The organism is Pseudomonas sp. PB101 (assembly GCF_009764265.1).
Lineage (GTDB): Bacteria > Pseudomonadota > Gammaproteobacteria > Pseudomonadales > Pseudomonadaceae > Aquipseudomonas.
Map to the genome: position 1 here is coordinate 1 of NZ_RWIR01000016.1, position 113,204 is coordinate 113,204.

Annotated in this window: 106 protein-coding genes, 2 pseudogenes and 1 riboswitch (1 of these 109 running past the window's edge); of the genes and pseudogenes, 55 read left to right on the plus strand and 53 right to left on the minus strand. The window is 61.3% G+C overall.

Annotated elements, in window-relative coordinates; translation table 11 throughout:
* Nucleotides 1-91 precede the first annotated feature (91 nt).
* From mdtD to yccS, 4 genes are all read left to right on the plus strand, one after another.
* Nucleotides 92-1,519 (plus strand): multidrug transporter subunit MdtD, encoded by a 1,428-nt coding sequence (gene mdtD / locus EI969_RS04225; RefSeq protein WP_160386070.1) that lies wholly within the window; start codon nt 92-94, stop codon nt 1,517-1,519.
* A 105-nt stretch (nt 1,520-1,624) separates the two neighbouring features.
* On the plus strand, nt 1,625-2,962 hold the full coding sequence (dbpA, locus tag EI969_RS04230; RefSeq protein ID WP_256678226.1) for an ATP-dependent RNA helicase DbpA: 1,338 nt from the start codon (nt 1,625-1,627) through the stop codon (nt 2,960-2,962).
* Nucleotides 2,963-3,109: 147 nt separating this feature from the next.
* Nucleotides 3,110-4,288 (plus strand): NAD(P)/FAD-dependent oxidoreductase, encoded by a 1,179-nt coding sequence (locus EI969_RS04235; RefSeq protein ID WP_160386072.1) that lies wholly within the window; start codon nt 3,110-3,112, stop codon nt 4,286-4,288.
* A 230-nt stretch (nt 4,289-4,518) separates the two neighbouring features.
* Nucleotides 4,519-6,702 carry a YccS family putative transporter gene (gene yccS, locus EI969_RS04240; RefSeq protein ID WP_160386073.1) on the plus strand — a complete coding sequence of 728 codons (2,184 nt, stop codon included), beginning with the start codon at nt 4,519-4,521 and terminating at the stop codon, nt 6,700-6,702.
* Nucleotides 6,703-6,857: 155 nt separating this feature from the next.
* Here yccS and EI969_RS04245 read toward each other — a convergent pair whose 3' ends face one another.
* Complete coding sequence (locus EI969_RS04245) at nt 6,858-7,595, minus strand: ABC transporter substrate-binding protein (protein ID WP_160386074.1); 738 nt, start codon at nt 7,593-7,595, stop codon at nt 6,858-6,860.
* A 256-nt stretch (nt 7,596-7,851) separates the two neighbouring features.
* Between EI969_RS04245 and EI969_RS04250 the strand changes: the two genes are divergently transcribed.
* Nucleotides 7,852-8,304, plus strand: coding sequence for a GNAT family N-acetyltransferase (locus tag EI969_RS04250; protein WP_160386075.1), 453 nt, complete (start codon nt 7,852-7,854; stop codon nt 8,302-8,304).
* Between the two features lie 96 nt (nt 8,305-8,400).
* On the opposite strand, the gene EI969_RS04255 is transcribed toward EI969_RS04250, so the two are convergent.
* The 3 genes from EI969_RS04255 to EI969_RS04265 are packed head-to-tail and all read right to left on the minus strand — an operon-like array spanning nt 8,401 to nt 11,392.
* Entirely contained in the window at nt 8,401-8,697 is a 297-nt protein-coding gene (locus EI969_RS04255; RefSeq protein WP_007894945.1) for a helix-turn-helix domain-containing protein, read from the minus strand.
* Between the two features lie 37 nt (nt 8,698-8,734).
* The gene (locus EI969_RS04260) at nt 8,735-9,223 is read right to left on the minus strand and encodes a YgjP-like metallopeptidase domain-containing protein (protein WP_160386195.1); all 489 of its coding nucleotides are present in this window, start codon (nt 9,221-9,223) and stop codon (nt 8,735-8,737) included.
* A 45-nt stretch (nt 9,224-9,268) separates the two neighbouring features.
* Entirely contained in the window at nt 9,269-11,392 is a 2,124-nt protein-coding gene (locus tag EI969_RS04265) for a bifunctional diguanylate cyclase/phosphodiesterase (RefSeq protein WP_160386076.1), read from the minus strand.
* 322 nt (nt 11,393-11,714) lie between these two features.
* Here EI969_RS04265 and EI969_RS04270 point away from each other — a divergent pair, with 322 nt between their 5' ends.
* Entirely contained in the window at nt 11,715-12,383 is a 669-nt protein-coding gene (locus EI969_RS04270) for a polysaccharide lyase family 7 protein (protein ID WP_160386077.1), read from the plus strand.
* A 90-nt stretch (nt 12,384-12,473) separates the two neighbouring features.
* Here the strand turns inward: EI969_RS04270 and fba are convergent, their stop codons facing one another.
* The 6 genes from fba to tkt form a co-directional block, all read right to left on the minus strand.
* A complete protein-coding gene (gene fba, locus EI969_RS04275) occupies nt 12,474-13,538 on the minus strand; it encodes a class II fructose-bisphosphate aldolase (protein WP_007981624.1) in 1,065 nt (354 codons plus the stop codon).
* 261 nt (nt 13,539-13,799) lie between these two features.
* A complete protein-coding gene (locus EI969_RS04280) occupies nt 13,800-14,132 on the minus strand; it encodes an MliC family protein (protein ID WP_150718893.1) in 333 nt (110 codons plus the stop codon).
* A gap of 56 nt (nt 14,133-14,188) precedes the next feature.
* Nucleotides 14,189-14,410 carry a hypothetical protein gene (locus tag EI969_RS04285; protein WP_160386078.1) on the minus strand — a complete coding sequence of 74 codons (222 nt, stop codon included), beginning with the start codon at nt 14,408-14,410 and terminating at the stop codon, nt 14,189-14,191.
* 35 nt (nt 14,411-14,445) lie between these two features.
* The gene (locus EI969_RS04290; RefSeq protein ID WP_160386079.1) at nt 14,446-15,609 is read right to left on the minus strand and encodes a phosphoglycerate kinase; all 1,164 of its coding nucleotides are present in this window, start codon (nt 15,607-15,609) and stop codon (nt 14,446-14,448) included.
* Between the two features lie 12 nt (nt 15,610-15,621).
* Entirely contained in the window at nt 15,622-16,674 is a 1,053-nt protein-coding gene (epd, locus tag EI969_RS04295; protein WP_160386080.1) for an erythrose-4-phosphate dehydrogenase, read from the minus strand.
* Between the two features lie 180 nt (nt 16,675-16,854).
* Nucleotides 16,855-18,852, minus strand: a complete 1,998-nt coding sequence (gene tkt, locus EI969_RS04300; protein ID WP_160386081.1) for a transketolase — start codon at nt 18,850-18,852, stop codon at nt 16,855-16,857.
* A 261-nt stretch (nt 18,853-19,113) separates the two neighbouring features.
* Between tkt and EI969_RS04305 the strand changes: the two genes are divergently transcribed.
* The 4 genes from EI969_RS04305 to EI969_RS04320 all read left to right on the plus strand — a co-directional run bounded on the left by EI969_RS04305 (nt 19,114) and on the right by EI969_RS04320 (nt 23,805).
* On the plus strand, nt 19,114-20,109 hold the full coding sequence (locus EI969_RS04305) for a metalloregulator ArsR/SmtB family transcription factor (RefSeq protein WP_160386082.1): 996 nt from the start codon (nt 19,114-19,116) through the stop codon (nt 20,107-20,109).
* 18 nt (nt 20,110-20,127) lie between these two features.
* Nucleotides 20,128-21,318 (plus strand): methionine adenosyltransferase, encoded by a 1,191-nt coding sequence (metK, locus tag EI969_RS04310; RefSeq protein WP_103396728.1) that lies wholly within the window; start codon nt 20,128-20,130, stop codon nt 21,316-21,318.
* A gap of 315 nt (nt 21,319-21,633) precedes the next feature.
* Entirely contained in the window at nt 21,634-23,313 is a 1,680-nt protein-coding gene (gene ligB, locus EI969_RS04315; protein WP_160386083.1) for an NAD-dependent DNA ligase LigB, read from the plus strand.
* 96 nt (nt 23,314-23,409) lie between these two features.
* Nucleotides 23,410-23,805, plus strand: a complete 396-nt coding sequence (locus EI969_RS04320; protein WP_160386084.1) for a DUF1090 domain-containing protein — start codon at nt 23,410-23,412, stop codon at nt 23,803-23,805.
* A gap of 150 nt (nt 23,806-23,955) precedes the next feature.
* On the opposite strand, the gene EI969_RS04325 is transcribed toward EI969_RS04320, so the two are convergent.
* Nucleotides 23,956-24,405 (minus strand): cytochrome c, encoded by a 450-nt coding sequence (locus tag EI969_RS04325; RefSeq protein ID WP_160386085.1) that lies wholly within the window; start codon nt 24,403-24,405, stop codon nt 23,956-23,958.
* A gap of 128 nt (nt 24,406-24,533) precedes the next feature.
* On the opposite strand from EI969_RS04325, the pseudogene EI969_RS04330 reads away from it, so the two are divergent.
* Nucleotides 24,534-25,697, plus strand: a pseudogene (locus EI969_RS04330) (murein transglycosylase A); the annotation flags it as partial.
* Nucleotides 25,681-25,725, plus strand: a pseudogene (locus EI969_RS30905) (hypothetical protein); the annotation flags it as partial. The pseudogenes EI969_RS04330 and EI969_RS30905, both read left to right, overlap by 17 nt.
* Nucleotides 25,726-25,851: 126 nt before the next feature.
* Here the strand turns inward: EI969_RS30905 and EI969_RS04335 are convergent.
* The gene (locus tag EI969_RS04335) at nt 25,852-26,235 is read right to left on the minus strand and encodes an MAPEG family protein (protein WP_160386087.1); all 384 of its coding nucleotides are present in this window, start codon (nt 26,233-26,235) and stop codon (nt 25,852-25,854) included.
* A 49-nt stretch (nt 26,236-26,284) separates the two neighbouring features.
* A complete protein-coding gene (locus EI969_RS04340; protein WP_160386088.1) occupies nt 26,285-27,118 on the minus strand; it encodes an EamA family transporter in 834 nt (277 codons plus the stop codon).
* Nucleotides 27,119-27,397: 279 nt separating this feature from the next.
* Between EI969_RS04340 and EI969_RS04345 the strand changes: the two genes are divergently transcribed.
* Nucleotides 27,398-28,567 carry an MFS transporter gene (locus EI969_RS04345; protein WP_160386089.1) on the plus strand — a complete coding sequence of 390 codons (1,170 nt, stop codon included), beginning with the start codon at nt 27,398-27,400 and terminating at the stop codon, nt 28,565-28,567.
* Here the strand turns inward: EI969_RS04345 and EI969_RS04350 are convergent.
* Nucleotides 28,522-29,433: a LysR family transcriptional regulator gene (locus tag EI969_RS04350; protein ID WP_160386090.1), complete on the minus strand. Its 912-nt coding sequence runs from the start codon at nt 29,431-29,433 to the stop codon at nt 28,522-28,524. The two genes, EI969_RS04345 and EI969_RS04350, sit on opposite strands and share 46 nt — an antisense overlap.
* Before the next feature lie 91 nt (nt 29,434-29,524).
* Between EI969_RS04350 and EI969_RS04355 the strand changes: the two genes are divergently transcribed.
* Nucleotides 29,525-29,938 carry a VOC family protein gene (locus EI969_RS04355; protein WP_160386091.1) on the plus strand — a complete coding sequence of 138 codons (414 nt, stop codon included), beginning with the start codon at nt 29,525-29,527 and terminating at the stop codon, nt 29,936-29,938.
* A 38-nt stretch (nt 29,939-29,976) separates the two neighbouring features.
* Nucleotides 29,977-31,266, plus strand: a complete 1,290-nt coding sequence (locus EI969_RS04360) for a cation:dicarboxylate symporter family transporter (RefSeq protein WP_256678224.1) — start codon at nt 29,977-29,979, stop codon at nt 31,264-31,266.
* 2 nt (nt 31,267-31,268) lie between these two features.
* On the opposite strand, the gene EI969_RS04365 is transcribed toward EI969_RS04360, so the two are convergent.
* Together EI969_RS04365 and EI969_RS04370 are read right to left on the minus strand one after the other, a co-directional pair.
* Entirely contained in the window at nt 31,269-32,165 is an 897-nt protein-coding gene (locus tag EI969_RS04365) for a formate/nitrite transporter family protein (protein ID WP_160386092.1), read from the minus strand.
* A gap of 177 nt (nt 32,166-32,342) precedes the next feature.
* Complete coding sequence (locus EI969_RS04370; protein WP_102699934.1) at nt 32,343-32,747, minus strand: acyl-CoA thioesterase; 405 nt, start codon at nt 32,745-32,747, stop codon at nt 32,343-32,345.
* 198 nt (nt 32,748-32,945) lie between these two features.
* A riboswitch (S-adenosyl-L-homocysteine riboswitch) is annotated at nt 32,946-33,045 on the plus strand.
* A 23-nt stretch (nt 33,046-33,068) separates the two neighbouring features.
* Here EI969_RS04370 and ahcY point away from each other — a divergent pair.
* The 4 genes from ahcY (at nt 33,069) to EI969_RS04390 (ending at nt 38,588) form a co-directional block, all read left to right on the plus strand.
* Entirely contained in the window at nt 33,069-34,478 is a 1,410-nt protein-coding gene (gene ahcY, locus EI969_RS04375) for an adenosylhomocysteinase (RefSeq protein ID WP_160386093.1), read from the plus strand.
* 183 nt (nt 34,479-34,661) lie between these two features.
* Entirely contained in the window at nt 34,662-35,507 is an 846-nt protein-coding gene (gene metF, locus EI969_RS04380; protein WP_110660518.1) for a methylenetetrahydrofolate reductase [NAD(P)H], read from the plus strand.
* Nucleotides 35,508-35,678: 171 nt separating this feature from the next.
* On the plus strand, nt 35,679-36,494 hold the full coding sequence (locus EI969_RS04385) for an ABC transporter substrate-binding protein (RefSeq protein ID WP_160386094.1): 816 nt from the start codon (nt 35,679-35,681) through the stop codon (nt 36,492-36,494).
* A gap of 222 nt (nt 36,495-36,716) precedes the next feature.
* A complete protein-coding gene (locus tag EI969_RS04390; protein ID WP_160386095.1) occupies nt 36,717-38,588 on the plus strand; it encodes a DEAD/DEAH box helicase in 1,872 nt (623 codons plus the stop codon).
* A 161-nt stretch (nt 38,589-38,749) separates the two neighbouring features.
* Here the strand turns inward: EI969_RS04390 and EI969_RS04395 are convergent, their stop codons facing one another.
* The 3 genes from EI969_RS04395 to EI969_RS04405 all read right to left on the minus strand — a co-directional run bounded on the left by EI969_RS04395 (nt 38,750) and on the right by EI969_RS04405 (nt 41,944).
* Nucleotides 38,750-39,343, minus strand: a complete 594-nt coding sequence (locus tag EI969_RS04395; RefSeq protein WP_160386096.1) for a YceI family protein — start codon at nt 39,341-39,343, stop codon at nt 38,750-38,752.
* A 32-nt stretch (nt 39,344-39,375) separates the two neighbouring features.
* The gene (locus EI969_RS04400; protein ID WP_160386097.1) at nt 39,376-39,927 is read right to left on the minus strand and encodes a cytochrome b; all 552 of its coding nucleotides are present in this window, start codon (nt 39,925-39,927) and stop codon (nt 39,376-39,378) included.
* 262 nt (nt 39,928-40,189) lie between these two features.
* Nucleotides 40,190-41,944, minus strand: coding sequence for a flavin monoamine oxidase family protein (locus EI969_RS04405; protein WP_160386098.1), 1,755 nt, complete (start codon nt 41,942-41,944; stop codon nt 40,190-40,192).
* 223 nt (nt 41,945-42,167) lie between these two features.
* On the opposite strand from EI969_RS04405, the gene EI969_RS04410 reads away from it, so the two are divergent.
* Nucleotides 42,168-43,574 (plus strand): adenosylmethionine--8-amino-7-oxononanoate transaminase, encoded by a 1,407-nt coding sequence (locus EI969_RS04410; RefSeq protein ID WP_160386099.1) that lies wholly within the window; start codon nt 42,168-42,170, stop codon nt 43,572-43,574.
* Between the two features lie 151 nt (nt 43,575-43,725).
* On the plus strand, nt 43,726-44,445 hold the full coding sequence (locus EI969_RS04415; RefSeq protein WP_160386100.1) for a 16S rRNA (uracil(1498)-N(3))-methyltransferase: 720 nt from the start codon (nt 43,726-43,728) through the stop codon (nt 44,443-44,445).
* A gap of 108 nt (nt 44,446-44,553) precedes the next feature.
* Here the strand turns inward: EI969_RS04415 and EI969_RS04420 are convergent, their stop codons facing one another.
* Entirely contained in the window at nt 44,554-45,171 is a 618-nt protein-coding gene (locus tag EI969_RS04420; RefSeq protein ID WP_160386101.1) for a hemolysin III family protein, read from the minus strand.
* 131 nt (nt 45,172-45,302) lie between these two features.
* Here EI969_RS04420 and EI969_RS04425 point away from each other — a divergent pair, with 131 nt between their 5' ends.
* Nucleotides 45,303-46,217 (plus strand): LysR substrate-binding domain-containing protein, encoded by a 915-nt coding sequence (locus EI969_RS04425; RefSeq protein ID WP_110661568.1) that lies wholly within the window; start codon nt 45,303-45,305, stop codon nt 46,215-46,217.
* Between the two features lie 112 nt (nt 46,218-46,329).
* On the opposite strand, the gene madM is transcribed toward EI969_RS04425, so the two are convergent.
* The 15 genes from madM to pilG form a co-directional block, all read right to left on the minus strand.
* Nucleotides 46,330-47,094, minus strand: coding sequence for a malonate transporter subunit MadM (gene madM / locus EI969_RS04430; protein ID WP_160386102.1), 765 nt, complete (start codon nt 47,092-47,094; stop codon nt 46,330-46,332).
* 1 nt (nt 47,095) lies between these two features.
* Nucleotides 47,096-47,512, minus strand: coding sequence for a malonate transporter subunit MadL (gene madL / locus EI969_RS04435; protein WP_160386103.1), 417 nt, complete (start codon nt 47,510-47,512; stop codon nt 47,096-47,098).
* A 63-nt stretch (nt 47,513-47,575) separates the two neighbouring features.
* Nucleotides 47,576-48,487, minus strand: coding sequence for a malonate decarboxylase subunit epsilon (gene mdcH / locus EI969_RS04440; RefSeq protein ID WP_160386104.1), 912 nt, complete (start codon nt 48,485-48,487; stop codon nt 47,576-47,578).
* Nucleotides 48,484-49,104 (minus strand): malonate decarboxylase holo-ACP synthase, encoded by a 621-nt coding sequence (locus tag EI969_RS04445; protein WP_160386105.1) that lies wholly within the window; start codon nt 49,102-49,104, stop codon nt 48,484-48,486. The genes mdcH and EI969_RS04445 overlap by 4 nt, the downstream gene beginning before the upstream one ends.
* Nucleotides 49,098-49,901 carry a biotin-independent malonate decarboxylase subunit gamma gene (gene mdcE, locus EI969_RS04450; protein WP_160386106.1) on the minus strand — a complete coding sequence of 268 codons (804 nt, stop codon included), beginning with the start codon at nt 49,899-49,901 and terminating at the stop codon, nt 49,098-49,100. The genes EI969_RS04445 and mdcE overlap by 7 nt, the downstream gene beginning before the upstream one ends.
* Nucleotides 49,898-50,749: a biotin-independent malonate decarboxylase subunit beta gene (locus EI969_RS04455; protein ID WP_160386107.1), complete on the minus strand. Its 852-nt coding sequence runs from the start codon at nt 50,747-50,749 to the stop codon at nt 49,898-49,900. Before EI969_RS04455 ends, mdcE begins: the two co-directional genes overlap by 4 nt.
* Entirely contained in the window at nt 50,742-51,041 is a 300-nt protein-coding gene (locus tag EI969_RS04460) for a malonate decarboxylase subunit delta (protein WP_007975424.1), read from the minus strand. The genes EI969_RS04455 and EI969_RS04460 overlap by 8 nt, the downstream gene beginning before the upstream one ends.
* On the minus strand, nt 51,041-51,916 hold the full coding sequence (locus tag EI969_RS04465) for a triphosphoribosyl-dephospho-CoA synthase (RefSeq protein WP_160386108.1): 876 nt from the start codon (nt 51,914-51,916) through the stop codon (nt 51,041-51,043). The genes EI969_RS04460 and EI969_RS04465 overlap by 1 nt, the downstream gene beginning before the upstream one ends.
* The gene (gene mdcA / locus EI969_RS04470) at nt 51,916-53,586 is read right to left on the minus strand and encodes a malonate decarboxylase subunit alpha (RefSeq protein WP_160386109.1); all 1,671 of its coding nucleotides are present in this window, start codon (nt 53,584-53,586) and stop codon (nt 51,916-51,918) included. Before mdcA ends, EI969_RS04465 begins: the two co-directional genes overlap by 1 nt.
* A gap of 218 nt (nt 53,587-53,804) precedes the next feature.
* Nucleotides 53,805-54,266, minus strand: coding sequence for a chemotaxis protein CheW (locus EI969_RS04475; protein ID WP_160386110.1), 462 nt, complete (start codon nt 54,264-54,266; stop codon nt 53,805-53,807).
* A complete protein-coding gene (locus EI969_RS04480) occupies nt 54,259-60,291 on the minus strand; it encodes an Hpt domain-containing protein (RefSeq protein WP_160386111.1) in 6,033 nt (2,010 codons plus the stop codon). Before EI969_RS04480 ends, EI969_RS04475 begins: the two co-directional genes overlap by 8 nt.
* Nucleotides 60,292-60,328: 37 nt before the next feature.
* Nucleotides 60,329-62,389, minus strand: coding sequence for a methyl-accepting chemotaxis protein (locus tag EI969_RS04485; RefSeq protein WP_160386112.1), 2,061 nt, complete (start codon nt 62,387-62,389; stop codon nt 60,329-60,331).
* Between the two features lie 159 nt (nt 62,390-62,548).
* Nucleotides 62,549-63,088 (minus strand): chemotaxis protein CheW, encoded by a 540-nt coding sequence (locus EI969_RS04490; protein ID WP_160386113.1) that lies wholly within the window; start codon nt 63,086-63,088, stop codon nt 62,549-62,551.
* Nucleotides 63,089-63,098: 10 nt separating this feature from the next.
* Entirely contained in the window at nt 63,099-63,464 is a 366-nt protein-coding gene (gene pilH / locus EI969_RS04495; protein WP_160386114.1) for a twitching motility response regulator PilH, read from the minus strand.
* Nucleotides 63,465-63,521: 57 nt separating this feature from the next.
* Nucleotides 63,522-63,926 carry a twitching motility response regulator PilG gene (gene pilG, locus EI969_RS04500; protein ID WP_007987791.1) on the minus strand — a complete coding sequence of 135 codons (405 nt, stop codon included), beginning with the start codon at nt 63,924-63,926 and terminating at the stop codon, nt 63,522-63,524.
* Nucleotides 63,927-64,282: 356 nt separating this feature from the next.
* Between pilG and gshB the strand changes: the two genes are divergently transcribed.
* The 7 genes from gshB to EI969_RS04535 all read left to right on the plus strand — a co-directional run bounded on the left by gshB (nt 64,283) and on the right by EI969_RS04535 (nt 70,284).
* The gene (gene gshB / locus EI969_RS04505) at nt 64,283-65,236 is read left to right on the plus strand and encodes a glutathione synthase (RefSeq protein ID WP_007995429.1); all 954 of its coding nucleotides are present in this window, start codon (nt 64,283-64,285) and stop codon (nt 65,234-65,236) included.
* A gap of 64 nt (nt 65,237-65,300) precedes the next feature.
* Nucleotides 65,301-66,200 carry an energy transducer TonB gene (locus EI969_RS04510; protein WP_160386115.1) on the plus strand — a complete coding sequence of 300 codons (900 nt, stop codon included), beginning with the start codon at nt 65,301-65,303 and terminating at the stop codon, nt 66,198-66,200.
* 192 nt (nt 66,201-66,392) lie between these two features.
* Nucleotides 66,393-66,965: a YqgE/AlgH family protein gene (locus tag EI969_RS04515; RefSeq protein ID WP_160386116.1), complete on the plus strand. Its 573-nt coding sequence runs from the start codon at nt 66,393-66,395 to the stop codon at nt 66,963-66,965.
* Complete coding sequence (gene ruvX / locus EI969_RS04520; protein ID WP_150718517.1) at nt 66,965-67,402, plus strand: Holliday junction resolvase RuvX; 438 nt, start codon at nt 66,965-66,967, stop codon at nt 67,400-67,402. The genes EI969_RS04515 and ruvX overlap by 1 nt, the downstream gene beginning before the upstream one ends.
* 78 nt (nt 67,403-67,480) lie before the next feature.
* Nucleotides 67,481-67,984, plus strand: a complete 504-nt coding sequence (gene pyrR / locus EI969_RS04525) for a bifunctional pyr operon transcriptional regulator/uracil phosphoribosyltransferase PyrR (protein WP_103395763.1) — start codon at nt 67,481-67,483, stop codon at nt 67,982-67,984.
* A gap of 27 nt (nt 67,985-68,011) precedes the next feature.
* Nucleotides 68,012-69,016, plus strand: a complete 1,005-nt coding sequence (locus tag EI969_RS04530; RefSeq protein WP_103395764.1) for an aspartate carbamoyltransferase catalytic subunit — start codon at nt 68,012-68,014, stop codon at nt 69,014-69,016.
* Nucleotides 69,013-70,284: a dihydroorotase gene (locus EI969_RS04535; protein ID WP_160386117.1), complete on the plus strand. Its 1,272-nt coding sequence runs from the start codon at nt 69,013-69,015 to the stop codon at nt 70,282-70,284. Before EI969_RS04530 ends, EI969_RS04535 begins: the two co-directional genes overlap by 4 nt.
* 85 nt (nt 70,285-70,369) lie before the next feature.
* Here EI969_RS04535 and EI969_RS04540 read toward each other — a convergent pair whose 3' ends face one another.
* A complete protein-coding gene (locus EI969_RS04540) occupies nt 70,370-70,798 on the minus strand; it encodes an NINE protein (RefSeq protein ID WP_160386118.1) in 429 nt (142 codons plus the stop codon).
* 251 nt (nt 70,799-71,049) lie between these two features.
* Here EI969_RS04540 and EI969_RS04545 point away from each other — a divergent pair, with 251 nt between their 5' ends.
* Nucleotides 71,050-71,670 (plus strand): C40 family peptidase, encoded by a 621-nt coding sequence (locus tag EI969_RS04545; RefSeq protein ID WP_160386119.1) that lies wholly within the window; start codon nt 71,050-71,052, stop codon nt 71,668-71,670.
* Nucleotides 71,671-71,813: 143 nt separating this feature from the next.
* On the opposite strand, the gene EI969_RS04550 is transcribed toward EI969_RS04545, so the two are convergent.
* Nucleotides 71,814-72,848, minus strand: a complete 1,035-nt coding sequence (locus EI969_RS04550; protein ID WP_160386120.1) for a type IV pilus twitching motility protein PilT — start codon at nt 72,846-72,848, stop codon at nt 71,814-71,816.
* Between the two features lie 56 nt (nt 72,849-72,904).
* On the opposite strand from EI969_RS04550, the gene EI969_RS04555 reads away from it, so the two are divergent.
* The 9 genes from EI969_RS04555 to EI969_RS04595 all read left to right on the plus strand — a co-directional run bounded on the left by EI969_RS04555 (nt 72,905) and on the right by EI969_RS04595 (nt 79,586).
* Complete coding sequence (locus EI969_RS04555) at nt 72,905-73,591, plus strand: YggS family pyridoxal phosphate-dependent enzyme (protein ID WP_160386121.1); 687 nt, start codon at nt 72,905-72,907, stop codon at nt 73,589-73,591.
* A gap of 20 nt (nt 73,592-73,611) precedes the next feature.
* Nucleotides 73,612-74,430, plus strand: coding sequence for a pyrroline-5-carboxylate reductase (proC, locus tag EI969_RS04560; protein ID WP_150718510.1), 819 nt, complete (start codon nt 73,612-73,614; stop codon nt 74,428-74,430).
* A gap of 10 nt (nt 74,431-74,440) precedes the next feature.
* The gene (locus EI969_RS04565; protein WP_160386122.1) at nt 74,441-75,031 is read left to right on the plus strand and encodes a YggT family protein; all 591 of its coding nucleotides are present in this window, start codon (nt 74,441-74,443) and stop codon (nt 75,029-75,031) included.
* A gap of 198 nt (nt 75,032-75,229) precedes the next feature.
* Nucleotides 75,230-76,369 (plus strand): homoserine O-acetyltransferase, encoded by a 1,140-nt coding sequence (locus EI969_RS04570; protein ID WP_160386123.1) that lies wholly within the window; start codon nt 75,230-75,232, stop codon nt 76,367-76,369.
* Nucleotides 76,370-76,376: 7 nt separating this feature from the next.
* On the plus strand, nt 76,377-76,997 hold the full coding sequence (metW, locus tag EI969_RS04575) for a methionine biosynthesis protein MetW (protein ID WP_160386124.1): 621 nt from the start codon (nt 76,377-76,379) through the stop codon (nt 76,995-76,997).
* 26 nt (nt 76,998-77,023) lie between these two features.
* The gene (locus tag EI969_RS04580; RefSeq protein WP_160386125.1) at nt 77,024-77,458 is read left to right on the plus strand and encodes a DUF4426 domain-containing protein; all 435 of its coding nucleotides are present in this window, start codon (nt 77,024-77,026) and stop codon (nt 77,456-77,458) included.
* Complete coding sequence (gene rdgB, locus EI969_RS04585) at nt 77,455-78,051, plus strand: RdgB/HAM1 family non-canonical purine NTP pyrophosphatase (protein WP_160386126.1); 597 nt, start codon at nt 77,455-77,457, stop codon at nt 78,049-78,051. The genes EI969_RS04580 and rdgB overlap by 4 nt, the downstream gene beginning before the upstream one ends.
* Nucleotides 78,048-79,253, plus strand: coding sequence for a radical SAM family heme chaperone HemW (gene hemW / locus EI969_RS04590; protein WP_256678225.1), 1,206 nt, complete (start codon nt 78,048-78,050; stop codon nt 79,251-79,253). The genes rdgB and hemW overlap by 4 nt, the downstream gene beginning before the upstream one ends.
* Nucleotides 79,254-79,262: 9 nt before the next feature.
* A complete protein-coding gene (locus EI969_RS04595; RefSeq protein WP_007987827.1) occupies nt 79,263-79,586 on the plus strand; it encodes a DUF3392 domain-containing protein in 324 nt (107 codons plus the stop codon).
* A 114-nt stretch (nt 79,587-79,700) separates the two neighbouring features.
* On the opposite strand, the gene trmB is transcribed toward EI969_RS04595, so the two are convergent.
* The 4 genes from trmB to EI969_RS04615 form a co-directional block, all read right to left on the minus strand.
* Nucleotides 79,701-80,426 carry a tRNA (guanosine(46)-N7)-methyltransferase TrmB gene (gene trmB, locus EI969_RS04600; RefSeq protein WP_103395777.1) on the minus strand — a complete coding sequence of 242 codons (726 nt, stop codon included), beginning with the start codon at nt 80,424-80,426 and terminating at the stop codon, nt 79,701-79,703.
* A gap of 9 nt (nt 80,427-80,435) precedes the next feature.
* Entirely contained in the window at nt 80,436-81,230 is a 795-nt protein-coding gene (locus EI969_RS04605) for a thiazole synthase (protein WP_160386127.1), read from the minus strand.
* Nucleotides 81,231-81,290: 60 nt separating this feature from the next.
* Nucleotides 81,291-81,491: a sulfur carrier protein ThiS gene (gene thiS, locus EI969_RS04610; RefSeq protein ID WP_160386128.1), complete on the minus strand. Its 201-nt coding sequence runs from the start codon at nt 81,489-81,491 to the stop codon at nt 81,291-81,293.
* Nucleotides 81,492-81,562: 71 nt separating this feature from the next.
* Nucleotides 81,563-81,943, minus strand: a complete 381-nt coding sequence (locus tag EI969_RS04615) for a DUF423 domain-containing protein (protein ID WP_160386198.1) — start codon at nt 81,941-81,943, stop codon at nt 81,563-81,565.
* Nucleotides 81,944-82,020: 77 nt separating this feature from the next.
* Here EI969_RS04615 and mtgA point away from each other — a divergent pair, with 77 nt between their 5' ends.
* Complete coding sequence (mtgA, locus tag EI969_RS04620; protein ID WP_160386129.1) at nt 82,021-82,743, plus strand: monofunctional biosynthetic peptidoglycan transglycosylase; 723 nt, start codon at nt 82,021-82,023, stop codon at nt 82,741-82,743.
* A 206-nt stretch (nt 82,744-82,949) separates the two neighbouring features.
* Here mtgA and rpoH read toward each other — a convergent pair whose 3' ends face one another.
* The 4 genes from rpoH to ftsY all read right to left on the minus strand — a co-directional run bounded on the left by rpoH (nt 82,950) and on the right by ftsY (nt 87,135).
* On the minus strand, nt 82,950-83,804 hold the full coding sequence (gene rpoH, locus EI969_RS04625; protein WP_007975386.1) for an RNA polymerase sigma factor RpoH: 855 nt from the start codon (nt 83,802-83,804) through the stop codon (nt 82,950-82,952).
* 120 nt (nt 83,805-83,924) lie between these two features.
* Nucleotides 83,925-84,947, minus strand: coding sequence for a permease-like cell division protein FtsX (gene ftsX, locus EI969_RS04630; protein WP_160386130.1), 1,023 nt, complete (start codon nt 84,945-84,947; stop codon nt 83,925-83,927).
* Nucleotides 84,944-85,615 (minus strand): cell division ATP-binding protein FtsE, encoded by a 672-nt coding sequence (gene ftsE / locus EI969_RS04635; RefSeq protein ID WP_007975383.1) that lies wholly within the window; start codon nt 85,613-85,615, stop codon nt 84,944-84,946. Before ftsE ends, ftsX begins: the two co-directional genes overlap by 4 nt.
* The gene (gene ftsY, locus EI969_RS04640) at nt 85,612-87,135 is read right to left on the minus strand and encodes a signal recognition particle-docking protein FtsY (protein ID WP_160386131.1); all 1,524 of its coding nucleotides are present in this window, start codon (nt 87,133-87,135) and stop codon (nt 85,612-85,614) included. Before ftsY ends, ftsE begins: the two co-directional genes overlap by 4 nt.
* Nucleotides 87,136-87,478: 343 nt before the next feature.
* Between ftsY and EI969_RS04645 the strand changes: the two genes are divergently transcribed.
* Genes EI969_RS04645 through EI969_RS04665 form a run of 5 tightly spaced genes read left to right on the plus strand, consistent with a single transcriptional unit; the run spans nt 87,479 to nt 92,817 of the window.
* Entirely contained in the window at nt 87,479-88,834 is a 1,356-nt protein-coding gene (locus tag EI969_RS04645; RefSeq protein WP_160386132.1) for a pitrilysin family protein, read from the plus strand.
* Nucleotides 88,827-90,317, plus strand: a complete 1,491-nt coding sequence (locus EI969_RS04650; RefSeq protein ID WP_160386133.1) for a pitrilysin family protein — start codon at nt 88,827-88,829, stop codon at nt 90,315-90,317. The genes EI969_RS04645 and EI969_RS04650 overlap by 8 nt, the downstream gene beginning before the upstream one ends.
* Entirely contained in the window at nt 90,317-90,925 is a 609-nt protein-coding gene (gene rsmD / locus EI969_RS04655) for a 16S rRNA (guanine(966)-N(2))-methyltransferase RsmD (protein ID WP_160386134.1), read from the plus strand. The genes EI969_RS04650 and rsmD overlap by 1 nt, the downstream gene beginning before the upstream one ends.
* Nucleotides 90,926-90,981: 56 nt before the next feature.
* Complete coding sequence (locus EI969_RS04660; RefSeq protein WP_160386135.1) at nt 90,982-91,980, plus strand: hydrolase; 999 nt, start codon at nt 90,982-90,984, stop codon at nt 91,978-91,980.
* A 3-nt stretch (nt 91,981-91,983) separates the two neighbouring features.
* The gene (locus EI969_RS04665; protein WP_160386136.1) at nt 91,984-92,817 is read left to right on the plus strand and encodes an AraC family transcriptional regulator; all 834 of its coding nucleotides are present in this window, start codon (nt 91,984-91,986) and stop codon (nt 92,815-92,817) included.
* Between the two features lie 139 nt (nt 92,818-92,956).
* Here EI969_RS04665 and EI969_RS04670 read toward each other — a convergent pair whose 3' ends face one another.
* Together EI969_RS04670 and EI969_RS04675 are read right to left on the minus strand one after the other, a co-directional pair.
* On the minus strand, nt 92,957-93,811 hold the full coding sequence (locus EI969_RS04670; RefSeq protein WP_160386137.1) for a sulfurtransferase: 855 nt from the start codon (nt 93,809-93,811) through the stop codon (nt 92,957-92,959).
* A gap of 32 nt (nt 93,812-93,843) precedes the next feature.
* On the minus strand, nt 93,844-94,515 hold the full coding sequence (locus tag EI969_RS04675; protein WP_160386138.1) for a TetR/AcrR family transcriptional regulator: 672 nt from the start codon (nt 94,513-94,515) through the stop codon (nt 93,844-93,846).
* A 145-nt stretch (nt 94,516-94,660) separates the two neighbouring features.
* Between EI969_RS04675 and EI969_RS04680 the strand changes: the two genes are divergently transcribed.
* The 5 genes from EI969_RS04680 (at nt 94,661) to EI969_RS04700 (ending at nt 99,382) form a co-directional block, all read left to right on the plus strand.
* Nucleotides 94,661-96,091, plus strand: coding sequence for a coniferyl aldehyde dehydrogenase (locus EI969_RS04680; RefSeq protein WP_160386139.1), 1,431 nt, complete (start codon nt 94,661-94,663; stop codon nt 96,089-96,091).
* Nucleotides 96,092-96,119: 28 nt separating this feature from the next.
* Entirely contained in the window at nt 96,120-96,665 is a 546-nt protein-coding gene (locus EI969_RS04685; protein WP_160386140.1) for a twin-arginine translocation pathway signal protein, read from the plus strand.
* A gap of 92 nt (nt 96,666-96,757) precedes the next feature.
* Nucleotides 96,758-98,353: a GMC family oxidoreductase gene (locus tag EI969_RS04690; RefSeq protein ID WP_160386141.1), complete on the plus strand. Its 1,596-nt coding sequence runs from the start codon at nt 96,758-96,760 to the stop codon at nt 98,351-98,353.
* 115 nt (nt 98,354-98,468) lie between these two features.
* The gene (gene coaD / locus EI969_RS04695; RefSeq protein ID WP_007897855.1) at nt 98,469-98,948 is read left to right on the plus strand and encodes a pantetheine-phosphate adenylyltransferase; all 480 of its coding nucleotides are present in this window, start codon (nt 98,469-98,471) and stop codon (nt 98,946-98,948) included.
* A 182-nt stretch (nt 98,949-99,130) separates the two neighbouring features.
* Nucleotides 99,131-99,382, plus strand: coding sequence for a YfhL family 4Fe-4S dicluster ferredoxin (locus EI969_RS04700; RefSeq protein ID WP_160386142.1), 252 nt, complete (start codon nt 99,131-99,133; stop codon nt 99,380-99,382).
* 123 nt (nt 99,383-99,505) lie between these two features.
* On the opposite strand, the gene mutM is transcribed toward EI969_RS04700, so the two are convergent.
* The gene (mutM, locus tag EI969_RS04705; protein ID WP_160386143.1) at nt 99,506-100,318 is read right to left on the minus strand and encodes a bifunctional DNA-formamidopyrimidine glycosylase/DNA-(apurinic or apyrimidinic site) lyase; all 813 of its coding nucleotides are present in this window, start codon (nt 100,316-100,318) and stop codon (nt 99,506-99,508) included.
* Nucleotides 100,319-100,360: 42 nt separating this feature from the next.
* Complete coding sequence (locus EI969_RS04710; protein WP_160386144.1) at nt 100,361-101,230, minus strand: HDOD domain-containing protein; 870 nt, start codon at nt 101,228-101,230, stop codon at nt 100,361-100,363.
* Between the two features lie 153 nt (nt 101,231-101,383).
* Here EI969_RS04710 and EI969_RS04715 point away from each other — a divergent pair, with 153 nt between their 5' ends.
* The 4 genes from EI969_RS04715 (at nt 101,384) to ilvD (ending at nt 106,883) form a co-directional block, all read left to right on the plus strand.
* Entirely contained in the window at nt 101,384-102,580 is a 1,197-nt protein-coding gene (locus EI969_RS04715; RefSeq protein WP_103395796.1) for a class I SAM-dependent rRNA methyltransferase, read from the plus strand.
* 250 nt (nt 102,581-102,830) lie between these two features.
* The gene (locus tag EI969_RS04720) at nt 102,831-104,027 is read left to right on the plus strand and encodes an MFS transporter (protein WP_160386145.1); all 1,197 of its coding nucleotides are present in this window, start codon (nt 102,831-102,833) and stop codon (nt 104,025-104,027) included.
* A gap of 193 nt (nt 104,028-104,220) precedes the next feature.
* Complete coding sequence (locus EI969_RS04725) at nt 104,221-104,679, plus strand: transposase (RefSeq protein ID WP_160386146.1); 459 nt, start codon at nt 104,221-104,223, stop codon at nt 104,677-104,679.
* 362 nt (nt 104,680-105,041) lie between these two features.
* Entirely contained in the window at nt 105,042-106,883 is a 1,842-nt protein-coding gene (gene ilvD, locus EI969_RS04730; RefSeq protein WP_160386147.1) for a dihydroxy-acid dehydratase, read from the plus strand.
* Nucleotides 106,884-107,449: 566 nt separating this feature from the next.
* On the opposite strand, the gene EI969_RS04735 is transcribed toward ilvD, so the two are convergent.
* From EI969_RS04735 to EI969_RS04745, 3 genes are all read right to left on the minus strand, one after another.
* Nucleotides 107,450-108,922: a PAAR domain-containing protein gene (locus tag EI969_RS04735; protein ID WP_160386148.1), complete on the minus strand. Its 1,473-nt coding sequence runs from the start codon at nt 108,920-108,922 to the stop codon at nt 107,450-107,452.
* A gap of 187 nt (nt 108,923-109,109) precedes the next feature.
* The gene (locus tag EI969_RS04740; RefSeq protein ID WP_160386149.1) at nt 109,110-109,397 is read right to left on the minus strand and encodes a DUF6124 family protein; all 288 of its coding nucleotides are present in this window, start codon (nt 109,395-109,397) and stop codon (nt 109,110-109,112) included.
* Nucleotides 109,398-109,908: 511 nt separating this feature from the next.
* On the minus strand, nt 109,909-110,964 hold the full coding sequence (locus EI969_RS04745) for a haloacid dehalogenase-like hydrolase (protein WP_160386150.1): 1,056 nt from the start codon (nt 110,962-110,964) through the stop codon (nt 109,909-109,911).
* Nucleotides 110,965-111,205: 241 nt separating this feature from the next.
* Between EI969_RS04745 and EI969_RS04750 the strand changes: the two genes are divergently transcribed.
* Nucleotides 111,206-112,597, plus strand: coding sequence for an L-cystine transporter (locus EI969_RS04750; protein ID WP_160386151.1), 1,392 nt, complete (start codon nt 111,206-111,208; stop codon nt 112,595-112,597).
* A gap of 115 nt (nt 112,598-112,712) precedes the next feature.
* On the opposite strand, the gene EI969_RS04755 is transcribed toward EI969_RS04750, so the two are convergent.
* A protein-coding gene (locus tag EI969_RS04755; protein WP_085716344.1) for a dihydrofolate reductase crosses the window boundary here: on the minus strand, nt 112,713-113,204 show its 3' portion. 21 nt of this gene lie beyond the right edge of the window; 492 of the gene's 513 nt are visible here — the last part of the coding sequence; its start codon lies beyond the right edge, outside the window — the gene reads right to left on this strand; its stop codon occupies nt 112,713-112,715.

The following is a 113,204-nucleotide window of genomic DNA, read 5'->3' on the forward strand; positions in this document are numbered from 1 at the left end:
CCGCTCCCACAGGTTGAGCGTGATCCCTGTGGGAGCGGGCTTGCCCGCGATGAAGCCACCAAGGATTACCTGCCACACACCCAGAGGTTCCATGCCCAACCGCCCGCCTCTCGACGCTGTGACCGCCCGCTGGATACCCTGGGTCGTCGCCATTGCCTTCTTCATGCAGTCCCTCGACGGGACCATCCTCAACACTGCCCTGCCGGCCATGGCCCGCGACCTGGCGGAAGACCCATTGCGCATGCAGGGTGTGATCATCGCCTACATGCTCACGGTCGCCTTGCTGATTCCCGCTTCGGGATGGATCGCCGATCGCTTCGGCACCCGGAAGATCTTTTTCAGCGCGATCCTGCTGTTCAGCCTCGGCTCGCTGCTGTGCGCCCTGTCGACCACCCTGACCCAGTTGATCGGCGCCCGGGTCATCCAGGGCCTGGGCGGCGCGTTGATGTTGCCGGTCGGGCGGCTGGTGGTGTTGCGCGCCTACCCCCGTTCGGAACTGGTGCGGATCATGGGCTTCATCACCATTCCCGGGCTGCTCGGCCCGCTGATCGGCCCGACCATGGGCGGCTGGATGGTGCAATACCTGACCTGGCACTGGATTTTCCTGATCAACCTGCCGGTGGGGCTGGTCGGTTGCTACGCCGTGTGGAAATTCATCCCCGACCTGCGCGGCTCCGAGCGCACCCGCTTCGATAGCCTGGGCTTCGTGCTGTTTGGCGCGGCGATGATCCTGATCACCATCGCCATGGAAGGCCTGGGTGAATTGCACCTGCCACACCTGCGGGTGATGTTGCTGCTGTTCGGCGGCATGGCGTGCCTGGCGGCGTACTGGCTGCGTGCCGGGCATATCGACAATCCCTTGTTCGCGCCGTCGCTGTTCAAGACCCGGACCTTTGCCGTGGGCATTCTCGGCAACCTGTTCGCTCGCCTGGGCAGCGGCGCCCTGCCCTTTCTGGTGCCGTTGCTGTTGCAAGTGGCGCTGGGCTATTCGCCATCACAGGCCGGGATGAGCATGCTCCCGCTGGCGGCGGCGGCGATGATCGCCAAGTGGGTCGCGCGGCCGCTGATCGAGCGTCTGGGCTACCGCATCGTGCTCACCGGCAATACCCTGGCGCTGGGCATCATGCTGGCGAGCATGGGCCTGGTCAGCGAGCAAACGCCGTATTGGCTGCTGCTGTGCCAACTGGCGATCCTTGGCGCCATCAACTCCCTGCAGTTCACCGCGATGAACACCGTGACCCTGATCGACCTCGACGACGCCAGCGCCAGCAGCGGCAACAGTTTGCTGTCGGTGGTCGCGCAATTGTCCCTGAGCCTGGGCGTTGCCTGCGCCGGTGCGTTGCTCGGCGGGTTCACGGCGGAGATCGGAAACGACGGTGTAGACACGGTTCTGGGTGCGTTCCAGCTGACGTTTGTCACGGTCGGGATCATGGCGATGCTGGCCGCAACGATCTTTTCTCAACTCTCAAAGGAAGACGGACGGCGCGTCAAACGTCCGGAAGAGCACATAGAGCCTTAGGGCGAATGGCCATCGGACTGGTACACTGCGCGACATTTTGTTTTGCAGGCCAGTCCCGTGACCACCATCGCCACCGAATTTAATACTTTGCCGCTGTCCGCCGCCATGCTGGCTAACCTCGACTCCCTCGGTTATGCCCAGATGACGCCGATCCAGGCGCAAAGCTTGCCGGTGATCCTCAAGGGGATGGACCTGATCGCCCAGGCCAAGACCGGCAGCGGCAAGACCGCGGCCTTCGGCATCGGCCTGCTGAACCCGATCAATCCGCGCTACTTCGGTTGCCAGGCGCTGATCCTGTGCCCGACCCGCGAGCTGGCTGACCAGGTCGCCAAGGAAATCCGTCGCCTGGCCCGTGCCGAAGACAACATCAAGGTCCTGACCCTGTGCGGCGGCGTGTCCCTCGGCCCGCAGATCGCTTCGCTGGAACACGGCGCGCACATCATCGTCGGCACCCCGGGACGCATCCAGCAGCACCTGCGCAAGGGTTCGCTGGTCCTGCACGGCCTGAACACGCTGATCCTCGACGAAGCCGACCGCATGCTCGACATGGGTTTCTACGATTCCATCGAAGAAATCATCATGCAGGCCCCGGAACGTCGCCAGACCCTGCTGTTCTCCGCCACCTACCCGGTGGGTATCAAGCAGCTGGCCTCGAAGTTCATGCGCAACCCGCAGCAAGTGAAGGCCGAAGCGTTCCACGACGACACGCAGATCGAACAGCGCTTCTACGAGATTTCCCCGGATGACCGCATGAGTGCGGTGACCAAGGTGCTTGGCCACTTCCGCCCGGCGTCCTGCGTGGCTTTCTGCTACACCAAGCAACAGGTTCAGGAAACCGTCGATCACCTGACCGCCAAAGGCATTTCCGCCGTCGGCCTGCACGGCGATCTGGAACAGCGTGACCGTGACCAGGTGCTGGCGATGTTCGCCAACCGCAGTACTTCGGTACTGGTGGCCACCGACGTCGCCGCTCGTGGTCTCGATATCGATTCCCTGGACATGGTGATCAACGTCGAACTGGCCCGTGATTCGGAAATCCACATCCACCGCGTCGGCCGTACCGGCCGCGCCGGTGAGAAAGGCCTCGCCATCAGCCTGGTGGCGCCGTCCGAAGCTCAGCGCGCCCAAGCCATCGAGCAATTGCAGCAGACGCCGCTGACCTGGGATCAGGTCGACAACCTCACCTCCAAGGGTGGCGGTCCGCTGCTGCCGCAGATGAGCACCCTGTGCATCGCTGCCGGCCGCAAGGACAAGGTTCGTCCGGGCGACATTCTTGGCGCACTGACCGGTGATGCCGGCATCCCGGGTGCCCAGGTCGGCAAGATCGCGATTTTCGACTTCCAGGCCTATGTGGCCGTGGAGCGCGGCGTCGCCAAGCAGGCCTTGCAGCGCCTGAACGACGGCAAGATCAAGGGCCGCTCGTTGCGCGTGCGTATCCTGTAAGAACAACGTATACCCCTGTGGGAGCGGGCTTGCCCGCGATGAGGCCAGAACATTCAACATCAATGTTGTCTGTCAGTCCGCCATCGCGGGCAAGCCCGCTCCCACATGGATCGCCGGTGAATTTGAATTTTGTGTGAGGACACCGTTTTGCGCTCTACCGAAGTCGTGATCATTGGCGCTGGCGCCGCAGGGTTGATGTGTGCACTGACCGCCGCCGGGCGCGGGCGCAAGGTGTTGCTGCTCGACCATGCCAACAAGGCCGGCAAGAAAATCCTGATGTCGGGCGGTGGCCGCTGCAATTTCACCAACATGTACACGGAACCGAGCAATTTTCTCTCGCAGAACGGGCATTTCTGCAAGTCCGCCCTGGCCCGTTACACCCAGTGGGACTTCATCGGCATGGTGGCCAAGCATGGCGTGCCGTACCACGAGAAAAAACTCGGCCAGTTGTTCTGCGATAACAAGTCCAGCGACATCCTCGAAATGCTGCTCGACGAGTGCGACCAGGTCGGCGTCAGCCTGCACCTGGACACGTCGATCCAGACCATCGAGAAGCTCGAGAAGGGCTATTTGCTGGACACCACGCTCGACCAGATCACCTGCGAATCGCTGGTGATCGCCACCGGCGGCCTGTCGATCCCGACCCTGGGCGCCACCGGATTCGGCTATCAGGTGGCCAAACAGTTTGGCCACGAACTGCTGCCGACCCGTGCCGGCCTGGTGCCCTTCACCATCACCGATCAGCTCAAGGCCTTGTGCACCGAGCTGTCCGGTACGTCGGTGGATTGCTTGGTGAGCTGCAACGACCAGAGCTTTCGCGAGAACATCCTGTTCACTCACCGTGGCCTCAGCGGCCCGGCGATTTTGCAGATCTCCTCGTTCTGGGAATCCGGTGACACTGTCGAAATCAACTTGATGCCGGACCACGACGTGCCGGCCTGGCTGCAACAGCAACAGGCCGAACGCCCCAACAGCGAGCTGAAAACCCTGCTCGGGGAAATCTTCACCAAGAAGATGGCCAACCTGCTGGCGGACAACTGGTTCGTCTCCAAGCCGATGAAGCAGTACACCCACGCGGAACTGGCCGATATCGCGGAGAAACTGGCGAGCTGGAAAGTCGTACCGGCGGGCACCGAAGGCTATCGCACCGCCGAGGTGACCCTGGGCGGCGTCAACACCAATGAAGTCTCATCCAAGACCATGGAATCGCTGAAAACCCCGGGGCTGTACTTCATCGGCGAGGTACTCGATGTGACCGGGCATCTGGGCGGGTTCAATTTCCAGTGGGCGTGGGCATCCGGATACGCGGCTGCGCAGTACGTCTGATTCAAAAAATCAACACCACCCCCTGTGGGAGCGAGCTTGCTCGCGATGAGGCCATAACATTCAACAGAGATGTTGATTGACAGGCCGCCATCGCGAGCAAGCTCGCTCCCACAGTGGTTTGTGGTGCCTGACAAGGAACAGATTTTGCTGTCTGATGTGATCGACGCCATTGCGTCGGCGTCATTAGTGGCTCAATTTAGCGTCATTGCCTCGGAAGGCCTTCGCATTTCATGTCATCGACTTCGTTCCGCCAGTCTCTGCGTCGCCTTTGGGCGCTGGATAAGTTCAGCTACAGCGTGCGGGTATTCATTGCCCTGACCGGTACCATGGCGCTGTGTTGGTATCAGGACGAGATGGGCCTGTTGATCCCGTTGTTCCTGGGGATTATCGCCAGCGCCCTGGCCGAGACCGACGACAGCTGGCAGGGCCGTCTCAACGCGCTGGCCGTGACCCTGGTGTGTTTCGCGGTTGCCGCCCTGTCCGTCGAACTGCTCTTCCCCTATCCCCCGCTGTTTATCATCGCCTTCGCCTTGGCCGCGTTCTGCCTGACCATGCTCGGCGCCCTCGGCGAGCGCTATGGCGCGATTGCCTCGGCGACGCTGATTCTGTCGGTCTACACCATGATCGGCGTGGACCAGCGCGGTGGTGCAGTCATCGACGTGTGGCACGAGCCGGTGCTGCTGGTGGCCGGCGCCGCCTGGTACGGCCTGCTCTCGGTGTTGTGGCAGGCGCTGTTTTCCAATCAGCCGGTGCAGCAGAGCCTGGCGCGGTTGTTCCGCGAACTGGGTTATTACCTGAAGCTGAAATCCTCGCTGTTCGAGCCGATCCGGCAGATGGACGTGGAGGCGCGGCGCCTGGAACTGGCCCAGCAGAACGGTCGGGTGGTGGCGGCGCTCAACGCCGCCAAGGAGATCATCCTGCACCGGGTCGGCAACGGCCGCCCGGGGTCGAAGGTCAGCCGTTACCTCAAACTGTACTTCCTCGCCCAGGACATCCACGAGCGCGCCAGTTCATCGCACTACCCTTACAACGCCCTGGCCGACGCCTTCTTCCACAGCGACGTGCTGTTCCGCTGCCAGCGCCTGCTGCGCCAGCAAGGCAAGGCCTGCCGGGCATTGGCCGAATCGATCCAGATGCGTCAGCCGTTCACCTACGACGCCAGTTTCGCCGAAGCCCTGAGCGACCTCGACGCCTCCCTCGAACACCTGCGCATCCAGAGCAACCCGGCCTGGCGCGGCCTGCTGCGTTCGCTTCGGGCGCTGGCGGCGAACCTTGGCACCCTCGACCGCTTGCTCAGCGATGCCAGCAACCCCGACGCCCTGGCCGACGCCACCGACAGCAGCCTGCTCGATCGCTCGCCGCGCAACCTCAAGGACGTATGGCTGCGCCTGCGCACACAGCTGACGCCGACTTCGCTGCTGTTCCGCCATGCCCTGCGATTGCCCCTGGCCTTGAGCATCGGCTACGCCATGGTGCATTTGATTCACCCGTCCCAAGGCTACTGGATCATCCTCACTACGCTGTTCGTCTGCCAACCGAACTACGGTGCCACCCGCCGCAAACTCGGCCAGCGGATCATCGGCACCGCCATCGGCCTGACCCTGGCCTGGGCGCTGTTCGACCTGTTCCCGAACCCGCTGATCCAGTCGTGTTTCGCCATTGCCGCCGGGGTGGTGTTCTTTACCAACCGCACCACCCGCTACACCCTCGCGACTGCGGCAATCACGTTGATGGTGCTGTTCTGCTTCAACCAGGTGGGTGACGGTTACGGGCTGTTCCTGCCACGCTTGTTCGATACCTTGCTCGGCAGCCTGATCGCCGGGCTGGCGGTGTTCCTGTTCCTGCCGGACTGGCAGGGACGGCGCCTGAACAAAGTGCTGGCCAACACCCTGGTCTGCAACAGCATTTACCTGCGCCAGATCATGCAGCAATACGCGGCGGGCAAAAGCGATGACCTGGCCTACCGCCTGGCCCGCCGCAACGCGCACAACGCCGACGCGGCGCTGTCGACCACACTGGCCAACATGCTGATGGAGCCGGGGCATTTCCGAAAGGAGGCGGACGTGGGCTTCCGCTTCCTGGTGCTGTCACACACGCTGCTCAGTTACCTGTCGGGCCTCGGTGCGCACCGGGAAACCCAACTGCCGCCGGACGTGCGTGAACATTTGATCGAGGGGGCCGGAGTGAAACTCGCCGCCAGCATCGATGAAATCGCCCAGGGGCTGGCGAGCAAGGCTTCGATTGCGATCCAGAGCGATGAAGAAGAAGCGCTGGCCAATGAGCTGGAACAGATGCCTGATGAAATCGATGAGGGGCAGCGACTGGTGCAGACGCAGCTGGCGTTGATCTGTCGGCAGTTGGGGCCGTTGCGGACGCTGGCGGCGCACCTCATCAAGGACACCAGTGAAGATTGAGACTTGTAGTGTCTGGGCGGGCGTAATCGCTGGCAAGCCAGCTCCCACAGGGCTATCTGGTGGCCACAAGTTTTGTGTTCACCAGATAGCCCTGTGGGAGCTGGCTTGCCCGCGAAGAGGCCGGCAGAAACAACATGGATTCTGGATCAACCAGCTCACATCCCGTGCTGCTTCATCAACTTGTCATAACTCCCGTCCGCCTTCATCGCCGCAATCTCGCGGTCGAAACCGGCGACGATCTGTTCGTGTCGGGGATTCTTCAGGCTGACCAGAATGTGCAGGCTGTTTTCGCTCAAGGCCTTGGGCAAAAACTCCACGGCGTTGCGTACCTTGGCTGGCTCACGGGCCAGGTAATAGCGGGCGACGTACTCATCCTCCAGCGTCAGTTTGACCCGGTCTGCAGCGACCATGCGTACCGCCATGGCGAAGCTGTGCACCGGGATTTTCTGCAACGAGTCGTCCTTGTCGAACGCGGGCGAATAGGCGTAGCCGCGCACGATGGCAATCGGATACGTGTGCAATTGCTGCAGGTTGTTGAACTCGATGGGCGCGTCTTTGCGCTTGAGAAAACGTACGCGATTGAGCAGGTATTCGCCGGAAAACTGGCCGAGTTTTGTACGCTCGTCGTTGTACCAGGCGTTGACCAGCACGTCATATCGACCCTCGCCCAGGCCCATCAAGGCCCGCGCCCAGGGCACCTGTTCAAATTCACTGGCATAGCCGGCCCTGGCGAGCGCGGTACTGACAATGTCCGTGGCCAGACCACCGTTGACGAGCGTGGAATCGGTAAAAGGGGGCCAGGCATCGGCGACCAACCGCAGTTTTTCTGCCGCCGCTCCCTGAACCAGCAACAGCAATCCAATCAAAGCAAAAGCTCGATGCAATCGCGGCATGCCAGAAATCCTTAGCGGGCGGATTGCCCGACGTGTTTTCAGCCAAAACCCCACGGCCCCGTACCGGCAAGACCCGGGTACTCAACATTAGCTCATCGAAGCCATAGCACAGCGCTTGGATTCAGATTACACAAAGAAGACATCCGCGCGAAAAATGAATGATGGCATTTTGGCCTATATCACAGATTCTTCCGCCATAAAGACTTCTGGCGTGAGTACGCTTAGTATCGGAACGACGTTTTCAGGGAATCAAAACATGACAGTCGATTGGATCTGCAAACACCACAGCGACCTCGGCAAAGAGCAGCTGTACGCCATTTTGCAGTTGCGCGCCGAGGTGTTCGTCGTCGAGCAAAAATGCGTTTACCAGGATATCGATGGCCAGGATCTGGAAGGTGACACCTGCCACGTGATGGCCTGGGACGGTAACCAGCTGGTGGCCTACCTGCGGCTGCTCGACCCGCAATCGCAGGGCGGCGACGTGGTGATCGGGCGGGTGATCATCGCCCCGCACGCACGCGGCACGGGGCTTGGGCATGAGCTGATGGATCAGGCGCTGCACCAGATCGAAAAATACTGGCCCGACCTGCCGGTCTATCTCTCTGCCCAGGCGCATTTGCAGGGGTACTACGGGCGCTACGGGTTTGTCGTGGCGGGTGAGGAATATGTCGAAGATGGCATTCCACACATTGGGATGCGTCGCGCTTGAAGACCCTATCGCTGGCAAGCCAGCTCCTACAAGGACGGTGCAGAACCTGTGGGAGCTGGCTTGCCAGCGATGGCGTCAGCCCAGGCACCGCAAATCTCAGGGATACTCCAGCACCGCCTTGATCTGCCGCAGATTACGCTCGATCCACCCGCGATCGATCGCCCCCCACTCGCGAATCCGGTAGCGCCCCGCATGGTTGCGCGCGCCCTCTTCCTGCTCGAACTCACAGACGATATCCAGGTCCGCCAGCGCCGCGATGGTGTCCTGTGCCGTGCGCCGGGGCATGCCGGTCACCTCGGTGAGCGCCGGGACGCTGCTGGCCAGCCCGCTGTCGATCAGGTACGCCACGTACAGGCGGCGATAGAAGCTGCTCTTGGTCTTGCTCACGTCCATCCATTGCTCCTTAAAAGATCGCAGCCTGCGGCAGCTCCTACAGATCCCGCCACGTCAGGTACACCCGCACATCGAACTCCACCTGGTGATAACCCGGCAGCATGTGCTCGCACAGTTTGTAGAAGGCCTTGTTGTGGTCTGACTCCTTGAAGTGCGCCAGTTCATGCACCACGATCATTTTCAGGAACTCGCACGGCGCTTCCTTGAACAGCGAAGCGATGCGGATTTCCTTCTTGGCCTTGAGCTTGCCGCCCTGCACCCGCGAGATCGTGGTGTGCAGGCCAAGGGCACGGTGCGTCAAGTCCAGGCGGTTGTCGAACAGCACCTTGTCGATGGCCGGAGCATTGCGCAGGAATTCCTGCTTGAGGTCCAGGGCATAGGTGTACAGCGCCTTGTCGCTCTGCACCCCGTGCTTGTCCGGATAACGCTGGCTCAGGTAATCGCCCAGCCGACCGTCGGCGATCAGCTGGCGCACTTGATCCTGCAAGGTAGCGGGATAGGCCTGGAGGTATTTCAACACGGTCATCGGGGCGGCAATACAGGTCACTGAAAGGTCGCCAGTGTAGCGAATTCAGCGGGGCAGCGCGCTCCAGTCAAACGGCTGGACAAATTCCCCGGTGTCTTCGGCCATCATCGGCCGGGCCACCAGAAAGCCTTGCACATATTCACAACCGTTGGCCTGCAGCCATTCATACTGCTCGACGGTTTCCACCCCTTCGGCAATCACCAGCATGCCGAACTGTTTGCACAGGTCGATCACGCTGCGCACCAGCGCCGCATCCCGCACCGAATCCGGCAACCGGGCGATCAGATGCCGGTCGAGCTTGAGTGAGTCCAGTTCCAGGTCACGCAAGTGCGCGAGGGAACAGGGGCCGGCGCCGAAGTCATCCAATGCCACTCGCACACCCAGATTGCGCAGCAGGCGCAATTGCTTGCGGGTTTCCTCGGGGTGATGCATCAAGGCCTCTTCCGTGACCTCGACCTCCAGTTGGCGGGGCTGCAAGCCATGACGCTCCAGCACCTGACGCAACTCTGTGGCCAGGTTGGGCATGCCGAACTGCGTACTGCTCAAGCTGATGCCGAGCACCAGGTCTTCGGTGAACTGGGATTCCCAGGCTTTGCGTTGGCCGGCGCTGCGATGGTAGATCCAGCTGCCCAGACGGCTGATCAGCCGCGCCTCTTCCAGTAATGGCAAAAAAAGCCCCGGCGGCACATCGCCAACGCTCGGATGCTGCCAACGCAGCAAGGCCTCGAAGCCGCGAATCCGCCCGTCCGCAATGGCCACCTGAGGTTGATACACCAGGTTGAAATCGCGGTTCTCGATGGCCGTGCGCACACTTTCTTCCAGCATCAACCGCGAGCGTGCCCGGCCGTTCATTTCGTGATCGTAGAAGCGGTATTGCTGGCGACCGGCACGTTTGGCCTCGTACATGGCGATGTCGGCCGCCCGCAGCATCCCGTCGAGATTGGCACCGCAATCGGGGAACGTAGCGATGCCGATGCTGGCACCCAGGGCGATATCAAGGCCGTCGACCTGCTGGCAGATCGACACGCGCTCGATGAGCTTCTCGGCAATCTTCGCCGCCTGCTCGGGAAACTCCAGATCCAGCAAGGCGGTGAACTCGTCGCCGCCCATCCGCGCGAGAATGTCGAAGGGCCGCAAGCAGGCCTTCAACTGTTCGGAAACCCAGCGCAGCACCCGATCGCCGGCATCGTGCCCGAGCGAATCATTGACGCGTTTGAAGCCGTCGAGGTCCAGGTACATCAAGACCCAGGAACCGTCGGAACGCTCGCCACGCAGCAGCAGGTTCTCTACGGTCTGGTAGAAACCGCGGCGGTTGAGCAACCCGGTCAGCGGATCGGTGACCGCCTGAAACTCCAGTTGCTGATGCAGATGGCGTACCACCGACATGTCCAGCACGGTCACCACCATTGCATGTTGCTCGGCAGGCAATGGCGCGCAGGACAAGGCCACCGGCACCTGCTGGCCCGGCGCTGTACGTAGCAGGGCATCGTGCAGGCGCAGTGTTTCGCCGCGCTTGAATCCGGCCAGCAACTCGGAATCGGCCCAGATCGGGATATGCGGTTTTTGCAGGTAGTCCAGGAACTCCTTGCCTTGCAGTTCCTGCACGGGGGCATTGAGCAACCGCGATATCGCCGGGTTGGCAAAACGAATCAGACCATCCTCGCCCAAGACCAGAATGCCTTCGGCTGCGTTTTCCAGCACCGACGCATTGAAGGCACGAGCGGACTCCAGATCTTGACTCAGGCGCTGCAAGGCCCGGCGGTTGCGCTGGTGCTCGAGCAACGCCTGGACCTTGGGCGTGAAGATCTGTGGGTCGAAGGGCTTGAACAGGTAATCCACCGCACCGCTGGCATAGCCCTTGATCACCGCGTCCTGGGACTGTTCCTTGGCCGTCAGGAAAATGATCGGTGTGAGACGGGTTCGCTGGCTGCCGCGCATCAGGCGCGCCACCTCATAACCATCCATGCCTGGCATCTGCACGTCCAGCAGCACCAGGTCGATATCATGTTCAAGCAACAAGCCGAGGGCTTCGAAGCCCGAGGCGGCAGTGATGACCCGCCAGTTCTGGCGCTGTAACAACGCGCGCATGCTGATCAGGTTTTCAGGGTAATCGTCGACGACTAAAAGGGTTGAGCCGCCTTCTACTGGCGTTGGTTGCGCGCATTCCATGCTGCTTCTCTAATTGCGGGGCGTCAGGCCGGTTTCTCGTGAAAACCGGACAAATACTGTGCCTTCACTCTAGACCCGGTTCTGCAAAAGCAGAAGGTATCAGTGAGCCATCATTCACCATTGTGACTTTTTGCCGACTAACGGTCGATGGTTAAAGCCCATAAAACCGGCAGAGATGGCATTTCGACAGGATGTTGACGTCAGCCATCCGTCAGACAGGCGTTAACAAAAACCTTCGCTACGCTTATAAAGGCCGCCCCCAAAGGCGCGTCCTAGAGCTTCTGGCACGCCCGTGCAGCATGAATCAAGCGGAAGAACCGACATGATCGATCTTGCAACCTGGAACCTCAGCGTCCCCGTCGGCAGCCCGCCGTACACCGTTGAAACCTCCAAACTGGTGGATGGCTTCAAGGATCAATACTTCCATTCCGATACTGGCACGTTGTTCTTCTGGTCACCCGTGACCGGCTCCCGTACCGAAAACGCGATTTATCCGCGCATCGAGCTGCGTGAAACCTACAGCAACGGCACGTTGAAAAACTGGTACTACCCCGATGCCGACAATTTGTTGTATGCCACTTTGGCAGTAAACCAGGTGCCGAGTTCCGGGAAGATCGTCATTGGCCAGATCCATGCCTATCAAAGCCAGAAACCGCTGGTGAAGGTCGAATACCAATACAAAACCAGTACAGGCACCGGCAATATCGTCGCCAAGGTCCGGATGCATCCCGATGACGATACAGGCCGGGTGATCGTCGTGGCGACAGGGGTGAAACTCGACCAGGAGTTCAACTACCTCATCCACCTCAGCCCCGGCGGGGCCCTGGGCATCAGTGCGGCAGGCTATCAATGGGATACGCAGATCAGCACAACCTGGCGCGAAAAACCGCTGTACTTCAAGGCAGGGGTCTATGTGCAGGACAACACCGGGTACACAACTGAAGGCGGCAAAGTGACCTTCAGCAAGCTGGATATCGATCACAATCAATAACGCCACAAAAGCCCGCGCCATAGCTTTATCCCGCCCACAAAAAACCCGCCTCTCGGCGGGTTTTTCATCAAGGCAGTATAACGCTCAGGCTTAGTTGACCTTGGCGTTCAACTCACCTTTCAGGTAACGCTGATACATGCCTTCCAGCGAGATCGCCTTGATCTTCGAAGCGTTGCCGGCGGTGCCGAAGGCTTCGTAGCGAGCGATACACACGTCGCGCATGGCCGTCACGGTGGCGCCGAAGAATTTACGCGGGTCGAACTCGCTCGGGTTGGTAGCCATCAGGCGACGCATTGCGCCGGTGGATGCCAGGCGCAGGTCGGTGTCGATGTTGACCTTGCGCACGCCGTGCTTGATGCCTTCGACGATTTCTTCAACCGGTACGCCGTAGGTTTCCTTGATGTCGCCGCCGTACTGGTTGATGATCGCCAGCCACTCTTGCGGAACCGAAGACGAACCGTGCATCACCAGGTGAGTGTTCGGAATGCGCTTGTGGATTTCCTTGATGCGGTCGATCGCCAGCACGTCACCGGTAGGTGGCTTGGTGAACTTGTAGGCGCCGTGGCTGGTGCCGATGGCGATGGCCAGGGCATCGACCTGAGTGCGTTTTACGAAGTCAGCGGCTTCTTCCGGGTCGGTCAGCATCTGGCTGTGATCCAGAACGCCTTCGGCGCCGATGCCGTCTTCTTCACCGGCCATGCCGGTTTCCAGCGAACCCAGGCAGCCCAGCTCGCCTTCTACCGATACGCCGCAGGCGTGAGCCATGGCGACGGTCTGTTGGGTTACACGGACGTTGTAGTCGTAGTCGGTCGGGGTCTTGCCGTCTTCGCCCAGGGAACCGTCCATCATCACCGAGCTGAAGCCCAGTTGGATGGAGCGCTGGCAGACGTCAGGGCTGGTGCCGTGGTCCTGGTGCATGCACACCGGGATGTGCGGGAATTCTTCGATGGCTGCCAGGATCAGGTGACGCAGGAACGGTGCGCCGGCGTATTTGCGAGCACCGGCCGAAGCCTGGACGATCACCGGGGAGTCAGTCTTGTCAGCGGCTTCCATGATGGCGCGCATCTGCTCAAGGTTGTTGACGTTGAAGGCTGGAACGCCGTAGCCGAACTCGGCTGCGTGGTCCAGCATCTGGCGCATGCTGATAAGTGCCATTGTGTGTATCTCTCCCGGTTGAGGGTCGTTAATCGTGCCAGCCTGCCGGAGCGGCGGCGGCTATTCAAGTTATTGCAGATCGGGGGTTGAGCCCGGGCTGCGGATTCGGGTGTTGCAAAATCTCAAGAACTTCCCCGGAACCCCTGTGGGAGCGAGCCTGCTCGCGATGGTGGCCCAGACAACGCGGACATTCAGGTACCCCGCGTTATCGTTAACGGCCATCGCGAGCAGGCTCGCTCCTACAGGTTCGGCGTAGTCCGTTTATTGCGCCTTGCAGCCACGCCCAATCAAATCATTGGTGGCGACCCAGTAAACCAGGCCTTCCTCACCTTTCATGTGAAACGCCAGCATGTTGTCGCTGTACAGCGAGCCCGAGGCACCTGGCTCTTCCTTCAGGCGGTAGACCTGATCGGCACCGCCCAGGCGCACGTCGACTTCCCTGCGGCTGTCATCGGTGTAGCGCCACAGCACCTTGGCCTGGCTGTCGCAGGTCCAGGTGGTCCAGTTATCCACAGGCGCGGACGACTGGAACGGGTTCAACTGAGCACAACCTGCCAACAGAGCCAACGCCGTAACGGCGATAAAACCTTTCATCCGTGTCCCTCGACTGACGGCGCACGCCGCCAGCCCTGAGTAAAGAGTCAGACCCGTCAAGGGCAGCCATGTTCCTTGGCGGGTGCCTGGGTCTCGTACTTTTCCAGGCCCTCGGGCCCGGAACGCTTGTTGAGCACCGGGTTGGTTTCCGCCTGCCAGTCTGCCTGGTAGCAGCCCTTTTCCGTCCCGGACGGTGCGGGTTCCGGCTTGGCCTTGGGGTTACTCCCGCATGCCACCAGCGAACCCGCGACGATCAACAGCGCTAACGTCTTGACCATGTCAACACTCCCTTGCCAGGCCAAACGGGCGACCCTCAGGCCTTGGCCCGGCTTTCCAGGACTTCAACGGCTGGCAGAACCTTGCCTTCGACGAATTCGAGGAACGCGCCGCCACCGGTAGAAATGTAGGAGATCTTCTCGGCCACGCCATACTTGTCGATGGCGGCCAGGGTGTCGCCACCGCCGGCAATGGAGAACGCCGCGCTGTCTGCGATGGCCTTGGCCAGCACTTTGGTGCCGTTGCCGAACTGATCGAACTCGAACACGCCGACCGGACCGTTCCACAGGATGGTCTTGGACGACTTCAGCAGCTCGGCGAAATTCGCCGCGGTCTGCGGGCCGATGTCCAGGATCATGTCGTCGGCAGCGACGTCAGCGATCAGCTTGACGGTCGCCGCGGCGCTTTCAGCGAATTCCTTGGCAACCACAACATCAACCGGCAGCGGTACGCTGACCTTGGCGGCGATGGCGCGGGCGGTGTCGAGCAGGTCCGGCTCGTACAGCGACTTGCCAACCGGGTGACCGGCAGCGGCGAGGAAGGTGTTGGCGATGCCGCCGCCGACGATCAACTGGTCGCAGATCTGGCTCAGGCTGTTCAGTACGTCGAGTTTGGTCGACACCTTGGAGCCGGCAACAATGGCCGCCATCGGCTGGGCCGGAGCGCCCAGGGCCTTGCCCAGTGCATCCAGTTCAGCGGCCAGCAACGGGCCAGCAGCGGCGACTTTGGCGAACTTGGCCACGCCGTGGGTCGAACCCTCGGCACGGTGAGCGGTGCCGAAGGCGTCCATCACGAACACGTCGCACAGGGCGGCGTATTGCTGGGCCAGTTCGTCGGCGTTCTTTTTCTCGCCTTTGTTGAAGCGCACGTTTTCGAACAGCACGATGTCACCGGCCTTGACGTCAACGCCGTCCAGGTAGTCGGCCACCAGCGGCACTTCGCGGCCCAAGGCCTTGCTCAGGTAGTCGGCGACTGGCTTGAGGCTGTTCTCGGCCGAGAACTCGCCTTCGGTCGGACGGCCAAGGTGCGAGCAGACCATCACGGCCGCGCCTTTTTCCAGGGCCAGCTTGATGGTCGGCAGCGAGGCCAGGATACGCGCATCGCTGGTGACAACACCGTCCTTGACTGGGACGTTGAGGTCTTCGCGGATCAATACGCGCTTACCTTGCAGATCGAGGTCGGACATCTTCAACACGGTCATGGGTCGCACTTCCTACGGTTTTTTTGAAATGGCTGTTTGCAGATAGTGTTCTGCAACGTCCAGCATTCGGTTGGCAAAACCCCATTCGTTGTCGAACCAGGCCAGGATGTTCACCAGCCGTGGGCCGGAAACGCGGGTCTGACTGGCATCGACGATTGCCGAATGTGGGTCGTGGTTGAAATCACAGCTAGCGTGAGGCAACTCGGTGTAAGCCAGGAGGCCTTTGAGCGGGCCGCTGGTGGCCGCCTCGCGCAGTATCCGGTTGACCTCGGTGGCATCGGTCGCGGTGGCGGTCTGCATCGTGATGTCGAGGCAGGACACGTTGACCGTCGGCACCCGCACGGCTTTGGCCTGAATTCTTCCGGCAAGTTCCGGCAACAGGCGTTCGATACCACGCGCCAGACCGGTGGACACCGGAATCACCGACTGGAACGCCGAACGGGTGCGGCGCAGGTCTTCGTGGTGATAGGCATCGATGACCGGCTGATCGTTCATGGCCGAGTGAATGGTGGTGATCGACACGTAATCCAGGCCGATCGCCTGATTCAGCAGGCGCAGCAGCGGCACGCCGCAGTTGGTGGTGCAGGACGCGTTGGACACCAGCAACTCGTCGCCGGTCAGGCAATCCTGGTTCACGCCGTAGACGATGGTGGCGTCGACATCCGTCTCGCTGGCCATCGGCTGGGAAAACAGCACGCGCGGGGCGCCGGCATCGAGGAAACGCTGGCCGTCTTCGCGGGTGTTATAAGCGCCGGAACACTCCAGCACCAGATCGACACCCAGGGACGCCCAATCGATGCCTTCGGGGGTGGCACTGCGCAGGACCTTCACGCAGTCGCCATTGATATGCAGACAATCGCCGTCGACCTTCACTTCGCCGGGGAACCGGCCATGGGTGGAGTCGAAGCGTGTCAGGTATTCGATGCTGGCCATGTCCGCCAGATCGTTGATCGCGACAATCTCGAACCCGGCCCTGTCGCCTCGCTCGAACAACGCACGCAAGACGCAACGACCAATCCGGCCATAGCCGTTGAGTGCAACTTTGTAGGGACGCGGTTGAGGCATGGGGTTCTCGATTACCGTGGTGAATCCGTTATCGCGGCGTTGCCTGTTCGACCGCTATCGCGGGCAAGCCCGCTCCCACATGGGGCCGGTGTTGTGAGCACTGTTTGTGTCACACAACACGTCCCCTGTGGGAGCGGGCTTGCCCGCGATGGCGTCAGCCCAGACGACACGTCTTCTGGATCAGTCTTCCAGCAGCTCTTCAGCCTGACCCAGGATGTTTTCCAGGGTGAAGCCGAACTCTTCGAACAAGGCAGGCGCAGGCGCCGACTCGCCGTAGGTGGTCATGCCGATCACGCGGCCTTCCAGGCCCACGTACTTGTACCAGTAGTCCGCATGAGAAGCCTCGATGGCGATACGGGCGCTGACCTGCAACGGCAGGACCGCTTGCTTGTAGCCGGCGTCCTGGGCATCGAACACGCTGGTGCACGGCATGGAAACCACGCGAACCTTGCGGCCCTGTTCGGTCAGTTTGTCGAAGGCCTGGACGGCCAGGCCGACTTCCGAACCGGTAGCGATCAGGATCAGCTCAGGCTCGCCCGCGCAGTCTTTGAGCACATAACCACCACGGCTGATGTCGGCGATCTGGCCGGCATCACGGGTTTGGTGCTGCAGGTTCTGACGCGAGAAGATCAGGGCCGAAGGACCGTCCTTGCGCTCCAGTGCGTACTTCCAGCTCACCGCCGATTCAACGGCGTCAGCCGGACGCCAGGTATCGAGGTTCGGCGTGCAGCGCAGGCTGGCCAGTTGCTCAATTGGCTGGTGAGTCGGGCCGTCTTCGCCCAGACCGATGGAGTCGTGGGTGTAGACGTGGATCACACGCTGCTTCATCAGCGCGGACATGCGCACTGCGTTGCGCGCGTATTCCATGAACATCAGGAAGGTCGCGCCGTAAGGCACCAGGCCGCCGTGCAGGGCAACGCCGTTCATGATCGCGGTCATGCCGAACTCGCGCACGCCGTAATACATGTAGTTACCGCTGGCATCTTCGGCGGTGACGCCTTTGCAACCTTTCCACAGGGTCAGGTTGGAACCGGCCAGGTCAGCCGAGCCGCCGAGGAACTCAGGCAGCAGCGGGCCGAACGCGTTCAGGGCGTTCTGGCTGGCTTTACGGCTGGCGATGGTTTCGCCCTTGGCAGCCACTTCGGCGATGTAGGCCGAGGCTTTTTCGCTGAAGTCAGCCGGCAGTTCGCCGCTCAGACGACGGATCAGCTCGTTGGCTTCGGTCGGGAACGCGGCGGAGTAGGCAGCGAAACGCTGGTCCCACTCGGCTTCGACAGCTTTACCGGCTTCCTTGGCGTCCCACTCGGCGTAGATATCGGCCGGGATTTCGAACGGGCCGTGGTTCCACTTCAGCGCCGCACGGGTCAGGGCGATTTCCGCGTCACCCAATGGGGCGCCGTGGCAGTCTTCCTTGCCTTGCTTGTTCGGCGAACCGAAACCGATGGTGGTCTTGCAGCAGATCAGGGTTGGCTGCGCGCTCTTGCGGGCCGTCTCGATCGCGGTCTTGATCTCTTCCGGGTCGTGACCGTCAACGTTGCGGATCACTTGCCAGTTGTAGGACTCAAAACGCTTCGGGGTGTCGTCGGTGAACCAGCCTTCGACTTCGCCATCGATGGAGATGCCGTTGTCATCGTAGAAGGCGATCAGTTTGCCCAGGCCCAGGGTACCGGCCAGGGAAGCGACTTCGTGGGAAATGCCTTCCATCATGCAGCCATCACCCAGGAACACATAGGTGTGGTGGTCGACGATGTCGTGACCGGGACGGTTGAATTGCGCCGCCATGACTTTTTCAGCCAGGGCAAAACCCACGGCGTTGGCCAGGCCCTGGCCCAGTGGACCGGTGGTGGTTTCCACGCCCGGGGTGTAGCCGAGTTCCGGGTGGCCCGGGGTGCGGCTGTGCAGTTGACGGAACTGCTTGAGGTCATCGATCGACAGGTCGTAGCCGGTCAGGTGCAGCAGCGAGTAGATCAACATCGAGCCGTGACCGTTGGACAGTACGAAGCGGTCACGGTCGGCGAACGATGGATTGCTCGGGTTGTGCTTGAGGTAGTCGCGCCAAAGTACCTCGGCGATATCCGCCATACCCATAGGGGCACCGGGATGGCCGCTGTTGGCTTTTTGCACGGCATCCATGCTGAGGGCACGAATGGCGTTGGCACGCTCACGACGGCTAGGCATCGCTGTTCTCCTGGGGGCTTGAATAAAACGAAACGGAAAAAAGGCGAGCATTTTCCCTCACCGGGCCGCCTCGGGGCAATGACAGATAGTCATCTGGAGACGTTTTTCCAACGGATAACGGTGGTTTCGGCTGATGAATCCTTTCCGCCATCCGTTTGTAGAGTTAACCATCCCGTAAGAAGTGCCATCTATCGAGCAATATCAAAACTTTTTGATATTGCTCTTGCGATGCCTTCGACCCGTGACTAGACTGCCGGCCTTATGAATTTACGCGTGCCCTCCATTCAGCATGACGATTGCGATGAGCTGGCAGCCTTGTGCAAGGCTGGCGGCGATCCCCTGCGGCTGAATGTCTTGCGCGCACTGGCCAACGACTCGTTCGGCGTGCTGGAGCTGGCGCAGATCTTCGGCATCGGCCAGTCAGGCATGAGCCACCACCTCAAGGTCCTGGCCCAGGCCGACCTGGTGGCAACGCGCCGTGAAGGCAATGCGATTTTCTACCGTCGCGCCCTGCCCCACACCGAGTTATTGGGCGGCAAATTGCACGCAGCCCTGCTCGAAGAAGTGGACAACCTGACGCTGCCAGCCGACGTACAGTCGCGCATCGCCCAGGTCCACGGGCAACGCGCAGCGGCCAGCCAGGACTTTTTCTCACGGGTCGCGGAGAAGTTTCGCGCCCAGCAAGACTTGATCGCCGGCCTGCCGCAGTACCGCGAGAGCGTGGTGGCCCTGCTCGACAAGCTGAGCTTCGACAAAGACGCCACGGCCATCGAAGTCGGCCCCGGCGACGGTGCATTCCTGCCGGAACTGGCGCGCCGCTTTGCGCAGGTCACGGCACTGGACAACAGCACCGCGATGCTCGAACTGGCGCGCCAGGTCTGCGAACGCGACAAGCTGACTAACGTTAGCCTGCAACTGGCCGATGCATTGAACGGCGTCAGCCTCAAGGCCGATTGCGTGGTACTGAACATGGTGCTGCATCATTTTGCCGCGCCGGCCGATGCGCTCAAGCACATGGCCAATTTGCTGCAACCAGGCGGTAGCCTGTTAGTGACAGAGTTATGTAGCCACAACCAGAGTTGGGCCAAGGAGGCCTGCGGTGATCTCTGGCTGGGGTTTGAACAGGACGATCTGGCCCGTTGGGCCACCGCTGCGGGACTCGTTCCCGGGGAAAGCCTCTATGTAGGCTTACGTAATGGTTTCCAGATCCAGGTCCGCCATTTTCAGCGGCCGGCTGGCGACACTCACCATCGGTAATTTCAGGAAAACATCGAGATGAGCGAATACTCCCTCTTCACCTCCGAGTCCGTGTCTGAAGGGCATCCGGACAAAATCGCCGACCAGATTTCTGATGCGGTGCTGGACGCCATCATTGCTGAAGACAAGTTCGCCCGTGTGGCGTGCGAGACTCTGGTGAAAACGGGCGTGGCCATCATCGCCGGCGAAGTCACCACTTCGGCCTGGGTTGACCTGGAGCAGATCGTTCGTGACGTGATCACCAACATCGGCTACACCAGCTCCGACGTCGGCTTCGACGGCGCGACCTGCGGCGTGATGAACATCATCGGCAAGCAGTCCCCTGACATCAACCAGGGTGTCGACCGTGCCAAGCCTGAAGATCAGGGCGCCGGCGACCAGGGCCTGATGTTCGGCTACGCCAGCAACGAAACCGACGTGCTGATGCCAGCACCGATCACCTTCTCGCACCAGCTGGTGCAGCGCCAGGCCGAAGCCCGCAAATCCGGCCTGCTGCCTTGGCTGCGTCCGGACGCCAAGTCGCAAGTCACCTGCCGTTACGAAAACGGCAAGGTTGTCGGTATCGACGCCGTCGTTCTGTCGACCCAGCACAACCCGGAAGTGTCGTACAACGACCTGCGCGAAGGCGTGATGGAGCTGATCGTCAAGCACGTGCTGCCTGCCGAACTGCTGAGCAAGGACACCCAGTTCCACATCAACCCGACCGGCCAGTTCATCATTGGCGGCCCGGTGGGTGACTGCGGCCTGACCGGTCGCAAGATCATCGTCGACAGCTACGGCGGCATGGCCCGTCACGGCGGTGGCGCGTTCTCCGGCAAGGATCCATCGAAGGTTGACCGTTCGGCAGCCTACGCCGGTCGTTACGTAGCCAAGAACATCGTTGCCGCCGGCCTCGCCGAGCGCTGCGAGATTCAGGTTTCCTACGCGATCGGTGTTGCCCAGCCGACTTCGATCTCGTTGAACACCTTCGGCACCGGCAAGATCAGCGATGACAAGATCGTCAAACTGGTCCGCGAAGTGTTCGACCTGCGTCCATACGCGATCACCACCATGCTCGACCTGCTGCACCCGATGTACCAGGAAACCGCTGCGTACGGCCACTTCGGTCGCACCCCGGCAACCAAGACCGTTGGCGAAGACACCTTCACCACGTTCACCTGGGAAAAAACCGACCGCGCCGACGCCCTGCGTTCTGCTGCCGGCCTGTAAGACGCCCCCGCAACACCCAAAGCCCCGCACGGTTCGCGCCCTGCGGGGCTTTTTATTGGGGCTTTCAGCGTGGGCATGGCCCCTTGCAGGAGCCGGCTTGCCGGCGATGGTCGTTAACGATAATGCGCATGAGCTGGATAAACGCGGCGCACTTGAGTCCATCGCCGGCAAGCCGGCTCCTACAGTTTCCCGGTAATCGCTTTACACCGCGAAGAGGCCCGCCCTGGCATCGGAAACACCCGGCAAAACACCCCCTCGCGACACCACTGATGCTGACCTAGCCTTCAAGCACCCCACCGAGCAAGGACGCTCACGATGCTTCCCGACCTGCGCCTGTTTTTCGCCTTTGTGCTGATCTTTGCCCACCTGACCGCCAATGCCGCCGTGTGCCCCGACTGGCCATCCGGGCGTGCCGCGAACGAGGTCGACAAACTGCAACGGCAAATCGACGTCTGGGACGACAACTATCACCGCCAGGGACGCTCACTGGTCGCCGATGAACTCTACGACCAGTCCCGCGCGCGCCTCAGCCAGTGGCGCCGCTGCTTCAACCTGAACCCGTCCATAGACCCCTTGCGTACTGCGCGAGGCTCGCTGCCCCACCCCATCGCCCACACCGGCCTGGGCAAACTGCAGGATCGCGCCGCGGTGGAAAAATGGCTGCGTGACCGGGTGGGCGTCTGGGCCCAGCCGAAAATCGATGGCGTGGCGGTGACCCTGGTTTACCGCAACGGTCTGCTGACCCAGGCAATCAGTCGTGGCGATGGCGTGAGCGGTCAGGACTGGACAGTTCCGGCGCGACAGATTCCGGCCATCCCGCAACGGCTGTCGCAGCCTCAGGACCTGCTTGTGCAAGGCGAACTGTATTGGCGCCTGAGCGATCATGTGCAGGCCCTGGCCGGCAGCCTCAACGCTCGCACCACGGTGGCGGGCCTGATGGCGCGCAAGGTCTTGAGCCCCGAGCAGGCCGCCGGCATCGACCTGTTTGTCTGGGACTGGCCACAAGGGCCGGCGAACGTACTCGCACGTGACACTGCACTGACCTTGCTGGGCTTCCCGGACACCACGGCATACAGCCAGCCAATCCTCTCCGTCTTCGATGCCGAGCGCTGGCGCGAGTACTGGTATCGCTCCCCCCTGCCCTTTGCCAGCGACGGCATCGTCCTGCGCCAGAACCAGCGCCCGGCCGCCGAACGCTGGCAGGCCAAGCCACCGTACTGGGCCATCGCCTGGAAATACCCCTTCGCCCAGGCACTGGCCGACGTGCGCCAGGTTCACTTCACGATCGGCCGGACCGGGCGAATCACACCGATACTTGAACTGACCCCGGTGATGCTCGATGACCGGCAGATCAAACGCGTCAGCGTCAGCTCGCTGCAACGCTGGCAGGCGCTGGACATACGTCCGGGTGATCAGGTGGCCATCAGCCTGGCCGGGCTGACCATTCCCAGACTCGATAGCGTCGTTTGGCACAGCAGCGAGCGGGTCGAATTGAACGTGCCGAAGGCAGCGGACTTTCACTTGTTGAGTTGCTGGCAACCGACTCCGGGCTGTGAGGGCCAGTTTCTCGCGCGCCTGACCTGGCTCAGCGGCGAACAGGGCCTGGCGCTGCCCAATGTGGGTCCGGGGACGTGGGAAAAACTTCTTGCAACAGGTCGCCTGAACAGTCTGCTGGATTGGTTGACCCTCGATACCCAAGAGCTTGCTACCATTAACGGTTTCGGCGAGCGCAGTGCGGCGCGCCTTGCAGACAGCTTCAACCAGGCCCGGGACCGCCCGTTCAAGCGCTGGCTCAAGGCCCTGGGATTGCCGCCGACAGGTCAGGCGCATCTCGGCGACTCTTGGCAGGCACTGGCGCAGCGAGACATCGAGCAATGGCGGGCCGAGGCCGGTATCGGGCCGGGACGCGCGGCACAACTGAATGCTTTTTTCCGCGATCCGCAGGTCCTGGCCTTGAGTGAAACATTACGTGATGCGGGGATTGACGGCTTTTAGCGGTCAGCCTTGCGCCTGGCGGGAACCCCAGGGGGACTGCCGGGCTCCAACAAGCCATCGCCACACCGGCCGCTTGCTTTCTTACATGGAGCTTTTATGAAATTTCTTTCACCGCTCGCCCTGTTGGCCCTTTGCAGTGTGCTGGCCACCCCGTTGATGGCAGACGAAGAAGCACCGGGGTTGACCGGTTGCGCTGCCAAGAAGCAAGGCATCGTCAATCAGATCGAATTGGCCAAGGTTCACGGCAACGCCGACCAGCAGGCAGGCCTGGAAAAAGCCCTGAGCGAAGTCGAAGCGAACTGCACCGACGCCTCGCTGAAGAAAGAACGGGAAAACAAGGTGCTCGACGCCCGGCATGAAGTCAGCAAGCGTCAGACAGACCTCGACAAGGCCATGAGCAAGGGCGACCCAGAAAAGATCAACAAGCGCAAAGACAAGCTCGCCGATGCCCGCAAGGAATTGCAGGATGCACTGGATGAACTGGACAAGTAAGAGCGGGTAAAAGCCCAGGATTCATGGTGCTATCAGAACCGCCTTCGCGGGCAAGCCCGCTCCCACAGGGTTTTGGGTGTACACAAAGTCTATGTTCACCACAAAAACCTGTGGGAGCGGGCTTGCCCGCGAAGGCATCAGCAACACCAATCAATGATCCCGAAACGCCTTATGACACGCACTGCAAGCATCTTCGACCTTTTGCACCGCCGGCCCCAGGTTGCTGGCTTTGTAAGGCTGAACCTGGCTGGCGATCACCAACTCGCCGGTGGCGGTTTCAAGGTCGCGGGCCATGCCCTGGAAGCGCGCCTGCTGCTCCCAGACATCGCTCTTGGCGCTGGTGTGATCTTCCTCGCGCACTTGCGGGAAATGCTGCCACGGTTCATGGGACAACGCATCGAGCTTCACCGCACCCTCGGCGAACTTCGGACCATCGAATGGAATGCGCCCACGCAACATGCCGCCCAGGTCTTCGCCGGTCTTGAGCATCTGCTTGAAAATGGCCTTGCGCTGGCCCAGCGGCGAGTTGGGGTCGATACCGCCACACGCGGACAACGTCAGGCAGGCCAGCAATACAACAGAAAGTCTTTTAAGAGTCATGGTGGCTTCAGGTCACGGGAAACGGCGGCCAGTATCCTCGCGTCATCGGCAAAGACCAATAGCCCTATTATCAATAAGGGTTGTTTGAGCGCATGAAGCACTCGGGCAACCGGCAAAGGAATCACTCCATGAACAGCCGCTTCAAGGCCTGGCGTCACAGCCTGGCCTGGACCCTGCCGATGGTGGCCCTGCTCGCAGGCTGCACCGGTGGCGACAAGCAACAACCGAAAACCCATGCCCTGGCCACCTACTCCAGCGCCACATGGGAAGCGCTGCCGGCGGTGTCCGACAACGACCTGGTTGCCGGTTTCGGTTCGTGGCGCAGCGCCTGCACCCGCCTCAAGGCCGATCCGGTCTGGGGTGGCACCTGTGCGGCAGCTGCCAACGTGCCGCAAACCGCCAGCGACATTCGCGGCTTTCTCAAACAGAACCTGGATGTCTATGGCCTGCGCGCCGCCAACGACAACCCCAACGGCTTGATCACCGGCTACTACGAGCCGGTCTATCCCGGCAGCCTGACCCAGACCAGCGTTGCCAACGTCCCGGTCTATGGCGTGCCCGAAGACATGATCATCGTCGCCCTCGACAGCATTTACCCGGAACTCAAGGGCAAACGCCTGCGCGGTCGACTCGAAGGTCGCGTGCTCAAACCGTACGACGATGCGGCAACCATCGAAAGCAAAGGGGTCAAGGCGCCGGTCGTGGCCTGGCTGACCGACCCGATGAACCTGCAGTTCCTGCAAATCCAGGGGTCGGGGCGTATCCAGCTCGATGACGGCCGGCAGTTGCGCATCGCCTATGCCGATCAGAACGGCCATCCGTATCGGCCGATCGGCCGCTGGCTGGTGGAACAGGGCGAGCTGAAAAAGGAAGACGTGACCATGGGCGCGATCAGTACCTGGGCCAAGGCCAATCCGTCACGGATTCCCGAACTGCTCGGCAGCAACCCCAGCTACGTGTTCTTCACCCGTAACCCGGACAGCAACGAAGGTCCGCGCGGTTCGCTGAACGTACCGCTGACCGCCGGTTACAGCGCGGCGGTGGATCGCAAGGTGATTCCGCTGGGCAGCCTGTTGTGGCTGTCCACCACCAAACCGGACGGTACCGCGCTGGTTCGGCCTGTGGCAGCCCAGGACACCGGCGGCGCAATTGCCGGTGAAGTCCGCGCGGATCTGTTCTGGGGTACCGGTGATGCGGCCGGACAACTGGCCGGGGACATGAAGCAGCAGGGACAGATCTGGATGCTCTGGCCTAAAGGCGCAGCGTTGCCGCAAGTGCCGCAGGTGGCAGATGCCGAGAAGACCAAACCCTGATCTGTAGGAGCCGGCTTGCCGGCGATGGCGGCGGATCGATCGGCAACGATGTTGCCTGACACCCCGCTATCGCCAGCAAGCCGGCTCCTACAGTTTTTGCCGCGATGAGGCCGCTAAAAACCCTGGAGATCTGTCAGGCCGACACCACAAAAAAACTCACGATCAGCCCCATCCCCACGAACCACATCAACGACCGCAGCGCCGCCAGGTCCGTCAGATAGAAAATGATGTAGAGCAGACGGCTGGTGATGAACAGCACCGACAACACATTGATTGTCACCAATTCAGCGTTGCCCGCCAGGTGCGCCACGATTACCGCGGCGGCAAACGCCGGTGTCACTTCAAAACTGTTCAGCTGCGCCGCATTCGCCCGCTTGCCCAAACCCTCCAGTGAGTCGAGAAACCCTCGTGGGTCATGATTGTGTCTCAAACCGTATCCGCCGCTGACCTTCGCCACGGCCGTGCACACATACGGCAGGAAAATCGCGATCAAAATGCACCACAGAGCAACCGTCATAAAGCAGTCCCTTCTTCACGTTATAGAAAATCGATTCCATCGACGGTGATCAAAATTTCATCACCAGTATGCCGATCATCACAAGGCTACAGGCGAGTAGCCGCGGTCCGCCAAACGGTTCTTTCAGGTAACGCATGCCGAACAGCACCACCAGGATCACACTGATCTCGCGCAACGCGGCGGCCTCGGCAATCGAGCCCATCTGCATCGCCCACAGCACCAGAGCGTAGCTGAACAACACGCAGAACCCGACCGCCAGGCCCAGCCGCCACTGTTCACGCCAGAACAACTTGAATGCCGGACGCTTGCGTACCCAGGCCAGCAACGGAAACGGCCAGGCGCTCAGCAACGTGACCCAGACCAGGTAATCCAGCGGATGGGACCAGCGCCGCAACGCCTGACCGTCGATGTAGGTGTAGCTACCGATGCACAGGCCGATCAACGCCACCACCGGCAACATCGACCACGGCAACCGTGCACCGCCGCCACCCTGCCAGAGCAGGCACAGCATGCCGAACGGGATCAGCAGGATGCCGAAAATCTGCTGATGGGTCAGTACCTCCCCGGCAAAGATCAGCGTCAGTGCCAGCACCACCAACGGTGACAGACCGCGCATCAGCGGATAAACCAACCCGAGGTCGCCGACCCGATAGGCCTGTATCAGCAAATAGCGATAGAGCAGCTCGAACGCCGCCGATGCCAGGATCCACGGCCAGATCTCCAGTGGCGGCATGCTCAGGAACGGCAGCATCAGCGCGACAAAGAGCAGCGCCACGCTGTCCATGCAGGCCACCACCAACAGCCGCTCCGCACTGAATTTGATCAGGGTATTCCACGCCGCATGCAACAGCGCCGCCACCAACACCAACGCCGTCGCAAACACGGCACACTCCTTATTTTGTCCCGCCCCTCTGTAGGAACCGGCTTGCTGGCGATGGCGACCTTAAGAACGCCATCGCCGGCAAGCCGGCTCCCACAAAGGCGATAGAGAATTGATTCGCCATATGTCAGTGGCTGTTTATACTGCAAGCGACCACGCCGCACTCAGTTGCGCACAGACTAATTCCAATAAAAATTCTGCCCGGCCCGCTCTCATCGAGTACGGTCGTCGGCCTGCGTATGCCTGATCACAGCGTCAAGACTACCGACAGAGACCTTGCGCATGCCACTCGCCTTGCTTGCCCTCGCTGTTGCCGCTTTCGGCATCGGCACCACTGAATTCGTCATCATGGGCCTGCTGCCCGACGTCGCCCGCGACCTCGGCGTGAGCATTCCCGATGCCGGGCTGCTGATCACCGGCTATGCCCTGGGCGTGGTGTTCGGCGCACCGGTCCTCGCCGTCGGCACCGCCAACATGCCGCGCAAGGCCACGCTGCTGGGCATGACGCTGATGTTCATCCTCGGCAACATACTCTGCGCCCTGGCGCCGAACTACGCGACGCTGATGGCCGCGCGAGTGATCACCGCGCTGTGCCACGGCGCATTTTTCGGCATCGGCTCGGTGGTCGCCGCCGGGTTGGTCGCACCGAACAAACGCGCCCAGGCGATTGCCATGATGTTCACCGGCCTGACCCTGGCCAACGTGCTCGGCGTGCCACTGGGCACCGCGCTCGGGCAATACGCCGGTTGGCGCTCGACCTTCTGGGCGGTGTCGGTGATCGGTGTGCTGGCGGCCATTGCGCAGTGGGTCTGGCTGCCGAAAAACATCGCGATGGACAAAGCCAACCTGGCCAGCGAGTTCAAGGTGCTGGGCAAGGCCAACGTACTGTTGGCCCTGGGCATGAGTGTGCTGGCCTCAACCAGCCTGTTCAGCGTGTTTACCTACATCGCGCCGATCCTGCAGGACATCACCGGCGTCAGCCCCCACGGCGTCACCCTCATGCTGTTGTTGTTCGGCGTTGGCTTGACCGCCGGCAGCATGCTCGGTGGTCGTCTGGCGGACAGCCGCTTGCTGCCTTCGCTGGTGGGCATGGCGCTGGCGGTGCTGGTGGTGCTGGCGGCATTCACGCAAACCAGTCATTCGGCAATCCCGGCGGCGATCACACTGGTGCTGTGGGGGACGTTCGCCTTCGCCCTGTGCCCGATCCTGCAACTGCTGATCATCGATCAGGCCCATGAAGCGCCGAACCTCGGCTCGACCCTGAACCAGAGCGCGTTCAACCTCGGCAACGCGGCCGGGGCATGGATTGGTGGATTAGTGGTGGCCAGCGGCGCCGACCTGGCGGATCTGCCGTGGACGGGTGCGTTGGTCGGCGGGCTCACGGTGTTGACTGCGCTGTACTTCATCTACCGGCAACGTCGGGGCGCGGTTGCGGTCAATGTGTCCGGCTGATTGGGTTGTGGGTCGCAGAGCAATTCGAGCAGATGCCGCATCGCCAACGGGCGGTGCGGCGTCGAGCCGTACATCACCACCAGTTCCCGCGAATAACGCTGCCCATCCCCTACCGGCAATACACACATCCCGTCCAACGCCATTCCGGCCCATTGCGGCACCAGCGATACCCCCATCCCCTGCGTGACCAACATGACGATGGTCTCCAACGCATCCAGCTCACAGAGTACATCGGGCTCGATCGCCTGTTCATCGAGATATCGCTGAGCAATTTTTCCGCCCCATGAGCGCGCGTCGTAACGAATGAACGGGCCTACGCGTAGCAGCGTTTCCAGCGACTGGCCGGCGTGTGTGGCCGGGGCAACCAGAATCAATGGCTCCACCCTCAACACTGTCAGCGCCAAAGCCTTCGGTGGTTGAAACGGCGGCCTGACCAGAATCGCCGCGTCCAGTTCTCCTGTCAGTACTTTCTCGTAAAGGCTTTTTGAATCACCCGGCGTGATCTTCAGTTTCAGCGCCGGCGCCGATAACGCCAATCGCTCGATCAGCCCCGGCAACACACCCGTCAGCGCCGTCGAAATCGCGCCGATCTTCACTTCTCCCGTCAGAGCATCGTGGTGCATATCGTTTTGCAGCGCCTGCGTCTGTTCGATGATCGCCCTGATTTGCGGCAGCACCAGCAGACATTGATCCGAGGGTCGTGCGCTATGCGCGGTGCGCAGCAACAAGGCATAACCGAGCGATCGCTCGAGCGCCTGAACCCGCTGACTGATCGCCGCCGCCGTGCGGTTTTCGCGGCGCGCGGCAGCAGCAATCGAACCGGTTTCAACTACGGCGATCAGGCTTTGAAGAAAGCGCACATCCATAAGTTTTCCTTTCGCTCAGAACAAGGCGAAGCCGTTTTGCTCCGTCGCACGGCCTGTTTACCCTGAGTGCTCCTTCACGCAGGACTATCACATGAACAGACCTTTTCACGCTGCATACCATGTTTGCGACCTGGAACAGGCGCGGGATTTTTATCGAGATGTGTTGGGCTGCACTGAGGGCCGCCGCTCAGAGACTTGGGTCGACTTCGAATTTTTCGGCAATCAGATCTCATTGCACCTGGGTACACCGTTCGCCACCACTCGCACCGGGCAAGTTGGCGAGCACAAGGTATTGATGCCGCACATCGGTGTCGTGCTGCCGTTGGAAGAATGGCTGACATTGGCCGACCGCCTGACAGGCCTAGGCACCGTTTTCGAAATCCCGCCGGTGATCCGTTTTGCTGGCGAACCCGGCGAGCAACGCACGATGTTCTTCCTCGACCCCAGCGGCAACCCGATCGAAGTCAAAGGATTCAAAGACTTCAGCGGCCTGTTCGCGCACTGATTCCAACCCCAACAAACACAACAAAAAAGGGGCACACCATGAGCACAAAAAATCCCACCAGCCTTGTCACGCGCATCATGATCGGGCTCGCCGCCGGGATCATCGTCGGCATCCTTCTCAACCAGTTTCCCGAACACAAGACGTGGTTCATCGACAATCTGCTGCAACCGGCAGGGGATCTGTTTATCAGGCTGATGAAAATGATCGTCGTACCGCTGGTCTTTGCCTGCATGGTCGTCGGTATTGCCGGCGCTGGCAGTACCAAAGCGCTGGGTCGGGTCGGGATAAAGACGCTGGTGTATTTCTTCACAATCACTAGCATTGCCATCGTTTTCGGGCTGATCGTCGGCAACGTATTCCAGCCCGGCGCTGGCGCGGACTTCAGCAGCACCTTGCAAGCCCCCGTCACCGGCCTCGCTTCCACGGGCGAAACACAGAACCTGGGCCGAACCTTGGTCAACATCGCTCCCGACAACATCGTACTGGCCATGTCTCAAGGCAAACTGCTGTCAGTGCTGTTTTTCGCCATTCTGTTCGGCTGCGCCTTGTCAATGCTGCCCGAGCAGCAGAAGGCGCCTCTGATCGCTGTGATGCAGGCGATTTCAGACACCATGTTCAAGGTCACTCACCTGGTCATGCACTATTCGCCGATCGGCATTTTCGGCCTGATCGGCGTAACCGTGGCCAGCTTCGGTCTTAATGCCTTGCTACCACTGGCTAAGCTGATTGGCATCACTTATGTGGCGGTGTTGGTGTTCGCACTGTGCGTGTTGGGGGTGGTGGCGCGAATGGCCGGAATCCACTTTTTCCACCTGATTCGGGAAATACGCAGTGAACTGCTGTTGGCGTACAGCAGCGCCGCATCGGCCACAGTGATGCCGCAGCTGATCGAGAAAATGGAGCGCTATGGGGCACCGCGCCCGATTACCAGCATGGTGATTCCGTTGGGTTACTCGTTCAATCTGGATGGCGCATCACTGTTCGCAGGGTTGGGCACGCTGTTCATCGCCCAGGCTTACGGCATCGACCTCGGCCTGGCTGATCAGGCAATGCTCGTATTGATCATGGTCTTGACGTCAAAAGGCGCGGCCGGTGTGCCGGGTTTCATGTTCATTATCCTGACGGCAACACTCACCGCTGCCGGATTGCCGGTGGAAGGTGTGGCGATCATTGCCGGCGTCTACCGCTTGATGGACATGCCGGTCACCGCGCTCAATGTGCTGGGTAATGCGCTGGCACCATTGGTCATCGCGCGCTGGGAAGGCCAGCTCAAGGCGCCGCAAAGCGAACCGTCAGCAGAATCGGCCAGCCCGCCACTCAAGGCCTGAAACTATTTTCCCTTGCTGCCCGAGTCATCCTCGCGGGGTGCGCCGGAGTCTGGTTTATCAGCCTTCGGCGGACCGCTCTCGCTGCGAATCTGCGCATGGCTGATCAGCGCGAAAATAAAACTGCCACCGATGATGTTCCCCGCCAGCGTCGGCGCGGCGAACACCAGCCAGAAATCACTCCACGGCAACTCACCGGCAAACACCAGATACGAGACCTCCAGCGAACCGACCACGATGTGAGTGAAGTCCCCCAGCGCCATGAGGTAGGTGATGAGGATGATGATCCACATCTTGGCGCTCTCCATGGACGGAATCATCCAGACCATGGTGGCGATCATCCACCCGGAAACGATGCCCTTGGCGAACATCTGGCTGGCATGGTTTTCCATGACCTTGCGGCCGATATCGAGGAAGGCGACGTCGGTCTTGCTGTCGAAAATCGGCAGCTCCAGCATCACGTACGCCACCAGCAAGGTGCCGCAGAGGTTGCCGATCAGCACCACCGTCCATAGCCGCAGCAGACGGCCGAAATTGGTCAGCGTCGGTTTGGTCATCACCGGCAGGACAGCCGTCAGGGTGTTTTCGGTGAACAGTTGCTGGCGGGCCAGGATCACCGCGAGAAAACCGGCGCAGTAACCGAAGCTGGCAATGACCTTGAATCCTTCGCCGTCCGGCAGACGCGAATTGAGCAATCCCATGCCCATCAGCGACAGGCCCATGGTCAACCCCGCCGCCAGCGCCGACCACCACAACGCCGCAATGCTGCGCTCCAGTTCCTGGTCGCCTTGAGCGCGAATGATCTCGTGCAATACCGCGGCGCGGGGCGGCTGGTTCTTTTCGACTTCGTGCTCTTCTTGCGCCGAAAGGTTCGGGGTCTTGCCGTCGTGTGCCGAGTTCATGGGATGCGCAACCGGTGGCGGGCTATTTAGCTACGACACTGCGGGGGTCACGACTGTTCATTCGTTGGAATGAAACCGCCTCTGTAGGAGCCGGCTTGCCGGCGATGGGTTCACCTTGGTTTTCGTGGTGTCGCCAATTGCGCTATCGCTGGCAAGCCAGCTCCCACAGGGCTCGCATTACGAGCCGGCGTCATCGTCCTGGAACTGGTCCTTGACGTACTTGATCTCGGTCCGGCCATGAGGTGCCGGCAGGCCGTCTTCACCGAGGTTCACGAAGACCATTTTCTCAACGGTGAGGATGCTCTTGCGGGTGATCTTGTTGCGCACTTCGCACGTCAGGGTGATCGAGGTGCGGCCGAACTCGGTGGCGGTGATGCCCAGTTCGATGATGTCGCCCTGGCGCGAGGCGCTGACGAAGTTGATTTCGGAAATGTACTTGGTCACTACACGCTGGTTGCCCAACTGGACGATGGCATAGATCGCCGCCTCTTCGTCGATCCAGCGCAGCAGGCTGCCGCCGAACAACGTGCCGTTGGGGTTGAGGTCTTCGGGTTTTACCCATTTACGGGTGTGGAAATTCATATTCACTCCTGAGCGTCTTGCCGAATGATGCTGACCATCATGGCAGAGCCCGACCCAGAGCTCTATTGGGCATCGACTATGGTCTCGATTACCGTTCGGACATTGACTGACAGAAACGCTTTGGAAGATCAGCATAGCCCGCTATAATCGCCACCGTTTCAAAACGGTCATCATCACTTGATACCGTTTTCCCGCCACCTGTCCGAGGGGCGCTGCAGCAGGCTAGACCTGTCAGGCTCGGATGGGGCGTTGCCTGGCCTTAGGCCAGACACTAAACGCACAACGGCGCCCATTCGCATACATTACGAATGGAGGCTCTTCATGAGCGCTGTTATCACGCCTGCAGATTTTAACGATTACAAAGTCGCCGACATGTCCCTGGCTGCCTGGGGCCGTCGCGAAACCATCATCGCCGAATCCGAAATGCCGGCACTGATGGGCCTGCGCAACAAGTACTCCGCCGAGCAACCGCTCAAGGGCGCGAAGATCCTCGGCTGCATCCACATGACCATTCAGACCGCCGTGCTGATCGAAACCCTGGTTGCCCTGGGTGCCGAAGTACGCTGGTCGTCCTGCAATATTTTCTCGACTCAGGACCAGGCTGCCGCTGCCATCGCCGCTGCCGGCATCCCGGTTTTCGCCTGGAAAGGTGAAACCGAAGAAGAGTACGAGTGGTGCCTGGAGCAAACCATCCTGAAAGATGGCGCGCCTTGGGATGCCAACATGATCCTCGACGACGGCGGCGACCTGACCGAGCTGCTGCACAAGAAGTACCCAGCCGTTCTGGAACGCGTCCACGGCGTGACCGAAGAAACCACCACCGGCGTGCACCGCCTGCTGGACATGCTGGCCAAGGGCGAGCTGAAAATCCCGGCCATCAACGTCAACGACTCCGTAACCAAGAGCAAGAACGACAACAAGTACGGCTGCCGTCACAGCCTGAACGATGCGATCAAGCGCGGCACCGACCACCTGCTGTCCGGCAAGCAAGCGCTGGTGATCGGCTACGGTGACGTGGGCAAGGGTTCCGCCCAGTCCCTGCGTCAGGAAGGCATGATCGTCAAGGTCTCCGAAGTCGACCCGATCTGCGCCATGCAAGCCTGCATGGACGGTTTCGAAGTGGTATCGCCGTTCATCGACGGTATCAACAACGGTACTGAAGCAAGCATCGACAAGGCACTGCTGGGCAAGATCGACCTGATCGTGACCACCACCGGCAACGTCAATGTTTGCGATTCGAACATGCTCAAGGCCCTGAAGAAGCGCGCTGTTGTCTGCAACATCGGCCACTTCGACAACGAAATCGACACCGCTTTCATGCGCAAGAACTGGGCATGGGAAGAAGTGAAGCCACAGGTGCACAAGATCCACCGCACCGGCGCTGGTGATTTCGACCCTCAGAACGACGACTACCTGATCCTGCTGGCCGAAGGCCGTCTGGTTAACCTGGGCAACGCCACCGGCCACCCGAGCCGCATCATGGACGGCTCGTTCGCCAACCAGGTTCTGGCTCAGATCTTCCTGTTCGGCCAGAAGTACGCCGACCTGTCGCCAGCCCAGAAGGCCGAGCGCCTGACCGTTGAAGTACTGCCAAAGAAACTCGACGAAGAAGTGGCCCTGGAAATGGTCCGTGGCTTCGGCGGCGTTGTGACTCAACTGACCAAGACCCAGGCCGACTACATCGGTGTGACCGTCGAAGGTCCGTTCAAGCCGCACGCTTACCGCTACTGATCCGCTGATCGGCAATAGCGGTGTTCTGATACACCGCGTTGCCTGCATCGCCAGCAAGCCGGCTCCTACAAGTGAGAAGTCGTACGCAACATGACGGTACGACGTAAATCCTGTAGGAGCCGGCTTGCTGGCGAATGCGGACAAACCGGCCCCTCAGGCTTACGCGTTTCAAAGGGTATGACCATGTCCCAAGATCGTCGCTACAGCTTCGAATTCTTCCCTACGAAGACCGATGCTGGGCATGAAAAGCTGCTCGCCACTGCCCGCCAGCTGGCTACCTACAACCCCGATTTCTTTTCCTGCACCTACGGCGCCGGCGGTTCGACCCGTGATCGCACGCTGAACACCGTGTTGCAGCTCGAAAGCGAAGTCAAAATCCCCGCCGCTCCGCACCTGTCCTGCGTGGGCGACAGCAAGGACGACCTGCGCGGCCTGCTGGCCCAGTACAAGGCTGCCGGCATCAAGCGCATCGTTGCCCTGCGCGGTGACCTGCCTTCGGGCATGGGCATGGCCAGTGGCGAAATGCGCCACGCCAACGACCTGGTGGAATTCATTCGTGAAGAAACCGGCGATCATTTCCACATCGAAGTCGCCGCCTACCCGGAAATGCATCCGCAAGCGCGCAACTTCGAAGACGATGTCGCCAACTTCGTGCGCAAGGCCAACGCCGGCGCCGACAGTGCGATCACCCAGTACTTCTTCAACGCCGACTGCTACTTCTACTTCGTGGAACGCGTACGGGCGCTGGGCGTGAACATTCCGATCGTGCCGGGCATCATGCCGATCACCAACTACAGCAAGCTCGCGCGCTTTTCCGATGCCTGCGGTGCGGAAATCCCGCGCTGGATCCGCAAGCAACTGGAAGCCTACGGCGACGACACTCAGAGCATTCAACGCTTTGGCGAACAAGTCATCACCGAGATGTGCGAACAACTGCTGCAGGGCGGCGCTCCAGGGCTGCACTTCTACACGCTGAACCAGGCTGAAGCGAGCCTGGCGGTGTGGAATAACCTGAAGCTGCCTCGCTAAAAGTCGTCGACGCAAGACCAGAAGATCGCAGCCTTCGGCAGCTCCTGTAGGAACTGTCGTACGCTGCGATCTTTTGCTTTCAACGCACTGATAATGTGCGGCAATCCACGGACTTAGAGCATCTGCGGTCAGTTTCTGGCTCTTTGCGGCTTCTCGTCGTAATCTCAGCCCATGCCTTTGATCACGCAGTTAATCACCCTGCTTGTCTTCACTTGCCTGAGCTTCGCCGCCCGGGGCGAGAAGTTGCGCATTGTCACGGAGCCGTGGGCGCCATATGTGTACGAAGTCAACGGTAAATCACTGGGCCTGGACTACGAAACCACCGCCATTGTCTTCAAGCGCCTGGGCATCGAAGTGGAGTGGCAGTTCCTCCCATGGAAACGCTGCCTGTCGATGCTTGAAACCGGGCAGGCGGATGGCGCGCTGGACATTTTTCACAGCGATGAGCGTGATGCGACCCTGCTCTACCCCAGCGAACCGCTGTCTGAAGTGCAGTTCGTGATGTTCTACGCCAATGACCGGCCCCATCCGTTTCGCACCCTCGATGACCTGCGCGGCCTGACCATCGGCACCTCGCCGGGTTACCTGTACAGCAAGGACTTCAGCGATTCGACGCTGTTCACCCGCGAGCCGGCCCCCACCCATGAGGCCAACTTCGGCAAACTGGTGCGCGGGCGCATTGACCTGTTGATTACCGACCGCCGGGTCGGCCAGCATTTGCTCGATGAACTGGGCATCCGCGACAAGATCACCGAAAACCCCACGATCATCAGCCAGCAAAGCCAGTTTCTCGCGGTGCGGCGCAATGCGGGCATGGATCTGCTGGTGCAGCGCTTCGGCGCCGAACTCAAGCGTTTCAAGCGCGAGCCCGCCTACGCTGAACTGAGCGCGCGCTACGGTGCCGAACCGGGCGCCAGCGTCAAGACTGACAAGACCACGGCCGCCACGGAAAAAACCGTTGAGCAGCAGGAAAGCGGCGCACAGTGATTGCTCTGTTATACTCCGGCCTTCCCGCCAGGCTCACGCCCGGACGCCCGGAATCGTTAAAGGCATCTCAACCCCGCTACTGCGCAGCTTTCAGCCCGCGCGAGCGCTTGCAGGCGAGCCTTCGAGACCCGGCAGGACCGGACGGGATTGCGTCCTCTTAAACGCGATTCGCGCCAGGCAAGACTCCCATTGGGCCAAGCCCTAACTAGAACAGGATTACTCATGTCCTTTGCTTCCCTCGGTCTCTCCGAGGCTTTAGTCCGCGCCATCGAGGCGGCGGGCTATACCGAGCCTACTCCGGTGCAACAGCGGGCCATTCCCGCCGTGTTGCAAGGTCGCGACCTGATGGTCGCGGCACAGACAGGTACTGGTAAAACCGGCGGTTTCGCCCTTCCGATCCTGGAGCGGTTGTTCCCCAACGGTCACCCGGACAAATCCCAGCGTCACGGCCCGCGCCAACCGCGCGTGCTGGTCCTGACCCCGACTCGCGAACTCGCAGCGCAAGTGCATGAAAGCTTCAAGGTCTATGCCCGTGACCTGAAGTTCGTCAGCGCCTGCATCTTCGGTGGCGTTGGCATGAACCCGCAGGTTCAGGCCATGTCCCGCGGCGTAGACGTGCTGGTGGCCTGCCCTGGCCGCCTGCTCGACCTGGCCGGCCAAGGCAGCGTCGACCTGTCCCACGTGGAAATCCTCGTGCTGGACGAAGCCGACCGCATGCTCGACATGGGTTTTGTCCATGACGTGAAGAAAGTGCTGGCGCGTCTGCCGGCCAAACGCCAGAACCTGTTGTTCTCGGCGACCTTCTCCAAGGACATCACCGACCTCGCCGGCAAACTGCTGCACAACCCGGAACGCATCGAAGTCACGCCGCCGAACACCACGGTCGAGCGCATCGAGCAGCGCGTATTCCGCCTGCCGGCCAGCCACAAGCGTGCCTTGCTGGCCCACCTGATCACCGCTGGCGCCTGGGAACAGGTGCTGGTGTTCACCCGCACCAAGCACGGCGCCAACCGTCTGGCCGAGTACCTGGACAAACACGGCCTGAGCGCCGTCGCGATCCATGGCAACAAGAGCCAGAACGCCCGCACCAAAGCCCTGGCCGACTTCAAGGCCGGCACCGTGCGCATCCTGGTGGCCACCGACATCGCCGCCCGCGGCCTGGACATCGACCAGTTGCCACACGTGGTCAACTTCGAACTGCCGAACGTCGATGAAGACTACGTGCACCGTATCGGCCGTACCGGCCGTGCCGGTCGTTCGGGCGAGGCGATCTCGCTGGTGGCCCCGGACGAAGAAAAACTGCTGAAAAGCATCGAACGCATGACCAAGCAGAAAATCGCCGACGGCGACCTGATGGGCTTCGATGCCAGCACCATCGAAGCGGAAAAACCTGAAGTTCGCGAGCGTCCGGACATGCGCAACCCGCGCAATCCACGTGGCCCGCGCGGCGACGGTCCGAATGGCGGTGGCGGCGGTAGCGGTCGCAAGGACAAAGGCAAGGACAAGGGCAAGGAAAAACCCGCCGGCGAACGCGGCGAGCGCCCTGCCCGCCAGCAGAAGCCACGCGAAGGCACCCCGGCCCGCGAACAGCGTCAGCCAAGCCAGCCGCCACGCGCTGCTGCTGACCGTGCTCCGGACGAGTTCCTGGACGACGATGTCGATAACTTCGGTAACCGCGTCGACTACGTCCCGCAGCAGAAACCAGCCCAGGGCCGTGGCCGTCGTCCGGGTGCTCCGGCACAAGGCACGGCTGCAGGCTCGGGCGCACCACGTGGCGGCAAACCACAGGGTCGCCAGAACGGTCCACGCAACAGCGATGGTGCCACCACCGGTACGCCACCCGCCAAGCGCAGCGGCCCTCGCAGTGGCGCACCGCGCGACGGCCAGGCCCGCCGCGAAGACTCGCGCAATCGCCGTCCGGCCCGCGACGAGCAGCCTCGTTCGGAACCGGCTGTGCAGAACCCGCGTGGTCCCGCGCCGAAGATCATGCACAAGGAGTCGAAGGCTGACCGCTTCCCGACACCTGAGCAGCTGGATCAACTGCCAAGCCGTCCTCGTGGTGAAAAACCAGCGCTGCTGACCCGCAATCGCTGAGTTATCGCCGCAATGAAAAATGCCCCGGCTCGAAAGAGTCGGGGCATTTTTTTATGGCGAAAAACCTGTGGGAGCCGGCTTGCTGGCGATTGGGGCAACTCGGTTTCTGCCGTGTCTCGGAAGACGCCATCGCCAGCAAGCCGGCTCCTACGGTCTTAACATTATTTCGCTTTGACACCTTCAAACGTAATGTACAGGTCGACTGCGTCGGACTGTGGACCCAGGTCCATCATCTTGCCGAAATCGGAACGCTTGATGCTGGTGGTGCCCTCGAAGCCAGCACGGTAGCCGCCCCATGGATCCTTGCCTTCACCCAGGAAGGTGGCCTTGACCACGACCGGCTTGGTTACGCCAGCAATCGTCAGGTCACCGGCCACGTCGGCAGTGACTTTACCGTCGGCGTTTTTGCCGGTGGTTTTAACGCTGGTGGACTTGAAGGTAGCCTTGGGGAAATCAGCCACTTTCAGGAAATCTTTGCTGGAAATGTGCTTGTCACGTTCGGCGTTGTTGGTGAAAACGCTGGCGGTGTTCACGTTGAACTCGATCTTGCTGTCTTCGGGCTTGGCAGCGTCGAAGCTGAACTTGCCGTCGATGTCCTTGAAGGTACCGGTGATGTAGCTGTAGCCCAGGTGGCTGATCTTGAAGTCGACGAAGGCGTGCTGGCCTTCCTTGTCGACGGTGTAGTCAGCCGCCATCACGTTGGCAGACAGAACAGCAGAACCGATTGCCAGAGCGGCGAGAGTCTTTTTCAACATGCTTTGTTTTCCTTGGGAGTCGAGGTTGAACTTCAGGCTTTGCGACCCAGCATTCGCTTGAGGGTCACATCACGGTCGATAAAGTGATGCTTCAATGCTGCCAACGCATGGAGGCCGGAAAAAATTACCAGCGCCCATGCCAGGTAGAGATGAATCGCACCGGCGTTATCTGCCTGGTCCGGTAGTCCGGAAATCACGGCAGGTACTTCAAACCAGTCGAACAGCGGAATCCCGGCACCTTCTGCGGTGGAAATCAGGTAACCGGCAATCATCACGGCGAACAGACAGAGATACAGAAAGACATGGCCGAATTTCGCGCCCAGACGCGTCATGCGGCTGTAGCTGGTCAAGGTCGGCGGCGGCGGGCTGACCAAACGCCACAACACCCGCAGCACCATGACACCCAGCAGGATCAAGCCAATGCTCTTGTGCAGATCCGGCCCTGCCTTGCGCCACGGGTCGTAGTAACCCAAGTCGACCATCCACAGCCCAAGGGCGAACAAACCGAACACGGCCAGAGCCACGCCCCAGTGCATGAAGATGCTGACCCAGCCATAGCGGGAGGTAGAGTTACGTAGCTGCATTGCCCAGATCCCTGTAAGTGCTGGCCCAAGACTATCGAGTTATCTATCGAATTAAAGCGGAAAATTTTGCTTTGAAATATCGAGAAATACGATCAAGAGTCTGAAACAGGCGAGTTAAGAAAAGATTAACGGCCAATGTGTGTACAAAAATGTAGCCCAATTCAATAACACTTCCCGCAGAAGGTTTATTCGATTGTGAACCCGGATTTCTGCGGGCATAAAAAAACGCGGCATTTCTGCCGCGTTTTTTTGATCCCAGGGCTTACTGCGCCTTGGTAACCGTTGCCGGGGTTGCAGCAGCTTTGGCCACTGGCTTCTTCGCCGGTTCAGCTTTCTTGGCGGGAGCTTTGGCCGGGGCTTTTTTCGTCTCTGTCTTGGCAGCCGGTTTCGCCGGAGCCTTCTTGGCCGGCTCGGCTTTTACCGGTGCCGCAGGCTTCGGTGCTTCCACCGGGGTCGGTGCAGCGGCCGGAGCCGGGGCGGGTGCCGGAGTTGGCGGTGCAACCGGCTCAGGGGCCTTGACCGGCTCTGGCTTCTTCTCGTCGTCGGATCCGCCGAACAGGTTGCTGAAGAAATTGCCTTTCTTCGCCGCCACCGCACCAGCGCCCGCCGCTGCGGCGGCCGCGCCCACTTTCGCAGGCTCGAACGACTTGCCCGCCGCCAGGTCTTCAACCTGGCTGGCGGCACGCTGGCCGGTGCGCAGCGCGCCTTCCAGGGTACCCGGGTACAGGGTGTCGGTGTGTTCGCCAGCGAAGGTCACGCGCTGGATCGGGCGTTCCCACAGGCGCCAGAATTTGCTGATCTGCCCCGGACCGAAGGCCAGATAGGCACCACCAGTCGACGGGTCGGTGCTGTAGCGACGGATTTCATAGCCGGTGAACGAACCGCGAGCCTGCGGATAGAACGCATGCAGACGGATCAACACCTGATCGACCATCTGCTTGTCGCCGAACGCCTGCATCACCCGCGCGTTGTCGCCGGACAGGTTGATCACCACGTTGGCACCGCCCTTCAGGGCAGGCTCGATCCACAACATGCCCAGGCCGGTGTTGCTGTAGATCTCGCCGGACATGCGCGCCTTGCTTTCCCACACCGGCGTCTTGAACTTGAGCATGATCTGGTCGCGCCAGCCGTAGTTGGTACCCTTGATCGCCGCCAGGTGCTGAGCGTCCAGCGCCGGGGTCATCTGGATCTTGTTCAGGGCGCGCAGTGGCACGGCCAGCACGACGTAGTCCGCCTGATAACCGACGCTGTCGACTTTGACGATCACGCCGTCCTTGTCCTGAATGATCGCCGAGACCGGGGCATTGGTCTTGATGACTTTCAACTGTTTGACCAGGGCCTGGGCCAGCACCTGGCTGCCACCGACCAGGCGCGAAGCGCGCAGGTCACGATCGGAGACGCCACGGTAGACGCGGCTTTGCTGCGCGAAGTACAGCAGCGACAAGCGCGAAGGTTCATCGTAGCGGGTACGGATCTGCTGGTTGATCAACTGACGAGCGGTGGCCGGCAGGTTCTGCTTGTCGAGCCAGCTCGACACGTTGATCTGGTCCAGCGCGTGCAGCGTGTTGTTGGCGGCCGGGTTCAGCGGGTCGTCGATCGAGCGCGCCAGATCGTCCACGGTCTTGTCGAATCGCTTGAGCGCCTCGGCGGTGGCTGGCTGCTTGGTCGCCAGGTCGGCGGCGGAGAAAAACTCGCCATCGATCAGGTAGCCTGGGCTTCGCACGAACTCAGGGGCCGGCGTGGTGCTCAGCTTGAAGTTCGATACGTACTTGTTCAGCACCGGCTGGGTCTTGTCGTTGCCGATCCACTCGCTGGTGGCCATGCCGGAACGGCCGCCCAGGCTCGAGCGCGCTTCCAGCAAGGTGACCTGCCAGCCCTTGTTCTGCAGTTCGTACGCGGCCGTCAGGCCCGACAGGCCGCCGCCGATCACGATCGCGGTTTTATCCTTGGCCAGCGCAGATACGCTGAACAGCCCCAACATCACCAGCGCACAGGCGCGCAGCCAACCGACAGACATTCAGCGAACTCCGGAATCACACGAGGAAAACAGCAGTTTTTACGAGCCAGACGGCTCAAGAACCGCGAAGGATACGTCAGCCTTCAAACACCCGCCAGCAACGTCTATCGGCCCGGGCAAAGTAGCTGATTCGACACAATGGGTTGTCCCCGTGGCACGCATTGCATAGGCTTGCGCGATTGTTTGTCCGCGCTGGTCACGGACCGCCTCCAGGAGAGTGAAAATGGGCCTGAATAATCAGTGGATGCAACGCGATCTCGCCGTGCTGTGGCATCCCTGCACCCAGATGAAAGATCACGAACAACTGCCGCTGATCCCGATCAAGCGCGGGGAAGGCGTGTGGCTGGAAGATTTCGAAGGCAAACGCTACCTCGACGCGGTCAGCTCCTGGTGGGTCAATGTGTTCGGGCACGCCAACCCGCGGATCAACCAGCGCATCAAGGATCAGGTCGATCAGCTTGAACATGTGATCCTCGCCGGTTTCAGTCATCAGCCGGTGATCGAGCTGTCCGAACGGCTGGTGAAGATGACGCCGGAAGGCCTGACCCGGTGCTTCTACGCCGATAACGGTTCGTCCTGCATCGAAGTCGCGCTGAAAATGAGCTTTCACTACTGGCTCAACCGCGGTCAACCGAACAAGAAGCGCTTCGTCACCCTGACCAACAGCTACCACGGCGAAACCATGGCGGCGATGTCGGTGGGCGACGTGCCGCTGTTCACCGAGACCTACAAAGCGCTGTTGCTGGACACCATCAAGGTGCCGAGCCCGGATTGCTACCTGCGCCCCGAGGGCATGAGCTGGGAAGAGCACTCGCGCAACATGTTCGCGGCCATGGAGCAGACCCTCGCGGAAAACCACGACACGGTCGCGGCGGTGATCGTCGAGCCGCTGATCCAGGGCGCCGGTGGCATGCGCATGTATCACCCGGTGTACCTCAAGCTGCTGCGCGAAGCCTGCGACCGCTACGGCGTGCACCTGATCCACGATGAAATCGCCGTCGGCTTCGGTCGCACCGGGACGATGTTCGCCTGTGAACAGGCTGGCATCCGCCCGGACTTCCTGTGCCTGTCCAAGGCCCTGACCGGCGGTTATCTGCCACTGGCGGCGTGCCTGACCACCGACGAAGTCTACAGCGCCTTCTACGACGACTACCCGACCCTGCGCGCCTTCCTGCACTCGCACAGCTACACCGGCAACCCGCTGGCGTGCGCGGCGGCACTGGCGACCCTGGACATCTTCGAAGAAGACAACGTCATCGAGAACAACAAGGCCCTGGCGCAGCGCATGGCTTCGTCTACCGCGCATCTGGTCGATCACCCGAATGTTTCGGAAGTGCGCCAGACCGGCATGGTGCTGGCCATCGAGATGGTCAAGGACAAGGCCGGCAAAGAGGCCTATGCATGGCAGGAGCGTCGCGGCCTGAAGGTGTTCCAGCATGCCCTGGAGCGCGGTGCTTTACTGCGTCCGTTGGGTAGCGTGGTGTATTTCCTGCCGCCCTATGTGATCACCCCGGAGCAGATCGACTTCCTTGCCGAAGTGGCCAGCGAAGGGATCGACATTGCCACCCGCGACAGCGTCAGCGTGGCGGTGCCGAAGGACTTCCATCCGGGGTTCCGTGATCCGGGCTGATTGAGTTCACCTAAGCTTCAGCGGTGAGCGGACTGCCGTCATCGCGGGCAAGCCCGCTCCCACAGGATTGATGTAGTCCATGTGGGAGCGGGCTTGCCCGCGATGAAGTCGACACCGATTCAAATGATCAACACCCTTCCTGAGATCCCGCATGAGACTGTCCCGCTTCTTCATCGACGCCCCCCTGAGCACCGGCGAGCACGAGCTGCCCGAAGCCCAAGCCCACTACATCAGCCGCGTGCTGCGCATGGCCGAGGGCGATGCGTTGCAACTGTTCGACGGCTCGGGCCAGGAGTTTCGCGCCCGGCTGGTCGAAGTCGGCAAAAAGCGCGTGGTGGTGCAGATCGATGAAAGCTTCGCCGGGCAGATCGAGTCGCCGCTGCAGATCCATCTCGGCCAGGGCCTGTCCCGTGGCGAGCGCATGGACTGGGCGATTCAGAAAGCCACGGAACTGGGCGTCACTGAAATCACCCCGATCTTCACCGAGCGCTGCGAAGTCCGGCTCAAGGACGAACGCGCCGACAAACGCCTGCTGCACTGGCGCCAGGTGGCGATCAGCGCTTGCGAGCAATGCGGGCGTTCACGGGTACCGGTGATACATCCGCCACTGTTGCTGGCTGACTGGTTGAAGCAGACGCAGGCTGAGTTGAAGCTGGTACTGCACCCGGTGGCCGAGCCGCTGGTGAGCCATGCCAAGCCTGCAACGCTGGCATTCCTGATTGGCCCGGAGGGTGGTTTGTCCGATGCCGAAGTCGATCAGGCCAAGTCCGGCGGCTTCCACGCCGCCCGCCTCGGCCCTCGGGTATTGCGCACCGAGACCGCGCCGGTAGTGGCGTTGGCGGTGGCCCAGCAGCTTTGGGGTGATTTCTAGGCCGCCATCGCTGGCAAGCCAGCTCCCACAGGTATCGGGTTGCCGCCAACACCGTGACCGACATCAATCCTGTAGGAGCCGGCTTGCTGGCGATAGCCGTTACGCGGTCTAAAGCACATAAAAGAAAATCGCCACAAAGTGCAGCAAACTCCCCGCGATCACGAACAGATGCCAGATCCCGTGGGCATGGCGCAGCCGGTCGTCCAGGGCAAAAAAAATAATCCCCACGGTGTACAACACACCGCCCGAGGCCAGCCACGCAAATCCGGCGCCACCCAGCGCCGCGAGCAGCGGCTTGACCGCCACCAGCACAATCCAGCCCATCACCGCATAAATCACGATCGACAGAATCCGCGCCTCCGAACGCGGCTTGATCTCCTGCAGGATGCCGATCAGCGCCAGCCCCCAGACGATCCCGAACAAGGTCCAGCCCCATGGCCCGCGCAAGGTCACCAGGCAGAACGGCGTGTAGCTGCCGGCGATCAGCAGGTAGATCGAAAAGTGATCGACCTTCTGCATGATCGCTTTCTTGCGCCCGCGCACGCTGTGGTACACGGTCGATGCGCTGTACAGCACCAGCAACGTAAAGGCGTAGATAGCCATGCTGACGATCTTCCACGGGCTGCCGTCGAGACTGGCCAGCACAATCAGCCACACCCCGCCGACAAACGCCGCCACTGCCCCGAACAGATGCGTCCAGGCGTTCAGTCTTTCCCCGTGATACATGTGGTGCTCCCCTCGAGTTTCATCACCGCAATGCGCAAGGCTCAGCCCTGGAGCGTAAAAGCACAATGTTTCCGTACGACGGGCCCGGCGAAATTGGGCACAATCGACCGATACGAAAAAGAGTCCACCCCATGCTGATCGATGAAGAGTTGACCCTGAAAAAACTCGAGGTGTTCCTGGCTTTCATGCGCACCGGCAATCTGGCGCGGGCCGCTGCCGAGCTGCAGACCAGCAATGTGAGTGTGCATCGGGCGATCCATTCCCTGGAAAGCGCCCTGCGCTGCCCGTTGTTCAAGCACGAAGGCCGTAACCTGACGCCGCTGGAAAGCGCGTATGTGCTGGAGGAGCGGGCGCAGAAGCTGATTCAGGACGTGGTCGAAAGTGTGCGCCTGACCCGCGAAGCCGCCGGGTTCTCGGCCGAACGCTTCAAGCTGGGTTCACTGTATTCACTGACGGTGAAGACCGTGCCGCAGCTGATCATGGGCCTGAAGATCCGCCGCAGCGAACTCAACATCGACCTGATTCTGGGCTCCAACATCGACCTGCTCTACAAGCTCAAGAACATGGAAGTCGATGCGGCCCTGGTGTCGCTGGACGAGACTGTCAACGATCCGGATTGCGAGCAGATCCCGCTGTTTTCCGACGACATCTTCCTCGCCACCCCCGCCGACTCGAAGTTTGCCCAGCGAACCGAAGTCGACCTGGCCGAGGTCCGCGACGAAACCTTCATCACCCTGACCCAGGGCTTCGCCACCCATCAGGACGGCAAGCGGGTATTCGAGCAGGCTGGGTTCGAGCCGAAGGTGGCGATGCAGGTCAACGACATCTTCACCTTGTTGAGCATGGTCAGTTCGGGTGTGGGTTATGCGTTGCTGCCGGGGCGGATTGCGGCGGTGTACGAGAACCGGGTGAAGCTGATCCCGTTGCAGGAAAAGTACCGGTTGCAGCAGCACATTGGCGTGGTGTTCCTGAAGGCCAAGGAGCGTGATCCGAATCTGCTGGCGTTGCTGGCGGAGTGTCGGATGTATGCCAATCGGCAAGTCTGAAACCGCGTCGCCTGCATCGCGGGCAAGCCACGCTCCCACAGGAACTGCGCTGTCCCTGTGGGAGCGAGCTTGCTCGCGATGACGTCGATACAATCAGCGAAGATACCGAGACTTACCCAACAATCCCGCGAACAATGAAGTACAACAGCGAAGGCCCCAACAAGCAGCCAAGCCCGGTGTGGAAGGTCGCAGTCAACGCGCCATAAGGCACCAGGCGCCGATCCGTCGCAGCCAGCCCGGCGGTCACGCCACTGACAGTCCCGGCCAACCCACCGAACACCATCGCCGAGCGCGGGTTATCCAGGCCCATCCAGCGCGCCGCCATCGGTGTGCCGACCATCACCAGGATCGCCTTGATCAGGCCCGTGGCAATCGACAGCGCCACCACATCGGAGCTGGCGCCAATCGCAGCTCCCGTCACCGGGCCGACGATGTAGGTCACCGCACCGGCGCCGATGGTGGTCATGCTCACCGCATCGCGGTAACCGAAGACCCAGGCCATGCACGCGCCGACAATAAACGGCAGTACGGTGCCCAGCAGCAGCGCAATCACACCGATCAACCCGGCCTTTTTCGCTTCGGTGGCCTGCACCTCGAATGCCGTGGCAACGATGGCGAAGTCCCGCAACATGGCACCGCCCATCAGGCCGATGCCGGAAAACAGCGTCAAGTCCGCCAGGCCTTTTTGCCCGCCGGTCATCGTGCCGCCGACCCAGGCCAGCACCAGGCCGATGACGATGGCAATCGCCGAGCCGTGGATGCGCCCGAAGGTCAGGCGTTTGGAGATCACCACTGACACCCACATGATCACGCCGACAAAGGCGAATGCGGTGACCAGACCGTTGTGTTCCAGACCGTTCTTGATGAGATCCCACATATCAGCGACCTCCTGCCGGTGCGCCAACCGGCGTTACATCCACCGGCTCATCGGGCAAGGGTTCGCCTTTGTGGGTCCGGCTGATCAGGGCAATGGTGCAGCCGCAGATCACCACAGAACCGATCGCCGCCAACACCGCCACCGGGCCACCATGCAGCGCCGTGACCACGTTCTGCTGCGCCGCCATGGCAACGACTACCGGGATGTACATGGCGCCCCAGAAACCGACGCCCAGCTCACAATCCTTGGTCATGCCGCCACGCTTGTGCATCCACAACCGTGCGCAAATCAGCAGGATCATCGCGATCCCGACACCGCCGACGTTTGACTTCACGCCCAGCAACACACCGAGCATGTCCCCCATGATCACCCCTGCGAGCGTACAGATCGCCAACAGCGCCACACCGTAAATAATCATTGTTGTAGTCCTCAAAGTGCCTTTCGAATGTTGTTTTTTTTGTTCGAAGCCTGAGTCGGTGATTTAAGAGTGGCGGCTTCCCTCCTCACGCATCAGCGCCTGCAAGGTATCGAGCCGGGCACCGTCGAAGGCAATCACGGAGCCCTGCTCGAACACCCGGCGCGCCAGCCCGGTCAGCACCGCACCGGGCGGCAGTTCGATCTGTAGACGTACCCCGCGCTCGTAAGCGCTTTGTACCGTGCCGCGCCAATCGACGATGCGGCACATATTGAAGGCCAGGTCGTCACGCAAGGCTTCAGGTTTGATCAGCGGTCGCGCGCGACTGCCGCTCAGGTAACCGATCTTCGGTGTTTGCATCGGTACTTTGGCGAAGGCTTCGGCCAACCGTTGCGCGGGCACCTCAAGCAACGGGCAGTGGGACGGCACGCTCACTGCCAGTCGCTTGGCCAAGCCAGCCCCGCAACCTTTCGCCAACTCCGCCACCGCTTTCATCGCCGCGTCGCTACCGGCAATCACCAGTTGGTTATCGGCGTTGATATTGGCCAGATAAACCGGCATTTCTGCGCTATGCACCCGGGCCAGCAGTGCCTCCACCGTGGCTAGGTCCAGACCGATGATCGCGGTCATGCCGTAGCCTTGTGGATAAGCCTGCTGCATCAACTCACCACGCAGGCTGACCAGATGCAGCGCATCGCTGAAACCCAGGGCGCCAGCCACCACTGCGGCCGGGTAGGCGCCGATCGACAGACCGGCCACGTAGTCCGGGGCCATGGCCAACTGGCGTGAAGCGGCGACACCGGCGATCAGCAGGCAAAGCTGAACCGCCCTCGTCGACTGCAACGCCTCGGCGCAATCCAGCCGCGTGACATCTTCACCGAGCAGGTCGCTCGCCTCGGTCAGCGTTTCCCGAGGCAAACGCGCCAGCATGCCGGGTTGTTGCGCGCCCTGGCCGGGGAACACCAGCAAGCGGCTCACGCGGCTTGCTCCTGTGGATTCCACGGATCAGCCACCAGAGTGGCTTGGGTGGCATTTTTCAGCAGGACCCGCGACGAAGCGCCGGCCCATTCGCGCAAGGCAACGGCGCCAAGCGGCGTCTGCAATTGCAGGTCCACGCGGCACACGCTTGTGTCGAGAACGGCCACCAGCGCCTGGGCATCGACACGACTCAACGGACTCGGCGTACGCAGGATCAGGTCGAGGTCGCTGCCCTCGTGCAAAGCGTCAAATCCACTGGCCAACTCGAACCCGGCACTGCCGCTGACACCCCAGGCCCAACCACAGTCATCAAGGTGCGAGCGCAGTTGCGCCAAGGCCCGCAACGCCGGGAAATCACGCTGGCCTTGAACATGGCGGAGTTCTTCCGGCCGCACCTGCCGGGTGATGGCGGCGACGTCCATGAAGGTTGCAAATCGCTGCTCGCGCAACGGCCCGCGCACGCCCACCGCCACCTGCCCCGCCGCGCTCAAGGCGCGACGGACCACCACCGGCTGGCCGGCACTGATCGACTCGACCACCCACGCAGGCGCATCCGCAGGCAACTGCTGCGGGGTCATGCCCCACAGCAGGTCGTGAGCCAGTAGCGTGCTCACCACTGCGCTCTCAGCAACTGGCGAACCTTGCTCGATGCCGCACGATTGCTCGCACCGAGGCGGCCGCTCAGATCACGACCACCGGCGGCCACATCGCCAATCGCCTGATGCAGGCAATCGGTCACCCGCGCCAGATCCGCCGCAGTCGGCTGTTCGATCTGCTCCACCGACAGGGTTTCCCACAGCAATCCGAGGCTGGCATAGCTGTCGATGTCGTAGGCCATCGGCGGCACGCTGGCCGCCAGGGCTTCGAGCTCTTCGACACTGCGCAAGGTCACCCGCGCCGCCGACGCCTTGCCCATCGCATGCACCATCACCCCCGGATCGCGCAGGGCGATCAGGCGATTGGCCTGATAACCGTGGGCCAGAAACGCCCCGGACATGGCTTTGCCCACCAGCAAACCGATGACCGCATGGCCGGCCAGGCGGGCACGGGCATAGCTGTCCGCCGCAGCGGCCAGCGCCTGATGAATGCCCAGGGCTTCCTCGCGTCGACCGTAGGCCTGGCTCGGCACGTCGACGATGGCGATCAGGGCGCGTTTGTGTGCCTTGTCCTGATCGGCGGCGATGACTTCATCCACCGCCTTGGCCAGACCCCAGCCTTCAAGCAGCCCCACCTCGCCGTTGCGGGCACGGACGAAGCGGTTTTGCGGGTCAGCCACTACCGCGATGAAACGCACAGGCTGATCGCCCAGCGTACCGTCCGCGACCTTCAACGACGCCGACAAACCCTCGAGCGCTTTCGCCCCGGCACTCAACGCGTTGAACCAGTTCAGGCCTCGCAGGGAATACGAACTCATGGGCGTTCTCCTTGGTACAGATCGCGAACCACGGACGGCTCGATTTGCGGTTCGGCATCCAGACGCGCCAACCGTTGCAGGAACAGTTCAGCCTGATGACTGCGCGGTTGCGCCGGCAAACCTTGCTGGAGTAACTCGCCCACCTGCTGGCGGATCTGCGCCACGTCGTCGGCAACATAGCGATCCACCAGACCACTGGCGAAACGTTGTTCGCCACCGGTCAGGCTCCAGATGAAGGGCCGATCGCGGGAGTCGTATTCCTCGAGTCCGGCCTCCTGCTCGATCACCTGCGGACCGTTCAGGCCGAGTCGCGCCTCCTGGGTCACCAACAGATAACTGCACAACCCGGCGGCAATCGACATGCCGCCAAAGCAACCGACGCTGCCCGCCACCACACCTACCACGGGCTGGTACTGCTGCAAATCGACAATCGCCGCGTGGATGTCGGCAATCGCCGCCAGGCCGAGGTTGGCTTCCTGCAAGCGCACGCCACCGGTTTCCAGCAGCAGCACGGCGCGGGTCGGGATGCCGTTGCGGTTGTCTTCGGCGGCCAGTTCCAGTGCGCCGGCAATTTTTGCTCCGCCGACTTCACCGAGGCTGCCGCCCTGGAACGCACCTTCGATGGCCGCAATCACCACCGGCAAACCATTGAAGCTGCCCTTGGCGATGACCACGCCGTCATCGGCTTGCGGCACCACGCCCTGGCGCGACAGCCATGGCGACATGATGCGCTGGAACGGGTCGAGCAGTTCGCGGAAGGTGCCGGCGTCGAGCAGGGCCTTGGCCCGTTGCCGGGCACCGAGTTCGACGAAGCTGTGCTTGTTCAGCAGGGATGCGCTGTCAGTCATGGCCGATCTCCTCGAAGCCCTGTTCCAGGCGCAAGCGCACCACGCCGGGTGTCGCGCCGAAATCATGGATGTCGATATCCATCGCCGGCGGCGTCTGGCCGTCGAACATCCGTGCGAACAGATGCTGCCAGCGTTGTTCACTGCCATTGACCGAGGTCTGCACGTTGATCGTCAGCTTGCCGGCCTGGCCCGGTTCGATCAGCACTTCCAGATCGCCAGAGCCGACACAACCCACCAGGGTGCGGCCGCGTGGCGGCTGCCCGGCGGGGAATTCAAAAGATAAGGTTTCCATCAAAACGCTCCCTGGATAAGGCCGTCGCCAGACTCGATACGGTCGATGAACAGGCAGGCTGCGAGCAGGTCGGCAGCACCGCCGGGCGAGGCATTCAACGCGATGAGTTGTTGGTCCAGCGCATGCAGGCGGCGACGCCCGGCGAGGCTGGCACTGCCACCCGCATCGAGCACCGCCCGGGCACCCTCCTGCATGGTGTGCAGGCCTTCTTCACCGGCGCGGTAAAGCACACAGGTGTCGGCCAGATTGGTCATGATCGCCAGCAGCGCATCGAGCCGGGCGTTATGTTCGCCATGACCGGCGGCGCGGCTGCGAAGCAGTTGTGGCAGGGCACGTTGGGTCACCGCCGGGAACCCCAGTTGCGCCTCTTCACGGGCGCCGCGAGCGCCGTAACGTTGGGCGACTTGCGCACCGTGACTGAGCGGGCGTGGAGCAAAACGGTCGTCGAGCAGGGCCAGCCGCGCAGCACGTATCGCCACGCTGTTGGCATTGCAGGATTGAGGTTCCAGTGCTGCGGCAGTGATCAACAGGCCCAAGGCCCAGATCGCACCGCGATGGGTGTTCACGCCACCGGTGGTGCCGAGCATCGCCTGCTCGCCTTCGCGACCGATGCGGCCCACGGCTTCGCGCAGCGGCAAGCCGACTTCGCCGAACTCGATGGCGGCTTCCGCCATTTCTTTAAAGGCCGGCCACAACGACAACGCCGAAGCGTGCATCAGCCCCAGGTGCAAATCGGTGTGGGCGCCATTGCCGCGACGGTCGACCAGTGCCGGTTTCGGCGACAGGTCAGCCTCGTCGATCAGTGCATCCACCGCCAGGTCCGCCAGTCGTTCGGCCAGGCTCAGGTTTTTCGGTTGCAGGTTAAGTGCGTGCATTACCAGCTCCTGAACTTGGCGGGCGGGTTGTAGAGGCCACCGGACCACTCCACCAGATCGGCCACGCTTTTCGCCGCGAGCAACTCGCGAGTGGCGTCGGTGCGGCGGATGCCGAGGTCTTCGGGCAAGGCGATCAGACCTTCGCGGCGCATGCGCGCAGTGTCTTTGGGGTTGTGACGCAGGCCGATGGCGGTCACCCCGGCGACGGCGGCGATCATCGCCTGGCGTTCTTCCAGCGAGCGCGCCTTGTACAGGTAGGCGATGCCTTCTTCGGTCAACAGGTGGGTCACGTCGTCGCCGTAGACCATGATCGGTGCCAGCGGCATGCCGCTTTTTTTCGCCACATCAACGGCATCGAGGGTTTCAACGAAGGTCGGCTTGCCGCCCTCCTGGAAGGTCTCGACCATCTGCACCACGAGTTTCTTGCCGCGTTCGAGCATCGGCTCGGCCACGTCGGTATTGCGCATATCGAGCCAGGCTGGCGTGCCGTGGCGACGACCGCGCGGGTCGTGGCCCATGTTCGGTGCGCCACCGAAGCCGGCCAGGCGCCCACGGGTCACGGTGGAGGAATGGCCGTCGCCATCGACCTGCAACGTCGCGCCGATGAACAGGTCCACCGCGTATTGCCCGGCCAGTTGGCTGAACATCCGGTTCGAACGCAGGGAGCCGTCGCGCCCGGTAAAGAACACATCCGGCCGCGCCGCAATGTAGTTCTCCATCCCTAGCTCGGTGCCGAAGCAATGCACGCTTTCGACCCAGCCGCTTTCAATCGCCGGGATCAGCGTCGGGTGCGGGTTGAGCGTCCAGTTGCGGCAGATCTTGCCTTTGAGGCCGAGGGATTCGCCGTAGGTCGGCAGGATCAACTCGATGGCAGCGGTGTTGAAGCCGATGCCGTGATTGAGCGACTGCACGTTGTGTTTTTCGTAGATCCCGCGGATCGCCATCATCGCCATCAGCACGTGCACCGGCTTGATGTGCCGAGGGTCGCGGGTGAACAGCGGTTCGATGTAGAACGGCTTGTCGGCCACCACCACGAAGTCGACCCAGGAGGCGGGAATGTCGACCCGCGGCAGGTCGCTGACGTCGTCCACCAGTTGATTGACCTGGACGATGACGATGCCGTCGCTGAAGGCCGCCGGTTCGATCAGTGCCGGGGTGTCTTCGGTGCTCGGCCCGGTGTAGATGTTGCCGGCGCGGTCGGCCATGAACCCGGCCGAGAGCACGACGTTGGGAATCAGGTCTACCACCAGCCGTGCGTAGAGTTCGATGTAGGTGTGGATCGCGCCGATTTCCAGCAGGCCGTCTTCGAGCAACTGGCTGATGCGCAGGCTTTGGGTGCCGGCAAAAGAGAAATCGAGCTTGCGGGCGATGCCGCGTTCGAACAGGTCCAGGTGCTCGGCGCGGCCGACGCTGGGCATGATCATGTGCAGGTCATGCAGCTTCGCGGGGTCGGTCTTGGCCAGGGAACGCGAGAGGAAATCCGCCTGCTTCTGGTTGTTGCCTTCGAGCACCACACGGTCGCCCGGCAGGATCAACGCTTCCAGCGCCGCGACGATGTTGTCGGTGGGCAACACCACACCGTCGGCAAGACCTCGCACCAGCTCGAGACGCCGCTGCTTTTCGCGGCGCCGCCGCGTCCATCGCGAGTCGGGGGATATTGTTGTTGTCATGACCACTCCACGGGTTCGCTGTCGTGGAGCTACCTTAGGAGTGTTGGGTGGGGGCATCAATCAAGCAGAGTGGTGGATCGTTACGCTTAGGGTAATGGTTGTCTGGACTGACGCCATCGCGGGCAAGCCCGCTCCCACAGGTTTTGTGTTCACCACAGATCAACTGTGGGAGCGGGCTTGCCCGCGATGAGGCCGGTCAAATCGCCGCTGAATCGGGATCAATTGATCAACCCGGCATCCACCAACAACCCCTCCAGCGCCAACAAATCCGGCACCTTGGCCACCTGCTCGCCCACCTGCACCGCCGCCTGCTCCAGCGCACACAACGGCACGTCCACATAACTCAACTGGCTGTCGAGCTTGCAGGAGCGCGGAATGCCCTGCACCAGCAGCGCGATGAATTTCAGTTCGGGGCGCCCGCCGAGGGTGTTGAGGATGACAATCCGCGCACGCTCGCCAATGACGATTTTCTGCCCGCAGGCCGACTCGAAACTCAGCAGCGGAATCTGCCGGTCGCGCCACGTCACCAGGCCCAGGTACCACGGCGGCGTGTCGAGGTCGAAGGTCCCCGGTGGCTGGTAATCGATCAGCTCGGCAACGGCGACGTTGGGCAGGATCAGGTTGCGGTCGGCCAACGGCAGCAGCAGGCCGGTGAGGTTGCTGGTGCGGTGCTCAAGCATGGGTCTTGCTCCACAAGGCGATGCTTTCGAGCAGCACCGATTCCTGGTACGGCTTGCCAAGGTAGTCGTTGACGCCGATGGCCATGGCCCGATCGCGGTGTTTCTGTCCGGTACGGGAAGTGATCATGATGATCGGCAGGTGTTGCAGGCGTTCGTCGCTGCGCACCTGGGCCGCGACTTCGAAGCCATCCATGCGCGGCATCTCGATGTCCAGCAGCATCAGGTCAGGCATGTGCTCTTCCAGCAGCAGCATGGCATCGACCCCGTCCTTGGCGGTCAGCACGCTCATGCCGTGGCGTTCGAGCAAGCGGCTGGTGACCTTGCGCACGGTGACCGAGTCGTCGACCACCATCACCAGCAGCGGCCGATGCGGTTCGGCCTCGACTTCCTGCCCCGCCGGACGCTGGGGTACGCGGGCCTGCATGGCGCGGATCGGCGCCAGCAAATCCAGAATCAGCACCACCCGGCCATCGCCGAGAATCGTCGCCCCGGACACCCCTTGCACCGCGGCAAACTGTGGCCCCAGGCTCTTGACCACGATCTCGCGGGTGCCGGCCATGGCATCCACCTGCACCGCGATATGCCGTTCATTGCACTGCACCAGCAGCACCGGCAACGGCAGGGTCTGGCCCAACAGTTTCGGGCGCGGACTGGTTTTCAGCAGCTCACCCAGATAGCACAGCTCGTAACGTTGCCCGGCATATTCGTAGGTCGGCGAATCGAAACGGAAATACCCTTCGAGCTCAATGGGCAGCACGCGAACAATGCCGTCGATGGTATTGAGCGGGATCGCGTACTGGTCCTCGCCGCACTGCACCATCAGCGCCCGGTTGACCGATACGGTGAACGGCAGGCGAATGCGAAAATGCACGCCCTGCCCCGGCACCGAGTCGATGCTCATGGTGCCGCCCAGTTGCCGCACCTCTTCGTGCACCACATCCATGCCGACGCCGCGCCCGGATATCTGGGTGATTTTCTCGGCGGTGGAAAACCCCGGTTGCAGGATGAACTGCAACACGTCGTGATCACTGATGATGCTGTCCGGAGCGAGCAGGCCGCGCTTGATCGCCTTGCGCCGTACCGCGTCCAGCGGCACACCGGCGCCGTCGTCGCGGATGTCGAAAATGATGTCGCCACCTTCGCGCAGCAGATCGAGGGTGATCCTGCCCTTGGCCGGTTTTCCCGCCGCCAACCGCGCCTCGACGGACTCCAGGCCGTGGTCGACGGCGTTGCGCAGCATGTGCTCCAGCGGCGCGGCCATGCGTTCGAGGACGTTGCGATCCATCTCGCCTTCGGCGTTATCGACGATGAAATCCACGTCCTTGCCCAGCTCGCCGGCCACCTGCCGGACGATGCGCTGCAACCGCGGGACCATCCGTTCGAACGGCACCATGCGCGTGCGCATCAGGCCTTCCTGCAATTCGGTGTTGATGCGGCCCTGCTGTTGCAGCAGGTTCTCCGCATCATGATTGCGTCGCTCGAGGGTTTCCTTGAGGTCGAGCAAATCCGAGGCGGATTCGAACAACGCCCGGGACAACTGCTGCAACTGTGAATGGCGGTCCATTTCCAGCGGGTCGAATTCTTCGTAGCCCAGGCGTTCGGCGTCGACTTGCTGGCGGCTGAGGATCCGTCCCTGGGTTTCGGTATCGAGGCGGCGCAACTGGTCGCGCATACGCTCGATGGTGGTCTCCATCTCGCTCAGGGCGATGTGCGCATCGTTGACTTGCTGTTCGATGCGGCCACGGAAAATCGATGTTTCACCCGCCAGGTTGACCAGGTCATCGAGGAGCTCCGCCGAGACCTTGACCATGTCTGCCCCGGCATCGGACGGCGGCGCCACCGGTTCGGCCTTGGGCGTGACCGGCGGTGCAACCGGTGCGTGGGCTTCAGGCACGGTCGGGTGGCTGAAGTTCTTGATCGCATCGATCAAGCGGTCGGCCGGCGGCATCGGCTCACCGGCGCGGGCCGCGTCGAGCATTTGCGCCAGGCGGTCATGACTGCGTTGCAACAGGGCGAACAACGCTTGCGTCGGTTGCAGCACGCCGGTGGACAGGCCTTCGTAGAGGAACTCCAGTTCATGGGCCAGATCGCCAATCGCGGCGATTTCCACCATGCGCGCACCGCCCTTGAGGGTATGCAGGTCGCGCAGCAGGGTTTCCACTTCCTGACGACTCGAAGGCTGGGCCTGCCAGCGCTCCAGCGCCGCCCCGGAGCTTTCGATGATGTCGAAACCTTCCTCGAGGAAGATCTCCAGCAACTCCGGATCGTGTCCGGCCGAGTCGTTATCGGTCGCTTGCCGGGCCGCCTCGGCGACACCCGCATGACCTTGACGGTAGGCACGAATGGCTTCGATCAGCTCGAGGGAATCGTTCAGTGGCTGATGGCGCTGCAACTGTTCAAGGTACAACGCCAGTCGCTCATGGCTCTGTTGCAGCAGCGCTGCCAGTGCATCACTGAAGGCGTATCGACGGTCCACCAAGCCTTGGTAAAGGCTTTCCAGTTCATGGGCCAGATCGCCGACCGGCCCGACTTCGGCCATGCGTGCGCCGCCCTTGAGGGTGTGCAAATCCCGTTGCAGGGACGACAGTGGCGCGGCGTTGTCCGAGTCGCGCAACCAGCGCTGCAAGGCCTGACCGGCGCTTTCGAGGATATCCACTGCTTCTTCGAGGAAGATCGCCACGATTTCATCGTCCACACCGACAACACGGTCCTCTGTAGGAGCTGCGGTGCGGCGATCCGACTTGCCAGCGAAGGACTCACCGGCGCCGCGTTTATCCAATGACAACGCGTCATCGTTAACGTCCATCGCGAGCGGGCTCGCTCCTACAAGGGGTAGCGTGTGTTCCAGATCGGCGGTGGCTGCGCCCAGTTCGCGGATGCTCAGGGTGCGGCTGCCATCGCTGCGGATCAGGCCCATCGCCGACGGGTCGAGACTCTCGTCGAGCAGCTCGCGCAAGGCTCTGATCCGTTGCGGCTGCGGGCTGACTTCCTGGCCGGCGGCCAGTTCGTCGAGCATGTTGATCAGCGCTTCGTGGGCTGCCTGTGCTTCATGGAAAAAGCGCTCGCTGACCGCGAGGCTGCTTTCTTCCACCGCACCGTAGAGGTCGAGCAACGCTTCGCACAGCTCATCCACCGGGTGCAGGTCGGCCAGATGGGCGCCTTCGCCGAGGGTGGTCAATTCGTCCAGCAGCGCGCTGAGTTCCTGACGTTCGCCGGGGTGTTGCTGCCAGCGTTGCAACAGGCTTTCGGCGTCCAGCAGGATGTCCATGCCTTGGGCGAGGAAGTTGTTGATCAGCTGCGGGTCGCGCTTGATTCGCAGTCCGGTGTTTGGTGTGTTCCGCAGGTTTTCCAGACGCTCGGCCAGCAGTGCCCTGGCGCGTTCGATCAAACTCCGCGCACCGGGGATTTCCGCCAGCGGATCGCGTTTGAGCTGGCGCAAACCAAGGCGGAACAGCCCTTCTGCCTCCAGTAGCAATTCGACTTCATCCAGGTCCAGCGCGATCAGGTGCGCCTTGTATTCCCGGGCCAGTTGATCCAGCGGTGCGGCCAGTTCGGCAATCGGCAAGACACCGGCCATGGAGGCGCTGCCCTTGAGGGTGTGCAAGGCGCGCTGCAACTCATCGCTGGCCTGCAACGGCACATGTTCGGCGGCTTGATCGAGGAAGCGATTGAGGCTGCCCAAATGGGTTTCGGCTTCTTTGCGGAAGATCTCCAGCAATAGCGGGTCGAGGGCCGCGACGTCTTGGGTATCCTCATCGGACACCGGTTCATCGCCCTTGGCCAAGGCATGAGCGCGGGCGGCCAACTGATCGACATCGTTGCGCTGACGCTGGGCATTGGCGGCGTATTCAGCCACCAGTTCCGGCAGCAGATGCAGCACATCGCCGATCAGTTGCTGCACCGTAGCGCCAGGCTCCACGCTGTTCTCCAGTACGCGGTTGAGCAGGTTTTCCACGGCCCAGGCCAACTCGCCCAAGACCAGAGCGCGCACCATGCGGCCACTGCCCTTGAGGGTGTGGAAGGCGCGGCGAAGCTCGCTCAGGGCCGAGTGGTTGTCAGGGTTGACCGACCAGCGCGGCAAGTACTCGCGGAGGATCTCCAGGACTTCGTCGGTTTCCTCGAGGAACACCTCACGCAGCTCCTCGTCCACCGGCTCTTCGCCTGCCGGCGGCGGCAGCAGGCTGCCCGGGGTGTTCAGCGCGGGCGGGTTCAGGCTCGAAACCGGGCTGGCGAGCACATCGGCCAAGGTCTGGACGATCTGCGGATCATCCAGCTCCTGCATCATCTGCATGACCTGGGCTTCGCTCGGGTTGAGCACATCCTCCAGCACCGGCACATGTTGCTCACTGGGGAAAAACCCGAGGCTCGCCAGGCTTTTTTCCGCGACGTCGAGCAGGTTCTCACCCTGCGCCTGCGGGTCATCGCTGAGGCGTTCGAGGTAGTACTCGATGCTGGTAATCACGTCGGCCAGGCTGTCCAGTTCCTGCCAGCCCGGTTGACCCGGCTCGAGCAACAGGTGCTCGCGAATGAAGTGATTGCAGGTTTCCACCAGGCTCGCCGCCCGGCTCAAGGGAATCATCGCCAGCGCGCCACGTACCTGCGTCAGCAAAGCCGGCAGCGCCTGCAAATGCTGGCGGTCCCAGTCGGCGTCGATGTAGTCGACGATCATGTCCTTGGCCTGCTGCAAGCAGATGCGGGCCTCCTTGATCACGATCTGGTGGATCTGCGTCAGGTCGGTGGTCGGCAGGCGGTTATCGTCCTGGCTTTCCGGTTCCACGGTGCCGACCATGCCGGCCAGCGTCGCTTCGACGTACAACAAGGCCCCGGCAACGTCCATGAGAATGGCATCGTTGGGCTCGCGCTGGCCCTGAGCGAGGCTGAGCACCACCGCCAATTGATCGATGATCACCTTGCGCGGCTGGCCGAAGCCCAGGACCGCCAGGGTATCGGCGATTTGCCGCAGCGGTGCCAACAGGCTGTCGAGGTCGGAGGTGTGCTGGCGGTCACTGCGCACGAACAGGTCCAGACGTTCCTTGACCCGTACCAGCTCTTCGCACAGCGCGGCCAGTACCGAGCGCATGGCGTCACGGTCGGGACCGGCCAGCCGCGCGCGTTCTTCATCGACCATCGCGCTGTCGGGCAGCGCGTCGTCCAGTGAGTAGCGTTCTTTCATGGTCAGCATCTGCCCGGTGGGATGTTCAGCCTTGGCTATGTAGAACAGCAAACTCTTGAGCAACTCCGGCGGGGCCGGTTGATTGATACCCTGCATGCCTTGTTCGAGCAGGCGCTTGAGTTCCTGGTCGGCATCCTTGAACAGACTGCGCAAGGCCGGGCTGTTGGCAATCGCACCGCCCCGCATGCCTTCGACCAGCGCCGATGCCACCTGCCACAACGGGCTCAGGGGCGCATTGGCGCACAGCGCTTCGAGACGGGTGAAGACCTTGGCCAGGTAATCGAGGTTGGTGTCGTTGTCTTGCTCACGCAGGAAGCCGACCAGCGCCATTTGCAGCATCTGCCGCAGCTTGCGCAGCACACCGGGCAACTCGGCCGGTTCCAGCTGCGCCAGCGTTTGTGCGTCCAACGCTGGCAACTCGGGCAATTGCGGGCTGAACAGGCTGGTTTCCGACAACAGGCTTTCGCCACGGGCGCTGCGCAGGTCGTTGATCAACGGCAACACCACCAGCGGCAAGTCGCGGCGCGCGCCTTGCACGCGGTCCAGGTAGATCGGCAGCTGCCCAAGGGCCTGCATCAACAGGTGAAAGCCCTCGTCGCGATGGCTGACACGGTTGCCCTGCAAGGCCATGGCCAGTTGTTCCATTTCTTCGGCGAGCAACGCCGCGCCGTAGAACTCGACCATCTGCAAACTGCCGTGGACCTGATGGATGCACGCCAGGCAATCGTCGAGCGCATGCGCGGCCTGCGGGTCATCGAGCACGGTTTCGATCGCGTGATGAGCCTGTTTCAGCGTTTCGGCAATCTCGCCCTTGACCCACTCGAGGGCCACATAGTCGTGCCGATCACCCATAACCACTCCAATCACAATTCAGATACCCATGGGCGGTTCAAGCTTTGTCCACAACCTGCACCTTGGCAGCCGGCAAGGTGAAACCGGACACCGAACGACGCAACTGACTGGCCATTTTCGCCAGGTTACCGATGCTGTCAGCCGTGGCGGTGGAACCCGACGACGTCTGCGAGGTGATCTGCTGGATCACGTTCATCGTCAGGGAAATCTGCCCGGCCGACGAGGTCTGCTGCTGCGCGGCATTGGAAATGCTCTGGATCAATGCCGCGAGCGTCTTCGACACGCCCTCGATTTCTTCCAGGGCCACACCGGCATCCTGCGCCAGACGGGCGCCACGCACCACCTCGGTCGTCGTCTGCTCCATGGAGATGACCGCTTCGTTGGTGTCGGTCTGGATCGCCCGCACCAGGGTTTCGATCTGCCGGGTTGCGGCAGACGAGCGCTCGGCCAGGCGCTGCACTTCGTCGGCGACCACGGCGAAACCGCGGCCGGCGTCACCGGCCATGGACGCCTGGATGGCCGCGTTGAGGGCAAGGATGTTCGTCTGGTCGGCAATGTCATCGATCAGGCTGACAATGTCGCCGATTTCCTGGGACGACTCGCCCAGGCGCTTGATGCGCTTGGCGGTGTCCTGAATTTGCTCGCGAATGTTGTCCATGCCGTGGATGGTGTTGTGCACCACCTCGTTGCCCTTGTTGGCGATTTCCACCGAGCGCTCGGCAACCGCCGAAGATTCCGCCGCGTTGGCCGACACCTGGTCGATGGACTCGGCCATGTCGTTGATCGCCATCGAAGCCTCGGAAATCTGCTGGGCCTGATGTTCCGACGCCTGGGCCAGGTGCATGGCGGTGGCCTGGGTCTCATGCACGGCGGCGGCCACCTGGCCGGCGGTGAGGTTGATGGTCGCGACCAGGTCGCGCAACTGGTCGACGGAGTAATTGATCGAATCGGCGATGGTGCCGGTAAAGTCTTCGGTCACCGAGGCCGTCACTGTGAGATCGCCGTCGGCCAGGTCCTCGATCTCGTCGAGCAAGCGCATGATCGCGTTCTGGTTACGCTCGTTTTTCTCGGCGGTTTCGCGCAACTGACGGTTGGTTTCGCGCACCATCACCAGGCCGATCAGGATGATAGAAGTCAGCGCCAGCAAGCCCAGCACATAACCGCCAATGGTGTCGGTGGTGCGCCCGCCGACCATGTTTTCGAAACCGCTGGCCAGGTGTGAGGCTTCGTCGAGCAGGGTCTGCGACAGACTGAAAATGTTCGAGGCCGACTCGCGGACCTTGAACAGCTCTGGCGAGGTCTCGAGGATTTCGTCCACGGAGCCTGAGACAAACTCGAACAGTTCGGAGATTTCCGCGAGCCGCGCACGGGCGTCGCGGTCTTCGACCTGGCTGACCTTGAGCGCCGGGTCGCCCTGCAGCATGCCGTTGAGCACCTTGCCGAACTGAGTCGCGTCGCGTCCGAAGGCATCGGCGGCCTGCTGTGAATTTTCGTCGCCGGCCAGCACCGTGTTGACCGCGCCGAGGATCCGCTCGGCCAGCAGCGACTGGCGCTGGGCCATCGCCACCTGGGCCGCCGGAGCGCCCCGCTGGAGGAGAATCTCGACGACCTTTTCGTACTCGACCTGCAGCTGCGGCACGGTTTCGGCCAGGGTCGCGGCGACCTGATGCAGCGACAGTACGGTTTGCTCGCTGGACAGAATCGCGTCGGTGTTTTTCAGCAGGCGTTCCCAGTCCTGTTGCACCGCGCGCATCTCCGGACGCACGGCGGCGGGGGCCGGCGGCAGGCTGGTGGCCGGGTCGCCCTTCTTCAGATAACCCCAGCGCCGGGCAAAATCGTTGCGTGCATCACTGAGCAACTTGAACGCGGCAGCCTTGCCGGCGGCGGCTTCGGTGGCGTTCTTGGCGATACGCTGGGACAGCACGCGCAGCTCGCCGGCGTGGCCGATGTACTGTTTGTCGTAGGTAGCCTGGGTGTTGAGGTACGCGAAGTTGGCGAACAGCAGCATGATGAAGACGATCAGCGCGATGAACAGCACGATGATCTGCGACCGGCTGCGCGACCCTTCCATTGGCTTGCCTGCTTTTGCTTTTATCATCGGTCCTCGCCTGTTAACCAGCACCCTTGATGCCTACTGAGATCTACCCCTGTGGGAGCGAGCCTGCTCGCGAAAGCGTTGCATCAGTCGACACTTATTTTGGCAGTCAGACCGCCTTCGCGAGCCAGCTCGCTCCCACAAGGTTCTGTGTTGTTCCGGTTACACCGCGACGCTCATGAACCCCTGGGACTGCGTCAACGCAAACGGGCTGAACACCTGCCAACACTGCCCGCGCTGAAAGCGGCCTTTGACAAACGTCGCCATCGTTCCCTTCAACTCATCTGCCGGCATCGGCTCCAGGCTGTCCTGGGCAAAGTGCTGGAGGCCGAAGACTTCATCGACCAGCAACCCGGCAAACACCTCGCCATGCTCGACCACCAACACCCGACGCTGCCTGCGCACCGCCGACAGTTCGTGCCCGAAGAAGCCGCTCAAATCCATGACCGGCAGCAATCGCCCGCGCAGGTTGGCGACACCCTTGACCCAGGGTTTGACCCCGGGCAGCTGAGTCAGGCGTGGCTCGTGCAAGACTTCGCTGACTTCACTCATGGGCGCAACGTACCAGTGCTCGCCCAGGCGAAAACCGATGCCGCTCCAGTTGTCCCGACGGGTCGGCTGGGACGGCAAGTCCGCCGCCAGCAATCGACAGCGTCGATCGATTTGCAGCAGCAGCTCGAAGGCCGTCAGCGACTCGTTCATGGCCTGCCGATCAACCGGCCAGCACGCTGTTCAGCGTCTTGATCAGGGTGTCTTCGTCGACCGGTTTGGTCAGGTAGTCCTTGGCGCCCTGGCGCGTGCCCCAGACCTTGTCGGTATCCTGGTCCTTGGTGGTGATGATGATCACCGGGATGTGTCCGGTTTCCGGGTCCTTGGTCAACTGGCGGGTTGCCTGGAAGCCGTTGAGGCCGGGCATGACGATGTCCATCAGGACCGCGTCGGGCTTTTCCTGGCGGGCCAGGGCCACGCCGTCGGCGCCGTTTTCGGCTTTCAACACTTCATGCCCGTGCTTTTCCAGCATGCCGGTCAGTTTGTACATTTCGGTCGGCGAATCATCGACGATCAGAATACGAGCCATGGTCTTCCCCATTCTTGTCGGCGCCGGGCCCGATGGCCGAGCGTCACTGTGCGTGTCCTACTGCGGCAAAACGGCGGCGAAACCAGGAACATGGGCCTGGATCGCATCAAGCAATTCTTCCTTGCTGAAAGGCTTGGTCAAAAACTGGTCGGAGCCGACGATGCGCCCCTTGGCCTTGTCGAACAGGCCGTCCTTGGATGACAGCATAATCACTGGCGTGGACTTGAACGCGCTGTTGTTCTTGATCAGGGCGCAGGTCTGGTAGCCATCCAGGCGCGGCATCATGATGTCGACAAAGATGATGCCGGGGTGGTTGTCGGCGATCTTGGCCAGGGCATCGAAGCCGTCGATGGCCGTGATGACCTCACAACCCACATTCTTGAGCAGCGTTTCGGCGGTGCGACGAATCGTCTTCGAATCGTCGATCACCATGACCTTCAAGGCGCTGGGGTGCTGTTCCATAAAATGCTCTACCGTCGCCTTTGCGAAACAATTTGTCCGTTTGCCGGTTAACGCGGCTCGAAACCCTTGATACTCAAGGGCCAGCACGACATGGCAGCCTTTTTAGCACAGTCTCCAGAACCAATCTATCGGCTGACCCGCAAGGTGGTTTTTCCTTGACCGGGAACACACTCAGCGCCACTCTGACGCCACTTTTATATGGCATCGCTTCTTTTAATTGTAGGAGCGAGCACGCTCGCGATGGACGTCAACGATGACGCGGGAAACCTGACACCCCCGCGGTGTCCTTGAGGTCATCGCGAGCAGGCTCGCTCCTACAGATCGACACATGCCCCCAAAATTTCGAGGAAAACCCAATGAGCGTTCGCGTCGGGATTGTCATGGACCCTATCGCCAGCATTTCCTATAAAAAGGATAGCTCGCTGGCCATGCTGCTGGCCGCGCAGAAGCGTGGCTGGGAGCTGTTCTATATGGAGCAGCGCGACCTGTATCAGGGTGAAGGTCAGGCCAGGGCGCGGATGCGTCCGCTGCAGGTGTTCGCCAACCCGGAAAAATGGTTCGAGCTGGGCGCCGAAAGCGATGCGTTGTTGAGCGATCTGGACGTGATCCTGATGCGCAAGGATCCGCCGTTCGACATGGAGTTCGTCTACTCCACCTACTTGCTGGAACAGGCCGAGCGCGCCGGCGTGCTGGTGGTCAACAAGCCGCAGAGCCTGCGCGACTGCAACGAGAAGCTGTTCGCCACGCTGTTCCCGCAGTGCACCCCGCCGACCGTGGTCAGCCGCCGGGCCGACGTGCTGCGCGAATTTGCCGCCAAACACGGTGATGTGATCCTCAAGCCGCTGGACGGCATGGGCGGCACTTCGATTTTCCGCCACCGCGCGGGCGATCCGAACCTGTCGGTGATCCTCGAAACCCTGACCGCCCTCGGCGCACAGCAGATCATGGGCCAGGCCTACCTGCCGGCCATCAAGGACGGCGACAAACGCATCCTGATGATCGACGGCGAGCCGGTGGATTATTGCCTGGCACGGATTCCGGCCCAGGGCGAAACCCGTGGCAACCTGGCCGCCGGCGGCCGTGGCGAAGCCCGCCCGCTGACCGACAAGGATCGCTGGATCGCCGCACAAGTCGGCCCGACCCTGCGTGAAAAAGGCTTGCTGTTCGTTGGCCTGGACGTGATCGGCGAGCACCTGACCGAAATCAACGTCACCAGCCCGACCTGCATTCGCGAGATTGATAATGCATTTGGCACCGATATTGGCGGCATGCTGATGGATGCCATCGATCAGAAGCTCAAGGCACGTTGATTAGCCAAACCAACATTGCGTTATCATGCGCGGCCTGTGAAAACGCGATGTTGGTTTCCTTGTCATGACCCTCCCGTCCGATCTGCCTGCCGAACTCGCCCATCGTGGCGTGCGCCCGGCCGATCGCCTTGGTTTTACCCTGTTCCTGGCAGCGCTGATCCACCTGGCCTTGCTGTTGGGCATCGGCTTTGCCGTGGTCGAACCCAAGCAGATCAGCAAAACCCTGGAAATCACCCTCGCCACCTTCAAAAGCGAAAAAAAGCCCGAGAAGGCCGATTTCCTGGCCCAGGAACATCAGCAAGGCAGCGGCACCCTGGATAAAAAGGCGATCCCCAAGACCACCGAGGTCGCACCATTCCAGGACAACAAGGTACAGAAAGTCACGCCACCACCGGCCGCCAAGCCTGAAGTGCAGGAGGCTCCGCCGAAGGCTGCCGTGACCACCGTGGCGCCGAAGCCGAAAAAAGCCCCCGCCAAGACCGAGGAACCCAAGACCGAGGTCAAACCCCAGGTCCAGGCGCCAACGTTCGACAGCGAACGACTGTCCAGCGACATCGCCAGCCTCGAAGCGGAACTGGCCGCCGAACAGCAGCTGTACGCCAAGCGCCCGCGCATTCACCGCTTGAGCGCGGCCTCGACCATGCGCGACAAGGGCGCCTGGTACAAGGACGAATGGCGCAAGAAGGTTGAGCGCATCGGCAACCTCAACTACCCCGACGAAGCACGGCGCAAACAGATCTACGGCAACTTGCGCCTGATGGTGTCGATCAACCGCGACGGTTCGCTGTACGAGGTGTTGGTGCTGGAGTCTTCCGGCCAGCCGCTGCTCGACCAGGCGGCGCAGCGGATCGTGCGGCTGGCGGCGCCGTTTGCACCCTTTACCGGTGATCTGTCGGATGTAGACCGGCTGGAGATCATCCGCACCTGGAAATTCGCCCGCGGCGACCGACTCTCCAGCAATTGACCACCCCCGAAACCCTGTGGGAGCGAGCTTGCTCGCGATGACAACTTCACATCCAACAAAGATGTCGACTGCCAGGCCGCCATCGCGAGCAAGCTCGCTCCCACAGGAATCCAAGTCGTCAGAGGGGATTTGAGGCATTTCCCATGCATCCCCAGCTTGTCAGTTCGCCCCTCGAACGCCACACTAGCGCACATGAAAAACGTCAGCCCCAGCTACCTCAAGCATCAATTCCTGATCGCCATGCCGCACATGGCCGACCCGAACTTTGCGCACACCTTGACCTACATCGTCGAGCACACGGCCAATGGGGCCATGGGGCTGGTGGTCAACCGTCCGCAAGAGCTGAGCCTGGCCGATATCCTCGAGCAATTACGCCCGGATATCGAACCGCCAGCGCTCTGCCAGCATGTGCCGATCTTTGTCGGCGGCCCGGTACAGACCGATCGCGGCTTCGTCCTTCACCCCAAGGGGCTGACGTTCCAGGCAACCGTTGATCTGGAAGACGAGTTAGCCCTGTCGACCACCCAGGACATCCTGTTCGCCATCGCTGACGGCGTCGGCCCGGCAAAAAGCCTGATCGCCCTCGGCTATGCCGGTTGGGAAGCCGGTCAACTGGAGGCCGAACTGGCGCAGAACGCCTGGCTGAACTGCCCGTTCGACGCCGATATCCTGTTCAACACCAGCAGCGAACTGCGCCTGGAAGCGGCGGCCAAACACCTGGGCGTCAACCTCAGCCTGCTGACCAGCCAGGCGGGGCACGCCTGATGGCCCTGCGGCTGATTCTCGGATTCGACTACGGCACCAAACAGATCGGCGTTGCGGTCGGCCAGGTGGTGACCGGCCAGGCCCGCGAGCTGTGCACGCTCAAAGCGCAGAACGGCATCCCTGACTGGAACCAGCTCGAAGCCCTCATCAAGGAATGGAAGCCCGATGCCGTGGTGGTCGGCCTGCCGTTGAACATGGACGGTACACCCAGTGACATGTGCGCCCGCGCGGAAAAGTTCGCCCGGCGCCTGAACGGCCGCTTCAACCTGCCCTTCTATACCCACGATGAACGCCTGACCACCTACGAGGCCAAGGGCGAACGCCTGGCGCGTGGCGGGCAGAAAGGCAGTTACCGCGACAACCCGGTCGATGCCATCGCCGCCGCCCTGCTGCTGCAAGGCTGGCTCGACGAAAACACCGCACTGTTTGAATCCTGAAGAGCCGCCGCGCGTCTCACTTAGCTACAACCCGAGCCACACCCGCACAAGCCGGCTCGGGCCCAAGAAGGAGCAACCATGAGCCTGCCCAATCCCGCCGAACTGATCAGCCAGATGGCCACGCGCCTGAAGGCCCACCTGGAACACCGTGGCATCAGCGATCCGCGCTTCATCGGCATCCGTACCGGCGGCGTCTGGGTGGCCCAGGCCCTGCTCAAGGAACTGGGCAGCGATGAGCCACTCGGCACCCTGGACGTGTCCTTCTACCGTGACGATTTCAGCCAGAACGGCCTGCACCCACAGGTTCGCCCTTCGGCGCTGCCGTTCGAGATCGAAGGCCAGCACCTGGTGCTGATCGACGACGTGCTGATGAGCGGGCGGACCATCCGCGCCGCCATGAACGAACTGTTCGACTACGGCCGCCCGGCCAGCGTGACGCTGGTGTGCATGCTGGACCTGGACGCCGGCGAACTGCCGATCCGCCCGAACGTGGTTGGCGCCACCCTGTCGCTGGCCGCCCACGAACGGGTGAAACTGTCCGGCCCGGAGCTCGCGCTCGAACTGCAAGACCTCGCCCTTTAATTCGCCCTATTGAGAGTCCCCCTCGCGATGACGCCTCTAGAAACCAAGCGCCCGCTGCAGCTCAATGATCAGGGCCAGCTGCGCCACTTCCTCTCGCTCGACGGTTTGCGCCGCGAGTTGCTGACGGAAATCCTCGACACCGCCGACTCCTTCCTCGAAGTCGGCGCCCGGGCCGTGAAGAAAGTCCCGTTGCTGCGCGGCAAGACCGTGTGCAACGTGTTCTTCGAGAACTCGACCCGCACCCGCACCACCTTCGAACTGGCGGCCCAGCGGCTCTCGGCGGACGTAATCACCCTCAACGTGTCGACATCTTCGGCGAGCAAGGGGGAAACCCTGCTCGACACCCTGCGCAACCTCGAAGCCATGGCCGCCGACATGTTCGTCGTGCGCCACGGTGATTCCGGCGCCGCGCACTTCATCGCCGAGCATGTTTGCCCGCAAGTGGCGATCATCAACGGCGGCGACGGCCGTCACGCGCACCCGACCCAGGGCATGCTCGACATGCTGACCATCCGCCGGCACAAGGGCAGTTTCGAAAACCTTTCGGTGGCCATCGTCGGCGACATCCTGCACTCGCGGGTCGCGCGCTCGAACATGCTGGCCCTGAAAACCCTCGGCTGCCCGGACATTCGCGTGATCGCGCCGAAAACCCTGCTGCCGATCGGCATCGAGCAATACGGCGTGAAGGTCTACACCGACATGACCGAAGGCCTGAAAGACGTGGACGTGGTGATCATGTTGCGTCTGCAGCGTGAACGCATGACCGGCGGCCTGTTGCCGAGCGAAGGCGAGTTCTACCGCCTGTTCGGCCTGACCACCGCACGCCTGGCCGGCGCCAAGCCCGACGCCATCGTGATGCACCCGGGGCCGATCAACCGTGGTGTGGAAATCGAGTCGGCAGTGGCTGACGGCCCGCACTCGGTGATCCTCAACCAGGTGACCTACGGGATCGCCATTCGTATGGCCGTGCTGTCCATGGCCATGAGCGGGCAAACAGCCCAGCGCCAATTCGAGCAGGAGAACGCCCAGTGAAGCTCAGCATTCTCGGTGCCCGCGTGATCGATCCAGCCAGTGGCCTGGATCAAGTAACCGACATCCACATTGAAGCCTGCAAAGTCGTCGCCCTTGGCGCTGCGCCAGCCGGTTTTGTCGCCGTCGACACGATCGATGCCAAAGGACTGGTTGCCGCTCCCGGCCTGGTCGATCTCAACGTCGCCCTGCGCGAACCGGGTTACAGCCGCAAAGGCTCGATCGTCAGCGAAACCCGCGCCGCGGCGGCTGGCGGCGTGACCAGCCTGTGCTGCCCGCCAAAAACCAAACCGGTGCTGGACACTTCGGCGGTGGCCGAGCTGATCCTCGACCGCGCCCGCGAGGCCGGCAACACCAAGGTCTTCCCGATTGGTGCCCTGAGCAAAGGCCTGGACGGTGAACAGCTGGCAGAGCTGGTGGCACTGCGCGACGCCGGTTGCGTGGCCTTCGGCAATGGCCTGGAGAGTTTCCGCAACACCCGCACCCTGTGCCGGGCACTGGACTACGCAGCGACCTTCGACCTGACGGTGATTTTCAACTCACAGGATCACGACCTGGCCGAGGGTGGCCTGGCCCACGAAGGTCCGACCGCCAGCTTCCTTGGCCTGCCGGGCATTCCGGAAAGCGCCGAGACCGTCGCCCTGGCCCGGGATCTGCTGCTGGTTGAGCAGACCGGCGTGCGCGCACACTTCAGCCAGCTCACCAGCGCACGCGGTGTGGAGCTGATCGCCCAGGCCCAGGCCCGAGGCCTGAAGGTGACCGCGGATGTCGCCCTGTACCAGTTGATCCTGACCGACGAAGCCCTGATCGGCTTCAGCAGCCTGTATCACGTCCAGCCGCCGCTACGCACCCACGCCGACCGCGAGGGCCTGCGCGCTGCGGTGAAATCCGGCGTTATCTCGGCTATTTCCAGCCACCACCAACCCCATGAGCGTGACGCCAAGCTGGCACCGTTCGGGGCGACCGAACCGGGCATCAGCAGCGTTGAACTGTTGCTGCCACTGGCGATGACCCTGGTCGAAGACGGTTTGCTGGACCTGCCGACACTGCTCGAACGCCTGAGCACCGGCCCTGCCGAGGCCTTGCGGCTGCCGGCAGGCAAACTGGCGGTCGGTGGCGCGGCGGATATCGTGCTGTTCGACCCTACGGCGTCCACCGTCGCGGGCGAAAGCTGGCTGTCCAAGGGTGAGAACTGCCCGTTCATTGGCCACAGCCTGCCGGGTGTGGTGCGTTACACCCTGGTGGATGGGCGGATCAGCCACCAGGCGTAAAACCGCGTCGCTCCAATCGCGGGCAAGCCCGCTCCCACAGGATTGAGATGATCCCTGTGGGAGCGCGCTTGCCCGCGATGGCGTCTTAGAAGGCGCCTCTGTTCTGAGCATTACGCACCGAAACCTGGTCATTCAACGTCCAGAAGTCATACAGCACCCCCAGAAAGAACAACCCGCCGGTCAACAGGTACAGCAACCCGCTGATCCATTTCCCCTGATACATCCGGTGCACGCCGAACACCCCGAGAAACGTCAGCAGAATCCACGCCACGTTGTATTCGACAGGTCCCGCGGTAAAGCGCAGGTCAGCCTCGCGATCCATTGCCGGGATCAGGAAAAGGTCGATCAGCCAGCCAATTCCCAGCAAACCAAAGGTGAAGAACCAGATCGTCCCGGTCACCGGCTTGCCGTAATAGAAGCGGTGAGCGCCGGTAAACCCGAAAATCCACAGCAAATAACCAATCACTTTGCTGTGGGTGTCTTGCTGCGGAACAGTCTGTTGATAGGGGTTCATGAATGACCTCGATTCGCGCGATAGATAAATATTCTTCATTTCTTTGTGACTTTTTTACAGGCACCCGACGTATGGCAAGTGCTACCTTCGCACCTGTCAAAGCCTTGTAACACCGGACTTCTGTCCGACAATTGCGCCATTTTGCCGCTTTTTTGCCACCATTGCCCCCCGGATTGAATCGACCAACGGCCTCGGAAGCGACAAAAAAGCTGTTATAAAGTTGCGCGCTAACCTATTAAGAGCCTTGCCTAATGCGTTCATTTTTCAAGACATGGCTAACCATTTGCCTTTTGATGCCACTGGCCGCCCACGCCACCAATCGTGAGCAACGTCTTCCAAACGTTAATGGTTACACCCCGAAATCCCATGCCTCTGCTCCGTCAAGCAAAGACAAGAAATCCGCTAAACACGCTCCAAGCCTGGCCAGCAATAAAAGCGGCCTGGTACCACCGATGGGCACCAAGGAAAGCAGCGACGTGCTGAGCCGCGCCGTGAACGTCCTTGGCACTCCCTATCGCTGGGGCGGCAGCAGCCCGAGCAAAGGCTTCGATTGCAGCGGCCTGGTGAAATACGCGTTCAACGACGCCACGTTCGACCTGCCACGCACCTCCAACGCCATGGCCAGCGGTCATGGGGAGAAAGTCGATCGCAACGACCTGAAGCCGGGCGACCTGATTTTCTTCAACATCAAGAGCCGTCGGGTCAATCATGTTGCCATTTACCTGGGCAACGACCGCTTCATCCACGCACCACGCCGTGGCAAGTCGGTGAGCATAGACACCTTGAAGAAACCGTACTGGGAAAACCACTACGTGGTTGCCAAGCGGGTTCTGCCGAAAGAGCCGAACCAGTTGCGTGTGGTTCAGCGCTGACTTGAACTACCGGGGTCAGCCTCGGGAATTGCTTTGAATATGATGGCCTCATCGCGGGCAAGCCCGCTCCCACATGGACTGCATCGATCCTGTGGGAGCGGGCTTGCTCCGGGCGGCGATCCGACGATGGCGTTTCTGGATCCTCAGAAGTTATCCGGCGAACGCGCTTTCTCCCGCGCATGATCCCGACTGATCACCCCCCTGGCCAACAGCTCCTTCAAGCTCATGTCCAGCGTCTGCATCCCCAACGCCCCTCCCGACTGAATCGCCGAATACATCTGCGCCACCTTGTCCTCGCGGATCAGATTACGGATCGCCGACGTTCCCAACATGATCTCGTGGGCTGCGATGCGCCCACCACCGACCTTCTTCACCAGCGTCTGGGACACCACCGCCAGCAGCGACTCGGAGAGCATCGAGCGCACCATTGACTTCTCGTCCCCCGGAAACACGTCCACTACCCGGTCGATGGTCTTCGCCGCCGACGTGGTGTGTAGCGTGCCGAACACCAGATGGCCGGTTTCGGCGGCGGTCAACGCCAGGCGAATGGTCTCCAGGTCGCGCATTTCCCCTACCAGGATCACGTCCGGGTCTTCGCGCAGTGCCGAACGCAAGGCGGTGGCGAAGCTACGCGTATCGCGGTGGACTTCACGCTGGTTGATCAGGCACTTGCGCGGCTCGTGGACGAACTCGATCGGGTCCTCGATGGTGAGGATGTGGTGATGGCGATGGGTATTGAGATAATCGATCATCGCCGCCAGCGTGGTGGATTTGCCGGAACCGGTCGGCCCGGTCACCAACACCAGGCCACGGGGAGCGTCGGTCATTTTGCGAAACACTTCGCCCATGCCCAGTTCCTCCATGCTCTGCACTTTTGCCGGGATGGTGCGAAATACGGCGCCCGCGCCACGGTTCTGGTTGAACACATTGACCCGAAAGCGCGCCACGCCGGGCACTTCAAAGGAAAAGTCGATTTCCAGGTGCTTCTCGAAGTCCGCACGCTGAGCGTCATTCATGATCGCGTGAACCAGCGCCTGCACCTGCTGGTGGTCCAGGGCCGGCAGGTTGATGCGCCGCACATCGCCATCCACCCGAATCATCGGTGGCAGGCCGGCAGACAAATGCAAGTCGGACGCCCCCTGTTTGGCGCTGAACGCCAGCAGTTCAGTGATATCCATTGCGCCTCTCAATTCCAGTAGAATGCCGCGAACCTTCAGACCGCTGGCGCCTCTTGATGTCCACCATAGCAGACAACATTCTTCAGGTTAGTTCGCGCATAAACGCCGCAACACTCGCCGCCAACCGCGCCGAGAACAGTGTCCATCTGCTGGCCGTGAGCAAGACCAAACCCGCACAGGACCTGCGTGAAGCCTACGCCGCCGGCCTGCGCGACTTTGGCGAGAACTACCTGCAGGAAGCGCTGGGCAAGCAGCTGGAACTGACCGACCTGCCCTTGATCTGGCACTTCATCGGCCCCATTCAATCGAACAAGACGCGTGCTATCGCCGAACACTTCGACTGGGTGCACTCCGTGGATCGTCTGAAAATCGCACAACGCCTGTCCGAACAACGTCCCGCCGATCTGCCGCCCCTGAACATCTGCATTCAGGTCAACGTCAGCGGTGAAGCGAGCAAATCCGGCTGTACCCCAGCCGATCTGCCGGCCCTGGCCAATGCCATCTGCGCACTGCCGCGCCTGAAATTGCGTGGATTGATGGCGATTCCCGAGCCGACCGAAGATCGCACTGCCCAGGATGCCGCTTTTGCTGCCGTGCAAACCCTGCAGGCCAGCCTGAATCTGCCACTCGACACACTTTCCATGGGCATGAGCCACGACCTTGAGTCGGCCATTGCCCAAGGTGCCACCTGGGTCCGTATCGGTACGGCCCTGTTTGGCGCTCGCGACTACGGTCAACCGTGACCTCTTTATAAGGACCTGACATGAGCAAGACGCGTATTGCCTTTATCGGTGCCGGCAACATGGCCGCCAGCCTGATCGGCGGCCTGCGGGCCAAGGGTCTGGAAGCCACACAGATCCGCGCCAGCGACCCGGGCGAAGAAACCCGCGCCCGCGTGAGCGCTGAACACGGCATCGAAACCTTCGCCGACAACGCCCAGGCCATCGATGGCGCCGACGTCGTCGTCCTCGCGGTCAAGCCGCAGGCGATGAAAGCCGTGTGCGAAGCCATCCGCCCAAGCCTCAAACCCCATCAGCTGGTGGTGTCGATTGCCGCGGGCATCACCTGCGCCAGCATGAACAACTGGCTCGGCGCCCAGCCGATCGTGCGCTGCATGCCCAACACCCCGGCGCTGTTGCGTCAGGGCGTGAGCGGCCTGTTCGCCACCGCCGAAGTGACTGCCGAACAGCGTCAGCAAGCCCAGGAGCTGCTGTCCGCGGTCGGCATCGCCCTTTGGCTGAATGAAGAGCAGCAATTGGATGCCGTTACCGCCGTTTCCGGCTCGGGCCCGGCGTATTTTTTCCTTCTGATCGAGGCCATGACCGCCGCCGGCGTGAAACTCGGCCTGCCGGCGGACATCGCCGCGCAACTGACGCTGCAAACCGCTCTGGGCGCGGCGCACATGGCGGTTTCCAGCGACGTCGACGCTGCGGAACTGCGCCGCCGTGTCACCTCGCCCGCGGGCACCACGGAAGCTGCAATCAAGTCGTTCCAGGCCAATGGCTTCGAAGCCATGGTCGAAAAAGCACTCGGCGCTGCCGCGCATCGCTCGGCCGAGATGGCCGAACAATTGGGTCAATAAGGAGCTTTTCATGATTGGATTGAACACCGCAGCAGTCTACGTGCTGCAAACCCTCGGCAGCCTGTACCTGCTGATCGTGCTGATGCGCTTCGTGCTGCAACTGGTGCGGGCGAACTTCTATAACCCGCTCTGCCAGTTCATCGTCAAGGCCACCCAACCGCTGCTCAAGCCACTGCGCCGAATCATCCCGAGCGTGTTCGGCCTGGACATGTCCTCGCTGGTGCTGGCGATCCTGGTACAACTGGCGTTGATGGCCCTGACCCTGCTGCTGACCTACGGCACCACCGGCAACCCGTTGCAACTGCTGATCTGGTCGATCATCGGCGTGACCGCGCTGTTCCTGAACATTTTCTTCTTTGCCCTGATCATCAGCGTGATCCTGTCCTGGGTCGCCCCGGGCAGCCATAACCCGGGCGCCGAGCTGGTGAACGACGTCTGCGAACCGGCCCTGGCGCCGTTCCGCAAGTTCCTGCCGAACCTGGGCGGGCTGGATCTGTCACCGATCTTTGCGTTCCTGACGATCAAACTGATCGACATGCTGGTGATCAACAACCTCGCCGCCATGACCATGATGCCGGAAATCCTCCGCGTACTGATCTGACCCGTTCGGCCGGCTGACCGCGTTATCGTGCATCGCGGGCAAGCCACGCTCCCACATTGAATACGTACCCCTGTGGGAGCGTGGCTTGCCCGCGATGGCCGCACCTCGGTCTCACGGGAAAAATCAGGCCCGGCCTTTGCTTGCCGCTAACCCCGGCGGTCTTTAGACTTACGCCTCATTTCAATGAGAGCAGGGTCGATGCCAGCTGCCTTTCCCCCCGATTCTGTTGGTCTGGTGACGCCGCAAGTGGCGCACTTCAGCGAGCCGCTGGCCTTGGCCTGCGGTCGTTCGCTCCCGGCCTATGACCTGATTTACGAAACCTACGGCACGCTGAACGCCTCGGCGAGCAACGCCGTGCTGATCTGTCACGCCCTGTCCGGACACCACCATGCTGCCGGCTATCACAGCACCGACGACCGCAAACCCGGTTGGTGGGACAGCTGCATCGGTCCCGGCAAGCCGATCGACACCAGCAAGTTCTTCGTGGTCAGCCTGAACAACCTCGGCGGCTGCAACGGCTCCACCGGCCCGAGCAGCATCAACCCGGAGACCGGCAAGCCGTTCGGCGCCGACTTCCCGGTGTTGACCGTCGAGGATTGGGTGCACAGCCAGGCGCGTCTGGCCGATCGTCTCGGCATCGCCCAATTCGCGGCCGTGATCGGCGGCAGCCTGGGCGGCATGCAGGCGATGCAATGGAGCATCACCTACCCCGACCGCATCCGCCACTGCGTAGCCATTGCCTCGGCGCCCAAGCTGTCGGCACAGAACATCGCGTTCAACGAAGTGGCACGCCAGGCGATCCTCACCGACCCGGAATTCCACGGCGGTTCGTTCCAGGAACACAGCGTGATCCCCAAGCGCGGCCTGATGCTGGCGCGGATGGTCGGGCACATCACCTACCTGTCCGACGACTCCATGGGTGAAAAATTCGGCCGCGGGCTCAAGAGCGAGAAGCTCAACTACGACTTCCACAGCGTCGAGTTCCAGGTTGAAAGCTACCTGCGCTATCAGGGCGAAGAGTTCTCCGGACGCTTCGACGCCAATACGTATCTTTTGATGACCAAGGCGCTCGATTACTTCGATCCAGCGGCGAACTTCGACGATAACCTGGCGAAAACCCTCGAAGGTGCCAACGCCAGGTTCTGCGTGATGTCGTTCACCACCGACTGGCGCTTCTCCCCTGCCCGCTCGCGGGAACTGGTGGACGCACTGATGGCTGCGCGCAAGGACGTCTGCTACCTCGAGATCGACGCCCCGCAAGGCCACGACGCCTTCCTGATTCCGATCCCGCGCTATCTGCAGGCATTCGGCAATTACATGAACCGCATTACGTTGTGAGAAAGCCATGAGAGCTGATCTGGAAATCATCCAGGAATGGATCCCCGCCGGCAGCCGAGTGCTCGACCTCGGGTGCGGCGATGGCGAACTGCTGACCTGGCTGCGCGATAACAAGCAAGTCACCGGTTATGGCCTGGAAAACGACGCGGACAACATCGCCGAATGCGTGGCCAAGGGCATCAACGTCATCGAACAGGACCTGGACAAGGGCCTGGGCAACTTTGCCAGCAACAGTTTCGATGTCGTGGTCATGACCCAGGCGCTGCAAGCGGTGCACTACCCGGACAGGATCCTCGAGGAAATGCTGCGCGTCGGCCGCCAGTGCATCATCACTTTCCCGAATTTCGGCCACTGGCGCTGCCGCTGGTACCTGGCGAGCAAGGGCCGTATGCCGGTTTCCGAGTTCCTGCCGTACACCTGGTACAACACGCCGAACATTCACTTCTGCACCTTCGCGGACTTTGAAGCCTTGTGTCGCGAACGTGAAGCGAAGGTCATTGATCGGCTTGCCGTGGATCAACAGCATCGGCACGGGTGGGCCAGTAAGCTATGGCCTAATCTGTTAGGTGAGATCGGCATCTACCGGGTCACCAGCCCGGGACTTACCGACCACAAGGTCGCAGTCTGATCCACCCTATTTCAAGGAGAACGATCATGGGTCGTCTAGCGTTGCTTTTACTCACTGCCTGCCTGAGCGTCACCGCCATGGCTGCCGACGCCATCAAGGGCGAACGCAAGGAAACCTTCGGTGACGTGACGGTGCACTACAACACCTTCAACTCCACCTACCTGCTGCCGGACGTGGCCAAGGCCGCCCAACTGACGCGCAGCAAGGACCAGGGCGTAATCAATATTTCGGTGATCAAGGCCGGCACGCCGGTGACGGCCGAGGTCACCGGCACGATCAAGGACCTGACCAGCCAAAGCTATACATTGAATTTCAAACAAGTCACCGAGCAGGGAGCGATCTACTACATCGCCCAATACCCGGTACCTCAGCAGGAAGTCCGCACCTTCGACATCAAGGTGCAGAACGGTGACAAGATCAACACCATCAATTTCAACCAAGAGCTTTTCCCCGGCGAATGATGAACTTCACCCAACTCGTACTGGCCAGCCATAACGCCGGCAAACTCAAGGAACTCCAGGCCATGCTCGGCGAATCGGTGCAACTGCGCTCGATCGGCGAGTTCAGCAGCGTCGAGCCTGAAGAGACCGGTCTGTCGTTCGTCGAAAATGCCATCCTCAAGGCCCGTAATGCCGCGCGCATTTCCGGCCTGCCGGCACTGGCCGACGATTCCGGGCTGGCGGTGGACTTCCTTGGCGGCGCACCAGGTATCTACTCGGCGCGTTATGCCGATGGCAAGGGCGATGCGGCGAACAACGCCAAGCTGCTCGACGTGTTGAAAGACGTGCCCGAAGCCGAACGCGGTGCGCAGTTCGTCTGCGTGCTGGCGTTGGTGCGCCACGCCGATGATCCGCTGCCGATCCTCTGCGAAGGCCTGTGGCACGGGCGCATCCTGACCCAGGCCAGCGGTTTACACGGCTTTGGCTACGACCCGCTGTTCTGGGTGCCGGAACGCGATTGCTCCAGCGCCGAACTGAGCCCTGGCGACAAGAACCAGATCAGCCACCGCGCCCGTGCAATGGATCTGCTGCGCCAGCGCCTGGGCTTGAAATGACCCGTGAACCATCCGCGTCGCCGCTGATCTTCGGCGGCGACGCTCAATCGCCTCGGGCGGCCCTGCCTGTGCTGCCGCCGCTGGCGCTGTATATCCACATCCCGTGGTGCGTGCGCAAATGCCCTTATTGCGACTTCAACTCCCACACCGCCAGCCCCGTGCTGCCGGAGGAAGAGTATGTCGACGCCTTGCTCGCCGATCTCGACCAGGATCTGCACGCCGTTCATGGTCGTGAGCTGAGCTCGATTTTCTTTGGTGGCGGCACGCCGAGCCTGTTCAGCGCCGATTCGCTGGGGCGCTTGCTCAAAGGCGTCGAACAACGCATCCCGTTTGCCAGCGACATCGAAATCACGCTGGAAGCCAATCCGGGGACGTTCGAGCAAGACAAGTTTGTCGCGTACCGGAAACTGGGGATCAATCGCCTGTCGATCGGCATCCAGAGTTTCCAGCAAGAACAGCTCGAGGCCCTGGGGCGGATTCACAACGGCGACGAAGCCGTACGCGCCGCCGGCATGGCGCGGCAGGCCGGGTTCGATAACTTCAACCTGGACTTGATGCACGGCTTGCCGAATCAGTCCCTGGACGATGCCTTGGCGGACCTGCGCACAGCCATTGCCCTGAAACCGACACACCTGTCCTGGTATCAACTGACCCTGGAACCGAACACCGTGTTCTGGAACCAGCCGCCGACGCTGCCGGAAGACGACACGCTGTGGGACATTCAGGAAGCCGGTCAGGCGCTGCTGGCCGAACACGGTTACGCACAATACGAAGTCTCGGCCTATGCCCTGCCCGGTCGCCCGGCGCGCCACAACCTCAATTACTGGAGCTTTGGCGACTTCATTGGCATCGGCGCCGGCGCCCATGGCAAGCTCAGCCATCCCGACGGGCGCATCATCCGCACCTGGAAAACCCGCCTGCCGAAGGATTACCTGAATCCGGCGAAGAGCTTCCAGGCTGGCGAGAAAGCGCTGGCCAACGATGAGATGCCGTTCGAATTCCTGATGAACGCGCTGCGCCTGACGGAAGGCGTCGAATCGCGGCTGTACCCGGAGCGTACGGGCATGACCCTGGAAAGCCTTGCTGAAGGCCGCCGTGAAGCCGAACAAAGCGGCCTGTTACAGGTCGAACCGTCACGTCTGGTAGCCACCGAGCGCGGACAACTGTTCCTCAACGACTTGCTGCAGAAATTTCTGACATAAGGAAATCCAATGGATTTGGTACTCGACCTGCTTGCCACCGTGTCTCGCTGGAGCCGCAGCAACCTCTCGGAAATCGCCCTGGCCCTGGTGGGCTGCCTGCTGGTGCTGTTCGGTGCGGACTTCAAAGGCTGGGTCGAGCAGCGCCTGGGTAGCATCGCCGGCGCCTTGCGCGTACCGCTGATGTCCCTGCTGTGCATGATCGGCAGCGGCGCGGCACTGATCTACGCCACGCCATGGGTCGTGCGTGGCCTGAGCCAGTTCAACAACTACAGCCTGGCGCCGGTGTTGCTGGTGGTGCTGGTGTTGATTGGTGTCGTGGCAGACCGCCGCTGATTTCCAGGCGCAAAAAACCTGTAGGAGCCGGCTTGCTGGCGATGGTGTGTCAGCCACATCGATGTTGACTGACACTCCATCGCCAGCAAGCCGGCTCCTACAGGTTTGTACGGGTCAGGACTGTTTTTCGAACTTCAAATCCCACACGCCATGCCCAAGACGTTCGCCACGGCGTTCGAACTTGGTGATCGGCCGCTCGGCCGGGCGCGGTACGCACTTGCCGTCTTCGGCGAGGTTGCGGTAACCCGGCGCCACGCTCATCACTTCCAGCATGTACTCGGCGTACGGTTCCCAGTCAGTGGCCATGTGCAGAATGCCGCCGACTTTCAACTTGCTGCGCACCAGCTCAGCGAAGGACGCCTGAACGATACGGCGCTTGTGGTGACGGCTCTTGTGCCACGGATCCGGGAAAAACAGCATCAGGCGATCGAGGCTGTTATCGGCCACGCAGCGGTTGAGCACTTCGATGGCATCGCAATCGTAGACTCGCAGGTTGGTCAAACCCTGGGTCAGCACGCCATTGAGTAGCGCGCCGACACCCGGACGGTGAACCTCGACGCCGATGAAATCCTGGTCCGGCGCGGCCGCGGCCATTTCCAACAGCGAATGGCCCATGCCGAAACCGATTTCCAGCGAGCGCGGTGCCGAGCGACCGAACACCTGGTCGAAGTCCACCGGCGCATCGGCCAGCGGCAGCACGAACAGCGGCGTGCCCTGCTCCAGGCCCTTTTGCTGGCCTTCGGTCATGCGCCCGGCGCGCATCACGAAACTCTTGATGCGGCGGTGTTGGCGCTCGTCGCCTTCTTCCGTCTGGATAGGCGTGTCGTTCGATTCAGTCATCAATGGCTCTTACTTGATCAGACCATCCAGCGGCGAAGAGGCGCTGGCATAGAGTTTTTTCGGCATGCGGCCGGCGAGGTAGGCCAGGCGGCCTGCGACGATGGCATGTTTCATGGCTTCAGCCATCATGACCGGCTGCTGGGCGTGGGCGATGGCCGAGTTCATCAGCACGGCATCACAACCCAGCTCCATGGCGATGGTGGCGTCGGAAGCAGTACCGACACCAGCATCCACCAATACTGGAATATTGGCTTCTTCGAGGATGATCTGCAGGTTGTACGGGTTGCAGACCCCCAGACCGGAGCCGATCAGACCGGCCAGCGGCATCACCGCGATACAGCCGATTTCTGCCAGTTGCCGGGCGATGATCGGGTCATCGCTGGTGTAGACCATCACGTCGAAGCCTTCCTTGACCAGCGTCTCGGCGGCCTTGAGGGTTTCGATCACGTTGGGAAACAGGGTTTTCTGATCGGCCAACACTTCCAGCTTGACCAGATTGTGGCCATCGAGCAGCTCACGGGCCAGGCGACAGGTGCGCACGGCTTCGATGGCGTCGTAGCAACCGGCGGTGTTCGGCAGGAAGGTGTAGCGATCCGGTGACAGCACTTCGAGCAGGTTCGGCTCGCCCTCGATCTGGCCAAGGTTGGTGCGGCGCACGGCGAAGGTGACGATCTCGGCACCCGAAGCTTCGATGGCGGTGCGGGTTTCTTCCATGTCACGGTACTTGCCGGTACCGACCAGCAAACGCGACTGGTAAGTACGACCGGCCAGGACGAAAGGCTTGTCGCTGCGAACGATGCTCATGGGAAATCCTCTGTAGGGGTGAGGTACTTGATGAATTCTGTGGCCACCGGACCGAGGTGGCTAGCCGCCGCCGATGGCGTGCACCACTTCGACGTTGTCACCGTCGTTCAACGTGGTGTCTGCATGCTGACTGCGCGGGACGATATCCAGATTGAGTTCGACCGCCACCCGGCGACCGGTCAGGTCCAGACGGGTGATCAGGGCCGCAACGGTTTCACCGTCGGGCAGTTCAAAGGATTCGCCGTTCAACTGAATGCGCATGCCGGATGCCGCCATCATTTTTAGGGGCTGGCATTCTAGCCCGATCATGACCTAAAGGTCAGCAACAAGCGTCAAGCGGTCAGCGGCAGGCGCCAGGCGGCCAACCCCAGGCAGAGCCAGCCAACGAGGAAGGCCAGGCCACCCAATGGCGTGATGATGCCGAGCTTGCTGATGCCCGTCAGCGTCAATAGATACAGGCTGCCGGAGAACAGCAAGATACCGATGACAAACGATGCACCCGCCCAAGTCACCAGACGCCCGGGGATCTGCGTGGCCAGCAACGCGACGCCCAACAATGCCAGGGTGTGCACCAGTTGATAGGTGACGCCGGTATGGAAGATCGCCAGGTACTCGGCGCTCAAGCTGTTTTTCAGGCCGTGGGCGGCAAAGGCGCCGAGGCCGACACCGGTGAAGCCGAAAAAAGCGGCCAGCATCAGAAAACCACGCAGCAGCATGCAGAACTCCAGTCAGTTTCGATCCAAAGGGTCTGTATAATGGCCCGCTCAACGGGTTCGGCCAAGCCATCTCTATGCTGCGTATCTATTTCCGTCGTTTCACCAAGGCCGTGCTCTGGTTCATGGGCGGTAGCGTTTTGCTGGTGCTGATCTTTCGCGTGGTGCCGCCGCCGGGGACTGCGCTGATGGTCGAGCGCAAGATCGAGTCCTGGTTTGACGGCGAACCCATTGACCTGCAACGGACCTGGAAACCCTGGGACGAGATCTCTGATGACCTCAAAGTTGCGGTGATTGCCGGCGAAGACCAGAAATTCCCCGAGCATTGGGGCTTCGATATCGGCGCGATTCAGGCAGCGTTTGCCCACAACGAGCGCGGCGGTTCGATCCGCGGCGCCAGCACCCTCAGCCAGCAGGTCTCGAAAAACCTGTTCCTGTGGTCTGGCCGCAGCTGGATGCGCAAAGGCCTGGAAGCCTGGTTTACCGCACTGATCGAAGTGTTCTGGCCCAAGCAGCGAATTCTTGAGGTGTACCTCAACAGTGTCGAGTGGGATGACGGTGTGTTTGGTGCCGAAGCGGCGGCCCGTCATCACTTTGGCGTCAGTGCCAAAGGCCTCAGCCGCCAGCAATCGAGCTTGCTGGCGGCCGTTCTGCCCAACCCGCGTGTCTGGAGCGCGAGCCATCCGACCGCTTACGTGGCGCGACGGGCTGGCTGGATCAGGCAGCAGATGAGTCAGTTGGGCGGGGACAGCTATCTGGTCGGGCTGAACGATTCGCGCCGGGCGCCTTGGGCCCAATAACTGATCACCATTTACTGAAGCACTGAAGATCCCTGTGGGAGCGAGCTTGCTCGCGATTGCGGTAGGTCATCCAACATTGATATCGACTGAACCGACGCCATCGCGAGCAAGCTCGCTCCCACAGGGCCCATCGCAAGCCGACCATCAGCCACAAACAAAAACACCCCGATCAATGATCGGGGCGTTATTTATTGCCTTCGCACAAATTATGCAGCGATCGACAACTTGAGCTTGTTCATCGCGCTCTTCTCAAGCTGACGAATACGCTCGGCCGACACGTTGTACTTCTGCGCCAGGTCATGCAGCGTGGCTTTTTCTTCCGCCAGCCAGCGCTGGTAGAGAATGTCACGGCTGCGGTCGTCCAGCACTTCCAGCGCTTCGTGCAGGTTGTGGTTGGAGTTGTCGCTCCAGTCCGCGTCTTCCAGTTGACGCGCCGGGTCGTACCGGTGGTCTTCCAGATAGTTGGCCGGCGATTGGAAGGCACTGTCGTCGTCCGCTTCGGCAGCCGGGTCGAAGGCCATGTCATGGCCCGTCAGGCGACTTTCCATCTCGCGCACTTCCCGAGGCTCTACACCCAGGCTTTCGGCTACACGATGGACTTCCTCGTTATTCAACCAGGCCAGACGCTTCTTCTGGCTGCGCAGGTTGAAGAACAACTTGCGCTGGGCCTTGGTGGTCGCGACTTTCACGATGCGCCAGTTGCGCAGGATGAACTCGTGGATTTCCGCCTTGATCCAGTGCACGGCAAAGGACACCAGGCGCACGCCCATTTCCGGGTTGAAGCGCTTCACGGCCTTCATCAGGCCGACGTTGCCTTCCTGGATCAGGTCAGCCTGAGCCAGGCCGTAGCCGGAATAGCTACGGGCGATATGTACGACAAAACGCAGGTGGGCGAGCACCATCTGCCGAGCCGCCCCCAAATCCTGCTCATAATAGAGACTCTCGGCCAGTTCACGCTCCTGCTCCGGCGACAGCAATGGAATGCTGTTGACGGTGTGCACATAGGCCTCCAGGTTCGCACCCGGGACCAGAGCATATGCAGGTTGCAAAGAATTGGTCATACGAAAAAACCTCCCACTTACAAACTCGTGCAGTTCAGCACTGCGAAAATTGACCGGAAACCGAAAGACAAGTTCCCTAAAACCCATAAAAGCTGAAAGGTCAATACGAGCAAAATGATACTACTTAGGCGCAAGCTCCCTCAGGTGGCGTGCGACTGCAATCCATGCACCGATATACCCCAACAGCACCGCGCCAAGCAAGAGAGACAGACCGTCGGCAACCGGCACTCCGGCCAGCGCAAAATCACTGCCGTACAAACCGGCCAGCCCTACCACCGCGTCGTTCAGCCAATCCAGGCCGAACGCGAGAACGCCCCAGGACAGAATGCCCGCACCGAAGCCATACAGCGCGCCCATATACAGGAAGGGCCTGCGCACATAGCTGTCAGTGCCGCCGACCAGTTTAATCACTTCTATCTCTGTGCGGCGGTTTTCAATATGAAGACGAATGGTATTGCCTATCACCAAAAGTAATGCAGAAACCAGCAGCACGGTCAGACCGAAGACAAAACGGTCACCCAGCTTGAGGATGGCTGCCAGACGCTCGACCCAGACTAAATCAAGTTGCGCCTGCTGTACCTTCGGCAGCTCGGATAGTTTTTGTCTTAATGCTTCAAGGGCCGGCTTGTCGACTTCGGTCGGCGTCACCAGGACCACGCCCGGCAGCGGATTCTCCGGCAGCTCCTTGAGTGCCTCACCCAGCCCCGACTGTTGCTGGAACTCTTCCAGCGCCTGCTCGCGCCCCACGTACTCGGCATCGGCCACACCAGGCATACCCTTGATCTGATCGCGCAGCGATTCGCCTTCGGTCGGCTTGGCCTCAAGGTCCAGATACAGGGAAATCTGTGCCGCACGCTGCCATGAGCCGCCAAGACGCTCGACGTTACTTAGCAAAAGTGACAGCCCCATGGGCAAACTCAGGGCCACCGCCATCACCATGCAGGTGAAAAAACTGCCGATGGGCTGCTTGCCCAGGCGGCGCAGGCTGTCGACCATGCTGGCGCGATGGCTTTCGATCCAGGCACGGAACAACGTGGCAAAGTCCGGCCCGTCGTCATCGTCGTGTTTTTTCTTTTGCGGCTGCGGATCGGCCGCTTTCGGGGCTACGCGCTCGGAAACCTTGGGGCTGCGTGTTGCACTCATACCGCGGCCTCCCCGTCACCGATCAATCGACCGCGTTGCAGCGTCAGCATGCGATGGCGCATGCGGGCGATCAGGGCCAGGTCGTGGCTGGCGATCAGCACGCTGGTACCGAGGCGATTGATGTCTTCGAACACGCCCATGATTTCGGCGGCCAGACGCGGATCGAGGTTACCGGTCGGTTCGTCCGCCAGCAGCAAGGCCGGACGATGGACGATGGCTCGGGCGATACCGACGCGCTGCTGCTGACCGGTGGACAGGTCGCCCGGGTACAGGTCGGTTTTATCCGACAATGCCACGCGTTCCAGAGCCGAGTCCACGCGTTTGGCGATCTCGGCCTTGGACAGGCCCAGTATCTGCAACGGCAACGCAACGTTGTTGAACACCGTGCGATCGAACAGCAACTGGTGATTCTGGAACACCACGCCGATCTGCCGGCGCAGGAAAGGAATCTGCGCATTGCTGATGGTGCTCAGGTCCTGCCCGGCGAGCAGCAGTTTGCCGCTGGTCGGACGCTCCATGGCCAGCAACAGCCGCAACAAGGTGCTTTTACCGGCGCCGGAATGGCCGGTGACAAACAGAAACTCGCCACGACGGACTCGAAAGCTCAGCTCATGCAAGCCGACGTGACCGTTCGGGTAGCGCTTACCGACCTGTTCGAAACGAATCATGAACGCTCCCGCTCGGCAAACAATGCCTGGACAAAGGGTTCTGCTTCAAAGGTACGCAAATCGTCGATGCCTTCGCCGACGCCGATGTAGCGGATCGGCAGGCCGAATTGCTTGGCCAGGGCGAAAATCACCCCGCCTTTGGCGGTGCCGTCGAGCTTGGTCAGCGCCAGGCCGGTCAGTTCGACGGTCTGGTTGAATTGCTTGGCCTGGTTGATGGCGTTCTGACCGGTGCCGGCGTCAAGCACCAGGAGCACTTCATGAGGTGCGTCGGCGTCGAGCTTGGCGATCACGCGGCGAACCTTTTTCAGCTCTTCCATCAGGTTGTCTTTGGTGTGCAGGCGGCCGGCGGTGTCGGCGATCAGCACATCGATGCCACGGGCCTTGGCGGCCTGCACGGCGTCGAAGATCACCGAGGCCGAGTCGGCGCCAGTGTGCTGCGCGATCACCGGGATCTTGTTGCGCTCACCCCATACCTGCAATTGCTCCACCGCCGCGGCGCGGAAGGTGTCGCCAGCGGCGAGCATGACTTTCTTGCCTTCCAGCTGCAGCTTCTTCGCCAGCTTGCCGATGGTGGTGGTCTTGCCGGCACCGTTGACGCCGACGACCAGAATCACGAACGGCTTGTTCTGCGAGGTGATTTTCAGCGGCTGCTCGACAGGCTTGAGCATGGCGGCCAGTTCAGCTTGCAGGGATTTGTACAGGGCGTCGGAGTCGGCCAGCTCTTTGCGCGCGACCTTCTGGGTCAGACGCTGAATGATCACCGACGTGGCTTCGACACCAACGTCGGCGGTCAGCAAACGGGTTTCGAGGTCTTCGAGCAGCTCGTCATCAATGGCCTTGCGACCAAGGAACAGGCTGGCCATGCCTTCGCCGATACTGGCGCTGGTCTTGGACAGGCCCTGCTTGAGGCGGGCGAAGAAGCCGGCTTTGGTTTCTTCGCTGCGTACCGGTTCGACCGGAGCTTCGTCAGGAGCTTCGACTGGAGCGGGAACGGAAACAGGTTCTGCAACAATCGGGGCTACCGGGGCCACGACCACCGGGGCAACCGGTTCGGTTACGACCGGTGCAGGTGCAGGTGCAGGCTCAGCCACAACGATCGGCGCCACCACCGGCTCGACCACAGGCGCATGAACCGGTGCCGGGGCAAACGCAGCCGGGGCCGGAATCGGCGGAGTCACATGGGGGGCCAGGTCATTCTCGACCAGTGCCACCGGCTCTTCCGCCACAGGCAAGGTCAGCCAAGGCTCGGCAGCAGTGCTCAGCGGTTGCTCGAAGACTTCACTGACAGGTTCGGCAACAACGTCGGCCTGTGGCTGCAGCACCGGTTCGGCAATCGGCAGGACCACCGGCGCGGGCGCTTCTTCTATTACCGGGGCCGGGGCAGGTGCCGGCGCGGGCTCAGGAACGGGTTGTGGCTGTTCGACGACGGGGTCCTGCGGCTTTTTGCGCAGCCATCCGAACAGGCTTTTTTTCTCGCCAGCCGCAGCTGGGGTCTTCTTGTCGTCGTTGGAACCAAACATGGAGGACGGCTATCTCACGGTAGCGACGCGCCAATGGCGCCCCGGCAAATAAATATTCGATGCAGAACAGACTGCGATTGACCCAGCTTGTTCACGCGCAACATTTTGTCGAGGTGCCCACGGCGCCTCAAAGGTCGACTAATACGAAGGACTGGAACGGCATCGTCGGCGAAAACGCAGAGTTTAGCTGACAAACTCAAAGTTTCTGCCGGTAACCCATGCAACCCACAGGCCGGTCAAAGGCCTGATAGGCGTGGCCGCCAGTAAAACGGATCAGTATCCTAGCACCCTCTCGCCCGCTGACGCTAAGAACAAGCGGGCAGCCCCAAAGGTTTGAAAACGAATGAATGCTCTTGCCCGCCGCGCCGCAGGCCTGCTGCTCAGCACAGTTTGCCTGCCCCTTTCGGCCCTGGCTGCCGACCCGCAACCCACCCACGAATTCACCCTCGACAACGGTCTGAAGGTGGTCGTGCGTGAAGACCACCGTGCACCCGTGGTGGTCTCCCAAGTCTGGTACAAGGTCGGCTCCAGCTACGAGACGCCGGGCAATACCGGCCTGTCCCACGCACTGGAACACATGATGTTCAAGGGCAGCGAGAAGGTTGGTCCCGGCGAAGCCTCGCTGATCCTGCGCGACCTCGGTGCCGAAGAGAACGCATTCACCAGCGACGACTTCACTGCCTACTACCAGGTGCTGGCCCGCGACCGCCTGGGCGTAGCCTTCGAACTGGAAGCCGACCGCATGGCCAGCCTGCGCCTGCCGACCGACGAGTTCACCAAGGAAATCGAGGTCATCAAGGAAGAACGCCGCCTGCGTACCGACGACAAGCCGATGTCCAAGGCCTACGAACGCTTCAAGGCCATGGCCTACCCGGCCAGCGGCTATCACACGCCGACCATCGGCTGGATGGCCGACCTTGAGCGGATGAAAGTCGAAGAACTGCGCCACTGGTACCAGACCTGGTACGTGCCCAACAACGCCACGCTGGTGGTGGTCGGTGACGTGACGCCTGACGAAGTCAAAGCCCTGGCCCAGCGTTACTTCGGCCCGATCGCCAGGCGTGAAGTGCCGGCCGCGAAAAAACCGCTGGAGCTGGCCGAACCGGGCGAGCGCCAGATCACCCTGCATGTGCAGACCCAGTTGCCCAGCCTGATGCTGGCCTTCAACGTGCCGAGCATTGCCACCGCCGACGACAAACGCCTGGTCAATGCCCTGCGCCTGATCTCGGCGCTGCTCGACGGCGGCTACAGCGGACGCATCCCGACGCAACTGGAGCGCGGAGAAGAACTGGTGTCCGGCGGCTCGTCGAGTTACGACGCCTATACCCGTGGCGACAGCCTCTTTACCCTGTCGGCAGCACCCAACTCGCAGAAGCACAAGACCATCGCCCAGGCCGAAGCCGGTTTGTGGAAGCTGCTCGAGCAACTGAAAACCACTGCGCCGACGGCCGAAGAACTCGAACGGGTCCGCGCACAAGTCATCGCCGGACTGGTCTACGAGCGCGACTCGATCACCAGCCAGGCCACCGCCATCGGCCAACTGGAAACCGTCGGCCTGTCATGGCAGTTGATGGACACCGAACTGGCCGACCTGGAAAGCGTGACCCCGCAAGACATCCAGAAAGCCGCCAAGCTGTATTTCACCCGCGAACGTCTCAGCATCGCCCATGTATTGCCTCTGGAGACGACTCATGAGTGAGCGTAAACAATCCCGCCTGGCCCTGATCGGCCTGGTCGCCGTTGCCGTGATCGGCTCTGCCGCGTTCTATCTGTCGCGCTCTGGCGAAACCAATGCCAGCGAAGCCCTGGACAAGGCCAAGGCCAGCCAGAAACTGCAATCGCTGGCAGAACTCAACGGCAAGGCGCCGAACCACCGCAAGCTGGACGTGCAGACCTGGAACACCGCCGAAGGCACCAAGGTGCTGTTCGTCGAAGCCCATGAGCTGCCGATGTTCGACATGCGCCTGATCTTCGCCGCCGGCAGCAGCCAGGACGGCGATGCACCGGGCCTGGCATTGCTGACCAACGCCATGCTCAACGAAGGCGTGGCCGGCAAGGACGTCGGCGCCATTGCCCAGGGCTTCGAGGGCCTGGGTGCCGATTTCGGCAACGGCGCTTACAAGGACATGGCCATCGCTTCGCTGCGCAGCCTCAGTGCCAGGGACAAGCGCGAACCGGCCCTGCAGCTGTTCGCCGAGGTCATCGGCAAGCCGACCTTCCCTGCCGACTCGCTGGATCGCATCAAGAACCAGATGCTCGCCGGTTTCGAATACCAGAAACAGAACCCCGGCAAACTGGCGAGCCTGGAACTGATGAGCCGCCTGTACGGTGATCACCCGTACGCGCATTCCAGCGACGGCACGGCGAAAAGCGTACCGGCGATCACCGCGGCACAACTGCGTGCGTTCCACCAGAAAGCCTACGCAGCCGGCAACGTGGTCATCGCACTGGTCGGCGACCTGTCCCGCGCAGAAGCAGAAGCCATTGCTGCGCAGGTTTCCAACGCCCTGCCCAAAGGCCCAGCCTTGCCGAAGATCGCGCAACCGGTCGAACCCAAGGCCAGCGTCGGCCACATCGAGTTCCCGTCCAAACAGACCAACCTGATGCTCGCGCAATTGGGCATCGACCGCGACGACCCGGACTACACGGCATTGTCCATGGGTAACCAGATTCTCGGTGGCGGCGGCTTCGGTACCCGCCTGATGAGCGAAGTGCGCGAGAAGCGTGGCCTGACTTACGGCGTGTATTCGGGCTTCACCCCGATGCAGGCGCGCGGCCCGTTCATGATCAACCTGCAGACCCGTGCCGAGATGAGCGAAGGCACCCTGAAACTGGTGCAGGACGTGCTCGCCGACTACCTTAAGACCGGCCCGACCGAAAAAGAACTCGACGACGCCAAGCGCGAACTGGCCGGCAGCTTCCCGCTGTCCACCGCCAGCAACGCCGATATCGTCGGCCAACTGGGCGCCATCGGCTTCTACAACCTGCCGCTGAGCCACCTGGAAGACTTCATGCAGCAGTCCCAGGCCCTGACCGTCGAACAGGTCAAAGCCGCCATGAACAAACACCTGAGCACGGACAAGATGGTCATCGTCAGCGCTGGCCCGACCGTGCCGCAAAAGCCGTTACCGGCCCCTACTGATAAACCTTCCGAGCAGCCGCTCGGGGTTCCGGAGCACTAATGGCCCATCCTAAAAAACCCGCCAAAAACGTCCACAACGGCGTGAACCAACTGCGCATCATTGGCGGCGAATGGCGCAGCCGCAAACTGAGCTTCCCCGACGCCCCGGGCCTGCGCCCGACGCCCGACCGTGTGCGTGAAACCCTGTTCAACTGGCTCGCGCCGTACGTGCCGGGCGCCAAGGTCCTCGACCCGTTCACCGGCAGCGGCGCGCTGTTCCTCGAAGCCTTGTCCCGTGGCGCGGCCATGGGTCAGGCCTTGGACGCCAGCAGCATTGCGGTATCCAGCCTGAAGGAGCACCTGGGTACGCTGCGTTGCACCAACGGCCAGGTCCAGACCGCCGACGCCCTGCGCTACCTGGAAACCCAGACCGCGACGGCCTACGACCTGGTGTTCCTCGATCCGCCGTTCAACCAGAACCTGCTGCCCGTCGTTTGCAAGTTGCTCGAAGAGCGCCAATGGCTGGCCGAAGATGCCTGGGTGTACACCGAAAGCGAGTCCGCGCCTTCGACCCTGGGCCTGCCGGAGAACTGGCGCCTGCATCGCGAGCAGAAATCCGGGCGCGTCTACTACTCGTTGTGGCAACGTATGGCAGAGATCGCCGGTTAATCGAACGGCCTGAAAAAGGTGCGTACCCGCTACGCACCGCTGCATCGAGAAAGAACGTGCCCCATCCGCCAGAACGCTTCACCCCCGCCCCAGGCCTTGGCAACCCGCACTTGCAAACCTTGTGGGGGCCGCTGTGGCGTAAAACCGTGCACATCGGCCGCGAGCGCGAACGCCTGTGGCTTGAAGATGGCGATTTTCTCGACCTCGACTGGCACGGTCCGCACAGCGCCGATGCGCCCTTGGTACTGGTGTTGCACGGGCTCACCGGTTCGTCGAATTCGCCGTACGTGGCCGGCATGCAAAAGGCATTGGGTGACCGGGGCTGGGCCAGCGTCGCGCTGAACTGGCGCGGCTGTTCGGGCGAGCCCAACCTGTTGCCACGCAGCTACCATTCCGGCGCCAGCGAAGACCTGGCCGAAACCATCCGGCATTTGCGCGCCAAACGGCCTCTCGCGCCACTGTATGCGGTGGGTTACTCCCTGGGCGGTAATGTCCTGCTCAAGCATTTGGGCGAGACTGGCAGCGACAGCGGCGTGATGGCTGCCGTGGCGGTGTCGGTGCCGTTCCGCCTGGACCAGTGCGCCGATCGCATCGGCCAGGGCTTCTCGAAAATTTACCAGGCGCATTTCATGCGCGAGATGGTCGCCTACATCAAGAACAAGCAGCGACAGTTCCAGCACGACGGACGCGAAGAGGGCCTGGCAGCCCTGACGGCCCTCGGATCACTGGAAAACATGCGCACGTTCTGGGATTTCGACGGCCGCGTCACCGCGCCACTGCACGGCTTCGCCGATGCCCAGGACTACTATCGCCGAGCCTCAAGCCGCTATTTCCTTGGCGAAATTCGTACACCGACCCTGATGATCCAGGCTGCCGACGACCCCTTCGTGTTTCCCCACAGCCTGCCGCACGTCGATGAGTTGTCCGCCTGTACGCAGTTCGAGCTGCAAGCCAAGGGTGGGCACGTCGGCTTCGTCGACGGCACGCTCAGGCAACCGGGTTACTACCTGGAGCGACGCATCCCCGAGTGGCTGGCCGCCACAGGGCGCGCTTGAGTCATGGACGCTGATCAGGGCGAGTCGATCCACTTCTGGCAAACCCCGCCACTGGCCGGGGTCGAGTTGTTGTCCGCACGCTACATCGATCACCGTTTCGCCCCCCATGTGCATGACGGCTATGTGATCGGCATGATCATGGCCGGTGCCCAGCGTTATCGCTATCGCGGCGCCGAACACCTGGCAGGCAGCGGCACGCTGGTGCTGATCAACCCCGATGAATTGCACACCGGGCACAAAGGCACCGAGGATGGCTGGCTGTACCGGGCGTTTTATCCGGACAGCGGGCAGATCACCTCGCTGCTGGCCGAACTCGAACTGCCCACTCACCACCTGCCGGCCTTCGGTGCGACGCTGTATCGCGACCAGGATCTGGTGAACGGCTTCTGCCAACTCCATCGACTGCTGGAGAGCCCCGCCACCGCCTTGCAGCAACAAACGGTCTGGCGCGAATTGGTGCTGTCGCTGTTGCAGCGGCATGCCGCGGTGCCAGATGCCGGTAAACCCGGCAAGGAGCACCGGGCCGTAAGCCTGGCCAAGGATCTGCTCCATGCACAACTGGCGGCCCCTCCCTCGCTGGAAGAACTGGCGACGGCGGTCAACCTCTCGCCGTTCCACTTTGCCCGAGTGTTCCGCCGCGCCACGGGCATGCCGCCGCACACCTGGCTGATGCAACAGCGCATCGCCCGGGCCAGGGCGTTGCTGCAAAGTGGTTGTCTGCCGCTGGAAGTCGCCATGCAGTTGGGATTTGCCGACCAGAGTCATCTGAGCCGGCAGTTCAAGCAGGTGTATGGCGTTGGGCCGGGGGCGTATCGCACCGCTAAAGCAGGAACTTGAGGTTTAACGAGGTTTCACAAACACCATCCATCCCTGTGGGAGCGAGCTTGCTCGCGATGGCGGATCAACAATCAACATCAATATTGAATGTAATGGCCCCATCGCGAGCAAGCTCGCTCCCACAATATTTTCGTGGTGTTTACTCGCCGGTGGCGACGCCTCGCGCAGGCTCGTTGATCCACTCGCTCCATGAACCGGCATACAACGAACCCAACGGATAACCGGCCAGACACAACGCAAACAGGTTGTGGCACGCGGTCACACCGGAACCGCAGTACGCCACCAGATCATTCGGCGAACGATCACCCAGTTTGGCGGCAAAACGCTGCTTGAGCATATCGGCCGGCAGAAAACGCCCGTCACTGCCAAGGTTGTCGGTAAACGCCGCACATTGAGCGCCGGGGATGTGCCCGGCAATCGGATCGATCGGCTCCACTTCGCCCTTGAAACGCGGCAGTGCGCGGGCATCGAGCAGGGTCAGTTCCGGTCGGGAGAGGCGCTTTTGCAATTTCTCGGCACTGATCAGCAGCGCCATGTCCGGCTTGCCGGTGAAGGAACCACGAGGGATCGCAGGCGCATCCAGGCTCAGCGGCAAACCGGCCGCGTGCCAGGCCTTGAGCCCGCCATCCAGGATGAATACGCCATCGCGCTTGCCCAGCCAGGCCAGCAACCACCAGGCACGCGCCGCATAGGCTCCCGGACCGTCGTCATATAGCACTACTTCGCTATCGGCGTTGACGCCCCAGGCTTGCAGGCGTTCGATCAACTGCGACGGCTCCGGCAATGGATGACGCCCGGTCACGCCCTTGACCACCGCGCCGCTCAGATCCCGCTCGAGGTCGGCATAACTCGAACCGGCAATGTGCCCTTCGGCATAGTTGCGCTGACCGTAGTCCGGGTCTTCGAGGGCAAAACGGCAATCCAGAATCACCAGCCCCGGCTGGTCCTTTTTCAGGTCCAGAGCTTGCGGGCTGATCAGTTGCGCAATGGGCATAGCGGGCTCCTGTGATTATGTCGGTCTTGATCCTACTGTACTTCTTCCAGTGCCTGGGCCAAGGGCACGTAAAACTCTTCGAACAAGGCGTTGACCGCATCGCGGGCCTCATCCGTGACGAAACCGGATTCCAGCACCAGAACCTGGTACACCCCGCGCTTGATGGCCTGCTCGCTGAGGTGGCTGGAGTTCTCCCGCGTGGTGCACAGGAAGCGCACCCAGGACGTAAGGATGATCCATGCATTGAGGGTCAGGGATTCGATCTGCACCTTGTCCATTTTCAGGATGCCGGCGGCGACAAAACCTTCGTAGATGGCTGCTCCGTGGATCAGGCTGCGCTGGGAAAAGCGTCGATAGCGATCGGCCAGGTCCGGGTCGCTGTCGAGCAAATGTTCGAGATCGCGATGCAGAAACCGATAGCGCCACATCGCCGCCAGCAACTCCTTGAGGTAGAAGCGCTTGTCTTCCACCGTAGCGGCGCGGCCCTGGGGCGGGCGCAGGAAGCTGTCCACCAGGCTTTCGTACTCGCTGAACAATACGGCGATGATCGCCTGCTTGTTAGGGAAGTGGTAGTACAGGTTGCCCGGGGAAATTTCCATATGGGCAGCAATGTGGTTGGTACTGATGCTGCGCTCGCCCAGTTGATTGAACAGCTCCAGGCTGTTCTGCACGATGCGCTCGCTGGTTTTGATCCGTGGGGCCATGGCTTGGGCTTAAATTCAGAGTGCGTTGACGGGCATCTTAGATCTATCCGCGAGCGGATAAAACAAAGCTGTTCCAGGATGTCATTTGACTTTCTAGAGCATAGACTCTAAAAAGTACTTCATTACAATAAATCCGGAGCCGACCATGACTGCTGATATTTCCTACCTGCAAAACCTACAGCAGCCGCTGGAAGAGCTTCAGGCATTGTTCGACGCCCAGCGTGCCGCCTACGCCGCCAACCCGATGCCACCCGCTGCGCAGCGCCAGCAATGGCTCAAGGCGTTGAAGGATTTGTTGAACAGCGAACGCCAGGCCCTGATCGATGCGATCAGCCAGGACTTCAGTAATCGCAGCGCCGATGAAACCCTGCTCGCCGAACTGATGCCCAGCCTGCATGGCATCCATTACGCCAGCAAACATCTAAAGGGCTGGATGCGAGCCTCGCGACGCAAGGTGGGCGCAGCCTTCCAGCCGGCTTCGGCCAAAGTCGTTTACCAACCGCTGGGCGTGGTCGGGGTCATCGTGCCGTGGAACTACCCGCTGTACCTGGCCATCGGTCCGTTGGTCGGCGCGCTGTCGGCGGGCAATCGGGTGATGCTCAAGCTCAGTGAGTCGACGCCCGCCACCGGCCTGCTGATGAAACAACTGCTGGCGAAAATCTTCCCCGAAGACCTGGTTTGCGTGGTTCTGGGCGAGGCGGACATGGGCGTGGCGTTCTCACGCCTGCCGTTCGATCACCTGCTGTTCACCGGCGCCACCAGCATCGGCAAACACGTGATGCGCGCCGCCGCAGAGAATTTGACTCCGGTCACCCTGGAACTCGGCGGCAAATCCCCGGCCATCGTCTCTCACGACGTACCGCTCAAGGATGCCGCCGAGCGCATCGCCTTCGGCAAGACCCTGAACGCCGGCCAGACCTGCGTGGCCCCGGACTATGTATTGGTGCCGGAGGATCGCGTCGGTGCTTTCGTCGAAGCCTACCGCACTGCCGTCCGCGGGTTTTATCCGACGCTGGCCGACAACCCGGACTACACGGCGATCATCAATGAACGACAACTGGCGCGCCTCAACGGCTACATCAGCGACGCCACCAGCAAGGGTGCACTGCTGATGCCCCTGTTCGACCAGGGTCAGGGCCGACGCATGGGCCATAGCCTGTTGCTCAACGTCACTGACGAGATGACGGTGATGCAGGACGAGATCTTCGGGCCCCTGCTGCCGATCGTGCCGTACAAGGATCTGGAACAGGCATTTGCCTACATCAACCAGCGCCCTCGCCCACTGGCGCTGTACTACTTCGGCTACGACAAGCGCGAACAACAGCGCGTGCTGCACGAAACCCATTCCGGTGGCGTGTGCCTGAACGACACGTTGCTGCACGTCGCCCAGGACGACATGCCGTTCGGCGGCATCGGCGCCTCGGGCATGGGCCATTACCACGGCCACGAAGGGTTCCTGACTTTCAGCAAAGCCAAGGGCGTGCTGATCAAACAACGGTTCAATGCGGCGAAACTGATTTACCCGCCGTATGGCAAATCGATTCAGAAACTGATCCAGAAGCTGTTCATTCGCTAACGATCATCATCGCCGGGTAATAACAATAATGAATCCCAGTCTGTCCGATACACCCGCGCTGTCACGGCGCGGGCTGCTTAAATTCAGCCTCGGCGCCAGCGCCTTTCTCGCCACTGCCGGATTGGGCGCCAGCCTCAGCGGCTGTTCGGCGAGCGTCCCGGCAAGCGGTTTCGTCACACTGCGCAGCGGCGACCTGCTGTTTTTGCGGGCGTTGCTCCCGGTCATGCTCGAGGGTGCCGTGACTTCCGAACGGATGCCCGAGGCTGTCGACGGCACGCTGAAAAGCCTGGATTACAACCTCGCCCACCTGTCGCCGGAAATGCTCAAGCTGACCCAACAACTGTTCGATGTGCTGGGCATGGCCGTGACTCGCGGACCGCTGACCGGAATCTGGGGCAGCTGGGAAAACGCCAGCGCCGACGATATCCGGCATTTCCTCGATCGCTGGGAAAACAGCTCGTTGAGCCTGTTGCGCATGGGCCACAGCTCCTTGCTGCAACTGGTGATGATGGCCTGGTACGGGCGCAAGGAATCGTGGGCACATTGCGGGTATCCCGGGCCGCCCACTGTCTAAAGCTCTGCACAAATCCTGTGGGAGCGTGGCTTGCCCGCGATGGCGTCAGTTGCCTCACCACCGCATCCAAAATAATAAAGAGAACCTGAAAGATGCCCGTACCCGATCCGTTCCGCGAAGGCATGGCCCGAGGCTGGAAAACCTACAACGGCTCACAACTGACCCAGGACCTGACACTCGAAGCGGACGTGGCGATCATCGGCAGCGGTGCCGGCGGCGGCACCACCGCCGAAATCCTCAGCGCGGCCGGCTACAAGGTGCTGCTGATCGAAGAAGGCCCGCTCAAGACCAGCAGCGACTTCAAGATGCTCGAAGACCAAGCCTACGCCAGCCTTTATCAGGAAGGCATCGGCCGCATGAGCAAGGACGGCGCCATCACCATCCTGCAAGGCCGGGCGGTGGGCGGCACCACGCTGATCAACTGGACCTCCAGTTTCCGCACCCCGGAGCCGACCCTGGAACACTGGGCCAAAGAACACAACGTCAAGGGCCACAGCCCGGCGGAAATGGCGCCGTGGTTCGAGAAAATGGAGCAGCGCCTGGGCGTCGCGCCGTGGATGGTGCCGCCCAACGCCAACAATGACGTGATCCGCAAGGGCTGCCAGGAACTGGGTTACAGCTGGCACGTCATCCCGCGCAACGTACGCGGCTGCTGGAACCTCGGCTACTGCGGCATGGGCTGCCCGACCAACGCCAAGCAGTCGATGATGGTCACCACCATTCCGGCCACTCTGGAAAAAGGCGGCGAGCTGCTTTACCTGGCCCGCGCCGAAAAACTCATGATCAGCGGCGACAAGGTCAGCGGCCTGCAATGTTCGGCGATGGATGAACGCTGCGTTGCACCGACCGGGCGCACCATCACGGTCAAGGCGCGGCATTACGTGCTCGCCGGTGGCGGCATCAACAGCCCCGCCTTGCTGATGCGCTCCGCTGCACCCGACCCGCACAAGCGCCTTGGAAAGCGCACGTTCCTGCACCCGGTGAACATGTCTGCGGCGTTGTTCGACGAAGTGGTCAACCCCTTCTACGGCGCGCCGCAGTCGATCTATTCCGACCATTTCCAATGGCAGGACGGCACCACCGGCAAGATGTCCTTCAAACTGGAAGTCCCGCCGTTGCATCCGGCGCTGGCCACGACATTGCTCGGCGGTTTCGGCCAGGAGAACTCGCAACATATGGCCAATCTGCCGCATACCCACGCCATGCTGGCGTTGCTGCGCGACGGCTTTCACCCGGACAGCCCCGGTGGCAGCGTCGAATTGCGCAGCGACGACACGCCGGTGCTGGATTACCAGCTCTCGCCTTACGCCTGGGATGGCTTGCGCCGGGCGTTCCACACCATGGCCGAGATCCAGTTCGCCGGTGGCGCCAAGGCTGTCATGCCGATGCACGCCGATGCCCGTTACGTGAAGACCCTCGCCGAAGCCCGCACGCTGATCGACGGCCTGAGCCTGGAGTTGTACCGCACACGCCTGGGCAGCGCCCACGTGATGGGCGGTTGCGCCATGGGCGAAGACCCGAAAAACGCGGTGACCGACAGCCTCGGCCGGCATCATCAACTGGGCAATCTGTCGATCCACGACGGCTCGCTGTTCCCCACCAGCATTGGCGCCAATCCGCAGCTGTCGGTCTACGGACTGACGGCGCAATTGGCGACCTCACTGGCCGAGCGTTTAAAAAACCCGTGAAAATGACGATTATTCCCATCGTCTATAGTGCTTTCTTACCCAACAGGCGACTTGGCCGACCGGGAAGGCTGCGATACCATCCGACTCCCCAACGGATTCCCGCCAGGACGACGCGATGAACCGAGTGTTGTACCCAGGTACCTTCGACCCTATTACCAAGGGCCATGGCGATCTGGTCGAACGCGCCTCGCGCCTGTTCGATCACGTGATCATCGCCGTCGCCGCGAGCCCCAAGAAAAACCCGCTGTTTCCTCTGGAACAACGGGTAGAACTGGCGCGCGAGGTCACCAAGCATCTGCCGAACGTTGAAGTCGTCGGTTTCTCGACGCTGTTGGCGCACTTCGCCAAAGAGAAGAATGCCAACGTGTTCCTGCGTGGTTTGCGCGCGGTGTCGGACTTCGAATACGAATTCCAGCTGGCCAACATGAACCGCCAGCTGGCACCGGACGTGGAAAGCCTGTTCCTGACCCCGTCCGAGCGCTACTCGTTCATTTCCTCGACACTGGTCCGTGAAATTGCAGCCCTGGGCGGCGATATCACCAAGTTCGTGCACCCTGCGGTGGCGGATGCCCTGACACTTCGATTCAAGAAGTAATACACGACTGTAGGAGCCGGCTTGCTGGCGATCAATACAACGCGGTGCACCTGACACACCGCCATCGCCAGCAAGCCGGCTCCTACAGAACGTCGCGCCCGCGTGCATAGCGCCCGCCAATGCGGCACAATTGTGTGCATTGGTTTATTGCGCCCGGGCTTGCCGCCCCGGCTGGAGTTAGCATGTCCCTGATCATCACCGACGATTGCATCAACTGCGACGTCTGCGAACCCGAGTGCCCGAACGCCGCCATTTCCCAAGGCGAAGATATCTACGTGATCGACCCGAACCTGTGCACCCAGTGCGTCGGCCACTACGACGAACCGCAGTGCCAGCAGGTCTGCCCGGTGGATTGCATTCCACTGGACGAAGCTCATCCGGAGACTGAAGAACAGTTGATGGAGAAGTACCGCAAGATTACCGGCAAGGCTTGAGCTTCCAACACCTGTTCAACCGCCATCGCGGGCAAGCCCGCTCCCACAAGGACCGCATAAATCCTGTGGGAGCGGGCTTGCCCGCGATGGCGTCATCAGCCTCACCGAAGATCTAACTGACTTTCAGCTCTGACAACGCGGGCAGAAAACGCTCGCGCGCTGCCCAAGCTTTACTTCCCGCAGCCCCGTGCCACAGACCTTGCAGTGTTCGCCACCGCGGCCGTACACGAACAGTTCCTGCTGGAAATAACCAGGCTGACCGTCGCCACCGATAAAGTCCCGCAGCGTGGTACCGCCGCGCTCGATGGCAGCCGCCAGGATGCGCTTGATCTCGATCGCCAGTTTCAAATACCGCGCACGGGAAATGCTCCCGGCTTCGCGGCGTGGGTCGATCCCGGCGGCGAACAACGCTTCGGTCGCATAGATATTGCCGACGCCCACCACCACCGCGTTGTCCATGATGAACGGTTTGACCGCCATCGAACGGCCCCGGGACTGCTGGAACAGGCGCTCGCCGTCGAACAGGTCGGTCAGCGGCTCAGGCCCCAGGCGGATCAGCAACTCATGATTGAGCGGGTCGAGACTCCAGAGCATCGCGCCGAAACGGCGCGGGTCGGTGTAACGCAGGGCCAGGCCCGACTCCAGTTCGATGTCCACATGCTCATGCTTGGCCGCCGGCAACCCGGCCTCCACCAGTCGCAAATTGCCCGACATGCCCAGATGGCTGATCAAGGTGCCGACTTCGGCGTTGATCAGCAGGTACTTGGCGCGCCGCTCCACCAACACGATGCGCTGCCCGGACAGGCGCACATCGAGATCTTCGGGAATCGGCCAGCGCAAACGCCGTTCACGCACGATCACCCGGCTGACGCGCTGGCCTTCCAGGTGCGGCGCGATACCGCGACGGGTGGTTTCGACTTCTGGCAATTCAGGCATGGTGCTCTCGGATCAGGCTAATGGCCTGGAAGGTTCCGACACTCAGCGATGAGTGCCGAGGTCGCGGATCGTCTGCTTGAGGGTCTCGAAGTCGTAGTCCGAGAGGCCGACATAATCGAGCACCAGCGGCGCGATGCTGTTCCACTCGTGATCTTCGGTCTGGTTGCCCAGCACCCGGTACGACGCGCAAATGTGCTCGGCCATCTTCAGGATCGCCAACAGGTTCTTCAATGAACTGTTGCGCGAAGACTCATTGCTGAAAATCGCCAACGCATTGTGGTGATTGGCGATCGCCGCGCTCACGTGCTCCGGCAGGCGCCACGACTTGGCCGTGTAATAGCCGACCACCGAGTGATTGGTATTGAACACCTGATTCTCCGTGTCGACCACCCGGCATTCTGCACTGGCATTGGCATAGGCCTGCTCCAGAACGCCCATGTAGTCGGGGAAGCGCTGGAGCATCAAGGGCACGCCGCAGTCGTGGAACAGGCCCAGGGCATAGGCTTCGTCGCCATTTTCAATGCCGATGCGCTTGGCCAGGGTCAGGCAGGTCATGGCCACGTCCTGAGCGGTGTCCCAGAAACGGTTCAGGGTGACGATGGTGTCGTCATTCATCTCGCCCTTGATCGACTGTGCGTTGATCAGGTTGATGACCGAGCGGCTGCCCAGCAGATTTACCGCGCGCTGGATCGAGGCAATCTTGTTGCTCAGCCCGTAATACGGCGAATTGACGATTTTCAGCAGGGACCCGGAAAGCCCCGGATCCTGGGAAATCAGCTTGGCGATGACTTCCAGATCCGGGTCGGGCATGTACTGCTCCATCTGCAAATCCACCATGATTTGCGGCTGGGCCGGTACGCTGATGCCCTGCAGGGCTTGTTGGATCTGTTCGGAAGTCAGCTCTTGGGACATATGTACACACTCTGGGTCAGACAGCGATTCTAACCTTTATAAAGTTGGATCCGACATACCAAATCGCAAGACAACCCTCGCCACATGTCCACTTGCAGGCCAATCCGGGGTCCCGACACGCTATACTCCCGCTCTTTTTTCCGGAGCGACGACATGTCCCTGCCTAGCCTGCGCCTCAAAGCCAACGCCGACCGTCGTCTGCGCAACGGTCATTTGTGGGTCTACAGCAACGAAATCGATGTAGCCGCGACGCCTTTGCACGGTTTCAAGGCCGGCGACCAAGCGATCCTCGAAGCCGCCGGCGGCAAGCCGCTGGGCATCGTCGCCATGAGCCCGAACAACCTGATCTGCGCCCGTGTGCTGTCGCGCGACATCAAGTTGCCGCTGGACAAGTCGCTGCTGGTACACCGCCTGAACGTGGCCCTGTCCCTGCGCGATCGCCTGTTCGACAAGCCGTTCTACCGCCTGGTCTACGGCGATTCCGACCTGCTGCCAGGCCTGGTGGTCGACCGTTTCGGCGACATCCTGGTGGTGCAGATCGCTTCGGCGACCATGGAAGCCCATAAAGATGACGTGATCGCGGCTCTGACCCAGGTGCTCAAGCCAAGCGGCATCCTGTTCAAGAACGACTCCGCTGCCCGTGACGCCGAAGGCCTCACCCGCTACGTCGAAACCGTGTTCGGCCTGGTGCCGGAGTGGGTTGCTCTCGAAGAGAACGGCGTGAAATTCGAAGCCCCGGTCATCCAGGGCCAGAAAACCGGCTGGTTCTACGACCACCGCATGAACCGCGCCCGCCTGGCACCGTATGCCAAAGGTAAACGCGTACTCGACCTGTACAGCTACATCGGCGGCTGGGGCGTACAAGCCGCTGCATTCGGCGCCAGCGAAGTGTTCTGCGTCGACGCATCGGCTTTCGCCCTCGACGGCGTCGAGCGCAACGCCGCGCTGAACGGCTTCGCCGAAAAAATGACCTGCATCGAAGGCGACGTGTTCGAAGCCCTCAAAGAGCTGAAAGCCAGCGAAGAACGCTTCGACGTGATCGTGGCCGACCCACCGGCGTTCATCAAACGCAAGAAAGACATGAAAAACGGCGAAGGCGCCTACCGCCGCCTGAACGAACAAGCCATGCGCCTGCTCACCAAGGACGGCATCCTGGTCAGCGCATCGTGCTCTATGCACCTGCCGGAAGACGACCTGCAGAACATCCTGCTGACCAGCGCCCGCCACCTGGACCGCAACATCCAGATGCTTGAGCGTGGAGGCCAGGGTCCGGATCATCCGGTTCATCCGGCGATTGCTGAAACCCGCTACATCAAGAGCATTACTTGCCGGTTGCTGCCTAACAGCTAAACCGCAAGACCTCTGTAGGAGCAGCCGGTCGACGCTCGATTGCTCGCGATGATCCTGAGAGCACCGCTGGGTGTCAGGCACCCAGCGTTATCGTTGACGACCATCGCGAGCGAGCTCGCTCCTACAGAGGTTCCCGACAGCAAAACAGGAAGCCTCCTACAGCGCTTTTGATTGAATTGCCTGCGTCCAAGACTAGTATCGGTTTCTGGTTTCAAGCATGAACGCTTGATCACTCCGGAAAACAAGAACTATGTCTGAGTCCTCTTACCCAGCACTTAGTGGCGATCTGAAGCGCCAACGGGCCTCCCGCTTTATCCTGATTACCAATATCTCGTTAATCAGTTTTTTCCCGCTGAATATCCTCCTGCCATCTTTTCCTGCTCTGGCCACGAAATTCAACACTTCAACTGCAGAAATCGCCCTATCCACCAGTCTGTTCACGCTGGTTTTTGCGTTCTCTCAATTAATAACCGGCCCGCTCTCGGATAGGTGGGGGCGCAAGGAAGTTCTTCTTGGTTGCATCGTCGTTTCTACGCTCGGCTCGATAGGGTGCGCGCTGGCTACGGACTTCCCAAGCTTCCTGGCGTTTCGTGCAGTCCAAGCCATCGGGTGTGGTTTTTTTGTGTTGGGTCATGCACTGGTGGAGGATTTGTTCGATGAACAGGATAGGGCCCGGGTGCGCATTTATTACATGACGCTGAGCGGTTCCTTTGTTGCACTGGCACCGCTGTTAGGCACTTGGCTACAAACCACTTTCGATTGGCAGGGTAGTTTTTATGGTTTTGCGCTCATGGCGCTCGGCATGCTGATCCATGCCCAACTGATACTGCCTTCCAAGGCAGCCCTCCCGGAAAAAACACCCGTTTCTATCATCCGTACGTTGAAATCCATCGCTGAAAATCAAGACTTCATCCGCTATTGGTGGATAGCCGCGTTAGTGTTCGCTTGTTATTTCGCGTTGATCAGCGTGACACCGCTGATTTTCATGGATGAGTTGAAACTATCCGAGTACCAGTACGCGTGGGTACTCATGGTGTATGGAGTCGCCTATTTCCTGGGTGGAGTCGTTGCCAGTACCGTGCAGAAACATATCTCCCTCTCTCTGCAAATCAACATCGGCCTCGGATTACTGGGTGCCGCCGGTCTGTTGTTGGCGTTGATCATCCGTTATGGGGCGATGACAACCATCACCTTGCTCATACCGCTGCTGATCAGCGCTCTGGCGGTCACCCTGGTACGGCCTGCCGCCATTTCCGCAGCCATGTTGCTGTTCTCAAACAGCGCAGGGACCGCAGCATCCGCAGGCAACAGCATCATGTTCGTTACCGCCGCCGTCAGCAGCGCCGCCCTCGCACAAACAGGAGACAATTTGCTCATGACCATTGCTGTCAGCTACATCGTGTTCAGTCTTTGGGGGTTGCTGACGAACATCAGAATCGGGCGCTGACTTGTAGGAGCGAGCTCGCTCGCGAAGAACGTCAACGATGATGCAGCGCTTCTGGTAACCATCGTCGCCTGTAGGTTCATCGCGAGCAAGCTCGCTCCTACAGACATAAGACATATCTGGAACTACTGTCGAACCACCTATCTCCCCTTCCTCACCTACCGTTTCTCTTCCAATCGCAGAAGAGGACCAAGGAATGTCCAACGCACCCCATGCCCATCACTTACGCACCGGCCGTCGCTCGGAAACCGGCCGGATTTATTTGCTCACAGCTGTTACCCACCTGCGAAAACCCGTCTTCAAGGACTGGCATATGGGTCGTAGGGTGGTAAGCGAATTCAGGAGGGCAACTGAGGACGGCCAAGCCTCCTCTATTGCCTGGGTGATCATGCCAGATCACTTTCACTGGCTGGTCGAGTTGCATAGCGGTGATTTGCCGAAACTGATGCAAGCCACCAAATCTCGAAGCGCCCGCGCTATCAACAAGGTGAGAGGCTGCCACGAGACGCTATGGCAAAAAGGTTATTTTGACCGGGCGTTGCGTCGCGAGGACGATCTGAAAGCGATGGCCCGATACATCGTTGCCAACCCATTGCGAGCAAGGCTAGTCGACCATATCGGCAAATATCCGCTATGGGACGCCATCTGGCTCTGAAACGCAGCCCACTGTAGGAGCGAGCTCGCTCGCGATGGTCGTCAACGATAACGTTGGCATCCAGGCACCCCGCGGCGTTTTCTGGTTCATCGCGAGCGAGCTCGCTCCTACAAGGATTGCGTCCGCACGTCTTGTGAATGCTGCCTCCACGCTTGCAACCATTCCCTCCAGCCGCCAGCCGTGTAGAATCGCGAACATTCATCGCCAGTCATCCCCGGCGGGTTTATGAGCTCAAGCTGAAGCGCGCGGCGATCCCGCAAAGTTATCGGCAACTTCCGGACACGCGGCCATTTCTGAGTGTTCCAGACGTCAATAGAAGCTCACTTCCCTTTTGATACCTGATTAGCCGCCCGGAGTGCTTCATGCCTGATTACCGCTCGAAAACATCCACCCACGGCCGCAACATGGCCGGTGCCCGCGCACTGTGGCGCGCCACGGGGATGAAAGATGACGACTTCAAGAAGCCGATCATCGCCATTGCCAACTCGTTCACCCAGTTCGTACCGGGCCACGTCCACCTCAAGGACCTGGGCCAGCTGGTTGCCCGCGAAATCGAACGCGCTGGCGGCGTGGCAAAGGAATTCAACACCATCGCTGTCGATGACGGCATCGCCATGGGCCACGACGGCATGCTGTATTCGCTGCCGAGCCGCGAGATCATCGCCGACTCCGTCGAGTACATGGTCAACGCCCACTGCGCCGACGCCATCGTCTGCATTTCCAACTGCGACAAGATCACCCCTGGCATGCTGATGGCGTCCCTGCGCCTGAACATCCCGGTGATCTTCGTCTCCGGCGGCCCGATGGAAGCCGGCAAGACCAAACTCGCCTCTCACGGCCTCGACCTGGTCGACGCCATGGTGATCGCCGCCGACTCCAGCGCTTCTGACGAGAAAGTCGCCGAGTACGAGCGCAGCGCCTGCCCGACCTGCGGTTCGTGCTCTGGCATGTTCACCGCCAACTCGATGAACTGCCTGGTCGAAGCACTGGGCCTGGCATTGCCGGGCAACGGTTCGACCCTGGCCACCCACAGCGACCGCGAGCAGCTGTTCCTGCAGGCCGGCCGCACCATCGTCGAGCTGTGCAAGCGTTATTACGGCGAGAACGACGAGTCGGTATTGCCGCGCAACATCGCCAACTTCCAGGCGTTCGAAAACGCCATGACCCTGGACATCGCCATGGGCGGTTCCACCAACACCATCCTGCACTTGCTGGCCGCTGCCCAGGAAGCCGAGATCGATTTCGACCTGCGCGACATCGACCGTCTGTCCCGTCACGTGCCGCAATTGTGCAAGGTCGCGCCGAACATCCAGAAGTACCACATGGAAGACGTGCACCGTGCCGGCGGGATCTTCAGCATCCTCGGCTCGCTGGCCCGCGGCGGTTTGCTGCACACCCAGTTGCCGACCGTGCACAGCCGCAGCATGGAAGAAGCCATCGCCAAGTGGGACATCACCCAGACCAACGACGAAGCCGTGCATCACTTCTTCAAGGCTGGCCCTGCGGGCATCCCGACGCAAACCGCGTTCAGCCAGTCGACCCGCTGGGAAACCCTGGATGACGACCGTGAAAACGGCTGCATCCGCAGTGTCGAGCACGCTTACTCGCAAGAAGGCGGCCTGGCCGTGCTCTACGGCAACATCGCCCTGGACGGTTGCGTCGTGAAAACCGCTGGCGTCGACGAGTCGATCCACGTCTTCGAAGGCAACGCCAAGATCTTCGAAAGCCAGGACAGCGCCGTGCGCGGCATCCTCGCTGACGAAGTGAAGGAAGGCGACATCGTCATCATCCGCTACGAAGGCCCGAAAGGCGGCCCGGGCATGCAGGAAATGCTCTACCCGACGTCGTACCTGAAATCCAAAGGCCTGGGCAAAGCCTGCGCCCTGCTCACCGACGGCCGTTTCTCCGGCGGCACCTCGGGCCTGTCCATCGGCCACGCTTCACCTGAAGCAGCTGCCGGCGGCGCGATCGGCCTGGTACAGGACGGCGACAAGGTACTGATCGACATTCCTAACCGCTCGATCAACCTGTTGGTCAGCGACGAAGAACTGGCTGTACGCCGGGTCGAGCAGGACAAGAAAGGCTGGAAGCCGGTGGAAGTGCGTCCACGTAAAGTGACCACTGCGCTGAAAGCCTACGCCCTGCTGGCGACCAGTGCCGACAAGGGTGCTGTGCGTAACAAGGCGATGCTTGACGGGCTGTAAGCGTTAACCATCGAACATGAAAATGCCCCGCCAAGTGCGGGGTATTTTTTTGGATCAATTATCAGTCGATCATATCGGTCCTTGGCACTTCTAACTTTCCATATAAAAACACCCTATATCAGGGAATCAAAAAGCAGGAGATCCTTATTCGCGGGAGCGAGAGCTCCGCGCAACTTGCCACAGGTAGTGAAGCGCTAACAATGTCGGCCCAAGAACTACCGCACCAAACCACATGTTGCTGCTAGGGTGAGCTAATGAATATATCAGCACAGGAAATATTACAATCAAGCCTATTACCAACATTACTGATATAACCAGCCTTCGACACGGCCTGATGCCACTAGGCCCGTTGAAGGACGCCAATAAAAGCCCGATAGTTCCTAGCCATGCGAGTGTGCTTAGCAATATACCAAACAGGTCACCAAACATCGTAAAAAACAGACTGAGTAGAGCCAACCCAACAGCAGGCAGAACACCTCCAACCAAATATATAGCTGAGCAAAGAATGCGTACCACCATGTACATCTACTCCATTAAAGTAACTCGCCGAGTTAAATAATCTGACCTCATCGCACGCCCCGGCCTGCGGCAATGTCAAGAATCGCCTGTTCGATGAGGTGGCGATCAGAGCGCCGCAGCAGCTCATCAAATTGCGTCGCCGCCTTAAGTACGAAGGGCATGCGTTGATGGATGTCGGCCAGATTGGCAAAGTAATCGCTGCTGAAACCAACTGTACGTCCATCGTCACTGGGACGGCACTGGCTGGCCAGGGTCAGTTCGACGGCTGCAGCGGCACCGGACGGTAAGTTCGTAACATAAGAGAACTGATTGCCAAGTAGCAAAGCCACCAGATTCAGGTCACTGTACATTGCTGGCTGCAGGATGTTCTTCTGTTCATGTTCGGCAAGAAAAACAACACTCTCGGTGATGTTGCGTGCATCAATGGCTTCGAAGGCTTGCAGGATTTCCTTGTGGTTATAACCAAATATCACCTTCTTCTGCTCGATCGGCCACAGGACTGGATACTGATCATGCTCATAAATATCTTGACGAGCGCCCAAGCAAGTCCTGAGCGCCGACAACCCACGCTCTTTGTAAAAAGCGTGTAGCGGAAACACATCCAAAAACAGCGTGGTATTGCCAAGCGCCAGCATGTCGTGCACGTAATGGAGCTGCTTCTGCACATACGACAACGACTCACCCTCGTTCCGCTTACCACCAGGCAGCGGGTTGTTGCGGCGGGCTTGTTCGTATTCTTGTCGCGCTTTCTCACTTCGTTGAGCGCTCTGCTCCCGTTCATGCTCGCTTCGCTTGTCGAACAACCCGGAAAATCCTCTCCTGATCGCATCCTTCCTGCGTAATTGCGCGTCATGTTCGGTCTGGATCTTGTCGATCGAATCAGCCGCATGCAGCAATCCACAACCCACCTGCTTGGAGGCGAACGCCGCGAGACCGGCCCATTGGAAACGCTGATCCTCCAGCCACAATCGGGCGTACGCCGAATTGATTGCTCGATTACGCACCTTGGGGTCGGCAATTAGGATGCCGCCCGGCGCTACGATCGCTTCGGCTCTTTGCTGATAGCTGCGCCAAAGGTTCTGGCAGACCTGTCCCGACTGCTCGCTATAGCTCGTTACAGGATGGCTTGGCGGCGGGGTGAAGCTGGAGGCGCGTGGCTCGGCTGTCGGTTGTCGTGCTTCGGCCGGCGTGGCGGGTTGGGCGGCAGCTCGGGCAGGCGGCGCAACGTTGCCGGTTTCGATCCGCTGGCTCCTGATGGTCTGGTTGGCAATCAGCTTGGGTGGTGGATCGCACTTGCATTTGCACAGGTCGCCATCCAGGGCAGGCTTGCGTCCATCCCACTCCTCCGAAAGACGTGGGCTGACGCAAATGATGGTCCCGGTGCTGTCGCATTCCGGGCATTTGACTTCATCACCCTCGCGGGCCATGGCCTGGCCATTGATGCGGCCATGAGGCAAACCACTGACGACAGTGCCGCCGACGGTGGTTTTTGCCCCGACCGTGATGTAATAGCGCTTCATGCGAAATGTGTCCTTGTCAGATCGAAAGGACGCACGCTAGAAGAGGCGAAGCGGAGGAAAAATCAGACGTTTCCTTGATGGATGTAGGTCAATTCTGAAATAAGGCTGGATATGGAAGTCGGTGTACTTGCGGTAGCCGCCGAAAATGAAAATGCCCCGCCAAGTGCGGGGCATTTTTTTGCCAGCGTTACTCCTGCGGGTCGAGATTATCCAGCGCCTGATTCACCGCCAACTCGCCCAGCATGATCACCTGCGCAATCCCCAGCATCGTGCTGCGTTGCGAGCCTTCCAGCAGTGCGGCGAAATCGCTGGCCATGACATTGGCCGAGGCGAGGGATTCGCAGGCATGGGCCAACAGGGTTTCGGTGTCGAGGCCGGGGGCGATGACGAATGTTCGGCTGGGTTTGCGCGCAGTGGTGTTGATGTGGGCGCAGAGGTGGTTGGAATCGGGAGGATCGGGGGTAACTTTCAACATTGATGGAGCTCCGGGTGAGAAAAAGGGAGCCATCACCCTCGCTACCAAACGAGGGTGGCGGCCATACGCAGGTTGGTAGACCGGTCACCAGGAACCCGGCGCGTCCGAAGATGCCCTGCGCATGGCCACCATATGAGCAGAGACAGAAACGACCCCTGCAAAGGGTGGCGCAATGCGCCGAGGTGAACACGGGCTACCAAACCCGATCACTGATGTTCAGTGACGCGGAAACGATAGAAGCCGCCCCCCAGGCGCACAAGCCGGCGGATTCTGGCGTAGTCGTAGGCCGCTACGCAAGAATGCGTAGGTTTCGACTGTAAGGAGATGTCGTTCGAGCGGAAGATTTCATTGCACCGACTGGCCCCATCGCGGGCAAGCCCGCTCCCACAGATCTTTGTAGGAGCGAGCTTGCTCGCGATGAACGCAAAGGCACCGCGCTAAATCAGAAAGCACGCGTCATCGTTAACGACCATCGCGAGCAAGCTCGCTCCTACAGCAGTTGCACCCGGTCTTACTGAATTTCTTCAGGCTTGACGATCACCCAGTTCTTGTCGGCAGTCACCGTCAACCCTTCCTTGGCCTGGGCCGCGGCGTTCTTGGCCATCATGCCCTGGATCTGGGTCATGTACTTGTCCTTGCGGTTGACCCACAGGTGGATGCCGCCCTTGGCCACGTCAACACTGTGGAACAGCATGTAGCCGTCGCTGGTCGGAGTGTCGCCGCCGACCAGCACCGGTTTTTTCCACTCGTCGATGTAGGTCAGGATCGCCGCCTGTTTGCCGGCCATCCAGGTTGCCGGGGTCCACAGGTACGGGGTCAGTTCGAGGCCGAGGTTGGCCTTCTCGTCATATTTGCCGGCGGTGATCTGCTTGCGCGCGGTGGTCAACTCGCCAGTCTTCTGGTCCTTGAGCAACAGCGACACACCGATCACGTTCTGCGGTTTGACGTTGTAGCCGTACTTCGGATCGGCCGCGACCATGCGCACCAGTTCTTCGGAGGCGGCGGTCATCACGTAGACCTCGATGCCGTTCTCCATCAGTTTGTTGTACAGCTCTTGCTGGCCGGTGAAGATTTTCGGCGGGTTGACGTCGAGTTTCTTGACCACGTCGCCTTCGTAATAAGTGGCCGGTACCGGTTTGCCGGAGGCCATCAGTTCATCGACGTAGCCCTTGAGTTCCTTGAGCGTGAAGCCGGAGAACACCTGGGCGACCCATGGGTAGCAGACCATGTCGTCGAGTTCGCAGAGGCGGTAGTAGTAGCTGAACAGGCTTTCCTTGTGATCGGCAGTGTCTTTGAACGGCATCAGCTTCAGGGAGGGATCGAGCTTGTCGCGCGTGATCAGGCCCTTGTTCTCCATGAACGGCAGCAACGACTCTTCAAGGTCGTAGCGGTAACTGGTGTTGTCCATGTCGAACACCGCGTAGTTACCCTTGTTGGCGTTGGCGGCGATCATCGCGTCCAGCGCCTTGGCCTGATCGGCCGGCCAGTGTTTCAGATCCGTCGCGAGTACCTGGCCGGCGAGGCCGAGGCAAATCGCTGCAGCCAGAAATTTCGGTGCGAACTTCATGTGCATATCTCCCTGAATGAAAGACATCGACGCTAACAAATAAGTGTGACAGTCCCCGTCTGTCAGCGACCGCCCACGTCCCTTTCGCGTCAGTTGCATTTCTGACAGCGACATCCGCTTATTCCAAAAACGACAGTCACCATACGTTTTTGATATTAATTCATTAGTTTTCAAGCTGTTAGGCTTGCCGGTTCGCAGCTGCCCCGGAAGGTGGCTGGCACAAGTCTCACTCGGAGTTCTCATGAATCTGCCGCTGATCCTCAATCTGCTGGTGTTCCTCGCCCTGCTCTTCGGCTTGGCGCAATCCCGCCAAACCAACTGGAGCCTGGCGAAAAAAGTCCTGCTCGCTCTGGTGCTGGGCGTGGCGTTCGGTGTGGCGTTGCACACTGTCTATGGTGCCGGCAACCCGGTATTGAAAGCCTCGATCGGCTGGTTCGATCTGGTGGGCAACGGTTATGTGCAGCTGCTGCAGATGATCGTGATCCCGCTGGTGTTCGCCTCGATTCTCAGCGCCGTGGCCCGCCTGCACAACGCCTCGTCCTTGGGCAAGATCAGTTTCCTGACCATCGGCACGCTGCTGTTCACCACCGCCATCGCGGCGCTGATCGGCATCGGCCTGACCAACCTGTTCGGCCTGACCGCCGAAGGCCTGGTGGCCGGCACCCAGGAAATGGCGCGCCTGCAAACCATCCAGACCGACTACGCCGGCAAGGTCGCCGACCTGAATGTGCCGCAGCTGTTGCTGTCGTTCATTCCGCAAAATCCGTTCGCCGATCTGGCGCGGGCCAAGCCGACGTCGATCATCAGCGTGGTGATTTTCGCCGCGTTCCTGGGTGTCGCCGCGCTGCAACTGCTCAAGGATGACGCCGAGAAAGGTCAGAAAGTGATCAACGCCATCGACACCCTGCAAGCCTGGGTGATGCGCCTGGTGCGCCTGGTGATGAAGCTGACCCCGTACGGCGTGCTGGCGCTGATGACCAAGGTGGTCGCCGGTTCCAACCTGCAAGACATCATCAAGCTCGGCAGTTTCGTGGTGGTGTCCTACATCGGCCTGGGCCTGATGTTTGTAGTCCACGGCGTGCTGGTGTCGGCCGCCGGGATCAACCCACTGCGTTTCTTCCGCAAGATCTGGCCGGTGCTGACGTTTGCCTTCACCAGCCGCTCCAGCGCTGCAACGATCCCGTTGAGCATCGAGGCGCAGACCAGTCGCCTGGGCATCCCGCAGTCGATTGCCAGTTTCGCTGCGTCGTTTGGCGCAACCATTGGCCAGAACGGTTGTGCCGGCCTGTACCCGGCGATGTTGGCGGTGATGGTGGCGCCGACCGTGGGCATCAATCCGTTGGACCCGTTGTGGATCGCGACGCTGGTGGCGATTGTCACGCTGAGTTCGGCCGGTGTGGCCGGGGTTGGTGGCGGCGCGACCTTTGCCGCATTGATCGTGTTGCCGGCGATGGGCTTGCCGGTGTCACTGGTGGCGTTGCTGATTTCGGTCGAGCCGCTGATCGATATGGGGCGTACGGCGTTGAACGTCAGTGGTTCGATGACGGCGGGGGCGATTACCAGCCAGGTGATGCAGCAGACTGATAAAGAGTTGCTGGATGCGGATGAGCATTCGGAGTTGGCTCACGCTTAAGTAGCGTCAGTCAGACCGCTATCGCTGGCAAGCCAGCTCCCACAGGAATTGCGGTGTAGCACATAGTGTGTGAACACAACAGAAACTTGTGGGAGCGGGCTTGCCCGCGATGCTTTTAAGCTTTTTCCCAGACTTCGAAGTTGTATGCGGGCTTGTCATCCACCGCTGGATTTTCGATGTTTGAAACCAGTTTCCACTGGTTCAAATCAAACTCCGGAAACCACGCATCCCCTTCCGGGCTCAGCGCCACACGGGTCAGGTACAGGCGATCAGCCTGCGCCAACCCTTGCGCATACAACTGCGCCCCGCCAATCAGCATCAGCTCATCGACGCCCTGTTCCTTCGCCCATGCTTCGGCGCGAACCACCGCTGCTTCCAGCGATGGATAAACCTCCGCACCTTCGAGCACCAGATCCGCCTGCCGGCTGACCACGATGTTCAAACGCCCCGGCAACGGTCGACCGAGGGAATCCCAGGTCTTGCGCCCCATGATGATCGGCTTGCCGAGGGTCGTGGCCTTGAAGTATTTGAAGTCCCCCGGCAGGTGCCAGGGCATGCTGTTGTCGACGCCGATCACGCGGTTTTCACCGAGGGCTGCGATCAGGCT

What these genes read in the sequence shown, in the direction of transcription:
- EI969_RS04290 (WP_160386079.1), bottom strand. Translation starts at nt 15,609, where the DNA reads ATGACCGTGTTGAAGATGTCCGACCTCGATCTGCAAGGTAAGCGCGTA.
- EI969_RS04725 (WP_160386146.1), top strand. Translation starts at nt 104,221, where the DNA reads ATGTCCAACGCACCCCATGCCCATCACTTACGCACCGGCCGTCGCTCG.
- EI969_RS04350 (WP_160386090.1), bottom strand. Translation starts at nt 29,433, where the DNA reads ATGGATGTGCGCTTTCTTCAAAGCCTGATCGCCGTAGTTGAAACCGGT.
- EI969_RS04680 (WP_160386139.1), top strand. Translation starts at nt 94,661, where the DNA reads ATGACTGCTGATATTTCCTACCTGCAAAACCTACAGCAGCCGCTGGAA.
- EI969_RS04345 (WP_160386089.1), top strand. Translation starts at nt 27,398, where the DNA reads ATGCCACTCGCCTTGCTTGCCCTCGCTGTTGCCGCTTTCGGCATCGGC.
- EI969_RS04490 (WP_160386113.1), bottom strand. Translation starts at nt 63,088, where the DNA reads ATGAACGAGTCGCTGACGGCCTTCGAGCTGCTGCTGCAAATCGATCGA.
- EI969_RS04335 (WP_160386087.1), bottom strand. Translation starts at nt 26,235, where the DNA reads ATGACGGTTGCTCTGTGGTGCATTTTGATCGCGATTTTCCTGCCGTAT.
- ligB (WP_160386083.1), top strand. Translation starts at nt 21,634, where the DNA reads ATGCTTCCCGACCTGCGCCTGTTTTTCGCCTTTGTGCTGATCTTTGCC.
- EI969_RS04280 (WP_150718893.1), bottom strand. Translation starts at nt 14,132, where the DNA reads ATGAAAGGTTTTATCGCCGTTACGGCGTTGGCTCTGTTGGCAGGTTGT.
- madL (WP_160386103.1), bottom strand. Translation starts at nt 47,512, where the DNA reads ATGATTATTTACGGTGTGGCGCTGTTGGCGATCTGTACGCTCGCAGGG.
- EI969_RS04540 (WP_160386118.1), bottom strand. Translation starts at nt 70,798, where the DNA reads ATGAACCCCTATCAACAGACTGTTCCGCAGCAAGACACCCACAGCAAA.
- metW (WP_160386124.1), top strand. Translation starts at nt 76,377, where the DNA reads ATGAGAGCTGATCTGGAAATCATCCAGGAATGGATCCCCGCCGGCAGC.
- ilvD (WP_160386147.1), top strand. Translation starts at nt 105,042, where the DNA reads ATGCCTGATTACCGCTCGAAAACATCCACCCACGGCCGCAACATGGCC.
- rdgB (WP_160386126.1), top strand. Translation starts at nt 77,455, where the DNA reads ATGATGAACTTCACCCAACTCGTACTGGCCAGCCATAACGCCGGCAAA.
- EI969_RS04550 (WP_160386120.1), bottom strand. Translation starts at nt 72,848, where the DNA reads ATGGATATCACTGAACTGCTGGCGTTCAGCGCCAAACAGGGGGCGTCC.
- ftsX (WP_160386130.1), bottom strand. Translation starts at nt 84,947, where the DNA reads ATGAGTGCAACACGCAGCCCCAAGGTTTCCGAGCGCGTAGCCCCGAAA.
- EI969_RS04735 (WP_160386148.1), bottom strand. Translation starts at nt 108,922, where the DNA reads ATGAAGCGCTATTACATCACGGTCGGGGCAAAAACCACCGTCGGCGGC.
- EI969_RS04510 (WP_160386115.1), top strand. Translation starts at nt 65,301, where the DNA reads ATGACCCTCCCGTCCGATCTGCCTGCCGAACTCGCCCATCGTGGCGTG.
- EI969_RS04700 (WP_160386142.1), top strand. Translation starts at nt 99,131, where the DNA reads ATGTCCCTGATCATCACCGACGATTGCATCAACTGCGACGTCTGCGAA.
- EI969_RS04305 (WP_160386082.1), top strand. Translation starts at nt 19,114, where the DNA reads ATGAATTTACGCGTGCCCTCCATTCAGCATGACGATTGCGATGAGCTG.
- EI969_RS04370 (WP_102699934.1), bottom strand. Translation starts at nt 32,747, where the DNA reads ATGAATTTCCACACCCGTAAATGGGTAAAACCCGAAGACCTCAACCCC.
- madM (WP_160386102.1), bottom strand. Translation starts at nt 47,094, where the DNA reads ATGTGGGATCTCATCAAGAACGGTCTGGAACACAACGGTCTGGTCACC.
- EI969_RS04530 (WP_103395764.1), top strand. Translation starts at nt 68,012, where the DNA reads ATGACGCCTCTAGAAACCAAGCGCCCGCTGCAGCTCAATGATCAGGGC.
- metK (WP_103396728.1), top strand. Translation starts at nt 20,128, where the DNA reads ATGAGCGAATACTCCCTCTTCACCTCCGAGTCCGTGTCTGAAGGGCAT.
- EI969_RS04385 (WP_160386094.1), top strand. Translation starts at nt 35,679, where the DNA reads ATGCCTTTGATCACGCAGTTAATCACCCTGCTTGTCTTCACTTGCCTG.
- mdcE (WP_160386106.1), bottom strand. Translation starts at nt 49,901, where the DNA reads ATGAGTTCGTATTCCCTGCGAGGCCTGAACTGGTTCAACGCGTTGAGT.
- mdcA (WP_160386109.1), bottom strand. Translation starts at nt 53,586, where the DNA reads ATGACAACAACAATATCCCCCGACTCGCGATGGACGCGGCGGCGCCGC.
- ftsY (WP_160386131.1), bottom strand. Translation starts at nt 87,135, where the DNA reads ATGTTTGGTTCCAACGACGACAAGAAGACCCCAGCTGCGGCTGGCGAG.
- EI969_RS04420 (WP_160386101.1), bottom strand. Translation starts at nt 45,171, where the DNA reads ATGTATCACGGGGAAAGACTGAACGCCTGGACGCATCTGTTCGGGGCA.
- EI969_RS04355 (WP_160386091.1), top strand. Translation starts at nt 29,525, where the DNA reads ATGAACAGACCTTTTCACGCTGCATACCATGTTTGCGACCTGGAACAG.
- EI969_RS04665 (WP_160386136.1), top strand. Translation starts at nt 91,984, where the DNA reads ATGGACGCTGATCAGGGCGAGTCGATCCACTTCTGGCAAACCCCGCCA.
- EI969_RS04740 (WP_160386149.1), bottom strand. Translation starts at nt 109,397, where the DNA reads ATGTTGAAAGTTACCCCCGATCCTCCCGATTCCAACCACCTCTGCGCC.
- EI969_RS04460 (WP_007975424.1), bottom strand. Translation starts at nt 51,041, where the DNA reads ATGGAAACCTTATCTTTTGAATTCCCCGCCGGGCAGCCGCCACGCGGC.
- ahcY (WP_160386093.1), top strand. Translation starts at nt 33,069, where the DNA reads ATGAGCGCTGTTATCACGCCTGCAGATTTTAACGATTACAAAGTCGCC.
- EI969_RS04745 (WP_160386150.1), bottom strand. Translation starts at nt 110,964, where the DNA reads ATGAAGTTCGCACCGAAATTTCTGGCTGCAGCGATTTGCCTCGGCCTC.
- yccS (WP_160386073.1), top strand. Translation starts at nt 4,519, where the DNA reads ATGTCATCGACTTCGTTCCGCCAGTCTCTGCGTCGCCTTTGGGCGCTG.
- EI969_RS04675 (WP_160386138.1), bottom strand. Translation starts at nt 94,515, where the DNA reads ATGGCCCCACGGATCAAAACCAGCGAGCGCATCGTGCAGAACAGCCTG.
- fba (WP_007981624.1), bottom strand. Translation starts at nt 13,538, where the DNA reads ATGGCACTTATCAGCATGCGCCAGATGCTGGACCACGCAGCCGAGTTC.
- EI969_RS04685 (WP_160386140.1), top strand. Translation starts at nt 96,120, where the DNA reads ATGAATCCCAGTCTGTCCGATACACCCGCGCTGTCACGGCGCGGGCTG.
- proC (WP_150718510.1), top strand. Translation starts at nt 73,612, where the DNA reads ATGAGCAAGACGCGTATTGCCTTTATCGGTGCCGGCAACATGGCCGCC.
- EI969_RS04750 (WP_160386151.1), top strand. Translation starts at nt 111,206, where the DNA reads ATGAATCTGCCGCTGATCCTCAATCTGCTGGTGTTCCTCGCCCTGCTC.
- epd (WP_160386080.1), bottom strand. Translation starts at nt 16,674, where the DNA reads ATGCCTCAACCGCGTCCCTACAAAGTTGCACTCAACGGCTATGGCCGG.
- EI969_RS04690 (WP_160386141.1), top strand. Translation starts at nt 96,758, where the DNA reads ATGCCCGTACCCGATCCGTTCCGCGAAGGCATGGCCCGAGGCTGGAAA.
- EI969_RS04475 (WP_160386110.1), bottom strand. Translation starts at nt 54,266, where the DNA reads ATGCTTGAGCACCGCACCAGCAACCTCACCGGCCTGCTGCTGCCGTTG.
- pyrR (WP_103395763.1), top strand. Translation starts at nt 67,481, where the DNA reads ATGAGCCTGCCCAATCCCGCCGAACTGATCAGCCAGATGGCCACGCGC.
- mutM (WP_160386143.1), bottom strand. Translation starts at nt 100,318, where the DNA reads ATGCCTGAATTGCCAGAAGTCGAAACCACCCGTCGCGGTATCGCGCCG.
- metF (WP_110660518.1), top strand. Translation starts at nt 34,662, where the DNA reads ATGTCCCAAGATCGTCGCTACAGCTTCGAATTCTTCCCTACGAAGACC.
- pilH (WP_160386114.1), bottom strand. Translation starts at nt 63,464, where the DNA reads ATGGCTCGTATTCTGATCGTCGATGATTCGCCGACCGAAATGTACAAA.
- EI969_RS04260 (WP_160386195.1), bottom strand. Translation starts at nt 9,223, where the DNA reads ATGACCGTGTTGAAATACCTCCAGGCCTATCCCGCTACCTTGCAGGAT.
- EI969_RS04285 (WP_160386078.1), bottom strand. Translation starts at nt 14,410, where the DNA reads ATGGTCAAGACGTTAGCGCTGTTGATCGTCGCGGGTTCGCTGGTGGCA.
- EI969_RS04455 (WP_160386107.1), bottom strand. Translation starts at nt 50,749, where the DNA reads ATGACTGACAGCGCATCCCTGCTGAACAAGCACAGCTTCGTCGAACTC.
- EI969_RS04480 (WP_160386111.1), bottom strand. Translation starts at nt 60,291, where the DNA reads ATGGGTGATCGGCACGACTATGTGGCCCTCGAGTGGGTCAAGGGCGAG.
- EI969_RS04595 (WP_007987827.1), top strand. Translation starts at nt 79,263, where the DNA reads ATGGATTTGGTACTCGACCTGCTTGCCACCGTGTCTCGCTGGAGCCGC.
- pilG (WP_007987791.1), bottom strand. Translation starts at nt 63,926, where the DNA reads ATGGAACAGCACCCCAGCGCCTTGAAGGTCATGGTGATCGACGATTCG.
- tkt (WP_160386081.1), bottom strand. Translation starts at nt 18,852, where the DNA reads ATGCCTAGCCGTCGTGAGCGTGCCAACGCCATTCGTGCCCTCAGCATG.
- EI969_RS04360 (WP_256678224.1), top strand. Translation starts at nt 29,977, where the DNA reads ATGAGCACAAAAAATCCCACCAGCCTTGTCACGCGCATCATGATCGGG.
- EI969_RS04485 (WP_160386112.1), bottom strand. Translation starts at nt 62,389, where the DNA reads ATGATAAAAGCAAAAGCAGGCAAGCCAATGGAAGGGTCGCGCAGCCGG.
- gshB (WP_007995429.1), top strand. Translation starts at nt 64,283, where the DNA reads ATGAGCGTTCGCGTCGGGATTGTCATGGACCCTATCGCCAGCATTTCC.
- EI969_RS04670 (WP_160386137.1), bottom strand. Translation starts at nt 93,811, where the DNA reads ATGCCCATTGCGCAACTGATCAGCCCGCAAGCTCTGGACCTGAAAAAG.
- EI969_RS04605 (WP_160386127.1), bottom strand. Translation starts at nt 81,230, where the DNA reads ATGAGCATCGTTCGCAGCGACAAGCCTTTCGTCCTGGCCGGTCGTACT.
- EI969_RS04405 (WP_160386098.1), bottom strand. Translation starts at nt 41,944, where the DNA reads ATGTCTGTCGGTTGGCTGCGCGCCTGTGCGCTGGTGATGTTGGGGCTG.
- EI969_RS04710 (WP_160386144.1), bottom strand. Translation starts at nt 101,230, where the DNA reads ATGTCCCAAGAGCTGACTTCCGAACAGATCCAACAAGCCCTGCAGGGC.
- EI969_RS04425 (WP_110661568.1), top strand. Translation starts at nt 45,303, where the DNA reads ATGCTGATCGATGAAGAGTTGACCCTGAAAAAACTCGAGGTGTTCCTG.
- EI969_RS04555 (WP_160386121.1), top strand. Translation starts at nt 72,905, where the DNA reads ATGTCCACCATAGCAGACAACATTCTTCAGGTTAGTTCGCGCATAAAC.
- ftsE (WP_007975383.1), bottom strand. Translation starts at nt 85,615, where the DNA reads ATGATTCGTTTCGAACAGGTCGGTAAGCGCTACCCGAACGGTCACGTC.
- EI969_RS04645 (WP_160386132.1), top strand. Translation starts at nt 87,479, where the DNA reads ATGAATGCTCTTGCCCGCCGCGCCGCAGGCCTGCTGCTCAGCACAGTT.
- ruvX (WP_150718517.1), top strand. Translation starts at nt 66,965, where the DNA reads ATGGCCCTGCGGCTGATTCTCGGATTCGACTACGGCACCAAACAGATC.
- EI969_RS04545 (WP_160386119.1), top strand. Translation starts at nt 71,050, where the DNA reads ATGCGTTCATTTTTCAAGACATGGCTAACCATTTGCCTTTTGATGCCA.
- EI969_RS04580 (WP_160386125.1), top strand. Translation starts at nt 77,024, where the DNA reads ATGGGTCGTCTAGCGTTGCTTTTACTCACTGCCTGCCTGAGCGTCACC.
- rsmD (WP_160386134.1), top strand. Translation starts at nt 90,317, where the DNA reads ATGGCCCATCCTAAAAAACCCGCCAAAAACGTCCACAACGGCGTGAAC.
- EI969_RS04465 (WP_160386108.1), bottom strand. Translation starts at nt 51,916, where the DNA reads ATGCACGCACTTAACCTGCAACCGAAAAACCTGAGCCTGGCCGAACGA.
- coaD (WP_007897855.1), top strand. Translation starts at nt 98,469, where the DNA reads ATGAACCGAGTGTTGTACCCAGGTACCTTCGACCCTATTACCAAGGGC.
- EI969_RS04410 (WP_160386099.1), top strand. Translation starts at nt 42,168, where the DNA reads ATGGGCCTGAATAATCAGTGGATGCAACGCGATCTCGCCGTGCTGTGG.
- EI969_RS04255 (WP_007894945.1), bottom strand. Translation starts at nt 8,697, where the DNA reads ATGGACGTGAGCAAGACCAAGAGCAGCTTCTATCGCCGCCTGTACGTG.
- dbpA (WP_256678226.1), top strand. Translation starts at nt 1,625, where the DNA reads ATGCTGGCTAACCTCGACTCCCTCGGTTATGCCCAGATGACGCCGATC.
- EI969_RS04250 (WP_160386075.1), top strand. Translation starts at nt 7,852, where the DNA reads ATGACAGTCGATTGGATCTGCAAACACCACAGCGACCTCGGCAAAGAG.
- thiS (WP_160386128.1), bottom strand. Translation starts at nt 81,491, where the DNA reads ATGCGCATTCAGTTGAACGGCGAATCCTTTGAACTGCCCGACGGTGAA.
- rpoH (WP_007975386.1), bottom strand. Translation starts at nt 83,804, where the DNA reads ATGACCAATTCTTTGCAACCTGCATATGCTCTGGTCCCGGGTGCGAAC.
- EI969_RS04265 (WP_160386076.1), bottom strand. Translation starts at nt 11,392, where the DNA reads ATGGAATGCGCGCAACCAACGCCAGTAGAAGGCGGCTCAACCCTTTTA.
- EI969_RS04650 (WP_160386133.1), top strand. Translation starts at nt 88,827, where the DNA reads ATGAGTGAGCGTAAACAATCCCGCCTGGCCCTGATCGGCCTGGTCGCC.
- EI969_RS04570 (WP_160386123.1), top strand. Translation starts at nt 75,230, where the DNA reads ATGCCAGCTGCCTTTCCCCCCGATTCTGTTGGTCTGGTGACGCCGCAA.
- EI969_RS04720 (WP_160386145.1), top strand. Translation starts at nt 102,831, where the DNA reads ATGTCTGAGTCCTCTTACCCAGCACTTAGTGGCGATCTGAAGCGCCAA.
- EI969_RS04400 (WP_160386097.1), bottom strand. Translation starts at nt 39,927, where the DNA reads ATGCAGCTACGTAACTCTACCTCCCGCTATGGCTGGGTCAGCATCTTC.
- hemW (WP_256678225.1), top strand. Translation starts at nt 78,048, where the DNA reads ATGACCCGTGAACCATCCGCGTCGCCGCTGATCTTCGGCGGCGACGCT.
- trmB (WP_103395777.1), bottom strand. Translation starts at nt 80,426, where the DNA reads ATGACTGAATCGAACGACACGCCTATCCAGACGGAAGAAGGCGACGAG.
- EI969_RS04515 (WP_160386116.1), top strand. Translation starts at nt 66,393, where the DNA reads ATGAAAAACGTCAGCCCCAGCTACCTCAAGCATCAATTCCTGATCGCC.
- EI969_RS04245 (WP_160386074.1), bottom strand. Translation starts at nt 7,595, where the DNA reads ATGCCGCGATTGCATCGAGCTTTTGCTTTGATTGGATTGCTGTTGCTG.
- EI969_RS04390 (WP_160386095.1), top strand. Translation starts at nt 36,717, where the DNA reads ATGTCCTTTGCTTCCCTCGGTCTCTCCGAGGCTTTAGTCCGCGCCATC.
- mtgA (WP_160386129.1), top strand. Translation starts at nt 82,021, where the DNA reads ATGCTGCGTATCTATTTCCGTCGTTTCACCAAGGCCGTGCTCTGGTTC.
- EI969_RS04415 (WP_160386100.1), top strand. Translation starts at nt 43,726, where the DNA reads ATGAGACTGTCCCGCTTCTTCATCGACGCCCCCCTGAGCACCGGCGAG.
- mdtD (WP_160386070.1), top strand. Translation starts at nt 92, where the DNA reads ATGCCCAACCGCCCGCCTCTCGACGCTGTGACCGCCCGCTGGATACCC.
- EI969_RS04715 (WP_103395796.1), top strand. Translation starts at nt 101,384, where the DNA reads ATGTCCCTGCCTAGCCTGCGCCTCAAAGCCAACGCCGACCGTCGTCTG.
- EI969_RS04270 (WP_160386077.1), top strand. Translation starts at nt 11,715, where the DNA reads ATGATCGATCTTGCAACCTGGAACCTCAGCGTCCCCGTCGGCAGCCCG.
- EI969_RS04565 (WP_160386122.1), top strand. Translation starts at nt 74,441, where the DNA reads ATGATTGGATTGAACACCGCAGCAGTCTACGTGCTGCAAACCCTCGGC.
- EI969_RS04365 (WP_160386092.1), bottom strand. Translation starts at nt 32,165, where the DNA reads ATGAACTCGGCACACGACGGCAAGACCCCGAACCTTTCGGCGCAAGAA.
- EI969_RS04320 (WP_160386084.1), top strand. Translation starts at nt 23,410, where the DNA reads ATGAAATTTCTTTCACCGCTCGCCCTGTTGGCCCTTTGCAGTGTGCTG.
- EI969_RS04395 (WP_160386096.1), bottom strand. Translation starts at nt 39,343, where the DNA reads ATGTTGAAAAAGACTCTCGCCGCTCTGGCAATCGGTTCTGCTGTTCTG.
- EI969_RS04325 (WP_160386085.1), bottom strand. Translation starts at nt 24,405, where the DNA reads ATGACTCTTAAAAGACTTTCTGTTGTATTGCTGGCCTGCCTGACGTTG.